A 112,880-nucleotide genomic window follows, 5' to 3' on the forward strand; every position below is an offset into this window, starting at 1 on the left:
GATCCGCTCGGCGCTCTCCACCCCGGTGGCCAGCACCGCGAACTCGTCGCCGCCCAGCCGGGCCGGCACGTCGTCCGGGCCGGAGCACTCGCGCAGACGGTCCGCCACGTGCCGCAGCACCGCGTCACCGGCGGCGTGCCCGTACGTGTCGTTGATCTGTTTGAAGCCGTCCAGGTCGATCAGCAGCACCGCCGCGTCGCCGGACCGTCCGGTCACGGCCGCGGTGAACTGGCGCCGGTTCGCCAGGCCGGTCAGCTCGTCGTGGCCGGCCTGGTAGCGCAGCCGCTCGTGCAGCTCCCGGGACTCGGTCACATCCCGCGCGTTGCACACCACGCCCCCGATGCCGGGCTCGAGGGTACGGTTCATCGCGACCACCTCCAGCCAGCGCCATGAGCCGTCGGCGTGCCGGTACCGCCCCTGGTAGGTCAACTCGGCTCCCGGCGTCGAGTACAGCGTGGTCAGGTCGGCGGCCAGGGACGCACGGTCGTCGTGATGCAGGATGTCCAGCGAGTTGCGGCCCAGCGCCACCGACGCCGGCACCCCGAGCACCCGCTCGACCGCCGGGCTCACGTAGGTGAAGCCGGCGTCCGGCGCCGCGATCGAGATGACCTCGGAGGAGTGCAGCAGCAGGGCGTTCAGCCGCTCCTCACGGTTACGGATCCCGACCAGCAGGGCGTTGTTCTCGGCCAGCGCGAGAAACTGCCGGCCGATCACCAGGGCGACGTTCACCAGCAACCCGGCCAGCGCGCCCCAGGCGCTCAGCCCGAGACCCGCGGTGATCAGCACGATCACCAGGGCGGCGGCGCAGAGGACCGTCCCGGTGTACGGCAGCACGCTGTACCGGCCGCGCAGGGCCCGGTCCAGCCAGCGCCGCCCGTCCAGGCCGTCGGCGCCGCGCAGCAACTGGATCCGCGGCCCGGCCAGAACCATCAGCATCGGCGCGACGGTCAGCGCCATCTGGGTGCCGGAGTCCCCCGCATTGCCGCTGGGCGCCAGGATGCCGCCCACCGCCTGCACCACGGTGGCCGCCACGATCGGCGCCGCGGCCGACCCGGTCAGCGGCGTCTCCCCGGTCAGGCCGGAGCGCACCGTGAGGAAGGCCGCGCAGAGCACCAGCCCACAGCCGAAGATCGCGACGACGTACGCCTCGATCCCGGCCTCGGGCCGGCCCGGACGCGTCATCAGGCACCAGGCCACCGACACCGAGGCGGTGTTGACGATCGCGGTGTCCAGCAGCATCCGGATCCGCCGGCCGCGCGAACGCCCACGGGTCCGGCGGTACAGCAGCACCACCGCGCAGACCACGACGACGCCGGCCATGGCCGCCACCGACTGCACCGGGTGGAACACCAGGTGGTCGATGCCGGGGTCGGACACGGTGCTCCAGAGCTGCACCAGGTCACCGGCGAGGAAGATCAGCGCGGCGACGGAGAAGGCACGCCAGAACCGGTCCGCGTACGGCGGCAGGTCCAGCGTGCGGCGCACCCGGCGGGCCGACCAGAACAGCAGCAGGTCAAGCACCAGGGCGATCAGCCAGCCGACGATCAACGTGGGCCGGGGCTCGCCGGGGCCCAGGGCGAGCCCTCCCACCACCAGCACGCCGCCCACGGTCAGAGCGATCAGCACGGGGTCGCGCCGCAACAATGCCATCTCCCGTCGGTGCTCCGGTCCGTACCGGTTGCCATCGGCCGCCCCGGTACGGGCATTAGCAGAAGCCGGTGACCGGTACGCCCCGGCTTGTCATGGCGGGTGGGGCGTACCGGTCACCGGGGTCTCACTGCTCGGGGGTCTCGGAAGCCTCGGGCTCCTCGGGCGCCGACTCGGTCGGCTCGACCGTCGGCGACGTGGTCGGCTCGACCGTCGGGGACGTGGTCGGCGTGGCCGACGGCGACGACGGGGCCGGGGTCGGCTTCGCCTTCTTGCCGGTCGCCTGGATCTTGCTGACCGTGTAGGCCGTGCCGGCCCGGGTGCCGGTGACCGACACCTTCTGCCCGGCGCCCAGCCCGGCCACCGTGATCTTCTTGCCGTTCAGGATGATCCGGGCACCCGCCGGGACGGTCATCGTCACGGTCTTGCGACGGACGTCCTTGGTGCCGCTCCTCGCGGCCACCGTGATCGTGCCGGCCGACGCGTCGACCGCGGTGATAGTGCCGGAGGCCTGGAAGGCTACCTTCCTCGGCGCCTTGGTGGGCTTGGCCTTCGTGGGCTTCACCGCGGCCGGCTTCTTGGCAGCCGACGCGGTGGCCGACGAGCCCTGGGCGTACGCGACCCCACCGATACCGGCGGCGGGGAGGGTGACGGCCGCGACCATGGCGACGGCGGCGGCAGTACGGCGCATGCGCATCTGATGAAACTCCTCAGCTCGGGGGAGTCACCACTGTGGGCAGCACCGGGTTCAGGTCGGTTGGTCTACCGGTTGCCGCACGGTTGCATCCGTTGGGCCCACGGCACACCGGCACGGGTTGACATGCCCGACCCACTGGGCGAATGTCCTGGGATGCACGAAGTTTGGCCGGCCCCCGACACTCTCCTGGCCTCGCGGTACCGCCTGGTCACCCTCCTCGAGACGGGTGGCATGGCACAGGTCTGGCGAGCCGCCGACGAGTTGCTGGACCGTCCGGTCGCGGTCAAACTGCCGGCCGGCGACACCCGCGCCGCACACCTGGCCTGGCGGGAGGCGCGGCTCGCGGCCCGGCTCTCGCACCCGGGGATCGCGGCCGTCCACGACTACCGGGAGGCGGTCCGGCCGGACGGCTCGGTGGCGCCGTTCGTGGTGATGGAGCTGCTCGACGGCGAGACCGTGGCGGCCCGGCTGTGCGACGCGGGCGGCCCCATGCCGTGGGGCGAGGCCGTGTCGATCGGCACCGCGGTCGCCGAGGCGCTGGCCGCCGCGCACGCCGCCGGGGTGGTGCACCGCGACATCAAGCCGGGCAACGTGATGCTGTGCCCCGGCGGGGTCAAACTCCTCGACTTCGGCATCAGCGCCGCCGCCGGCGAACCCGACGACGACGAGACCGGCGTCAGCTTCGGCACACCGGCCTACGCGGCCCCGGAGCGGCTGGACGGCAAACCGGCCGAACCCGCCACCGACCTGTACGGGCTGGGCGTGCTCCTCTTCGAGATGGTCACCGGGGAGCCGCCGTACGACGTCAACACCTGGGAGGAGCTGGCCCTCGCCCAGGCGAACGGCCCCACTCCCCTGCCCGAGGCCCTCCCGGCCCGGCTGCGCGAGCTGATCCTGCGCTGCCTCGACGAGGATCCGCTGCGCCGTCCCACCGCCGCGCAGGCGCGCCGCGTGCTGTCCCGGCTGATCCCGGCCGCCCCGGCCCGGCTCACCATCCCGCTGCCCGGCCGGCCACCGACCGGACTGGCCCGGGTGCTGCCCACCCCGGCCGCCGCCCCGGAGCGCTCGCCGCTGCCACGCCGGCTCGCCGTCGGCGCCGCCCTGGCGGTCACCGCCATCGCCTTCATCGCGGTGATCAACGCGGTCGGCGACTCCCAGCAGGATGCCGAGTTCGCCCAGCCACCCAGCGGCGCGCCCACCACCACGGCGCCGGTCGAGTCCGAGTCCACCGCGCCCCCCGCGCCGCCGCCGGCGACCTCGGTCACGACCCGCCCCAGCCCCACCGCCACGCTGACCGTCGACGTGGCCCTCAGCCGGGTCCGCGCCGCCGTCGAACGGGGCGAGGACCGCGGCGAGATCCGCCCCGACGTGGCACTCGACTTCATGAACCTGCTGCGCCTCATCGACCCGGACTCCGAAGCCGACATCACCGACCAGGTCGACCAGCTCACCCGCAAGGTCCGCGAACGCCTCAACGAGGGCGGCCTGACCGAGTCCCAGGCCGCCGTCCTCCAGCAGCGCCTGGCCGACCTCCGAGGCCTCCTGACAACCCCATAGGCACCGGTACGGGTTCCCCGCCCCCACCGCACCGGGACCGCCCCGCCGAGCCACGCGCGCCGCTGCCGGGTCAAGCCTTTGCCGCGCCCGCCGGGCTGAGCTCAGTGGTCACTCCCCCCAGCCACGGAACGGTCACCCCGAGCCGAACGGCGGTGCACTCAACGTCCCCCGCAAAACGCCGCCGGTGTCGGGGCAGCTGATTTGCCGACGCCAGCGGGGTTCGCTGGCGGCGGGAAATCACCTGCCCCGACACCGGTTACAAGGCGTTTTGCCGCGGAGCGAAGCGGAGCAATCAAGCAGAGCCCCGGAGGATCAGGCGGGTGGGGAGGACCGTTTCCCAGTCGGCGGGCTCCTCGCCGTCGATCTTGGTGAGCAGCAGGCGGACCATCTCCTGGCCCATCTGCTCGATCGGCTGGTAGACGCTGGTCAGCGGCGGATCGGTGTGCCGGGCGATGACCGAGTCGTCGAAGCCGATCACCGCGACGTCCTGCGGGACGCGCCGCCCGGCCCGGCGCAGCACACGCAGCGCACCGGCCGCCATCATGTCGGAGGCGGCGAAGACCGCGTCGATCTGCGGGTACTGAGTGAGCAGCCACTCCATCGCGGTGGCGCCGCTGAGTTCGCCGAAGTCGCCGCGGGCGGCCGGGCCGTCGCCGACGACGTCACGGTAACCGTCGTAGCGGGCGATGCCCACGGCCATGTCGAGCGGGCCGGTGATCGTGGCGATGCAGCGCCGCCCCTGGTCGCGCAGGTAGGTGACGGCCGCCCGGGCGCCGCCGCGGTTGTCGGCGTCGACGAAGCTGACCGGCTCGGGATGGAACGGCCGGCCGGCCCGGACGGTGGGCACGCCGCGCTCCTCGAGCAGGGCGGGCAGCGGGTCGTCGCCGTGCAGCGACAGCAGCAGGGCGCCGTCGACGTGCTGGCGGGTGAGGTAGCCCTCGAGCTGGCGCCGCTCCTCGGGTGCCTGCGCGATCATCAGGACCATCTGGAGGTTGCGGGCCACCAGCACGGACGAGATGGACTGCACGATGCGGCCGAAGAAGGGCTCGGCGAAGAACCGCTCCCCGGACTCGAAGATCACCAGGGCGATCGAGTCGGTTCGCTGGGTGACGAGCGCACGGGCCGCACGGTTCGGCACGTAGCCGAGCGCGTCGATGGCGTCCTGAACGGCCTGCCGCGCCTTCGGGCTGACCTGCGCCGACCCGTTGACGACCCGGGACACCGTCCCGCGGCCGACACCGGCCCGGGCAGCGACCTCCTCGAGGGTCGGCCGCCCGGTCGAGCGGCTCCGGTCCTCCCTCATGCTTTGACCGTCCTTTCCGCCACCTGAGATGTGCACGATTCCAGGTGCGCCCTGATGAGGGTAGCCCCCCAACCGAAAGTTACGGGAACTGTCCCCGCGGCCGATCCGGAACCGTCGATCGACGGCTTCGGCCGGGTCGTCGACACATCCGCCCCGCCGGGCCGTTAACCTGTCCGGATGGCGGTCACCCTGGCGGATGTTGCCCGGCTCGCCGGGGTCTCCCCGGCGACCGTCTCCCGCGTCATCAACGACAGCGCGAAACGCGTCAACGAGGATCTCCGCGAGCGGGTCCTGGCCGCGGTGCGGCAGCTGCACTACGTGCCGAACGCACACGCGCAGAACGTGGCCCGCCCCCGCAAGTCGGCGGTCGGCGTGATCGTGCACGACGTCTCCGACCCGTACTTCGCGGAGATCACCCGCGGCCTGCAGCGCCAGGCCGGGGCCCAGGACCGGCTGCTGGTGATCTGCAACAGCTACCGGGAGCCGGAGCGGGAGCTGGCGTATGTCGGGCTGCTGCGCGCCCAGCAGGTGCACGCGCTGATCCTGGCCGGCTCCGGCTACCACGACGACGCGTTCACCGAGCGGCTCAACGGCGAGCTGGACGCGTACCAGCAGGCCGGCGGCCGGGTCGCGGTGATCGGCCGGCACCGGCTGGTCGGCAGCGCGGTCCTGCCGGCGAACGAGGACGGCGCCCACGAGCTGGGCCTGCGCATCCTCGGTCTGGGTCACCGGGAGATCGGGGTCATCGCCGGGCCCCGCTACCTGACCACCACCACCGACCGGCTCAGCGGTTTCCGCCGCGCCTTCGACGAGGCCGGGGTGGAGCTGCCGGCGTCCCGGCTGGTCTACTGCGACTTCACCCGTGACGGCGGCGCCCAGGCGACCGGGGCTCTGCTCGACGCCGAGCCCGGCCTGACCGCCCTGATCACGCTGAACGACTCGATGGCCGTCGGCGCCCTCGCCACCCTGCGTGAGCGCGGGGTCCGGGTGCCGGAGGACATCTCGGTGACCGGTTTCGATGACATGCCGATCGCCCGGGACGTCACCCCGGCCCTGACCACCGTGCGCCTGCCGCTGGTCGAGATGGGCGAGCGCGCGATGGCCCTGGCGCTCGGCGACGACACCGGCCCGCACAGCGAGCGCGCCGCGGCGGCCCTGGTGTGGCGGTCCAGCCTCACCGCGCCGGGCTCGGCCTGACCCGGCTCAGGAGTGGACGTGGGTGCGCTCGCCGTCGGGCGTGAGCACCGCGATGACCTCGGCCGGCCCGCCGCGCGCGCCGAAACTGTGCGGCGTCATGGTCGAGAACGACGCGGCCTCGCCGGTCTCGACGATGACGAGGCGGTCGCCGAGCACCAGCTCGACCGTCCCGGAGAGCACGGTGAACCAGTCCCGCCCGGGATGGACCCGCAGGTCCTCGGGGCGCCGTGAGGCCGGCCGGGTCACCCGCACCCGGGCCACGGTCAGGCCGGCGTGCTCGTGGTCGCCGCTCAGCATCCAGGTGGTGATGCCCCGCTCCGGATGGTGGTGCGGCTTGATCACCACGTCGTCGTTCGCCGTCTCGACGAGCTGGTCGAGGCTGGCGCCCAGCGCCCGGGCGATCGCGGTGAGCTGGTCGAGCCCGATCCGGCGGTGGCCGGTCTCGATCCGGCTGAGCGTGGACGGGCTCAGGTAGCAGCGGGCCGCCAGCTCGTCGAGGGACCAGCCCTTGGCGATCCGGAGCCCCCGGATGCGCGCCCGGACGAGGGCGTCGACCTCAGCGTCTTGCGTCATACGCAAGATTGTATGCGTGAGCCGCAAACCGGTTCTACAGTCGTCGTATGGCTCACGAACATCACCACCACGGCCACGGCCACGGGCGCCACCACGGCCACGAGCACGGCGACGGGTACGACCTGACCGAGATGCTCCTGCTGGACGCCGAGGTCACCGCCACCCACCTCGCCGCGTTCACCGGCCGGATCGCCGAGCTGGCCGGGGAGGCCGCCGTCCGTCGCGTCGTCGACCTCGGCAGCGGCACCGGGACCGGAGCGTTCGCGCTGCTGCGGCGTTTCCCCGGGGCGGTCGTCACCGCCATCGACACCGACGAGGGAATGCTGCGGCATCTCACCGAGAGCGCCGCCCGGCACGGCGTGGCCGACCGGGTCCGCCCGCTGCACGCCGACGCCGGCGGCGGCCTGCCGGAGACCGGCGAGGCCGACCTGGTCTGGGCGTCGTCGTCGATGCACCACATGAGCGACCCGGACCGGGTGCTCGCCGACATCCACGCCGTCCTGCGCCCCGGCGGCCTGCTCGCGATGATCGAGATGGAGTCGATGCCCCGGTTCCTGCCCGACGACATCGGCATCGGCGCACCCGGCCTGGAGGCGCGCTGTCACGCCCTCGCCGACGCGGCCAAGGCCGAGCACCTGCCGCACATGGGCTCCGACTGGCCGGCCCGGCTGCGCGCCGCCGGTTTCACCGTCCTCGACTCACGGGATCTGGTCGTCGATCTGGCCCCGCCGCTGCCCGCCCCGGCGGTCCGCTACGCGGTGGCCACGCTGAAACGGTTCCGGGCCGCCGTCGCCGAGCGGCTCTCGGCCGAGGACCGGGAGACGCTCGACACGCTGCTCGCGAAGGACGAGCACGTCCTGCGGCACCTTCCCGGCCTGTCGGTGCACAGCACCCGCTCGGCCTGGATCGCCACGCCGGCCTAGGGTCCGTCCTGCCGATCGGAGATCGGACGCGATTCGTCAGGCGGTCGCCGTCTCGGCGGCGCGTTCCTCGATGAGCATCTTGATCCGGTCGGCCTGGACCCGGCTCTTGATCCCGGTCACGGCCTGCACCTTGTACCGGCTCAGCCGCCCGGTGCTGCGCAGGTGCTCGAACAACTCGGCCCCGTGCATCTCCAGCAGGTCCTCGTCGCTGGCCGGCCGGACGCTCTGCGGGCGCGGCAGCAGGTGTGCCCACGGCTGGACGCTGCCCGACCCCGGCATCCCGCTCAGCGCGAGGACGTAGTCGCTGATGAAGCCCCGGATCGTGGCCTCGTCGAGCCGGGGCGCGCTCGGAGCGAGAAGCTCGGCCAGTTCGTCGGAGTCGAGCGGCTGCCCCTCCGGAAGCTCCTCCTCCAGGGCGGTACGCAGGTCGGCCAGAGCGGCGTGCCACGCGTCCGACCCGGGCGGCACGGCGGCCGCGGCGGGCAGGAAGTCCCGCCACGGGTACGCCGATTCGACGTGCTCCCCGTCCAGCTCCCGCACGTACTCATTGATGAACGTCCGGACCACGCCCTCGCCCAGCTCCGACACCCGGGGCGCCAGCTTGCGGGCCAGCTCGTTGATCCGCAGGTAGTTCATCTCCGGCAGGTCCTCGGCGCTGATCTCCTGAGCGACCATCTTGCTGAGCCGGTCGACGGCGAGCCGCCACCAGGGCGAGCCGGCGATGCTGACGGCCGGGCGGGCGCCGGTCGGGGTGGCCGCCCAGGCCGGCTGCGGGGCGGGCGCCGGGGAGACCGGGACCGCGGCGGAGGCCGCATCGCTCCGATCGACCGGGCCGCGCTGGACCGGGACCGTGACCGTCGCGCCCGCGGCCGGGAAGGCCGCTTCGCGGCCGGGCAGCGTCTCCTCCGCCGCCACGGAAGCCCCCACGGAAGCCGCCACGGACGTCGCTACCGCAGGAGCCGCCGCCACGGAATCCGGCTCAGCGGGAGCCGCCACCGCGGGGGCCGGCGCCGCGGAATCCGGCTCGACCGGCTGGACGAACCGGACCGGCTGCACCGACGGCACGGCCGGAACCGAGGGGGCCACGGCCGGATCCGCCGGCCCGGCCGGCGCGGAACCGTCCGGGACCGCCTCGGCCGCGGGCGCCGGAGCCCCGGCGGAGAGCAGCACGGCCGCCGCTCCGGACACGGCGGGCGCGGTGACCGCCTGCACACCGGCGGCGGCCGGGACCCGGATCCGCACCGCCCCCGGCACCAGCAGGTCCATCACCCGCTGGATCCGGGCCAGCTGCTCGATGACCTCCTCGACGACCGGCTCCCCCGCGGTCCGGGCGTCCTTGAGCAGCCGGGACCGCCACCACGGCTTCGGGAACCGGCCGGCGCTCACCCGGTGGTAGTTGACGACCATCCGGCGCACCTGCCGCTCGGCGGCCATCCGTACCAGATCGGGGTCGTCGTCCGGGATGAGCCAGCCCCACCGCTCGGCGAGCCGCCGCGGGCTGTAGGCGAAACGCCCGCGCCGGACCCGCTGCCCGGCCGCGGTGAGCGCCGCCCACCACATCAGAAAGATCATGCAGGGTACGGCGAGACGCAGCAGTTTCTCGGTGAAGGTGACCGCGTTGCTGGCCACGATGACCCCGGAGAGCCCGGCGATCAGCGCCGCGATGTAGAGCATCGCCCCCGGATGGCCGGGTGTGACGATGGTCCCGTCGCTCGCGTAGACGGAGGTGCGCCGGTACTGCTCGGCGGCCAGCGACGTCGCGGTGAGGAAGCAGATCTCGAAGACCGCGAACACCAGCACCGCGAAGATCTTCGGCAGGTTGAGCTGGTCGATCGCGATGACCCACATGCCCTCGGCGTTGAGCAGCAGCGCCAGGTTCATGCTGAAGGCCAGGGCGAGCGGGCGCAGCGGCCTGCCGGTCCGCTTGGCCCAGATGCCGAAGCTGATCAGCAGGATGACCCCGAGCAGGCCGCCGGCCAGCAGGACCAGGGCGGCGTAGTCCCCCCAGAAGTCCGCGATCAGGTCGTTGAGCTGCTTCACGATCGAACGCCTTTCGATGCGGCCGGGAGGTACTCGTCGAGCGCCCGCTGTCTACCACGCCCGTGTCACAGCCTCGGTACGCCACGCGGCGCATGAGGCTATCCGATAGGGCTGTCCCGAGGCGATAACACCCCCGCCGGGGTGGAGTGGCGGCCGGCGGGTGATCGATTTACGGTCGTGGGATCGACGGTGATCGAGTGCCGGGAGGGGTAGCGGTCGATGGTGGTGAGGTGGGCGGTCGTGGCGGCCGCTGCCGTCGTGGTGATCCTGCTCTGTGTGGCGGTGGTGGCCGTCTGGCAGCGGCCCCGGCGGGTGACCGCCGAGGCGGACGAGATGGTGGCCGACGTGGAGGCGGTCCGGGCGGCGGCCGGCCGGGCGGTCCGGGCGGCGGACGAGGCACGGCACCGGGCCGAGTGCGCGGCCGGCGTTCGTGACCGGGCCGAGGACCGCTATCTGGAGGCGCGCTGGGAGTCCCGGGTGGCCACCGCCGACGAGACGCAGATGCTGGTGCAGCGGGCGGCGCTGGCCGCCTACCGGCGCGGCGAGCTGACGGTGGAGCAGCTCAACGGCATCTGGCAGCACGCCGGCCCGCCGGCCGATCAGGTCGACGACGACCGGGTCCGGGTGGCCCGCCGCGCCTATCTGGACGCGGTGTCGGAGACCGTCCAGGTCCGCGAGGCGGCGCACGTGGCCGCGGTCGCCGCCGAGGTCCTGGTCGAGGAGTCCCACAACGTCGAGCGGGACGCCATCGAGGCCCGGGTGCAGCACGAGGCCACGTCCGGGATCAACGGCCTGTTCCCATCGGACGACCCGGGGGAGATCACGCCACCCTGATCCAGCATGATCACCTCACCATGACCGAAACCCGGGCGATTCTCCGCTCCGCGCTCCCCCTGTACGTCACGATGGCCGTCTCGTCGGCGAGCGCGCTGGTCAGCACCGCGCTCCTGGGCCGGCACGGCACCGCCTCCCTGGCCGCGTTCGCGGTCGCCGCCGCGGTCTTCGTGCCCGTGGTCACCGCGGTGTCCGGGGTGATGCGCGGCATGATGCCCTATGTCACCGCGGCCCACGACGATCCGGCGGCGCTCCGGCGGGTGCTGGGCAGTGGCCGGGTGCTCGGTCTCGGGATCGGTGGCTGCGGCGCTCTGGTGGTGCTGGCCACCCCGGCGGTCGCCCGCGCGTCCGGCGTCGACGGTGCGGCCGTCGACGGCCTCGGCCCGCTGCCGCTGCTGCTGGCCGCCGCGGTGCTCGCCCAGTCGGTGGGCGCCTCGGCGAGTTCCGCGCTGGTCGCCCTGGACCGCGGAAAGCTGGTGATGTGGGCGGGCCTGTCCGGCACAGCGGTCACGGTGCTGCTGTCCGCGCTGCTGACGCCGCGGACCGGGGTGTCCGGGGCGGGCATCGCGATGCTGGCCTCCGCGGTCGTCGTCGCGGTGGTGGCGCAGGCCGGCCTGCGCCGCAGGACCGGGCGGCCCGGCCGCCCGGATCGCCGGGAGATCGTCACCCTGGCCCGGACCGGCCTGCCGATGGCCGGGACGGTGCTGGTGAAGTTCGCGGTCCTGAGTGTCCTGACGTTCGCGGCGGCCCGGCTGGGCGCCGCGCAGGCGGCCGCCCACGGCATCGGCGAGACCCTGGTCAATCTGATCTTCACGGCCGCCGTGGCGCTCGGTCAGGCCACGGTGCCGCGGGTCAGCGCCGGTTCGTACCGGGCGGCCCGGACCGCCGCCGTCCTGGCGTTGATCGGGACCGGGACTCTGGTCTGCGTCCTGATCGTCGCCGGTCGCTGGATCGTCCCGGTGTTCAGTGCCGACCCGCGGTTGCGGCCGGATGTTCTGGCGCTGCTGCCGCTGGTCGGGTTCGCCGTGGTGACCGACGCGCTCCAGGCCGTCTACGGGTTCGCGCTGCTCGGCCTGCGCAACACCCTGCCGAGCCTGTTCTGCACGCTGATCTTCTTCGGCCTGCTGGCGGTGGTGGCCGTCCCGACCGCCGAGCACGGCGGGCTGCCGCTGCTCTGGACCGCGCTCGGCCTGGCGAACCTGTCCCAGGCCGCGGCCAAGGCGTTCCTCTACAACCGGGCCGCCGGCAAGGCACGGGAACGGCCCGGCCACCAGAGGCAGCCGGGCCGTTCCGTCGATCGAACTGGCTAGATCACTTGTTCAGGTTGCAGGCGGACAGACCCTCGGCGTTGAGGTCCGGCTTGGCGGCGTTGCGGCCGATCGCGGTCTCCATCCGGTTGATGGCCGCGAACCGCTTGTCCTTCAGCGGGCCGAGGATCGCGTTGTTGATGAAGTTCACGCCACCCTGGAAGGCCGTGCTCTTGATCCGGGCGTTGGCCTCGTTGATCTGGGTCTGCAGCAGGGCCAGGTTCTGGTTGACCTCGTTCGCGGCCTGCGCCGGGATCGCCACGTTGATCACGACGTCCGGGCAGTCCACCTGCGCGGTGCCGTCGTTGATGCCGACGTTGCCGGTGTTCCGGCTGGCCGCGGCCTGGTTGTTGCCGTTGTTCCCGGCGTTGCCGTTGTTCCCGGCGTTGCCGTTGTTCGCCGGGGCCTGCGTGGTCGGGGCCGCGGTCGGCGCGGCCCCGGCGCCACCGCCTGCGGCGTTGAGCGAGCAGGTCGACAGGCCCTCGGCGTTCAGGTCCGGCTTGGCGGCGTTACGGCCGATCGCCGTCTCCATCCGGTTGATCGCGGCGAAGCGCTTGTCCTTCAGCGGGCCGAGGATCGCGTTCTGGACGAAGTTGGCGCCGCCCTGGCCGACCGAGCTCTTGAGCCGGGCGTTCGCCTCGTTGATCTGGGTCTGCAGCAGAGCCAGGTTCCGGTCGATCTCGGCCCGCGCCTGCGCCGGGACCGCCACGTTGATGACGACGTCCGGGCAGATGATCGTGCCGACGTTCCCGACCGCGGCGGCGCCGGCCGACACCGAGGCGGCGGGGACGTCGGCCGGCTCCGGCGAGGCGTTGCCGCCGCCGTTGGCGTTCAGCGAGCAGCCCGACAGGCCCTCGGCGTTCAGGTTCGGCTTGGCGATGGTCCGGCCGATCGCGGTCTCCATCCGGTTGATCGCCGCGAACCGCTTGTCCTTCAGCGGGCCGAGGATCGCGTTCTGGATGAAGTTCGCGCCACCCTGACCCTGGGTGGTGCGGATCCGGTTGTTGGCCTCCTGGATCTGCGTGTTCAGCAGTTGCAGGTTGCGGGCGATCTCCGCCTGGGCCTGCGCCGGTACGGCGCCGAGCTTGTCCGCCACCGTCGGGCAGTTCACCGTCGGGACGGCGGAATCGGCCGCGGCCGCGACGCCGAGCCCCACACCGACCAGGGCCACCGCGACACCCGCGACGCCGGCCACACGCCAGCGCTTCGCTCCGGCCGACGAGCCCTTCGCGTAGCTCCGGTACCGCTTCATCTGCGTGCCTTCCTGTCGAACCGCTCTCTCGACCGGTCCATACGGGAACGCTCCCAACGGCGGATCACCAAAGATGCGAATAAAGAAAAACTTAAGGTTCGAGGGGCTGCACTCTTAAGGCTCTTACCAAACGAGAAGGCACCTACCAGCGGAAAGTCTCCTCAGCGCCCACGCTCGTGGCCCGCGCGCGCAGCGATCCGTATCCCCTTCCCCGGAACGTGACCTCGGCGGACACCCATCGCCGGGTGGCCCGGGCATAGAACGAGAAGGTCCCGCCGGGCGCCCGGTTGGAGTAGAACCGCTCCCACCCGGCGACCCGCTGGGCCTGGGCGCGCAGCAGCCCGTACGTGGCGCCGGCGTAGTCCAGCTCGGCGGAGACGAAGTCGTTGTTGGCCTGTGCCCGGATCCATGTGGCGCCGGAGTAGGCGTCCCGGCAGACGGTGAATCTCTCCCACGGGCTGACCCTCGTCGCCCGGGCCCGCAGCGCCCCGTAGCCGGCGCCGTCCCAGCCGATCTCGGCGGAGACGTACCGGCCGTTGGCCGCGGATCTGATGGTGACGTTGCGCCAGCAGGGCACGCGGCGTGAGCCGGTCGCGGCGGCCACCTCACGCCGCATCCGTTCCAGGGCGGGCGGGCCGGCGCCCGGGGCCACCGGGACCGCACCGGCGGGCGCGGCGGGCGCCACGAACGGGAGGAGACCGGCCGCCATCACCGCCGCCGCGCATCGGGCAGCACTGTTCATGAGGATCACCCGCGGATTCGCCGGGAAGCAGACGCCCGCCAGCGTAGCCCAGCCCTTTCCGCGATTCGGCGCGATCGGCGGATGCGATCGGCGGAGGACCCGGCCGGGGAAGCCGAAAACCCCGGCCGGGAGAATGGCGTCAGATCCTTCCGGCGCCCGCCCACGCGTTCACCAGAAGCGGCACCGCGATGGTCGGCGTGACCGGGCCGGCCCGCAGCGCCGGGGTCCAGCCGGCGTCCGCGCCGAGGTCCGGATCGTGCGTGGCGTTGTACTCGCCGAGCAGGTCGACCTCGCGTACCGGTCCGGTTCCGACCCTGGTCAGCGTGCCGATCTCGGTGATCGCCGTGCCACCCCAGTCGTAGACGAAGTCCTCGAGCGCCAGGTCGGCGCTACGCAGCAGAAAGTTGTTCTCCGCGTAGATCGCCGATTGGACGCCGACACCCCACGAATACGAATAGGTGTCCTCATCGGTCATGTAGTAGTAGTTGTTGAATACGTCGACCTGACCGAATCGCACCCGCGGAACGCGCTGCCCGACATTGGCGAAACGATTGTGGTGCACGGTCACGCGCAGTTTTCCGACATCCGCGCCGACGGTGTTGGTGGAACCGATCAGCATCGTCTTGTCGTGCTCCTGGAACACATTCCAGGAGATGGTGACCAGATCGGACGCCCGGATTACGTCGAGCGCGCCGTCGTGCACCTGGTACGGCCGCCCGTAGTACAGCGGCTGGCCGGCGTCGACGTTGTTCCCGTCGCTGAGCGTGTTGTGGTCGGCCCACACGTGCGTCGCCCCGGTCAGGGTGATCAGGTCGTAGGCGGAGTTCCAGTTGCCCGCCGACCCGTCGGTGGGGTCCCACGCCGGGAAGCAGTCCGCCGCGTCCTCCATCCGCAGGTTCCGCACGATGACGTTGTCCACGTTGGAGATGAGCAGGTTGGCGCCGACCAGCCGGGCGTTCGGCAGCCCGTAGATGGTGGTGTTGGCGCCCACCTTCAACTGGATCCGGGCGGCCTGGTTGCGCTGCGATCGGACCCGGGCCTCCTCGAGCGGCCCGGACGGCCGGCTGGCCCGGCCCCACACGTCCGGGTGGTAGGCGGCCAGGTAGGCGTCCAGGCTGTAGGCCGGGTCCGCGTAGCCGGCGCAGGTCAGGGGATTGCCCGCGTCGTCCACATTGGCGTCGATGGTGCCCTTGACCAGCACGATCCGCGGGGTCGGATCGGTGCCTCCGGCCAGGGCGGCGGCCAGTTCGGCACGGTTGCGCACCACGAAGACGTGCGCGTCGTCGGCCGCTGCGCCACCGGTGGTCCCGGTGGTGGCGGCCGCCCACCCGTCGTCGGCGGGCAGGGTCTGCCGCGCCGGCGCCGGGACGGCGGGCGGGGCGGCGGAGGCGGGGATGGTGGCGACGCCGGCGGTGAGGACCGCGCCGAGCGCCGCCGCGAGAGCGGTTCGCATGGCCCGGCCCTACTCGACCGGTTCCAGGTGCATCCAGACGAAGGCCAGCGGGCCCTCGCCCCGGCTGATCAGGTGGTGGTCCTCCTCCGGCTCGATCAGGATCGCCTCACCGGCCTCGAACTTGTCCACCACCTCGCCCTCGATCTCGATCTCGCCCTGTCCCTGCACGATGTAGAACACCTCGGGGATCGGGTGCGTGTGCCGCCCCGGCCCGTCGTGTGTGCGGTGGCCGGGTTCCGGATAGATCCGGAACCCGCCACGGTCGGTCACGTGTCCGGGCAGGACGTTGGTGAATCTCGGCCCCTGATCCCCGGTGTCGAGATCGGCGAAGCTCAACTTGCGCATGGCGTTCCTCCTTTCAAGATCAAAATCGGTCTTCGGTACGGGACTCGCAGCCCGCAAACGCCGCCACACCTTCCCGTGGCGCACGCACGAGCGATTGCCACGCGAGGCCGCAGCGCGGCCGCCGGGCTGATGCGGTGGTCACCGGCTGGTTCTCCGGGCTGTTTCAACTCCAGTTGAAACGGCTCCTGAAGCCGGCCGGGGCTCCACGACGGTGCGATGGACCTCGCCGGCCCAGGGCACCCTCGTCTCCGAGGGCAGCCGATCGGTCTCGGCCACCTCCCGGACGATCTCGTCGATCCCGGTGACGACCCGCCCACCGCCGTCCGGGTGCGGCGCGAGCCAGCCGTCGCCGATCACGCTCGGCGCGGGCGCCCGCACGATCGCCTCGGCGACCGCGGTGAACAACCCGGTCCGGGCGAGCGGCGCCAGCAGCGGCGTCCGGGGGTCGCGCCGGTGCTCGATCAGGTTCTCCAGCAGCCCGGTCCGCCCGGGGACCCGCTGGAAGCCGGCCTGGCCGGACAGCCGCAGGCGGTCGGTCGGGTACTCCAGGACGGCGTCGCCGACCCGGATCTCCCCGGCGATGAAGACCGCCGACGCCAGCGTCACCCCCACGGTGACGCGGCGCCCGTCGTTCCCGGTGAGGCGCAGGAACGTGGTGTCGTCGGTCTCGATCGGCCGGGTCCGGTAGCGCTCCAGCTCCATCCGGACCGGCCGGAACCCGGGGCCGCCCTCGTCGGCCAGCACCAGCGCCTGCATGAGGGCGTGCGCGAACGGGTTGACCAGCGCCCCGTCCAGCACCGGCCGGCCGTCCACGGCACGGCGCCCGGCCCAGGGCGCCCGATCGTAGTAGGAGTCCGGGCGCCACCACGCCCCGGACACCCCGATCGGCCCGGCCGGCGCGGCCGCGCACAGTTCGGCGAGAGCCGCCGACCCGAGCGCCTGGAACCCGACCTGGCAGAGCCGCCCGCTCCCGGCCACGGCCTCCGCCAGCCGGTCGTGCTCGAACGACGACATCACCGGCGGCTTCTCCAGCAGCAGGTCGGCGCCGACCGCCAGCACGTCCAGCGCGATCGCCAGGTGGGTGTGCGGCGGAGTGCAGACGATCACGATCTCCGGCCGCTCCCCGGCGAGCAGCTCCCGGTGGTCGCGGTAGAACGGCACCCCGGGCAGCGGCGCGTCCGGGTGCGGGTCGACCGGCTGCCGGTCGCAGAGCCCGGCCACCTCGACGGTTCCGGCGTCGGACAGCCGCTGCAACGTACGCCGGTGCGAGAGCCCGTGGCCCCCGGCGCCGATCAGCGCCACCCGGGTGGCCATCAGCCCAGCCCCTTCACCGTCGCCACGACGCCGTGCCGGTCCAGCTCGCCGTACCAGCGCAGCAGCTCGGCGCGCAGGACGTCGTCGCCGGCGAGCTCCGGCCCGAAGACCGCGTCCAGGCCGAGCAGGGTGCCCACCACACCGGCCGGGGTGTCCGGCGCGGCGGCCAGGGCGTCCCGGATCAGCCCGGCCAGCGGGTCGTCCAGCGGCAGTGGGGCGCCGCCGTCGGCGGATCCCCGTGCGAAGCGCATCCAGGCGGCCACCATCAGCGCGCCCCAGACCGGCACGGTGCCGGCCCGGCGGCGTTCGGTGATGGTGTCGAGCAGCCGGTACGGCAGCTTCTGGGTGCCGTCCATCGCCACCTGGAGGTTGCGGTGGCCCAGCTCGCGGTTGGCGAACCGCTCCAGGACCGACTCGCCGTACCCGGTCACGGTGACCCCGGGCGGCGGCGCGATGGTCGGCGCGATGTCGTCGACGATGAGCCTACGCAGCAGCCCGGTCATCCCGGGCAGTTCCAGCGAGTCGGCGATGAGCTCCCGGCCGGCCAGCGCGCCCAGGTAGGCGGCCGACGAGTGGACGCCGTTGAGGGCGCGCAGCTTCAGCGTCTCCCAGGGGGTGACGTCGCCGGTGAGGACCGCGCCCGCGGCCGCCCAGTCCGGCCGCCCGCCGGGGAAGTCGTCCTCGATCACCCATTGGGTGAACGGCTCGGCCACCACCGGCGCGGCGTCGTCGGCGCCCAGCGCGGCGGCCGCCCGGCGGATGTGGTCCGCGCTGGTGGCGGGCACGATCCGGTCCACCATGGTGGACGGGAAGGCGACCTCGGCGCTCAGATCGGCGCCGGCCACCTCGAGCGCCTGCTCGACCAGGCCGCGGATCCGGGCGCCGTTGCGCTGCATGTTGTCGCAACAGAGCACGGTGAGCGGTCCGCCACCGGCCGCCCGGCGCCGGATCAGCCCGCGGGCCAGCAGCGCCGGCACGCTGACCGGCGGCGCCTGGCCGGTGAGCTGGGCGCGCAGGTCGTCGTCGACCAGCAGCCGCCCGGCCGGGTCGAGCCGGTACGCCTTCTCGGTGACGGTCATCGACACGATCCGGATGCCCGGGTCGGCGATCGCCGCGACCACCCCGTGCGGGTCCCCGGCGGCGTGCCCGAGCCCGGCCAGGATGCCGATCGTGCGGGCCCGGTCCGCTCCCCCGCCCACGGTCAGCACGCTGTAGAGCCCGTCCTGCTCGCGGAGCTTCTCCAGGATGTCGCGCGAGCGCGGGGCGACGCCGAGGATCCCCCAGTCGCCGCCCGACGCGGCGACCGCGTCCTCGGTGAAGACGGCCTGGTGGGCGCGGTGGAAGGCGCCCAGGCCGAGGTGGACGATCCCGGCGCGGACGCTGCCGGGGCTGACGGCGGGTCGGCTCGCCTCGGGCAGCGACGGGAGCGCCCCGCGGCCGAGACGGTAGGTCACCGCCATGCCGGCCCGTCCGGGAAGCGGAACTCGGCGATCGACTCCGGCTTCATCTCAACGCTGTAGCCGGGCAGCAGCGGCAGCCGGTAGCGGCCGTCGGCCACGGTGACCGGGTCGGTGAAGTGCTCGTGCAGGTGGTCGACGTACTCGATCATGCGGCCGTCCAGCGACCGGCCCACCCGCAGGAAGTCGAAGATCGCCAGGTGCTGCACGTACTCGCAGAGGCCGACGCCGCCGGAGTGCGGGCAGACCGGCACCCCGAACTTGGCGGCCAGCAGCAGGATGGAGAGCACCTCGTTGACGCCGGCGACCCGGCAGGCGTCGACCTGGCAGACGCCGATCGCGCCGGCCTGCAACAGCTGCTTGAAGATCACCCGGTTGGCGGCGACCTCGCCGGTGGCGACCCGGACCGGTGCCACGGCACGGGCGATCCGGGCGTGACCGAGGACGTCGTCGGCGTGCGTGGGCTCCTCGATCCAGTACGGGTCGAAGGCCTTCAGCTCCGCCATCGCGGCGATTGCCTGGTCCACGTCCCAGACCTGGTTGGAGTCCATCATCAGCAGCGCGCCGTCGGGCAGCTCGCCGCGGATGATGCCGGCCCTGCGGACGTCGTCCTCCAGCGGGCCGCCGGTCTTCATCTTGACCGCGCGCCAGCCGTCGGCCACCGCCTGCCGGGTCAGGTCGCGCACCTTGTCGTCGGGGTAGCCGAGCCAGCCGACGCTCGTGGTGTAGGCCGGGAAGCCGTCACGCTCCAGTTCGGCGAGGCGTTCGGCGTACCCGATGGTGCCCTTCTCGAGGATCTCGCGCGCCTCGCCGGGCGTGATCGCGTCGCTGATGTGCCGGAAGTCGATCGAGGCGACCAGCTCGCCGGCCGGCATCTCGGCGAGGTACCGCCACATCGGCTTGCCCGCGAGGCGGGCCCGCAGGTCCCAGACCGCGTTGATCAGCGCGCCGGACGCCATGTGGATGACGCCCTTCTCCGGGCCGAGCCAGCGCAGTTGCACGTCCGCGGTGATGGACCGCCAGAATCCGACCTGGTCGGCGGCGATCTCCTCGACGGTGCGGCCGGTGACGTGGTGGGCCAGCGCCTCGACGGCCGCGCAGGTGAGCTCGTTGCCGCGGCCGTTGGTGAAGGTGAGGCCGCTGCCGGTGACGCCCGCGTCGGTGGTGACCTCGACGTAGGTGGCCGAGTAGTCACCCTTGTTGATCGCGTCGGAGCCGTCACCGGCCGCCGCGGTCGGGAACCGGACGTCGTGGACGTCGACGCCGGTGATCCGCACTGTCATGAGTTCTTCTCCAGTCGGAAGACACGCTTCGGGAGGTGGTAGGCGAGGTCGGCGATGGTCTCGGCGGCCTCGTCGAGCGGGAGGCGGTGCTCGGCGACGAGCCGGGCCAGGAAGCCGGCGTCGATGCGTCGGGCCACGTCGTGCCGGGCCGGGATGGAGCAGAACGCCCGGGTGTCGTCGACGAATCCGGACGTGTTGTAGAAGCCGGCCGTCTCGGTGGCGGTCTCCCGGAACCGGCGCAGACCCTCCGGGCTGTCCAGGAACCACCAGGGCGCGCCCAGGTAGAGGCTGGGGTAGCCGCCGGCGAGCGGGGCGAGCTCGCGGGTGAAGACGGTCTCGTCCAGCGTGTAGAGCACGATCCGCAGGCGGGGGTCGGTGCCGTACGCGTCGAGCAGCGGCTTGAGCGCGTGCACGTAGTCGGTGGCCGACGGGATGTCGCCGCCCACGTCCCGGCCGTGCCGCTGGTAGAGCGCCTCGTTGTGGTTGCGGACCGAACCCGGGTGCAGCTGCATGACCAGGCCGTCCTCGAGGGACATCTTCGCGAACTCGACGAGCATGTGGGCCCGGAACGCCTCGGCGTCGGCCGCGGTGGCGCCGCCGCCGAGGGCCTTGCGGTAGAGGACGGCCGCGTCGGCGTCGCTCAGCAGCAGGGTGGCCGCGGTGAGGTGGCCGTGGTCCGAACTGGTGGCGCCGGCCTCGATGAACGCGGCCCGGCGGCTGCGCAGCGCGTTCAGGAAGCCGGGGTAGGTGCCGACGTCGAGGCCGGTCAGCTCGCCGAGCCGGGCCACCCGCTCGGCCCAGCCCGGCCAGTCCGGGTCGACCAGGTTGTCGGGGCGGAACGTGGTGATCACCCGGCCGCCCGGGCCGCCCCAGCCGTCGGCGGCCAGTTTCGCGTGCGCGTGCAGTTCGTCGAGGGGGCTCTCGGTGGTGGCCAGCACCTCGATGTTGAACCGGGTGAACAGCGCCCGCGGCCGGAACTCGGGCTCGGCGAGCCGGGCCGACAGCTCGTCGTAGACGTCGTCGGCGGTCGCGGCGTTCAGCGGCCCGGTGAGGCCGAAGACGTCGGACAGGACCTTCTCCGTCCAGAGCCGGGACGGGGTGCCGCGGAACAGTTTCCAGTTCTCCGCGAGCAGCCGCCAGATCGCCCGTCCGTCGGTCTCGACCGCCGACCCGTCGATGCTGGGCACGCCGAGCCGGGCCGGTGGAATGCCCTGGCTGGCCAGCATCCGGGTGACGTAGTGGTCGGGGACCACGAACAGCCGGGCCGGGTCGGGAAACGGCTGGTCGTCGGCGAGCAGCACCGGGTCGACATGCCCGTGCGGGCTGATCAGGGGCAGATCCTTGGCGTGCCGGTACAGCTCGCGGGCGATCTGCCGCTGGGTCGGCTCGGCGGGGAAGAGATGGTTCTCGTCGATCACTCGTTGTCCTCAAGATCTAGGAGGTCTTGCACGCGTACGGCCTGCCCCTGAGCCAGGGACTCGTTGGCGGCCAGGCCGGTGAGCAGGGCGCGGGCGCCGTCGACGGCGCCGGCCGTCCGCCCGAGCGGGTCCTTCGGCGCGCCCGGCCGGATCAGGTCGGCGAGCATCCGCACGTCCGCGCCCCCGTGCCCGTGCCGGGACAGCCCGTCCACCACGACCTCCCGGGGCGGCGCCCAGAACGGCCGGACCAGCAGCCGTTTGAAGCCCTTCTCGGCGGCCGACTCGGCGCCCGGCTCGCCCTTGACGCCGGCCGCGGCCCCGGGTGAGACGTGGTCGCTCTCCACGACCTCCAGCTCCAGGCGGCCCCGGCTGCCGTTGAACATCACCCGGTAACCCTCCCAGGGCGCGTACGCCGTGAGGTGGTAGCTCATCGAGGCGCCGCGGGTGTAGCGGACCAGCACGGCCATGTCGTCCTCGATGGTCACCCCGGGCGCGAAGACGTTGCGGTCCCGGATGTAGCCGTCGTCGCCCTCGGCTTCGAGGTAGAGCTCGCGCATGGTCGGTTCGTCGGCCATCCGCAGCGCGAACGGGTCCCCGTCGGCGGTCGCCGCGCCGTGCGCCCGGTCGTAGTCCCGGGCGTACCCGTGGCGGCGGCCCTGCTCGCCGTAGAAGAACAGCCGCCCGGCCGCGAAGACCTGCTCGGGCCCGTCGTCGAGCCACCAGTTGACCAGATCGAAGTGGTGGCCGGCCTTGTGCACCAGCAGGCCGCCGGAGTTGGCCTTGTCGCGGTGCCAGCGGCGGAAGTAGTCGGCGCCGTGCCGGACGTCGAGCAACCACTCGAAGTGGACCGAGCCGATCTCGCCGATCTCGCCCGACGAGATCACCCGCTTCACCGCCTCGTGCAGCGGGTTGTAGCGGTAGTTGAAGGTGACCCGGACGTCGCGCCCGGTGCGCCGCTGGGCGTCCAGGATGCGACGGCAACCGGCGACGTCGACGGTCATCGGCTTCTCGGTGATCGCGTCGCAGCCGGCGTCGAGCGCCGCCGCGACGTAGTGGTCGTGATAGCGGTCCACCGTCGCGACCAGCACGACGTCGACGCGCTCACGCTTGAGCATCTCGGTGAAGTCGGCCGCGTCGTACACCGGGACGGGCTCGGCGAGCCGCCTGTTGTGGGCGGCCGGCCGCGCCTGGTTGGTGTCGGCCATCGCGACCAGTTCGGCCACGTCCGCGTGGTCGCCGGTGATCGCGCGGAGGAACATTCCGGCCCGGGAGCCGGCGCCCACGAGGGCGTACCGGCGGCGGGAAGAGAGGGGCATTCCGTCGCCTCCATTCGGCAAACGTTTGCAACAGCTTAGGGAGCAAACCACGACCTAAGTCAATGCGTGGCCATCATTTGTCCATATATGACCCAACTGAGTCATGGCTCGGCAACAAGATCGACATTGAAGGGCGTTGACATGACAGCAACCGTTTGCATTAATGGCTGTCACCTAGAGACCCGGGTCACATCCGGGCCGTCATCAAGGGAGGCACCGTGGCTGTGACGATCCGGGACGTCGCAAGGGCGTCCGGCGTGCACATCTCCACGGTGTCGCGCACGTTCTCCGCGCCGCATCTGGTCAATCCCGAGACCCGTTCCCGGGTCCTGGCCACCGCGGAGCAGCTCGGCTACCGTCCCAACCGGGCGGCCCGGGCGCTGATCACCGGACGTACCCACAACATCGGCCTGATCGTGGCCGATATCGCGAACCCGTTCTTCCCGCCTCTGATCAAGGCGGCCGAGACCCACGCCCGGCGGCGGGACTACCACGTCTTCGTCGCCGACACCGACGAGGATCCGATCGTCGAGTCCGACCTGGTGCAGGCACTGGCCAAACAGGTCGACGGGATCCTGCTGTGCAGTCCCCGGATGAGCGACGACCAGATAGAGCAGTTGCGCCGCGAGGTGCCCCTGGTCGTCGTCAACCGCCTGATCACCGGCTTGCCCGCGGTGGTCATGGACGTGGGACAGGGCGCCCGGGAAGCCGTGCGCCACCTGCTCGGCCTGGGCCACCGCCACCTGGTCTATCTGGCCGGGCCGCGGGGCTCGTGGACCAACCGGGAGATCCGCCGGGCCGCCGGGGCCACTGCCCGTACGGCCGGCGCGGATCTCACCGTCCTCGGCCCGAACCAGCCGGTCGAGCAGGCCGGGGCGGCCGCCGCCGAGGCGGTGCTCGCCACCGGCGCCACCGCGGTGCTGGCCTACAACGACCTGATGGCGATCGGCCTGCTACAGGCGTTGCAGGACCGCGGTGTGGACGTCCCCGGGCAGGTCAGCATCGTCGGGATCGACGACATCGCGTACAGCGGGCTGGTGCGACCACGGCTCACCACCGTGGCCAACCCGACCGCCGCCGCCGGCCGCACCGCCGTCGACATGCTGCTCCAGCAGGGCGACGACGGGGCGACCGGGCAGGTCACCCTCCGGACCGACTTGATCATTCGCAACTCCACCGGCCCGGGGCCGTACGCCCCGGCCGTCGCGATCGCCGCTGAGGTTGCCGCACACGTCAAGGAGTGACGAACCCCCATGACCACCGCATCCCACCCCCTTCCCCGGCGCCGCCTGCTCCGCGGCCTGGTCGCCGGCATGCTGGCCCTTCCCCTCGCCCTCGGCGCCTGTGGCGGCGAGGAGTCCAGCGACGACGGCAAGGTCGAGCTGAGCTTCTTCTGGTGGGGCGCCGAGGCCCGCGCCCAGCTCACCGAGCAGGCCCTCGCCCTCTACACGACCAAGCACCCCGAGGTCACGTTCAAGAAGACCTGGCAGGCCAACCAGGGCTACTTCGACAAGCTGGCCACGCTCACCGCCGGCAACGACGCGCCGGACATCTTCCAGATCGACGACAACTACCTGGCCGAGTACGCGACCCGCAACGTCACGCAGGACCTCTCCGACTACCAGAAGTCCGGGAAGATCGACACCTCGAAGTTCCCGCAGGGTCTCGTCACGTACGCCACGGTGGACGGCAAGCTGGCCGGCGTGCCGTTCGGTGAGAACACCCAGGGCCTGGTCTTCAACAAGACCAAGCTGGAGGCCGCCAAGGTGCCGCTGCCCACCACCGGGCAGTCCTGGGAGGAGCACATCGCCTGGGCCAAGGACGCCGCCGCGAAGACCGGTGTGGCCGGCACCCAGGACCCGAGCGCCGACTACAAGGCGTTCTGGGTGTGGCTGCGCCAGAACGGCAAGGAGTTCTACAACGGCAGCCAGCTCGGCTTCACCCAGGCCGACGTGCAGGCCTGGTTCGAGCTGTGGAAGGGCGCCCGGGACGCCAAGGCCACCCCGACGCCGGACGTGATCCACGAGGGCAACGCCACCGACGTCAGCAAGCAGCTGGTCGTCACCGGCAAGGCGCTCACCTCCTGGGTGTGGGCCAACCAGATGCCCGAGCTGCAGAAGAACACCAAGGACGCGCTGGAGGTCATCGCGTACCCGGGTGACTCCACCAAGCAGTGGCCGCGCGCCTCGATGTACTTCTCGGTCTACAAGGGCAGCGAGCACAAGGACGTCGCGGCCGACGTGCTGAACTTCCTGGTCAACGACCCGGAGGCGGGCAAGATCCTGGGCACCGACCGCGGTCTGCCGTCGAACACCGAGATCCGCGCCCAGGTCGCCGCGTCGACCGAGAACCCGTCGATGAAGCAGACCATCGAGATGGTCAAGGAGCTGGGCAAGACCTTCGGCCCCGGCCCCGCGGTGCCGCCGAAGGGCCACAGCACCGTCCGCTCCGAGCTGATCAAGGCCGCTGAGGAGGCCCAGTACGGGCGCGCCACCCCGGCCAAGGCCGCCGAGCAGTTCTTCGCCGCCGCCCAGGCCGCGATCAGCCGGTGAGTCCCATGGCAACAACGGCACGGCCCTCGCCGACCGCGCCGACGACCGGTCCCGCCGCTTCCCAGCGGCGGGGCCGGCCCGCCAAGCGCAAGAACGACGGCGTCGCCGGCTACGTCTTCCTGTCCCCCTGGCTGCTCGGGCTGCTGGCCATCACGGCCATCCCGATGCTGATGTCGCTCTACCTCAGCTTCACCAACTACGACGTCCTCTCCGACTGGGAGTCGATGAAGTGGGTGGGGCTGGACAACTACCGCACCATGTTCACCGAGGACCCGTCCTTCTGGCACGCGGTCCGGGTCACCCTGGTCTTCGCGCTGGTGGCCACCCCGCTCAAGCTGGCCGCCGCGCTCGGTGTGGCGATGCTGCTGAACAGGTCGTTCAAGGCCGCCGGCCTGTTCCGTGGCCTGTTCTACCTGCCGTCCCTGCTGGGCGGCAGCGTGGCGCTGGCCATCGTCTGGGTCAACATGTTCAACCGGGACGGCGCCTTCAACTCCTTCCTCGGCTGGTTCGGCATCGAGGGCAAGGCGTGGGTGAACGACCCGGACTTCGCGCTCGGCACGCTGATCCTGCTGGCCGTGTGGCAGTTCGGCGCCCCGATGGTGATCTTCCTGGCCGGTCTCAAACAGGTCCCCGTCGAACTGTACGAGGCGGCCTCGGTGGACGGCGCCAGCCCGTGGCGCAAGTTCCTCAGCATCACGCTCCCGATGCTGTCGCCGGTGATCTTCTTCAACCTCGTGCTCGAAACGATCAACGGCTTCCAGGGCTTCACCTCGGCGTTCGTGCTCAGCAACGGCACCGGCGGCCCGGTCGACTCGACCCTCATGTACACGCTGCACCTCTACATCAAGGGCTGGAACGAATACCAGATGGGCTACGCCTCGGCGATGGCCTGGGTCTTCCTGCTCGCGATCGGCCTGGTCACCGCCGTCGTCTTCCGGACCGGCAAGTTCTGGGTGCACTACTCGGACGGAGAAGACTGATGACCCTCCAGCGCCTGACCCGGCCGTTGACGCTGGTCCTGCTCTCGGCGGTGGTGCTCTACCCGCTGGTGTGGATGCTCGGCAGCTCGTTCAAGAGCCCGGCCGAGGTCCTGAACAACGTGGCGGTGCTGCCCGACGAGTGGACGCCGGGCAACTACACCGACGGCTGGAGCAACTTCGACGTCAGCTTCGGGCGGTTCTTCGTCAACAGCGCGCTCGTGGCGGGCCTCACGGTGGTCGCCAACTGCATCTCGTGCCTGCTGGCGGCGTACGCCTTCGCCCGTTTGAAGTTCCGGCTGCGCGGCTTCTGGTTCGCCATCATGATCGGGACGCTGCTGCTGCCCGGCCACGTGCTGATCGTGCCGCAGTTCGTCATGTTCAAGACGTTCGGCTGGGTGGGCGGCGACTGGCCGTACGCTCCGCTGATCGTCCCGCAGCTACTGGCCACCGAGGCGTTCTTCGTCTTCCTGATGGTCCAGTTCATGCGGGGAGTGCCGCGGGATCTCGACGAGGCCGCCACGATCGACGGCTGTTCCCCGTACGGCGTGTTCCGGCACGTGATCCTGCCGCTGTCCCGGCCGGCTCTGGTGTCGACCGCGATCTTCTCGTTCATCTGGACGTGGAACGACTTCTTCCGCCAGCTGGTCTACCTGTCCGACCTGGAGAAGTACACCGCCCCGGTGGCGCTGACGCTGTTCATCGACTCCAGCGGACAATCCTCGGTCGGCCCGATGTTCGCCATGTCGGTGCTGTCGCTGGCCCCGGTCTTCCTGTTCTTCGTGGCCTTCCAGCGGATGCTCGTCGAGGGCATCAACACGTCGGGCCTCAAGGGATGACGACGCCCGCCGCCACCGGCCCGCCCGCCACCCCGGCGGGCGGGCCGGGCGGCCCGAACTGGCCGCATGAGGACGAGCCGGAGATCCGGCCGGACTGGCGCGAACGGTTCGCGCTCGGTGCCGATCTCGCGCTGATCGGCATCGGGGTGACGGTCGCGGCGCTGCCTGTCCTGACCCTGCCGGCGGCGCTGGCGGCCGGTTCGACGGCGGTCCGGCACCGCTACCACGCCGGTTCGCTGCCGGCGTTCCGGCCGTTGCTGCGGCAGTTCCGCCGTACCCTGCTGCCCGGTGTCCCGGTCGTGCTGGTGGCCGCGCTGCTGCTGGTCGACCTGGTGGCGCTGAGCCGCGGCTGGGTGCCCGGCGGCACCCCGATGCTGGTGATCACCGCGGCCGTCGTCACCTGGCTGGCCGGGGTCGCCACACTCACCCTGGTGGCCGGCGGCCGTGATCCGTCGCAGTCGTGGAAGCGCGCGATCGGCTGGGCCTGGGGTCAGGCGGTGACCCGGCCGTGGTCGGCGATCGCCCCGGCGCTGGCCGGTGTGCTCGCCTTCTTCCTGGCCCTCTCGGTCCCGGCGACGATCCCGCTGGTGGTGGGCTTCCACCTGTTCGCCGCCCACGTCCTGAGCGACTGCCTAGCCCCCGCGGAGTGATCCCGCCACACCAGCGACGATCACTCACCGCGCTTCGCACCCACACTCCCGCGACCTTGGACGTCTCACGACCGCCGACGGCGGCAAAACGCCCAAGATCGCGGAAGATTGGCGCGCGGCGACGGCGGTGATCCGCGCCGTCACCCCGCCCACCGTGGCAGTCCGTCGGCCCGCACCCGCGTCTCCCCATGATCAACAAGCTGCGGCGCGCCGCGCGTAGATGATCGTGTGAATCCCCGGGGCGGAGGCGGTCAGGAGCCGCGCCGGTGCTCGAAGATCAGGTAGGTCTCGGTGCCGGAGACCAGGCGGGTGCCGCTGAGCCGCTCGGTGATGATCGAGCGGAGGTCGTCGACGTCGGCGCAGGCGACGTGCAGCAGGAAGTCGTAGGACCCGGAGACGAAGTAGACGTCGCGGACCGCCGGGATGCCGGCCAGTGACTCGGCGAAGCGGCCGATCTCCTCGCGGGCGTCGGAGCGGATCCGCACGGCGATCATGGCCTGGATCGGGCGGCCGATCCAGGCCGGGTCGACGTCGGCGTGGAAGCCGCGGACCGCGCCGATCTCGCGCAGCCGCCGGATCCGGGTGAGGCAGGTCGACGGGGCGATGCCGACCCGTTCGGCGAGCGCGTTGTTGGGCATCCGGCCGTCGGACTCCAGCAGGCTCAGCAACTCCAGGTCGATGTGATCGAGGCCTCGAACATCCTTCGGCAGGTCGGTCATCCGGGCACGCCGGATCGAAGGATCTGCCCATGGATGTCAACGTTCAGAATCTTCTTCGCTCGTGTTGCCCCCGAGCTGCACATCGTTCCACTCTATCGCCATCGGGAGTTGGTGGCGGAAGGAAACCCCATGCACATCGGTGTGCCTGCAGAGGTCAAGAACCACGAGTACCGGGTGGCGATCACCCCGGCCGGAGTCGTGGAGGCGTTGCGACACGGGCACGAGGTGTCGGTCCAGGCCGGCGCCGGCGTGGGATCCGCCATCAGCGACGCCGACTTCGAGGCGGCGGGCGCCCGGATCCTCCCGGACGCGGACGCCGTGTGGGGCGCGGCCGACATGATCCTCAAGGTGAAGGAGCCGATCGCCGAGGAGTACCACCGGCTGCGCGCCGGGCAGGTCCTCTTCACCTACCTGCACCTGGCCGCCGACGCCGAGGGCACCAAGGCGCTGCTGAACAGCGGGACCACCGCGATCGCGTACGAGACGGTGCAGCTCGCCGACGGGTCTCTGCCGCTGCTCGCGCCGATGTCCGAGGTGGCCGGCCGGCTCGCGCCGCAGGTGGGCGCGTACAGCCTGATGCGCAACAGCGGCGGCCGGGGTGTGCTGCCGGGCGGCGTCCCCGGGGTCGCGCCCGCGAAGGTGACGGTGATCGGCGGCGGCGTCTCCGGCGTGAACGCGGCGACCATCGCCCTCGGCCTGGGCGCCGACGTCACCGTGCTGGACCTGAGCATCCCGCGGCTGCGGCAGATCGACGACCGGTTCGGCGGCCGGGTGAAGACCCTGGTGTCCAGCTCGTACGCGATCGAGCAGTCGGTGTGCGACGCCGACATGGTGATCGGCGCGGTGCTGGTGCCCGGCGCGAAGGCCCCCACCCTGGTCAGCAACGCGCTGGTGAAGCGGATGAAGCCCGGCTCGGTGCTGGTCGACATCGCGATCGACCAGGGCGGCTGCTTCGAGGACTCGCGGCCCACCACCCACCAGGACCCGGTCTACCGGGTGCACGAGTCGGTCTTCTACTGCGTGGCCAACATGCCGGGCGCGGTGCCGAACACCTCGACCTACGCGCTCACCAACGCCACCCTGCCGTACGTCCTGCGCCTGGCCGACCTGGGCTGGCGCGACGCGCTGCGGGCCGACCCGGCGCTCGCGCTGGGCCTGAACGTGCACGCCGGTGTCCTCACCAACGACCTGGTCGGCTCGGCCCTCGGGCTCCCCACCGAGCGGATCGAAACGATCCTGGCCTGACCGGCCCTTGACGCGCGCCCTTCGCCCTCGCACCCGGGGCGAGGGGCGCGCTTCGTTCCCGGCGATCTCCGCCCGGCGGCGCCTCGCGGGCGGGACCACGCACGGGCCTCGCGGCGCGCCACGGGACGTCCTGGATGCGGTTGGGGACGGTCCACCCCGTACCGGAGAGGGGTGTGAACCGCCGCACCGGATTGCCGCGCGGCGCCTGCCGGACGCCGATGTCAGGCCGCGGTGTGCAGGGCGCGCTCGTGTTCGGGGTCGAGCGCGGTGGCCGGCCGGCCCTCCGGGCGGCGGATGTCGACCAGCTCGACGTGGTCCTCGGGCCGGATCCGGGCGGGCAGTCTTCCGAAGCGCTGGTGCCGTTCGGCGGTCTCCTCGGTCATGCCCCCGATCATGCGCCGCCGTGTGCGGATCGCGCCATCCCGCTTTTAATTTAGGAAACCTTACTTTATATTTCTGTCACACCCATTAATCGACATCTGTCATTGGAGGGAGTGGCATGCGCAAGTTTCTGGCCCTGCTCGCCGTCGCCGTCCTGGGGACCGCGGGCTCGATACTGGTCGCCTCACCGGCGGCCGCGCACGGATATGTCTCGTCACCGCCCAGCCGGCAGGCCCTCTGCGCGCAGGGGCGGGTCGCCTGCGGGCAGATCAAGTACGAGCCGCAGAGCGTCGAGGGCCCCAAGGGCCTGCGGAACTGTCACGGCAACAACGGTGTCTTCGCCGAACTCAACGACGACAGCAAGGGCTGGCCGGCCACCAACGTCAGCACCTCGCAGACGTTCACCTGGATCAACACGGCCCGGCACGCGACCACGAGCTGGGAGTACTTCATCGGCGGCACCCGGGTCGGGTACTTCGCCGGCAACAGCCAGCAGCCGCCGGCCACGCTGTCGCACACCGTCAACCTGAGCGGGTTCTCGGGACGGCAGAAGGTCCTCGCCGTCTGGACGATCGCCGACACCGCCAACGCGTTCTACTCGTGCATCGACGTCAACATCGGCGGCACCGGCGGGGGCGGCGGCACTCCCCCGCCGACCGGCTGCTCGGCGGCGGCGTGGAGCAGCGGCGCGGTCTACGTGGGCGGCAACCTGGTGTCGCACAACGGCCGTACCTGGCGGGCCAAGTGGTGGACACAGGGTGAGACGCCCGGATCCGCCGACGTGTGGGCGGACCAGGGCGCCTGCTGAGGGTTTCGGGGAGCCGCACGCGGCTCCCCGAACATCAGAACGCGGCCAGGACGGAACCCTGGTACTTGTCCTCGATGAACTTCTTCACCTCGGCGGAGTGCAGCAGCTTCTCCAGCTTCACGACCCGCGCGTCGGTCTCGTCACCGGTGCGGACCACGACCAGGTTGGCGTACGGGTTGTCGTCGCCGGTCTCCAGCACGAGCGCGTCGGTGGCCGGCTTGAGCCCGGTCTCGATCGCGTAGTTGCCGTTGATCACCGAGATCGCGGTGTCCTCCAGGCTGCGCGGCAGCTGCGCGGCCTCGAGCGCCTTGAACTGGAGGTTCTTCGGGTTGGCGGTGATGTCCTTCTCGGTCGCCTTGACGCCGACGCCGTCCTTCAGGGTGATCAGGCCGTTCTCGGCGAGCAGGGCGAGGGCGCGGCCCGAGTTCGACGGGTCGTTCGGGACGCCCACGACGCCACCGGAAGGCACCTCGGCCAGGGTCTTCACGGTCTTGGAGTAGACGCCGAGCGGCTCGATGTGCACCGGCTCGAGCGCGGTGAACTTGTAGCCCTTCGACGCGACCTCCTCCTCCAGGTACGGGATGTGCTGGAAGTAGTTCGCGTCCAGCTGCTTCTCGCTGAGCGCCACATTGGGCTGGATGTAGTCGTTGAACTCGACGATCTCGATCTTCAAGCCCTCGGCGGCGGCCAGGTTCTCCGAGACGTACTTGAGGATCTCGCCGTGCGGGACCGGGCTGACGCCGACCTTGAGGGTGTCCTTGTCCGCGCTGTCGGAGGAGTCGGACGAGCCGCACGCGGCCAGGCCCAGGGTGAGGGTGGCGGCGGCCAGGACGGCGGCGAAGGAGCGGCGGCGCATGAGGAACCTTTCGATGAGTTGCGGGGCGACCGAACGAACCGGTCAGCGGTGCGACAACCTGCGGACGAGCAGGTCACCGAGCATCTGGACGAGCTGGACGAGGATCACCAGGGCCACCACGGTCGCGATCATCACTTCGGTCTCGAAGCGCTGGTAGCCGTACCGGATGGCGAGGTCACCGAGACCGCCGCCGCCGACCACCCCGGCCATCGCCGAGTAGCCGACCAGCGCGATCACCGTGATGGTCAGGCCCGCGACCAGGGCCGGAAGGGCCTCGCGGAGCAGCACCTTGCCGACGATCCGGGTGCGGGTGGCGCCCATCGCGGTGGCCGCGGCGACCACGTCCGGCGGCACCTCGCGCAACGCCGACTCGACGATCCGGGCGAAGAACGGGATGGCGCCGATGGTCAGCGGGACGATCGCCGCGTCGGTGCCGATCGTGGTGCCGACCACCACGCGGGTGAACGGGATGACCGCGACCAGCAGGATGATGAACGGCAGCGACCGGCCGACGTTCACGATCAGGCCGAGGACGGCGTTGAGCGGCCGCAGCGGCAGCAGGCCGCCGGCGCCGGTGAGCACCAGCAGCACCCCGACGAGCAGGCCGCCGACAGCGGTGAGCAGCGCCGACACGCCGACCATCCAGGCCGTCTCGCGCACCCCGACGTCGAGCAGCTCGTAGATCTCCTGCCAAGTCATGCCGCCACACCCCGTTTGCGCAGGTAGTCGAGGGCCTCACGGTTGTCGTCCGGGGCGCCCGGCAGAGCGAGACGCCAGCGCCCGGCGCGCGTCGCGGCAAGCGTTTCCACGGACCCACCCAGGATGCGTACGTCCAGAGCGAACCGCCGGGCCAGCTCCGCGATGATCGGCTCGTCGGCCTCGTCACCGCTCACCGTGATGTCGACGATCGTGTCCCCGGCCGCGGCGGTCACCGGCTCCAGCGGGAACAGGTCCCGGGCCAGCTCCGACTCCGGCCGCCGCAGCAGATCGGTGATGGCGCCGGACTCGGTGAACCGCCCGTCCCGCATCACCGCGGCCGACGTGCAGATCCGCTTCACCACGGTCATCTCGTGGGTGATCAGCAGGACGGTGAGGCCGAGCCGGCGGTTCAGGTCGAGCAGCAGGCGCAGGATCGACTCGGTGGTCTCCGGGTCGAGCGCCGAGGTGGCCTCGTCGGAGAGCAGCACCCGGGGCCGCGCGGCGAGCGCGCGGGCGATGCCGACCCGCTGCTTCTGGCCACCGGACAGCTGGGCCGGGTACGCGTCCGCGCGCTCGCTGAGACCGACCAGCTCGAGCAGCTCGGCGACCCGGGCCTTCCGCTCCGCCCGCGGGGCGCCGGTCACCTCCAGCGCGAACGCGACGTTACCGGCCACGGTGCGCGAGGAGAGCAGTGCGAAGTGCTGGTGGATCATCCCGATCCCGTGCCGGGCGGTCCGCAACCGCTTGCCGCGCAGACCGGTCAGCTCGACCCCGCCGACCGTGACGGTGCCGGCGTCCGGCCGCTCCAGCATGTTGACGCAACGCAGCAGGGTGCTCTTGCCGGCGCCGCTGCGGCCGAGGACGCCGAAGACCTCGCCCTCACCGACGGTCAGGTCGACTCCGTCCACGGCCTGGACCGAGCCCCTCCTGGAGCGGTACGCCTTGCGCAGCCCGCCAATTTCGATCACGTTGAACACCCTGGTCAGCAGTTGTGACGAGCGTCGCAATGCCTACTTACCTGGTAGGTCTTTGCGTTTGGTCAACGCTAGCCGGAGTCACCGCCGGAAACCACTTCCTGTAACGACCCTCACGACGAGGGTCACTTTCCCGTACGGGACTCGTGGACCAGGATCGCCACCTGCACCCGATTGGCACAGCCGAGCTTGTCGAGCAGCCGGGAGACGTACGCCTTCACGGTCGGCACGCTCATGTGCAGCTCCGCGCCGATCTCCGCGTTGGAGCGCCCGGTCGCCACCGCCTCGGCCACCTCCCGCTCCCGCTCGGTGAGCCGGTCGAGCACCGCCGACGCCCGGCCGCCGCGGCCGCCGTCACTCTCCGGATCACGGGCCACCGCGTACCCGATCAAGCGCGGCACCACCGACGGCGCCAGGATCGACTCACCCGCGGCCGCCCGCCGCACCGCGTCCAGGATCTCGGTCGGCGCGATGTCCTTCAGCAGGAAGCCGTTGGCCCCCAGGCGCAGCGCCCCGAGCAGGTTCTCGTCGGTGTCGAAGGTGGTCAGCACCACGATCGCCGGGGCCGGGCCGTCCCGCCGCAGCTCGGCGGTCGCGGCCAGACCGTCCGTCCGGGGCATCCGCACGTCCATCAGCACCACGTCCGGCCGCAGGCGCCGGGCCAGCGCGACCGCCTCGGCGCCGTCGCCCGCCTCGCCGACGATCTGGATCTCCGGCGCCGCGCCCAGCACCAGCGACAGGCCCACCCGCACCAGCGGGTCGTCATCGGCGATCAGCACCCGGATCAGCTCGGCCACGGCAACCACGCCTCCAGATCGAAACTCAGGCCCGCGCCCGGATGGTCGCGGACACCGTGCGACAGCCGCCCGTGCAGCAGCTCCACCCGCTCGGCCAGCCCGACCAGCCCGGCGCCCGCCCCCGGAACCACGCTGCGCGCGATGCCCGGCAACGGGTTGGAGATCAACAAATGCAGCTCACCCTCACCGGTGCTCTCCAACAGCAGGCGTACGGACGTGCCGGGCGCGTGCTTGCCCGCGTTCGTGAGGCCCTCCTGGATCAGCCGGTACAGGGTCCGCCCCAGCGACGCGCTGATCGGCAGTCCGTCCAGGTGGTTGACGGCGCTCACCCGTACCCCCGCTCGGTGGGCATCGGCGAGGAGATCGCCCAGGTCTCGCAGGTCGGGTTGCGGCCGAAGGCCGTCGCCGTCACCGGCCCGCAGCACGCCGAGGATCTCGCGCAGGTCCTCGAGGGCCTGATGAGCGCTGTCCCGGATGGTGGCGGCCGCCTTCGCCACCTCCTCCGGGGTCAGGTCGGGACGGATCTGGAGGGCGCCCGCGTGCAGGCTGACCATCGAGATCCGGTGGGCGAGCGCGTCGTGCATCTCCCGGGCGATGCGTTCCCGTTCCAGCAGGCGCAGCCGGTCGGCCCGCAGCCGCGTCTCCTCCTCGGCGCGGGCCGCCCGCTCCCGCAGCGACGCGATCAGCTCCCGCCGCGCCCGCGCCGCCAGCCCGATCGCGACCGTGGCGGCGGTGAGCGCGATGGTGAGCGCGATGGTGACCGGCATCGGCACGGTCGGATCCGGGTTGATCCATGTGAAGAGCAGCCCGGTCACCACACTGAGCGCGGTGACCAGCACGGCCGGCCGGCCGCGCCGCAGCGTGACGACCGTGAACAGGGCGATCAGCGAGGCCACGCCGGCGCCCTCGGCGACCACCGAGACGACGCTGAGGAAGACCGCCACCGCCACCGGCCACCGGCGCCGCCACCAGAGCGCCTGGGCGAAGACGCACCCGGCCACCAGATGCAGGAACACCTGATCGTCGCTCATCCCACGGCCGGCCTGGGCGTCGCCGAGCACGATCGCCGCCCCGACGCAGGAGGACAGCACGGCCGCCACGTCCCAGACGCGCTGCCCGGTCCGTTCCTTCCGCTCCGCCTCCACCTCGGCCGCCGGTGTCATGAGCGCACCAGCGGGCGCCAGAGCTGGTGGGCGCCGTCGTCGCGGACCGAGTAACCCAGCTTCTCCAGGGAGCCGCGCAGCTCGGCGGCCTCCTTCGCGGCCTTCTTGCGCAGCGCGACCGAGCGGGCCGACAGCACCGCCTCGACGGCCACCGGCAGCTGACCGCTCTCCGGGAGCCACCGCTGGTAGAGGCCGGCGAACGGGTCCTCGGACCGCCAGGGGTAGCCGTGCTCGCGGAAGACCCGCTTCAGCACATCGGCTTCGGCCTGCGGCTCGCCGTGGAACACCCGCCGCGACTCCCGGTCCAGGATCACCAGGGCGCCGTCATCCATGAACAGGGCCCCGATCTCCGAGCGGGCGACGACGGCCTCGCTCTCCCCGGTCCGCAGCCGCACCTCATCGGCGCCGATGATGACCCGGACGGTGCCGCGGATCAGCTCCACGCTGGCCAGCGCGCCCACCACCGCGAAGATCGCGGCCTGCACGGCGGCCTTCCACCAGGTGTCGACCGAGGCGGCCACCCGCCACACCACACCGAGGACCGGGAAGCCCACGTCGACCAGCCACCGGGCGGCCACCGGCAGCGCGAACCCGATCAGGGCGCCGAGCGTGGCCGGCCCGAACAGCACCGAAAAGCGGGCCACCGGCGAGAACGTCAGCACCGTCCCGTCCTGCCGTGACGCATCGCCGCCCATGTCCCGACCACCCGCTTCCGCTGCCCGACCTTGCGGTGACCACGCTATTTCCGGCCGTCCGGCCGAACCAGACGTCCGAAGTCGGCCGATGCTGACTTTGGTATATCCGGCCGGCTCCGGGGTTCTTCACTCCGGGATGGCCAGGGCGATGGTCAGGGCCAGGACCCACTGCGGGTCGCGGAGGCGGTCGCCGTACAGCTCGCGGAGCCGGGCCATCCGGTAGCGGACCGTCTGCGGGTGCACGAACAGTTCGGCGGCCACGTCCTCGCGGCGGCCGTGGTGCAGCAGCCAGCTGCGCAGCGTCTCGATCAGCTTGGCGGCGGCCGCGCCGCGCTCGCCGGCCAGCGGGGTCAGCGCCCAGGCCCGCAGATCCGCCAGCGCGCCCGGGTCGGCGGTCACCACCACCGCTGCCAGGTGGTCCTCGGTGTCGACGACCTCGCCGCCGGCCGGTGCGGTCATCCGGTGCACCCGGATCGCCCGGTCCAGCGAGCTCCTCGCCTCGAGCCACGGGCGGGCCGGGCCCATCACCACGTTGTGGCCGGTCAGCAGCCGGGTCATGGTCGGGCGGGAGCTGCCCTGCGGGTCCGGGACCAGCAGCACGGTCAGGCCGGGGAGATCGGGTACGGCGTCGGCGACCTGCAGCGTACGCGGATCGAGCAGGTCGATCACCCAGCGTGCCGCGCGTTCCGGCAGCAGCAGCGCGGTGAGGGTCTGCGGGGGCGCCCACTCGGCCTGCTCGGCGGCCGCCTGGAGCACGTGCGCGGGCTCCCCGGCGACCAGCGCCTGGGCCAGCTCCTGGAGGTGGCGCATCCGGATCCGGCCGGAGGCGGCCAGCTCGTCGGCGTGCCCGGCCACGCTCGCCGCGGACAGCTCGTCGATGTAGGCGAAGACCAGCTCGGCGAAGTTGGCGATGGTGGCGGCGGGCTGCCCGGCGGCGACGCTGATCGCGGCCAGCTCACGCCACGCCACCCGGGCGCCCACCCGATAGGCGGCGAGCAGCGCGTCCAGGCTGCGGCCGGAGCGGGCCTCACCGCGGCCCAGCGCGTACGCCGCCTCGATCGCCGACGCCATCGGGGTGCCCGGGTCGGCGCCGGGGCGGGACACCAGGTTGAGGAAGGTGGCGAGCGCGGCCCGTACCGCCCTAGCGATCTTGTGCCCCAGCTCGCCGGCGAACGGTTCGGCGTACGCCGGGACCTCCCGGATGATCGCCTTGATCGTCTGCGAGGACACTCCCGACAAACCCTGCCGGAGCGGGTCGACGACCTCTGGCGGCAGGCGATAGGACCGTACGTCGCGCAGCGGCTGTTTCACGCGGTTCCCTCACATTCCGTCCGTCCTTGTCCCCGCCGAACAATTATGCGGTCCCGGATTCACTTTCCCAGGTCAGGACTTTGCCTTTGCGAGCGACCAGTCTTGGTAGGTGCCTGTAAATCAGACATTGCGCAACGGCGCGTGGCGTGTAGTCGAGCTGATCACCACTCCGGTGGTGCCCGCCGACTATCTCGACGTCATCGCCCCCCTCCGCAACCCCACCGTCCTGCGCGCCCGGATCGAAGCGGTGCGCCCCGAGACCGCCGACGCGGTCACCCTGGAGCTGCGCCCCGGCCGTGGCTGGGAGCCGCACCAGCCCGGACAGTACGTTCGGCTCGGCGTGGACGTCGACGGTGTCCGGCTGTGGCGTGCCTACTCGGTGACCAGCGCGGCCGGCCGCCGCGACGGCAGGTTCACGGTCACCGTGAACGCCGTCCAGGACGGCGCGGTCAGCGGTCACCTGCTGCGGCACGCCCGCAAGGGCATGCTGGTCCACCTCGACCTGCCAGCCGGTGACTTCGTGCTGACCTCGCCCCGGCCGGCCAAGGCGCTGTTCGTCACGGCGGGCAGCGGCATCACGCCGGTGATGGGCATGCTGCGCAGCGCCCTGCCCGAGCTGGGCGACGTGATCGTCGTGCACTCGGCCAAGACCCCGGAGGACGTCGTCTTCGGCGCCGAGCTGCGTGAGCTCGCCGCCCAGGGCCGGATCCGGCTGATCGAGCGGCACACCCGCGCCGACGGGCGGCTCAAGCCGGCCGCCCTGGCCGACCTGGTGCCCGACCTGTTCGAGCGGGAGACCTGGGCGTGCGGTCCCGGCGACATGCTCGACGACCTCCAGGAGCACTGGGCCGACGCGGGCGCCGCCGAGCGGCTGCACGTCGAACGTTTCCGGCCCACGGTGCTGGTCGCCGGCGACGGCGGCACTGTCACCTTCGAGAAGTCCGGACAGGTCGTCGACGTCGCCGCCGGCGCCACGGTGCTCGACGCGGCCGAGGCGGCGGGCCGGCTGATGAGATCCGGCTGCCGGATGGGCATCTGCTTCAAGTGCGTGCTGCCCATGCGCGAGGGCATCGTCCGCGACGTCCGCGACGGCAAGCTCACCACCGCGACCGAGGTGGACGGCGACAACGTCCTGATCCAGACATGCATCTCCACGGCCGCCGGCCCGTGCCGGCTGGACGCCTGACGGATCATCTCCCGCCCCTGCGAACCGGCATCCTCCGAGCCCGCAACCTCGGAGGCGCCCCCTCCGAGCCGGCCCTCCGCCGAGCCGGCTCCCGAAAGAACGAGGAAGTTCTGTGACGACGCTGCAGCGCAAGGAAGTCAACCCGATCGCCCATCTCTCCCCGGAGGACATCGAGCAGCTCGGCCGGGAGCTCGACGCCATCCGCGACGAGGTCCTCGCCGTCCGCGGCGAGAAGGACGCCCGGCACATCCGCCGGATGATCGCCGTGCAGCGGCGCCTCGAGCTCGGCAGCCGCGCCGTCCTGCTCTTCTCGGTCTTCCCCCCGGCCTGGGTCCTCGGCACGATCGGCCTGTCGATCTCCAAGATCCTGGAGAACATGGAGATCGGGCACAACATCCTCCACGGCCAGTACGACTTCATGCGCGACCCGAAGATCCACTCGACCACCTGGGAGTGGGACTCCGCGTCGCCGGCCGAGCAGTGGAAGCACTCGCACAACGAGCTGCACCACAAGTACACCAACGTGGTCGGCCGGGACAACGACCTCGGCTACGGCATCATGCGCGTCGACGAGCAGCAGAAGTGGGCGCCCGCGCACCTCGGGCAGCCGTTCTACAACTTCGTCAACGCGTGCTTCTTCGAATACGGCATCGCCGCCTACGACCTGGAGCTGGGCCGCAACCTGCGGACCAGGAAGCGCCGCAACAACCCCGAATTCCGCGCCCGCGCCCGCCAGGTCCTCCACAAGATCCGCCGGCAGGTCACCCGTGACTACGTCGTGCACCCGGCCCTGGCCCTCCCGGTCGGTTTCGCCGTCGGCAACCCGCTCGGCGCCCTCTTCGGCACCATGGCCGCCAACTTCGTGGCCAACCTGGCCCGGAACCTGTGGAGCCACTCGGTGATCATGTGCGGCCACTTCCCGAACGGCGTCGAGACCTTCGAGCGCACGTCGATCACCGGCGAGACCCGGGGTGAGTGGTACCTCCGGCAGATGCTCGGCTCGGCCAACATCTCCGGCAGCAAGCTGATGCACATCATGACCGGCAACCTCTCCCACCAGATCGAGCACCACCTCTTCCCCGACCTGCCGGCCAGCCGTTACGCCGAGGTCGCGCCGAAGGTCCGGGCGCTCTTCGAGCGTTACCAGCTCAAATACGTGACCGGGCCGCTCGTCTTCCAGGTGGCGTCGGCGTGGGCCAAGGTCTTCCGCCTGGCCCTGCCCAACCGCAAGCCGGCCCGCGAGATCGACCACTCGATCCCGCCGCGCCACCCCGCCGAGGTCGCGGCCTGACCGCACGATCCACCGGGGCCGGGCGTGTGACGCCCGGCCCCGGTGCGCTCACTCGGGTGGGACGCCCAGACCGCCCAGCACCCTTATCTCCTGACTGGTGAACTCGCCGGTCAGCAGCGGCATCGCCGTGGCGATCGCGGCCCGGGTCTCGGGCAGTCGTAGGGAGGCGTCGTGATGCTCCTTGCTCTCCCACACCTCGTTGACCCAGATGGTCTGATCGTCGTCGTCCGAGACACCGACGACGTAGACATGGCAACCGGCGGCGCGCAGACCGTCGGCGCCGCCGAGCAGGATCGACACGACCTCCTCCCGGTGGCCGGGCCGGGTCCTCATCGTGCCGAAGTATCCATGCCTCATGTCTCGTGCCCCCTTTCACCGGTCACCCTGCCAGGCTCACCCGGCCCGCAGGTAGGCGAGTTCCGGGAACTCGGCCCGGTAGGCGTCGATCAGACGGGCCGCGAGGGGTTCCGATCCGACCAGGGGATGCGCGGCCATCGCCCGTACCGCTGCGGCTCTTGATCCTGAATCGACCGCGTGCAGGACCCACCTCTCGGCCGTCTTGACCGCCTGGATCAGCCCCGTGCCGTGCGCCGGAAGCGGCGAGATCCGCTGGGGCGAAGCCCCGCGCGCGTCCACCGTGCACGGCACCTCGACCACCGCGCCGTCGTCGAGGACGGTGACGGCGCCCCGGTTGCGCACGTTCAGGATCAGGGTGGTGGGCTCGTCGAGGGCCAGGGCGCGCATCACCGCGAGCGCGACACCCTCGTAACCGGCGGGCCGGGACTCGTCGTGCTCCCGCTCGCCGGCGCCGGTGAGCTCCCGGTTCTCGGCCATGTAGGTGGCCTCCCGCTCCCGCCACGCCCCCAGCCAGGCGCCGAGCGGATCGCGGACGAGGATCTCGGCATAACAGCGCCGCTGCTGCCCGAGCAGGAACTCACCCCGGGTCTGCGCCGCCCGGCGCACCGCGGCCAGCGTGCCGGCCGGATCGTAGTAGTAGTGCAGATACTCGTTGGGGATCGCGCCCAGGTCACGAAGACGGTCGGCGCCGAAGAGGCGGCCCTCCTCGAAGGATTCCAGCCGCGGGCGGTCGGCCAGGAGGCGCGCCAGGAGATTCCCGTCGCCTCTCGCGCCGGGCCCGGCCGGGCCGGGCACATCGGTCCCGGCACGCGAGTCGTCCGCCCCCAGCGGACCGGTCCCGCCATCAGATCCCGACAAACCCGACGAACCCGTCCCGGTACGCCGAGCGCCCACCCCGAGCGGATCGGTGGCACGTGGATCGGCCGCGTCGAGGAGGTGGACGCCGTAGAGCCAGCCCAGGTGGTTGAGGCCGGCGTAGTCGACGCGGACCGTGCCGGGGTCGGCGCCGAGGGCCCGCAGCACCCGGTCGACCAGGCCGGACGGGGAGTCACAGATGCCGATGACCCGGTCGCCGAGGTGGGTGGCCATGGCCTCGGTGACCAGACCGGCCGGATTGGTGAAGTTGATCGTCCAGGCGGCGGGGGCGAGGCGCGCGATCCGGGCGGCGATACGGCGGGCCTCGGGGACGGTGCGCAGCCCGTAGGAGATGCCGCCCGCTCCGACCGTCTCCTGGCCGAGGACGCCCGCTTCGAGCGCCACCCTCTCGTCGGTGACCCGCCCGCGGAGGCCGCCCACCCGGATCGCGCAGAACACGAAGTCCGCACGGGTGACCGCGGTGTCCAGGTCGGTGGTGGTGATCAGCCGCGGGGCTCCGGGCACGCCGCGGGCCTGGGCGGTGAGCACCCGGCCGATCGCGTCGAGGCGCCCGGCGTCGACGTCGTACAGGACCAGCTCGGTGATGCCGGTCCGCTCGCGGTCGGCGAGCAGCGCCCGGTGCACCAGCGGCACCCGGAAACCCCCGCCGCCGAGAATCGTCAGTCGCATGCGATCTCCATGGCTCGGTTACCGATCATCGTTCTTCGCCGCCCTGACCCCCGGGCGACGGCCAGACTGAAGGCGCCGGGCCGCGACATGAACGACGGCGAACGTCGGCCGGAGCAAGGGCCTCTGTCCGTCCCTCCGGCTCGTTTGCGCCAACCAGCGCACACGTAACGGTTTCCGTGGTCGCCCGCCCGCGTCATGGCACCAGGCCGGGCACACCGACGGCGCGACGTGAGCGCCCACCGGGCCGAAACAGCGCGGGCGGCGGATGGCAGGGGGCAGTGAGCCTGTGAGGAAGGCGGGGTGGCATGGGTGTGCGGCCCGGTGAGAAGGGCGGCGCCGGCGGGAAGGGCATGTGCCGGGTCAGTGGCCGGGGCTGACGTCGGAGAGGCGGGCGATCGTGGCCGTGGCCCGGTGGACCGCGTTGCGGCTGCCCGGCGGGATCACGTCGTCGAGGAAGCCGAACCGCCGGGCCAGGACCGCCTCGCTGGAGTCGCCGTGGTGGTGGGCGGCGCCGGCGCGGGTGGCGGTCCACCAGTCGGCGATGTCGCCCCAGCCGGGGGCCGACAGGGAGCCGCCGAAATGCTGCACCGACAGGGCGCCCACGAGGGTCGCGAAGGCCACCCGGTCGGCGAGCGGCCAGCCGCCGAGCGTGCCGGTGACGAAGCCGGCGGTGAAGACGTCACCGGCGCCGGTCGGGTCGAGAGCCTCCACCGGTACGCCGGGGACGGACGCGACCTCCCCGGTGCTCCCGTCGATGGCGAGTGCCCCGTCGCCGCCGCAGGTCACCACCACCACCGGAACGAGGGCGGACAGTTTCTCCAGGGCCTGGCGCGGCTCGTCGGTGCGGGTGTAGCGCATGGCCTCGACCGCGTTGGGCAGGAAGGCGTGACAGTCGGCGAGCACCCCGAGCACCTCGCACGACCACTGGTCGGTGTCGTCCCACCCGGCGTCGGCGAAGACGAGTGTCCCGGCGGCGCGGGCGCGGCGCACCCAGCCGGTGCCCTCCGGCGCCAGGCTCACGGCGGCGCTGCGGGCCGGAGGCAGGCCGTTGACCAGCCCGTCGGCGTCGGTGGGCAGCGGATGGCCGTGAGTGATCATGCTGCGATCCCGGTCGTACGCCACCGACACGGTCACCGGCGAGTGCCAGTCGTCGAGGCGGCGTGAGGCGGAGAGGTCGATCCCCTCCTGGCGGCTCAGCACCTGGTGGCAGAACTCACCGTAGGCGTCCGAGCTCAGCGCCGTGCCGAGCCCCGTGTGCAGGCCGAGCCGGCTGGCGGCCACCGCCAGGTTGGCGACGCCGCCGGGGCACGAGCCCATGCCGGGCGCCCAGACCTCGGTGCCGGGCTCGGGCAGCTCGCGGAGGCCGGTGAAGATCACATCGAGGTAGACGATTCCCGGGACGAATAGGTCGAGCTGTCGAGCCATTGTCCGATCTTAGCGCCGCTCCTATCGGCGAAGTGGCCTTTGATCAGCGAGCCTTCCGAAGGTCTACATGGGCGGCACGCAGTGTGTCCACAGTCCGGTCGGTGCCCGGCGGCCGCATTTCATCGAGGAGCCTCCATGCCTCGTCCAAGGCTTGAGACAGGTCACCGATGCGTTGCGCGTGCTGGCGCCGGACGTCCTCCCGCACCTTCTCGATGCGACGCATCCATCCCTCGGCGGCAGCCGACGGCGCCACCGGGGGCGGGGGCGGAGGCGGGGGTGGGTCGAGCACCTGCGAGGCCGGCACGATGGCGGCGATCGGCCGCCCGCCGTCGACCACGACGGTCACCTGCCCGGTCACCCCGGTGACGCGGACGAGTTGCTGGAACCGCAGGCGAGCCTCAGCGACGGTGAGCTCAATCCGGCGGCGAATCGGCGTTGCTGGTTCTCCCATACCGCGATGATGCGCCTGGGGTACGACAAATTCCGTGGCCGCTCGTCACCCGTGGGGATAAATTGCCGCGATGACTGAGAATTCCAGCGGCGCGCGGGACGTCCGCGAGGCGGTTGACCTGGCCATCGCCACCCTGCAGACCGCGACGGACCGGGATTGGCACACCCCGGCCGCCGGCCTGAGCTGGTCCTGCTGGGAAACGATCGAGCACATCGCCGACGATCTGTTCGCCTATGCCACCCAATTGACGCCGAGGAATCCGTCGCGGGTCACGTACGTCCCCTTCGGATGGCGGCGTGGCCGGCACGGCGCACCGGCGCTGACCGTCTACGCCGAGGACGGCGCGAGCCCGGAGGGCCTGCTCCAGGTGCTGGACTCGGCGGCCGGCCTGCTGGTGGCGGTGGTCGAGGTGGTTCCGGCGGACCGGCTGGCCTACCACCCGTACGGCGTCTCGGATCCGTCCGGTTTCGCCGCCATGGGAGTGGTGGAGACGCTGACCCACATGCACGACGTCGCACGGGCCCTCGATCTGGAGTGGGCCCCGCCGGAGGACCTGTGCGACCGGGCGCTGCGCCGCCTGTTCCGCGACGCGCCCACGGACACCGGCCGCTGGCCGACGCTGCTCTGGGCGACCGGCCGCGGCGACCTGCCCGGCCGGGACCGGCGGCCGTCCGACTGGCGCTGGGACGGCTCCCCCCTGGCCACCGCCTGATCCGGCCGGCGCCGGAGGATCCCGGCCGCTACCGGAGCCGGTACGCGTCGAGCAGCCGCATCACCTTCTCCGCCCCGTCGGCCAGCACCGCCCGGTCGACGTCGGTGAAGATCCGTGGCCGCGCGTCGACCACGCAGTGTGCCCCGAGCGCGTGCCCACCGCCGATCAGCGGCACCCCGAGATAGCTGCGCATCCCGGTCATCCGCAGGAACGGGTTGTCCGCGTGCCTGGGATCCTGCGTCCCGTCGACGACGCAGTAGGGCTCCCCGGCGAGCACGGTGTGCGTGCACATGGCCCATTCCGCGGGTGTCCCCTCCGCGTCGGCCACCCACCCGGACACCCCGTACGAGCCGATGATGAACTGTGAGGTGTCGAGGATCATCGACACCATCGAGATCGGCGCCTCGAGGAGCCCGGCACTGCGTTTCGCGATGGCGTCGAGGCTGGTCCGCAGGTCGTCGTCGAAGAGGTCGTACCCGGCGATCTCCCGGATCCGCTCCGGGACGCCGAGCCGGTCGAAGAGATCGGTGTTCACGGTGACTCCTACAGGATGCTGTGGGCGGCGGCGAGCTGGGTGTGTGCGGTGACCCGGATCTTGATGGCGAGGGCGCAGAGCCGGGTGGACGGGTCGGCGTCGTGCATGACGGCGAGCATCCGGTCCAGGCCGCCGGGCTCGTTTCCGGTGAGCCCCGCGGCGTGGAGCAGGTCGTTCCAGATCCGGGTACCGTCCCCGGCGTGGACGCGGAGCACCGCGGCCCGGGCGTCGTCCAGGGTGGGCCGGCTGAGCCCGTAGGGCGCACTGGTCACGATCTCTCCCGTCACGTGGGTCCAGGGTTCAGTGGCGGAAACCACCGACCAGGTTGGTGAGGTCCCCGGCGAGCCGGGTGAGGTCGGCCGCCGCCTGCTGTGTGGCCCGGGCGCCCTCGGCGGTGGCGGCCGCGACCTCGGCGACCCCGGAGACGGTCCGGGCGACGTCGCCGCTGCTGGTGGCGGCGTCCGCGACCGACCGGCTCATCTCGCCGGTGGTGGCGGTCTGTTCCTCCACGGCGGACGCGATGGTCGTGGTGTAGTCGCCGATACGCTGGATGACCTGGGTGATCTCGCCGATCGCGGTGGCCGCCGAGCCGCTGGACTCCTGGATCGCGGCGATCCGCTCGATGATCTCCTCGGTCGCCTTGGCGGTCTGCTGGGCGAGTTCCTTGACCTCGCCGGCCACCACGGCGAAGCCCTTGCCCAGCTCACCGGCGCGGGCGGCCTCGATGGTGGCGTTGAGGGCCAGCAGGTTGGTCTGCTCGGCGATGACGGTGATCAGCCGGACCACGTCGCCGATCTCCGCGCTGGCGGCGCCGAGTTCGGCGACCTGGTTGTTGGTGCGCTCGGCGACGGCCATGCCATCGTGGGCGACCCGGGCCGCGTCGGCCGCGTTGGAGGCGATCTCGGCGATCGAGGCGCTCATCTCCTCGGCTCCGGCGGCGACCGACTGGATGCCGATGTTGACCGACTCGCTGGCCGAGCTGGCGGCGCCGGCCTTCTCGGCGACGTCGGCGGCCCCGCTCCCCAGTTGGGAGCTGACCGTGGACAGTTCCTCGGAGGCGCTGGCCAGCGTGACCGCGGACCCGCCGATGGTGCCGACGGTGTCCCGGAGCCGGGTGATGGCGACGTCCAGGGCGCGGCCCATGCGCCCGGGCTCGTCGCGGCTGGTGAGCCCGGTCTGCCGGGTCAGGTCCCCGTCGGCCAGGCCTTCACAGACCTCGGTGACCCGGTCCAGCGAGCGGACGATGCCCCGCGCCACCAGGACGCCGAGCCCGAGTGCCGCGGCGACGCCGAGGATGAGCAGCAGGATCGACTGGAGGCGGCTGCTCTCGTGCCGGGAGCGGGCGTTGTCGGCCGCCTGCGCCGCCGCGGCCTGCTCGATCTGGACCATCTCGGCGAGGTGTCCGTTGATCTCGGTGGTCAGATCCTGGAGCGGGCCGTTGCGGATGGCCACCCAGGCGTCCATGTCGTTGCTCTGGGCTGCGGGGATCAGTTGCTCGTCGGCGGTCCGTACGAACTCCTGCCAGTCGGCTTTCACGTCGGCGACCATGGCCGGATCGGGGACCGGGTCGGTGGCCTCGTACACGGCCCAGGCCTTTTCGACGGCGTCGAAGTCCTCGGCGATCTGCTCCTCGTACTGTCCTTCGGCGTCGGTGTCCGCGTTGAGCATGTGGTCGGACAGGGCGAGCTGGGCCTGGGTCATCCCGTTCTGCACCGATCCCAGCGCCGCCACGCCCAGCACGTTGCTCCGGTAGATCGACTGTGCCGCGTCGCTGGCCGAGGCGGCCGCCCGCAGTCCCAGCACACCTATCAGCAGAGCGACCACCACGGCGACCACGATCGCAGCGATGATCTTGAGGTTGACGCTGAGATCGACCCAGAACCGCCGTCCTCCGGCGCTCGGGTCCGCCTCCCCGGTCACTTCGGTCATATCCAGTCTCCCTGGCCAGGCCCGGCCGCCCCACACCGGCCGCCCGTACTACTCACGTCGGCACCATCCGGCAACCTCTGAGCGACCCGGGCCAGATAAGAGGTGCGACGCTCAGGCGGCCCGGTCCTCGACCGGGCCGGGCCGGCGGACCCGGCGCGGCGGCGCCGTCCGCTCGCGAACCCGGTAGCGGACCGGCGGGGTGATCCGCAGCCGGCGCAGGAACGGCGCGAACGGGTCGCCGAAGGTGCGGGCCGCCGTGTTGAGCAGCAGCGCGGCGGCCACCATGCCGACCGCCGGCATGCCCAGCAGCAGGGCGACCACCGACCCGGTCAGCCCGCCCCACACCATCACTCGCAGCCCGACGTCGGCGACCGGGATGCCGCTGGGCCGCTGCCTGGTCCAGATCGGCAGGAACGACGACGCCAGAGCGAGCGCCACCGCGCCGAGCACGGCGGCCGCCGTCAGGAACGCCTGCGGCCAGTCGTAGTGCCGGCCGAGCGCGTAGCCGCCGGAGAGCACCACACCGAACCAGACCTTGGCGAGCGCCCAGCGCCCGACGCGGACCAGGGGATCGTCGGAATCCGTCATGACGCGCTCCAGCCGGGCTGCGACGGCGGACAGGCGGTAGCGACTACCCTACCGTCCGGCGCCCGGCATCGCCGGGAAGCGCGAAGGCCGCCCGGAACGCGTCGCGGACCGTCTCCCGGCGGTCCATGATCGCGAAGACCACCCGGTCGAACCACGGCCCGTCGCGCAGCGCCGCGGCGAAAACCCGCGCCACCTCGCCGGGGTCGTTGCCGAAGACGCCGCAGCCCCAGGCCCCGAGGACCAGTTCGCGGGCGCCGTGGGCGGCGGCCACCCGCAACACTCGCGCCGCCCGCCGGGCGAGCGCGCCGGAGACCTCCGCGAGCAGGTCCGGCTCGTTCCGGGTGATCGCCGCGCGGTTGGGGGCGGCCGAGGTCAGAATCGAGACGGGGTACGGGTGAGCAAGCAGCCGGCCGCGGTCGTCGCGAAAGACCGGAACCGCCGGGGACCAGATGATCCGGTCGGTGTAGAGCAGTCCCCGGTCGGCCCGGTGGAAGGCGTAGAAGTCTCCGGCGGCCAGCAGCGCGGGGTAGATCGCCGAGCCACGGGCGATGCTCTCCTCCTGCGCCTGGGCGCCGTTGAGGAAGCCGCCGCCCGGGTTGCGGGCCGACGCGAAGTTGAGGCAGGCCACCCCGGCGCCGACCCGGCGGGCGGCGGCCAGAGTGGACTCGGCGGTCACCTCGATCACCGGTGGGCCGGCCGCCGGGACGGGTTCGGGGAGCGGGTCGCCGGGCAGGTGAAGCCGGGTGCCGGCGACCGCGGCGGCGACGTCGCCGGCGATGTCCACGACACCGTCCGGCCCCTCATACCACCCCTGCTCGGTGATCGCGACCGTCTCCCGCGCGATCCCGCGCAACCTGGCACTCATGATCTCGATGATCGCCGCCCCCGGCGGATGGCACCAGGCATTTTGAGCGGCACGCTGCTCGGGTTCGTCGCGCAGCGCGCCGCCCAGGTCTGACGTCTCACGCTGTCCGGAGGGCTTCGGTCGGGGCCATCCGGGCGGCCCGCAGCGCCGGGTAGAGGCCGGCGATCGTGCCGACCAGGATCGCGGCGGCCAGCCCGCCGCCCGCGGCCTCCGGCGGGATGAGCGGCTGCCAGCCCCTGTTGACCGCCAGAGCCACCGTGACGCCGGCGCCCAGCAGTACGCCCACCCCGCCCCCGACCGCGCCGAGCAGCACCGACTCGACCACGAACTGTGCCGCCACGTGCCGCCGCGCCGCACCCAGCGCCCGGCGCAGACCGACCTCGCCGCGCCGTTCCAGCACCGAGATCACCATGACGTTGGCGATGCCGATGCCGCCGACCAGCAGCGCCACCGCGCCCAGCCCGAGGAACAGCGAGGTGCTGGCGTCGTCGACCGCCTGCCGGGCGGTGAGCACGTCGGACGGCTGACTGACCGAGGTGCGGCCCGGGTTCTGCGGGTTGGCGGCGCGCGGCAGCATGTTCTCCACCTGCTCGGTCAGCGCGGTGTCGGTCCGTACGTAGATCCGGCTCGGATGCCCCTGGTAGCCGAACTCGCTCTTCGCCACCTCGAACCCGATCAGCGCGGCCCGGTCGATCTCCGGCGCCAGGTCCACCTGCCGCAGGATGCCGACCACGGTGAACCACCGCTCGCCCAGCCAGACCCGCTCGTACCCGGTCACCTCGGCGATGCCCAGCACGGTCGCCGCCTGGTGGCCGAGGACCACCACCGGGTAGCGCGCGGTGGCCGCGTCCAGGAACACCCCGTCGAGCAGGGCGCCGTCCAGGGTGGACAGCAGCTCGGGGTCGGTGGCCCGGACGTCCAGCCCGCCGTGCCGGTTGGCCGGCATCCGGTCGTTGCGCAGCACGTGCGCGTCCGGGATCTGCGCGGTGCCGGACGCCGACGTCACCCCCTCGGTACGCCGGATCGACGCGGCCGCGGTGGCCGGCAGCTGCTCCTCGGGCGCCCCTTTGGGCTGGCTGCTGGCCACCGTGAGCAGGTTGGTGCCGAGCCGGTCGAGCTGGGCGAGCACCTGCGCCTGGCTGGACCGGGTGACGCCGAGGACGGCGACCATGGCGGCGATGCCGATGGCCACGCCGAGCACCGACAGCGCGGCCCGGCCCGGCCGGGTGCGCAGCCCGATCGTGGCGACCGGCAGCAGGTCGGCCAGCCGCAGCCGGGACAACGGGCTCATGACGCCACCCGCCCGTCCAGGATGGTGACCTGCCGCTGGGCGGCGGCCGCCACGTGGGCGTCGTGGGTGATCACCACGATGGTGGCGCCCTCGGCGTTGAGCTCCCGCAGCAGCGCCAGGATCCCGTCGCCGTTGGCCGAGTCGAGGTTGCCGGTCGGCTCGTCGGCGAAGAGGACCTCGGGCCGGCCGATCAGCGCCCGGGCGATCGCCACCCGCTGCCGTTCCCCGCCGGAGAGCAGCCGGGCCCGGTGGTGCATCCGGTGGCCGAGGCCGACCCGTTCCAGGGCCTCTTCGGCGGCCGCCCGCCGCCGCCGGGCCGGGATGCCCCGGTAGAGCAGGCCGGTCGCCACGTTGTCCCGGGCGTCGGCGTGGTCGAGCAGGAAGAACTGCTGGAAGACCACGCCGAGCCGGTGCGCCCGCAGCCCGGCGAGCCGGCGTTCGCTGAGCTTCTCCAGAGCCTCCCCGGCGATGCGGACCGAGCCGGAGGTGGGCCGGTCCAGTCCGGCGGCCAGGTTGAGCAGGGTGCTCTTGCCGGACCCGGACGGGCCGACCACGGCGACCATCTCACCACTGTGCACGGTGAGGTCGACGCCGCGGACCGACTCGACCGGCGGGCTGCCCGGGTACGTCTTGGACACGTCGGCGAGTTCCAGGGCGGCGGTCATGTCGCCGGCACCTCCACCCGGTCGCCCTCGCTGATGTCGCCGGTGACCTCGACCAGGCCGGAGGCGTCGTCGTAGAGGCCGGGCTTCACGTCGGCGTACGCCCCGGAGGCCAGCCGCACCCGGTAGCCGGTCCCCGGGGCGGCCAGCAGCGCCGCCATCGGGACGACCAGCACGTCCTGGTGTCTCGCGGTGGCCAGGTTGATCTGCACCGACGCCTGGTCCAGGGTGGCGCCGCCCTTCGGGGCGCCGATCCGCATGACCACCCGGACGGTGGCCGGCTCCTGGTTGCCGTTGTCGTCGGTGGCGCTGGTGGCCACCTTCCCGACCTCGAGCACCTCGCCGTCGACCGTCCCGGCGCCCGGCACGGTGACCGACACCTCGTCGCCGGCCCTGATCTGGTTCTGCTTCTCGGCGGCCAGGTCGGCGGTGACCACCCGTCTCGTGGTGGTGCCGGTCAGCACCGGCTGGTCCGGGCCGGCCGACGCGCCCACCCCGATCTTCGCCTCGGTGACCCGGACCTCGCCGGCCAGGAACGCGACCGTCCCGAGGGTCAGCCGGCCGTTCTGCGTCACCTTCCACTTCTTCTGGAGGCGTTTCACCGCGGCGGTGGTCGCCGCGGTGAAGTCCCGGTCCACGGTCATCTCGCCGTCCGGGTCCATGCCGAGCGTTCTCAGGTTGCGCTCCAGCTGGCGGACGTCGTCGCCGTCGGTGACGCTCGAGTCCAGATCCCGGTACGCCGGGACGTTGCCGTAGAGCAGCCGGACCGGTGAGCCGTCGACCCGGTAGAGGACGCCCCCGCGGCGGACCGTCGACCCCGCCTCGGCGGCCCCCGTCAGGATCCCGGCGGCGCCCCGGTGGATGACCGTGTAGGAGCCGTCGAACCCGTACGTCCCGGAGATCCGGAACCGCTGGGTGACCGTGCCCTTCTCGACCGCCACGGTGTTCGTGGGCACGTCGGTGGCGCCCGCCGCCTCCGGTTCCGCGGTGACGGTGTAGCCGGTGGCCAGGGCGCCGGCGGCGACCACCACCCCGGTCAGCGACACCGCGACCTTCCGCCGGGCGCTCACGAGATGCCCACCGGACCGGACCAGAACTGCTCGCACGCCTTGCGGGCGGTGTCCAGGCGGCTGCCCGGCTCCGGTTTCTCGCCCTCCAGGGACGTGCCCTTGATCGGGAACCGGCCCTGGGCGTCCGGGTCCGGCCACTCCGGCACGCCGTTCTCCCGGTAGCACTGCGCCATCTTGCGCAGCGCCTCGACGTCCTCGGGGCCGGGTGGTTCCGGATCGCCGCCCTCCTCCTTGGCGAGGGCGCCCTCCGGGATCTTCTCGATGGTCTCCCGGCAGGCCTCCTCGGCGGCGTTCCAGGTCTGCTCGCCGGCCTTCTCCTCGGCGGCGTTCATCTCGTCGTCGGGCACCTTGAGACGGTTGTCCTCGACGTACGGGTCCGGCATGTCGGCCACGCCGTGCTCCCGCAGGCACTGCACAGCCGCCCTACCCAGGGTGAGCAGTTCCGCGTCGGAGATCGTCGGAACGTACGACGAGGGATCCGTGGCCGGTGAGCCGTTGACGCCGGAACATCCGGCCAGGGCGACCATCAGGGCCGCCGCTACGCAACTCGTCACGATTCTCATGGGAGCCAGGTTGGCGGTCCGGCATGCGGCCGGTCGTCCGCGAGCGGTCCGATTCTTTCCGGTACGCGTATGCCCGCGGTCGTACACCGAAGTCAGACCGTGGACGGACGGCGGCCCGGCCCGGCGTCTCTAGACTGGGCGAATGTCCAGGTTAACCGGCCTCCGGTGGGTCGCCGTCGACGTCTGCGGCGCGGCCGTGCTCGTCATCGCGTCGGCGGAGGACCGCAACGAGACCGACCTGTGGGGTCCGTATGCCACGGTCATGGTGGCGAGCCTGCTGCTGGCCCGGCACCGGCCGCTGCTCGCGCTGGTGCTGAGCGTCGCCGGCACGGCTCTGCTCCACCTGCCCGAATCGACCGGCGTCGACCCGCTGGACCTGGCCGTCCCGGTGGCGCTCTTCGCGCTGGCCGCCGCCGAGCGGCCCCGGCGGGTCGGGGCGATCGCCTGCGGGCTCCTGCTGGCCGGGATCGGCGTGGCGAGCCTGGCCCGGCCGGTTGTCCGCGCCGACGTCCTCCAGCCTCCGGACACGCACGCCGTCGCCATCCGCGTCGAGAAACCGACCGGGCGGGTCGTCGTGGAGACCGTCGAGCCGGCCTGGCCGGACCGGCTGTGGGAGAGCAGCGGGCTGATGCTCGCGCTGGCCGCCGCCTACCTGCTCGGCGACAATCTGCGCGGCCGGCGCCTGCACCTGCGCACTCTGGAGCGGCGGGCCGCCGACCTGGAGCGCGAGCAGCGGCAGCGGGTGGCGCTGGCGACCGCGGCCGAGCGCGCCCGGATCACCCGCGAGCTGCACGACGTGGTGGCGCACGGCCTGTCGGTGATGGTGGTCCAGGCACAGGGGGCGGCGGCGGCCTTGAAACGCCACCCCGATCGTACGGAGCACGCGCTCCGTGACATCGTCACCACCGGCCGGTCGTCGCTGGCCGAGATGCGGCGCCTGCTGGCCATCGTCAGCCAGGAGCCGGAGCTGGCGCCGCAGCCCGGCGTGCAGGCGCTGCCCGAGCTGATCGACCGGATCCGGGCCGCCGGGACCACGGTCACCTTCACGGTCGAGGGCGAGCCGGCGCCGCTGCCGGCCGGGGTGGACCTGTCGGCGTACCGGATCGCCCAGGAGGCCCTGACGAACACGCTGAAGCACGCCGGTCCGGGGGCCGGCGCGGCCGTCCGCCTGGGTTTCCACGCGGAGTCCCTGGAGATCGAGGTGAGCGACGACGGCCGGCCGCCGGCCGGCCCGGCCGATATGACCGGAAACGGTCTTCGGGGGATCGCCGAGCGGGTGCGGCTGCTCGACGGCGAGCTGGAGACCGGGGCCGGTGACGGCGGTGGTTTCCGGGTGCTGGCCCGGCTTCCGCTGCGGCCGGTGAGCACTTGATGGCCGCCGGCATGGTGCCGGCCGGGCTTCCCTCGCGGCCGGGGAGCGCCGGATGACCATCCGGGTGGTGCTGGTCGACGACCAGGTGCTGGTGCGGACCGGCTTCCGGATGATCCTCGACGAGACCGAGGGCATCGAGGTGGTCGGCGAGGCCGGGGACGGCGCCGCCGCCGTGGAGGTGTCCGCCCGGACCAGGCCGGACGTGGTCCTGATGGACGTGCGGATGCCCGGCGTCGACGGCATCACCGCGACCGGGCGGATCCGGGCCCTCTCCCCCGCCCCTCGGGTGATCATCCTGACCACCTTCGACCTGGACGACCACCTGTTCGCCGGGCTGCGCGCCGGGGCCAGCGGCTTCCTGCTGAAGGACACCCTGGCCGACGACCTGATCGCCGCGGTCCGGGTGGTGGCGTCCGGTGAGGCGGTGACCGCGCCGACCGCCACCCGCCGGCTGATCGCCCACTACGTCGCCGCCCCGGCGACCGGCCCGGCCCGCGCCGACCACCGGCTGGACCCGCTCACCGCCCGGGAGCGGGAGGTGCTCACCCTGATCGCCCGCGGCCTGTCGAACGCGGAGATCGCCGGGTCGCTGCGCGTCTCGGAGGGCACCGTGAAGACCCACATCGGACGGATCCTGGCGAAACTCGGCCTGCGCGACCGCATCCAGGCCGTCATCCTCGGCTACGAGTGCGGCCTGGTCACCCCGTGATCCGCCGCGCGGTGGGATCCGCCGCCCCCGCCCGCGACTGAGCGCGCGCCCGCCCTACCATCCCTCCTCATGTTCGAATTCCCGCTGATCAGCGCCTCGTCCCGGGTCGCGCCGGAGCACTTCCACGCCCGCTGGTGCGACGTGGCGACCCACCCGCAATGGGCGCCCGGCATGGAGTACCTGCGTCTCGGCGAGCCGCTGCGGGCCGGCGCCCGCGGCGTCATGAAGACCCGTGCGGGGCAGGAGACGCCGTTCCTCGTCAGCGACCTGGTCCCGGGCCGGGTCTTCCAGGACACCGTCCCCTTCGACGGCGCCGACCTGACGGTCCGCCACGAGTCCCTCCCCGACGGCACCGGCAGCCGCCTCGAGCTGCGCGCCCGCCTCGACGGCCCGCGCGCCGCCGAGGTCGCCGCCGAGTTGGCCGGCCTGGACGAGGTGCTGGCCGGCGACCTGGCCGGATTGATCGCCCTGGTCGAGAGGGAGCACTGACCCCGGTGACCGCTCATTTCGCGGTGTCGGCCAGTTTCAGGTCCGCGACGAACTGCTCGAATTCGTCCGCCTCGTCCGGGCAGTAGACCTGGATGATGGCGCGCATCCCGTTCAGCGCCTGCTCGTCGGCGATCACCGGCCGGGCGCCCGGGCCGCCCGCGCCGTTGCTGAGGGTGGCGAGCAGCTGGGATCGGGCCAGCTCGTCGTTGGGTGCGGCGCAGACCAGGCCGCCGTCGTCGCCGAGCACCTGCGCGATCCGCTCGTTCGCCGCGGCGGGCAGCCCGAGCGTCGCGACGAGCCGGTCGGCCTTCCGTCTCGCCTCGTGGCTGCTCTTCGCGGTCCGGAAGGTGGCCAGCCCGATGCCCGCCAGGGTGAGAAAGACGATCCCGAGGATCAGGTAGGTGACGACCCTGGTGGTCCGGGGCGCCGAGTCGACGGTGGTCACGGCCGGTGCCCCCGCTCCGGGTCCGGCAGCCGCCAGCCGGGTTTGCGCAGCCGGTAGAACAGGTAGGGGACGAGCAGGCCGAGCCCGAGGGCGCCGACCGCGATGATCAGGACATAAAGTGCCGTGTTGCCGCCACCGAACTGCGAGGACGGCACGAACCCGATGGCCAGGGCGGCGGAGGAGGCGGCGAAGCCGACCACGCACAACGTGCCGAGCAGCGGCGCCCGGTAGCCGCGCGGGTGGTCGGGCCGGCGGCGCCGCAGCCGCATCGCGGCCACGAACATCAGCAGGTAGGCGATGAGGTAAACCTGCGTGGTGATCACCGAGAAGATCCAGTACGCGCTGGAGACGTCCGGGATGAACGCGTAGGCCAGGGCGATCACCGTGGTGAGGACGCCCTGCGCGACCAGGATGTTCTGTTGCACGCCGTGCTTGTTCATCCGTTGCAGGAACGGCGGCAGATAGCCCTCCTGCCGGGAGATGAGCAGCAGCCCCTTGGACGGGCCGGCCAGCCAGGTCAGCATGCCGCCCAGCGACGCGGCGACCAGCATGACGCCCACGACCGGGGTCATCCACTGCATGCCGAACTGCGCGAAGACGGTGTCGAAGGCCTGCATCACCCCGGCCGTCAGCGACAGCTCGTCGGACGGGATGAACCAGGAGATCGCCAGTGCCGGCAGGATGAGGATCACCAGGACCAGGCCGGTGGCCAGCAGCATCGTACGCGGGAACTCCTTGGCGGGATTCCGCAGCGAACTCACGTGCACCGCGTTCATCTCCATGCCCGAGTAGGACAGGAAGTTGTTCACGATCAGCACCAGGCTGGAGATCCCGGCCCAGGCGGGCAGCAGATGGCTCGCGTCCATCGGCGCGGCGGACGCGTTGCCCTGGCCGAGGAAGATCGCGCCGAGGACCACCAGCAGCGTCCCCGGTATCAGGGTGCCGATGATCAGCCCGGCGCTGGAGAGCCCGGCCACCGACTTGGCGCCCTGGGCGGAGATCCAGACACCGGTCCAGTAGCAGACCACGATGACCAGCGCGGTCCAGACGCCGTTGGCGGCGAGGGACGGGTCGAAGACGTATGCGAGGGTGCTTGCGACGTAGGCGAGCAGGCTCGGGTAGTAGAAGATGGTCTGGGCGAACTGGCACCACACCGCGAGGAAGCCCATCGGCTTGGAGATGCCCTCGGCCACCCAGTTGTAGACGCCGCCGGTCCAGCCGGAGGCGAGCTCGGCGGAGACCAGCGCGGTCGGCAGCAGGAAGACGATGGCCGGCACCAGGTACAGGAAGATCGCGGCCAGCCCGTAGACCGCCATGGTCGGCGACGGCCGCAGGCTCGCCACGGAGCTGGTGGTCATCAGCGCCAGCGCCACCCACGAGATGTACGCCGTGCCGGGCAGCGCCTTCCCCTGCCGTGCCGGGCTCCCCGCCGCGGCCGCGCCCGTCGCGCTCATCGTGTCCCCGCCGCTGCCAGGGAGACTTCGGCGTCGGGTTCGTGGCTGATGCGGTTGCGCAGGTCGCGGCGGCACAGCTCGATGACCCACCTCCACGCCATGTGGCCGGTGATCTCGGAGAAGTGCTTGATGATCCCCCCGATGCAGCCGGTGACGAAACCCAGCAGCAGCGCGAGACGGTAGCGCCGCCGCGCCGGATCGGTCGTGATCAGATGAAGCTGTCCGGTGGCCGGCGGCTGTCATCACGGCGTGCTCTTCGGCGGGGAGCTACCCATGCCGAACTGGGCGTTCTCCAGCGTGCCCTCGCCGTTGCCGGTGGCGGTGAGCCCGGCGGCGTCGAGTTCGAACCCGATCGTGGTGTCGTAGCGGGTGTACCAGACCTGGTCGATGCCGAGCCTGGTCATGGTGGCCTGCTGCGCCGCGCTCGGGTCGGTGAGGTACTGCCGGGCGACGATCAGGTTCTCGGTGTCGGTCATGGTGACCCGGGCGTGGTCGGTGCCGTTGGCGTAACGCCAGTCCACCGTGGCGTAGTAGTCCTTCGGGTAGGCCGGGTCGGGGTGCGGCCGCGGATCGAGTTCGGTGGCCGTGATCGCCCGTGGATCGAAGGAGGCGATCAACCGTTTACCGGTCCGCGTGTCGTCGACCAGCAGGATCGGCTGGGACGAGGAGTCGTACTCGGGACGCAGACGGAAGTCGACGCCGATGACGGCGTACTGGTCGATGCTGCCGCGCCCCCAGCGCCAGTGGTCGACGAACTCGGCAAAGGGGACGTTGCCCCAGTTGTGGTCGTGGTAGCCCCGGCCGGCGAACCGCCGTCGCTTTCCGGCGACGGTGATGGTGCCCGAGGCCTCTCCGGCGGGCACCGCCGCGAACCAGGCCTGGTACCTGTCGGTGTCATTGAGGAAGCGGAAGCCGGTCCCCGGCCGGAACGGCGAGACGAGGCTGGTCAGCGTGAGGTCGATCGCGAGATCCCCGTCGGCGCCCCGCATGCGGTAGGTCTTGAGGTCGCCCTTGAACGTGAACGGGCCGACGCGCACGTCGCAGCGATCGGTGCTGGAGGTGAAGTCGTCCCAGGTGTAGTTCTTCACGACGCGGTGGTTGGTGCCGTCCGGCTCGGTGATGATGAGGCTGACACCGGGCGCCCGGTCGGCTTCGGTGGCGTCGGGCTCGAACCCGTCGGTGGGTCTGGTCTTCAGGGTGAAGGAGACGACGGTGCCGTCGTCGCCGGTGAAATCGGAGTACCACCATTCGTACGCGTCGGGGTCGGCGTTGACGGCGGCGGTGCGGAACCCGTCCTCCCACTGCTGGTGATAGCTCGGGGACAACCCCACTCGCGCGAAGTCGGCCGGTCTGTTGCCGACCCAGTTGGCGGTGTAACCGTTCGGCGGCGGCGTGCCCGGGGCGGCCCGTACCGGGTCGCGCCCGAGCACGGTTGCGGTGGCCGGGACCAGAAGCCCGGCGGTGGCCCCCTGCAACAGGGTTCGCCTGCTGGTCCGTGCGGTGTGGTTCATGTCCTTCGCCTCCGGCGTCGCTGCCGCGATCTGACGAAATCCAAGGCAATTTCGCGTCTGTTCCGGTGCGGCGCTGACCGCGATACCCGGGACGACCGCATACACGGCCGCTATCGTGCGCCACCGCTGCGCTCAGCCGAGCGGTCGGCGATTTACGGCATTGCCGTATTATGTGAGTATGTGGGGTTTTTGTCTCGTGGCCGATGGCGCTTCGCCGCGCTGCCACTGACTGTCTGGCTGGTCCTGACCCTCGTCGGGCTTAGCGGCGTCGCGGCCCTGGAGCGCGCCAACCATGACGGCCTGGTCCTGCGGTTCCGCCATCGGGTCGGGCTGGCGGCGAACTTCGTCACCGGTCTCGTCCACGATCAGATCGAACACCAGCGCTGGCAGGCGATGACGTTCCTCAACACCCCCGTCGTCACGGAACGTGACTTCCTCCGCGTCGTCGAGGGGTCGGGCTTTCCGGCGGCGGTCCTGCTCGACACCCACGGGCGGGTGCTACGTGTGGCCCCGGCCGGCGCGCTACCCCTCGGACAGGATCTGACCGAACACCATCCACACCTGGCCGTCGCGGTACGCCAGGGCCGGCCGGCCGTGTCCTCGGTGATCACCTCGATCGCACACGGTCTGCCGGTGGTGAACATCGCGGTGCCCTTCGACGCCCCCGGCGGACGGCGAGTGTTCGCTGGATCGGCCGAGATCGCCGACAACCCGCTGTCGGCGTTCCTGTCCACCGCGATTCCCCCGCCCGGAGGTCCATCTCGACCTGGTCGACGCCTCCGGCACGCTCATCGCCGCCAATCAGGACGCCACCGGCGGCGTGCCGCTGCCCACCGCCCTCGACGCGGAACTCGCCGCGGCACGGCGAGGGCAGCAGCAGGGCCGGTTCCAGCAGGACGGCCGATGGTGGCGCTTCGTCACCCTGCCCGTCCCCGGCACCCCATGGCTGCTCACCGCGACCGCCACCGAGAGCTACCTGTTCGCGGCGGTGGCCGGCGCCGAACTGGGGACCCGCGTGGCCGTTCTCACCGCCGCCGCCGGGCTGCTGGTGGTCGGCGCGGTCGCCCGTACCCGGCGCGGTCGCCGGGAGCTGCGCCGGGCGAACGCGCAGCTGAGCGGTTTCATCACCATGCTCAGTCACGACGTGCGCCAGCCACTGGGTTCCGTCGTGTCCTACGGTGCGATCCTGCTCGAGGAATGGGCGGATCTGGAGGAGGAGGTCAAACACCGCTATGTCCAGCGCATCACCGCCGGCGGGCACCGCGCCGACCGCATCGTCGAGGAGATCCTCACCCTGTCCCGGCTCGACGCCGGCGCCATCACCGCGCATCCCGTGCCGGTGAACATCGGCCACGCCGTCCGGCAGGCGGTCGACGACCAGGGCCTCGATCCCGGTTACCGGATCGCCGTCACCGCGGACGACGAAGCCACCGCCCTCGCCGACCCCGCCTTCCTCCGGCTCATCCTCGGCAACCTGATCGGCAACGCCGTCAAGTACGGCAGCCCACCGATCGACATCACCGTCACCGCCACCGCGGACAACCTGACCATCCAGGTCAGCGACCACGGTGAAGGCGTGCCACCGCCGTTCGTGGGCCAACTGTTCGACCGCTTCGCCCGCGCGGAGACCGGCGTGGCCACCACCAAACCCGGCACCGGGCTCGGCCTCTACCTCGCCCATCAACTCGCCACCGCCAGCGGCCTGCGACTCGATTACCGGCCAGGCCGGCCGCGCGGGGCGATCTTCACTCTCACCCTGCCGCCAGGTCCCGTTCCAGCGGCGCCGTGATCGCCCGCCCCGCACCGGGGCGTCAACCCGCGAGGCGGAACAGTTCGGCGTGCACCTGGCGGGACGGGACCTTGAGGCGGCGCAGGCCGGCCAGGACCGCCTCGGTCAGGGCGGCCGGGCCGCACACGTACACGTCGCGGTCGGTGATGTCGGGGACCATGGCCCGCAGCCGGTCCGGGTGGAAGGGCTGGTTGCCGGGCCCGGTCCGGCCGGTCAGCAGGTGCAGCCGGGCGCCCCGGGCGGCGGCCAGGTTGCGCAGTTCGCCGAGCAGGACCGCGTCGGAGCCGCCGCGGACCCGGTAGAGGACGATCACGTCGTCGCCGATCCGCGGGTCCTCCAGCAGGGACCGGATCGGGGTGACGCCGATGCCGCCGGCGATCAGCAGGGTCGCGGTGCGGGCCCGCCGGTCCAGGGTGAACGCCCCGTACGGCCCTTCGGCGAACACCCGCGACCCGACCGGCAGGTCCCGCAGCCCGGCCGTGGTGCCGCCGACCGCCTTGGCGGTGAGCCGCAGCGACCGCCCGTTCGGCGCGGCCGACAGCGAGAACGGGTTGACCTGCCACCAGCGGTTGTGCCCGGGGAACCGCCACAGGAAGAACTGCCCGGCCCGGGCTCCCAGCCTCTCCAGGTCGCGGCCGGTCACGTGGACCGACACCACGTCGTCGGACTCGGGCACCACGGCGGCCACCCGCAGCCGGTGCCGGGAGTTGCGGACCAGCGGCACGATCACCCGGTTGGCCAGCAGCGCGCCGAGCACGAACGCCCACAGCCCCCACCAGTACACCTTCGTCGCCAGGTTGGTGGTGAAGGCGGTGCCCTCGACGTACTGGTGGATCAGGCCGAGCACCAGGACGGCGTAGAGCAGCAGGTGGACGGCGTGCCAGGCCTCGTAGGAGAGGCGGCGGCGGGCGGCCCGGATCGACAGCGCCACGACCAGCACGATGAGGGCGACCGCGATCATGCCGAGCAGCGCCGGCCACTGCTTCGCCAGGGTCAGCGCGGTGGCCGGCACCGGGTCGCGGCCGGCCCGGGCGAACCCCACGATCACCCAGGCCGGGTGCAGCAGGGCCAGCCAGAACACGGTGAGCCCGGTCCGCCGGTGCCAGCGGGTCAGCCGGTCCATGCCGAACGACCGGTCGAGCAGCGGCAATCGGGAGATCAGCAGCACCTGTACGGCCAGGGCGAACGCCAGGTACAGCCCGAGGAGGCGGCCGGCGGCGCCGATCAGGTTGTAGGCGGGCGGCCGGCCGAACAGGAACAGGACGTGGACGGCGACCAGGTTGACCACGAGGAACACCGCGACCGCGGCACGCGCGAGGATCATCCGCTCTCCCCCAGCTGGACCTCCATCATGGGGGGTGTACCGCGGTCGGCGCCGTCCGGTTCAAGACAGTCCGGAATTGTTTCTCAAGAATGGAAGCCGCAACCGGATTCGAACCGGTGTCGATCGTTTTGCAGACGATTCCCTAACCACTCGGGCATGCGGCCGTAAAAATGGCGTGCGGGCGACAGGATTCGAACCTGCTCAGCGCTTTGGCGACCGGTTTACAGCCGGCCCCGACTCTCCCACGTCGGCGCGCCCGCTCGGGTGAAAAGAAACGCCGCCCGCTCCCAGCAGGGGACGGGCGGCGCGGCAAGCATCGCGAACGACTCTAGCCACACCACCGGTCCGGGGCATAACAGACGCGACACATAGCCGATCTCCTTCTAGAGCCGTTCGAAGCTGTGGCCCACATTAATCGAGAGCCGGGAAACACGCAACTATTTGAATCGGTCGCCGGTGGCGAACTCCACCAGTCGGTCGATGGTGAATGGCAGCGACTCCAGCGGTTTCCCGCCCTCGCCGTTGGTGGACAGTCCCTGCGCGACGAAGACGACGGTGTCGTCCGGGTGCTGGAAGGCGACCCACTGGTCGACCCCGTCGCGCCCGCTCGGCCCGGCCACGATGCCGGCCTCCTCCCCCGGGCGGACTTCGCGCTTCTCGCAGGAACCGCCGATCCCCCAGAACGACTGGGCCAGCTCGCAGGGGTCGGCCGGCAGGTCGTTGCCGGGCCCGTGGACCTCGACCAGGATCTGCCCGGTCCCGCCGTCCTTGACCAGCGGCACCGACACCAGGTACGCCCAGTGGTCGCCCTCGACGGTGGCCTGGTGGTAGCGCCACGGGATGTCCTCCGGCCCGGTCCCGTTCGGCACCGTGTAGCCGGCCGGCGCCACCTCGATCAGCTTCTCGAGCAGCGCCACACCGTGCTGGTAGTGCTCGCCGGAGTCCGCGGTGGCGTCGCCGCTCGCCTCGGCCGGCCAGGACGGCTTGGTGTTCTCGTCCGACGGCACCTGCCCGGACGGGAAGGCCGTGGGGAACGCCTCCACCGGCGCGGACGGTCCGGCGGCCGGTGCCCAGGCCGTACCCCCGCCAAGGTGGCCCTGACCGGGCAGGGCCGCGAGGGTGACGCCCAGGACGACCACCGCGGTGCCGGCACAGGCCAGGATGTTGCGCCGCCGGGCGGCGCGGCGGGCAGTGACGAGCGCCGTCCGCGACTCCATCGGTGGCGGCTCGGAGTGCTGTGTGATGGTGGCGCGCATGGCGGTGCGAAGCTCGTTCTCGTCCATGGGAGGTCCCCTCAGTCGGCGTTCACGGGATGGGCGACCAGCGTGCGCAGCGTGTCGAGGCCGCGTGCCGCCTGGCTCTTGACGGTTCCCGCGGAACAACCGAGTGCCGCCGCGGTCTCCTCCACGGACAGGTCCTGCCAGTAGCGGAGCACCAGCACGGCCCGCTGCCGGGCCGGCACCCGGGCGAGCGCACCGAGCAGCGTCACCCGGTCGTCGGACGGCTCCGGGGCCGCGGCCCGCTCGATCCGGGTCTCCTGCGGCCGCTCCCGCCGCCACCAGCCCCACCGTCCCTCGTCGATGAAGGTCGAGATCAGGACCCGGCGGACGTACGGGTCGAGCGACTCGTGCCGCTGGACCCGGTTCCACCGCAGGTAGAGCTTGGTGAAGGTCTGCTGAACCAGGTCCTCCGCACGGTGCCAGTCACCGCAGAGCAGGAACGCCGTCGCCCGCATGGCGGACGATCTGGCCGCGAAGTACTCGGCGAACGCCTCGTCGCGGTCGGTCATCAGGTCTCCATCCCGTCGGTCCCGCTAAACACGAGGCAAGCACCGGGGAGGGTTGCATACGAATGTGGGAGGCCGCCGGAGCGGCCTCCCATCATCCGGTCGTTACTTCGGGGCGCCCAGGTCGTCGAGGGCCTTGGTGGCGCCGCGGTGGACGGTCACCGGGGCGGTCTGGCGGGCCGTCTCCAGCGTGATCTCCTTGGCCGCCGCGTTGGCCTGTTCGAGCTGGGCCTTGCGGTCGAAGAGGGTCCGGGTGAGCACGCAGGCCACGTCCGGGTCCAGGTCCTCGCGGACCAGCAGGACGTTCGGCACCACGATGGTCTTCACGTCCGCCGGGGTCCGGTAGGTGGCCGCCGGGATGACGCCCTCCTGGTAGACCTCGTTGATCTTCTGCATCTCCGGCAGCAGCGGGGTGATGTCCAGGAACTCGACCTGGTCGGCGCTGGTCGTGAGCAGGTCGGTGATGCCCGGGGTGGGCAGGCCGCCGGACCAGAACAGGGCGTCGATGGTGCCGTCCTTCATCCCGTCGACGGTCTTGGTGAGGTCCAGCTTCTGCGCCTGCACGTCGGTGTCCGGCTTCAGCCCGGCCGCGGTCAGCAGCCGGTTGGCGATCACCTCGGTGCCGGACTTCGGGGAGCCGGTCGAGACCCGTTTGCCCTTCATCCCGGCGACGTCGGAGATCCCGGCCGCCTTGCGGACGATCACCTGCGTGTAGTTGCTGTGGATCCGGGACAGCGCGGCCACCTTCTGCTTCTCGGTGAAGCTGCCGGTGCCGTTCACCGCGTCGGCGGCGGTGTCGGCCAGGGAGAAGGCGACGTCGTACGTGCCGGCCACCAGCTGCTGGATGTTCTGCACCGACGCGCCGGTCTCGGCCGCGGTGGCCTGGACTTTCCCGCCCACCGCGTTGATCTGCTCGGCGTACGCGTTGCCGAGGGCGAAGTAGACGCCCGTGGCGTTGCCCGTCGCGATGCCGATCCGGGTCGCGTCGGCCACCTCGCAGGTGACCGCGCCGCCGGTGTCGGTGCTCGCCGTGTCCTGCCGGCCGCCGCACGCCGCGGTCGCGACCGCGAGCATGCCGACCAGCACTGATCCCAGTATTCGTCTCATGCCTCTCCTCCGGGTGGGGTGGTGGTGCAAGGGCGAATCTCCACGGGGGGCCGGTGCCGGCGCTTCTCACACGCCGCGACTGCGGCGGCGGCCAGCAGCGCCGCCAGCCCGGCCGCGATCGCCACCGGGTCCAGGTAGAGCAGCAGCAGGCCGGCGGCCGCGGCCAGTACCCGCGTCGCCGGGCCGGCCGGGCCGACGCCGGGCAGCCACGCGCCGGTCGCGACGGCCAGCCCGAACACGGCCAGCCCGGCCACCACCGTGGTCCAGAGGACGCCCACCAACGGCCCGCGGGCCAGCAGGTGCTCGCCGTTGGCGGTGAGCACGAAGGCGATCGGCGCGAGGAAGGCCGGCAGCGCGTACTTCAGCGCCTGCCACATGGTCGCGATGGCGCGGCCGCCGGTGATCGCGCTCGCGCCCACGGCGGCCAGCGCGGTCGGCGGGGTCACCTCGGACAGCACCGAGTAGTAGAAGACGAACATGGCCGCCGCCGGGGCCGGTACGCCGAGACCGAGCAGCGCCGGGCCGATGATCACCCAGCCGATGATGAAGCTGGCCGTCACCGGCACCGCCAGGCCCAGCAGGGCGAGCGCGAACGCGGCCAGCACCACGGTCAGCGCGAGGACTGCCTGCGGCTCGTCGGTGATCGCGCGGGCGCCGTTGACCAGCAGCGACGCCAGCTGGGCGCCGAGGCCGGTCTTGGTGGTGGTCGCGGTGATCACCCCGGCCGCGGCGCAGACCGCCACCACCGGGAGGACGCCGCGTACGCCCGCGGACAGCGCCGTGAAGATCCGGGGCGGGGTGAGCCGGTGCCGCCGGTCCAGGAAGGACAGCGCGCCGGCCAGGATCGTCGCGTACACCACCGAGCGGGTGGCGCTCATGCCCAGGGCCAGCAGCACCACGATGACGATCAGGGAGGAGAAGTGGTAGCCGAACCGGGTGAGCAGCCGCCAGGCGCTGGTGGGCGGGGCGTCGACGGCGCGGACCCCGTACCGGCGGACGTCGATCTCGACGGCGAGCAGGATGCCCAGGTAGTAGAGGACGGTCGGGATCATCGCCCAGCCGAGGACGGTCAGGTAGGAGACGTTGAGGTACTCGGCCACGATGAACGCGGCCGCGCCCAGTGTCGGCGGCGACAGGATGGCGCCCACTCCGGCGGCCGCCAGCATGCCGCCGGCCTGCTCGGGTGGGTAGCCGGCGCGGCGCAGCATCGGCCAGGTCACGGCGCCGACGCTGACCGCGGTGGCCGTACCGGATCCGGAGACCGTGCCGAGCAGGAAGCCGGCGGCGACCGCGGTGCGCCCGGCCGCGGAGCGTGACTTACGGAAGGCGGCGACCGACAGGTCGACGAAGAACCGGCTCGCCCCGGACAGGTCCAGCACCGCGCCGTAGATGGTGAACAGCACGATGTAGGTGGCCGCGACGTCCAGCGGGGTGCCGTAGAAGCCGCTGCCGGAGTTGTAGAGGGCGTCGACGATCTGTGCGAAGTCGAGTCCGGCGTGCGCGATCGGCCAGGTCTGCGGCAGCAGGCCGCCGTAGTAGCCGTACGCCAGGAAGGCCAGGCAGACCACCGGCAGCGCCCACCCGGTGGTGCGGCGGCAGGCCTCGATCACCAGGACGAGCAGGACCGCGCCGAAGACGATGTCGACCGGTTCGAGCAGCCCCTGCCGGTTCAGGAAGTCGTCGTAGCCGCCGGCGATCGGATAGAGACAGACCACCAGCGCGGCGCCGGCCAGGATCCAGTCGGTCACCCCGGGCGTCTCCCGGCCTTTGCCGAGACCCGATTTGTACGCGAGGAAGACGAGCGGCAGGGTCCCGGCCAGAAAGATGATCAGGTAGTACTGGCTGCCCTGGGCGAGCGGGCGGAACACCTGCCAGAGCACGAGCAGCGCGACGGCGAACGCGACGACCGAGACGAACACCCCGGCCCGGCCGCTCAGCTTTCGGGCGGGCCGCTCCTCCTCGTCGTAGTGCACCGCGGGCGGGTCCACCGGAGATCGATCGTCGCCCATGAAACGGACAGTACTAGGTAGCATCCCTTCCTGTAACGATCGTCGCCCCGATCAGGGAGCGCGCCCCCGGGTGGGGCCGCGCTCCCTCCCCCCGTTCGGGTCAGAGGGTGACGGTGGAGATCGTGCGGGCGGTCACCTCGACCGTGTCGATGGCCAGCAGCTGGGTGTCGGTGGCGGCCAGCCGGGTGCGGGCCTCCTGCGGGACCGAGACCGGGGAGCCGGCGGCCAGGGGCAGCAGGTGCAGGGTGAGCTGGGCGCCGGCGCGGTAGCCGATGTCGGTGAGGTTGACGGTCCAGCCGGAGCCGTCCCAGTAGCGATCGGTGACGGTCCGGCCGTCGACCCGCAGTTCGCCGACGTCGCCGGCCCAGATGACGCGCAGCAGCGGGTCGCGGGTGGGGTCGGCGGCGAACGCGGGCAGGCGCAGGCGGTAGACGGCGGCCAGTTCGTCGAAGACGTCGGCGGACGGGGCGGACGGGCGGCCCTCGTGCTTGCCGTAGCTGACCGGGACCGTGGTGGCGGCCGGGCGGAGCCGCTCGACGGTGACGTGCTCGGTCACCGGGGCGCTGCCCTGGGGCACCTCGACCGGGCGGAAGGCACGAAGCGACGGGTCGTATGCCCGTACGTCCGCGGCCTTGGCGGCCTTGACCGTCACCGTGCCGGAGGCGTCCCACTGGAGCTCGTCGTCGCTCAGCAGCAGGCGGCGGCCGCCGTCCTCGCGCACCCAGACCGATCCGGCCGCCTCGGCCGGGAGGACGAGCACGTCGAGACCACCGAGCCGAACCGGTTCGAAGCCCGGCGTGATGTCGTGAACGGAATCGGCCACGGCGATCTGGGGGGCGATGCCCGGGGCGGCGATGAGGACGAGCGTGGGCACGTCGCCGGGCAGCAGGGTGAGCGCCGAGGCGGTGGCCCAGGTGATCGTGGTGCCGCCGGCCGTCAGGCGGAGCGGCCAGCGGGTGAGGGTGCCGGGCGGGATGTCGATCGGCCGTTCCGGCAACTCGATCACGCCGTTCTCGAGAGCGACCCGGAAGCGGGCGCCCCGGTAGGCGGGGAGCGGGAAGTGCGGCTGGTGCCGGGAGAGGAACAGGAAGCCGCTCTCTCCGTCGCTGCGCAGCGCCCACCGCAGGGTCTCGGAGTCCTCGACGTCGGCGGGCCGGACATCCGGAAGGCTGGACGGCATCTCCGCGAGCACATGACCGAACGCGGACAGGAAGGCGTGCTGGCGGCGCAGTTCGGCGTGGCTCGGGGCGAGCGTGCCGGCCTCCCCGATCGGCGCGTGGAAGTCGTAGCCGAGGCGGGCGATGTCGTTGGGGTAGCCGGTGGCGTGCGACTCGTGCATGTCCGGGCCGGGGTTGGTGCCGCCGGCGTACATGTAGTAGCCCTGCCAGGCCGAGCCGTTGCCGATCTTGCAGTGCGCGATGGCCGCCACGTCGAGCGCCTCGGGCCGCGGCCGCCGGTGGTAGGCGGTGGCCATGCCGCCGCCGAGCTCGCAGGTGGCGGGCGGGAACTCCTCGGACGGGGTGCGCGGGCCCCCGGAGGCGGCCGCGATCGCCTGAGCGCGGCGCACGTCGGCGCCGATGCCCGCGTCGTCCCAGACGTGGGAGAAGAAGTAGTGGTCGCGGAAGGTCGGGTCCCACGGCGCGCCGGCGTCCACCCAGAAGCCGTCGCCGTAGCCGCCGTAGAGCGGCAGCACCTCGGATGCGGGCAGGTCGGCGCCGCCCCACGCGGTGGCGGTCCACAGCGGAGCGGACATGCCGGCCGCACGGGCCAGGCGCTTGAGCGTGACGAGGTGCTGGGGCTGGTCGTAGAGCTCGTTCTCGAGCTGGATGCCGATGATCCGGTCGAAGCGGGAGCCGACGGCGGCCGCGATGGACGCGAACCAAGGTGCGACCAGTTCGAGATATGCCGGGTCGTCGGTGCGGTGCCGGACCGGGGCCTGCTGCACCCAGTCGGGGAAGCCGCCGTTGCGCGTCTCGCCGTGGCACCAGGGGCCGATCCGCAGGACCACGTCGAGGCCGGTCTCGACGGCCAGGTCGACGAACGCGCCGACGTCCAGGTCGCCGTCGAAGCGGGTCTCCCCCGGCGTGGGCGCGTGGTGCAGCCAGAAGACGTAGCTGGCCACCACTGTCACGCCGCCGGCCTTCATCTGGCGCAGCCGCTCGGCCCAGCGCGCCCGCGGGACCCGGCTGTAGTGCAGCTCGCCGGAGACCGGGACGACCGGCACTCCGTCGCGGCTCAGATAGCGGTTGGTCAGCGAAATGCCGTCCCGTACGTCTTCGGAGTTGCTCATCCGCGCCCGGCGCAGCGGCGTCGCCCAGGCTTGGTGGCGAACGGTGAGCGGCTCGAGCCACGACATGGGATCAGCTCCTTGCGGGTTTGACTGTAACCGGTCACAGGCCGGCGAGCCCGAACGATACACAGGCGTAACGGGTGAGACGCAAGGGCTTGACACAACGCCGTAACAGCAGCACTGTAACCGGTCACAGGGGCCGCACCGAGCGAAACGCTTCCGGCGCGGCGCCGTCCCCCGGCTTTCCGTTCCGGCCAAGCCGATCAAGGAGGATCAATGAAGACGAAATACGCCCCGCTCATGGCGGCCCTCACCGCCGCGGCTCTGTTTACCGGCACCGCCTGCTCCAACTCCGGCTCCTCGTCCGAGCAGACCACCGACCCGAACGAGAAGGTCTCGCTGACCTACTGGACCTGGGCTCCCAACATGGACAAGGTCGCCGCGGCGTGGAACGCCAAGAACCCGAACATCCAGGTCACGGTCAACAAGCAGGACGGCGGCGACCCGGCCGTCACCAAGCTGCTGACCGCGATCAAGGCGGGCTCCGGGGCGCCGGACATCATGCAGGCCGAGTACCAGAAGATCCCCACGCTGGTCTCCGCCGACGCGCTCGCCGACATCGCCGCGGACGCCGGCTCGCTCAAGGACAAGTTCCCGGCCGGCGCCTGGAACGGCGTGACCCTCGGCTCGGACGCGGTCTATGGCGTGCCGCAGGACTCCGGCCCGCTGATGTTCTTCTACCGTGCCGACGTCTTCGAGAAGAACGGCCTGTCGGCCCCGAAGACCTGGGACGAGTACGCGACCGCCGCCGAGAAGATCCACAAGGCGAACCCGAAGCAGTACCTGGGCACCTTCTCGGCCACCGACGCGGGCCTGTTCACCGGTCTCGCCCAGCAGGCCGGCGCGTCGTGGTGGGGCGTGCAGGGTGACGCCTGGTCGGTCGCCATCGACGAGCCCAACACCCAGAAGGTCGCCGCGTACTGGGGTGGCCTCGTGGAGAAGGGCGTCATCGACAACAAGCCGATGTACACCCCGGAGTGGAACGCCGCTCTGAACGACGGCACCCAGGTCGGCTGGGTCAGCGCCGTGTGGGCGCCGGGCGTCCTGGAGGGCTCCGCCAAGGACACCAAGGGCAAGTGGAAGGCCGCCGCGATGCCGCAGTGGGACGCCGCTGCCCCGGCGACCGGCGCGTGGGGCGGTTCGGCCACCAGCGTCACCACCCAGTCCAAGCACAAGAAGCAGGCCGCCCAGTTCGTGTCCTGGCTGAACAGCGACCCGGAGGCGGTCAAGCTGCTCGCCACCGAGGCCAGCGTCTACCCGGCCTCGAACGATGCCGCCAGCGTTCTGACCAGCCCGCCGGCGTTCTTCGCCGACCAGGCCGACTACTACGCCATCGCGGCCGAGGCCTCGAAGCAGATGAAGCCGTTCACCTACGGCCCGAACGTGAACGTCGCCTACAGCGCCTTCAACGACGCCTTCGGCAAGGCCGCCGAGTCGAAGAAGGCGTCCGCCTTCACCGAGTCGCTGACGACCATGCAGAAGACGACGGTCGACGACCTGAAGAACGCCGGGTTCAACGTCGCCGGATGAGATCGCCTCCGGGCGGGTCACGGCCCGCCCGGAGCGCTCCGAAAGGAAAGAAAGCGGCGATGACCCCCTCCGCATCCACCACGGCCCGACGGCCCGTGGGCAGGCGCGCCGGCACCCCGTACGCCTTCCTCGCCCCCGCCATGATCCTGTTCGTCGCGTTCCTGGCCGCGCCGATCGTCTACGCCGCCTACCTGAGCCTGCGCAAGGTCAAGGTGAGCGGGCTCGGGCTGGGCGCGAAGTCACGGACCGAGATCTGGGCCGGGCTGGACAACTACGCCCGGTCGCTGACCGATCCCGACTTCCTGCCGAGCGTCGGGCGGATCGGCCTGTACGGCCTGATCGTGGTACCCACCATGCTCGGCCTGGCCCTGCTCTTCGCGCTGCTGCTGGACGCGAACCGGACGCGCGAGTCGGTCGGCAAGTTCGCCCGGATCTCGATCTTCCTGCCGTACGCGGTCCCCGCCGTCGTCGGCTCGCTGCTCTGGGGCTTCCTCTACCTGCCCCGGGTCAGCCCGATCACCGACCTGTTCGAGGCGGTCGGCATCACCGCCCCCGAGCTGCTCTCCCGGGACCTGACGCTCTGGGCGGTCGCCAACATCGCGGTCTGGGGCGGCACCGGTTTCAACATGATCGTCATCTACACCGCGCTGCGGGCCGTCCCGCTCAGCCTGTACGAGTCGGCCCGGATCGACGGCGCCTCCGAGGTGGCGATCGCCTGGCGCATCAAGATCCCGATCGTCACGCCGTCGCTGATCATGACGTTCGTCTTCTCGCTCATCGCCACGTTGCAGGTCTTCGCCGAGCCGATGACCCTGCGGCCGCTGGCCAACACGATCTCGACGACGTGGACGCCGCTGATGAAGGTCTACCGGGACGCGTTCACCCGCAACGACCTCTACGCCGCCGCCGCCACCTCGGTGATCATCGCGCTCGCCACGTTCATCCTGTCCTTCGGCTTCCTCAAGCTCGTCGGGCGCCGGGCCTTCAACCAGGAGGACTGAGATGTCTTTGAAAAAGGGCCGGAGTAAAACAGCTACCGCCCTCCTCCTGCTGGGCGCCGCCTACTGCCTGCTCCCCGTGCTCTGGGTGCTGATCGCCTCGTCGAAGAGCTCCGGCGAGCTGTTCTCCACGTTCACCCTCGCCCCGAGCACCCACCTGTTCGACAACCTCGCCGACCTCAGCGGCTACCGCGACGGCCTCTACTGGCGGTGGATGGCCAACACCGCCCTGTACGCCGGAGTCGGCGCCGCCGCCTCCACGCTGATCTCGGCGATGGCCGGTTTCGCGCTCGCCAAGTTCGACTTCCCCGGCAAGAGCGCGGTCTTCAACGTGATCCTGGCCGGCGTCCTGGTGCCCGGCGTCCTCCTCGCCATCCCGCAGTACCTGCTGCTGGCCAAGGTGGGGATGACCAACACCTACTGGGCGGTGCTGCTGCCCAGCTTCATCAGCCCGTACGGCATCTACCTGGCCCGGATCTTCGCGGCCGCGTCGGTGCCCACCGAGATCCTGGAGGCGTCCCGGATCGACGGCGCCGGGGACTGGCGCACCTTCGGCACGGTGGTGCTGCCGATGATGCGGACCGGCCTGGTGACCGTCTTCCTCTTCCAGTTCGTGGCGGTCTGGAACAACTTCATGCTGCCCTACATCATGCTCGGCGACGACCGGCTCTACCCGATCACGGTCGGCCTGAACGGTCTGCTCAACCAGGGCGCCAACCAGCCGGCCATGTACACCGCGGTGGTGACCGGGGCACTCGTCTCGATCATCCCGTTGATCGCCCTGTTCCTCACGTTGCAGCGCTACTGGCAGGTCGACCTGGCCGCCGGCGGCGTGAAGGCCTAGCTATGATCCCGAAGGTGTCGCGCAAACGCCCCACCATCCGCGACGTCGCGGCTGAGGCAGGGGTGTCCTACGCGACGGTCTCCCGGGTGCTCAACGGCCGGGACTGGGTCAGCCCCGAGGCCGTCCGCGCGGTCCGCGACGCCATCTCCCGTACCGGATACACCGCCAACCCGCACGCCCGGTCGCTGGCGACCGGGAAGTCCGGCTCGATCGCGTTCCTGCTCACCGAGCCGCAGCACCTGCTCTTCGAGGACCCGAACTTCTCGGTGCTGCTGCGCGGGGTGGCCCAGGCGCTCTCCGACCGGGAGCTGACGCTGATCCTGATGATCGCGTCGACCCCGGTGGAGCGCAGCCGGGCCGTCGCCTACCTGTCCGGCGGCCACGTCGACGGGGTGCTGCTGGTGTCGCCGCACTCCGGTGACCCGCTGCTGCGGCAGCTCGTCGAGGCCGAGGTGCCGATCGTGGCCTGCGGTCAGGTGCTCGGCTTCGAGGACCGGATCAGCTCGGTGTCGGCTGACGACTGGGGCGGCGGCCGGTCGGCCGTCGAGCACCTGCTCGCCCAGGGCTGCCGGCGGATCGCCACGATCACCGGGCCGCAGGACACCTTCGGCGGCGTGTTCCGGCTGCGCGGCTACACCGACGCGCTGACGGCGGCCGGCATCACGGTCGATCCGGCGTACATCGTGCACGGCGACTGGAGCCGGGAGAGCGGCGCGGCCGGCATGCGCACGCTGCTCGACCGGGTGCCCGAGGTGGACGCGGTGTTCGCCGCCTCGGACGCGATGGCCGCGGCCGCCCTGCCGGTGCTGCGGGAGGCCGGGCGCGAGGTGCCCGGCGACGTCCGGGTGGTCGGGTTCGACGACTCCGGGCTGGCGGCCACCACCGAGCCGCCGCTCACCACCGTCCGGCATCCGCTGGAACGGATCAGCGAAGAGATGGTCCGGCTGCTCACCGACGTGATCGCCGGGCGCACCCCGCTCTCCATCACCGTGCCCACCAGCCTGGTCGTCCGGGGCAGCTCCCCCGCCTGAGACCGGCCGGCCTCGATACACCCCCTTGATCGAGGCCGGTCTTGCACAAATACAGCCCCTTTTGTCACGGAAGACCAAAAAGGAGCGTCATGAAACCATCCCTCACGGTCGCCGCCTTCCTCGCGGTGGCCCTCATCCCCGCACCCGCCGTCGCGCACGACAGCGACGCGTGGCGCATGCGCGGCGCCGACGTGTCGACACTCCAGCGCTCGCTGGAGCTCGGCCAGCGGTTCTACGACGTACGGGGGCGCCGCGACAACCCGTACGACATCCTCAAGCAGGCCGGCGCCAACTACGTCCGGCTGCGCATCTGGAACGACCCGGCCAGCGGCTACTCCAACAAGGCGAAGGTGCTCGAGCAGGCCCGGGCGGCCAAGGCCCGCGGCATGAAGCTGCTCATCGACTTCCACTACTCGGACACCTGGGCCGACCCGGGCAAGCAGTACACCCCAGCGGCGTGGGAGGGGCACTCCCTTTCACAACTGGAGAAGGACGTCTACGACTACACGTACGACGTCTGCACCAGCCTCAAGAAGCAGGGCACCACCCCGGACAGCGTGCAGATCGGCAACGAGATCAACGTCGGCATGTTGTGGCCGGTCGGCTACGTGAACAACAGCGACTTCGGGCCGCTCGCCAAGCTGCTGAACGCCGGCTACGACGCCACCAAGGCGTGCAGCCGGCGCACCGAGGTCATGGTGCACACCGCGCTGGCCGGCAACATCGGCGCGGCGCACTGGTTCTACGACGGCATCACGGCGGCCGGCGCGAAGTGGGACGTCACCGCGCTGTCCTACTACTGCATGTGGCACGGGACGCTGGACAACCTGACCACGGTCATCGGCGACGTCACCGACCGGTACGGCAAGCCCGTGGTGATCGCGGAGACGGCGTACCCGTACACCACCGAGAACTACGACCACCTCGAGAACATCATCACCTCCAGCGCGCCCTGCGACGGCATCCCCGCCACGCCACAGGGCCAGGCGCAGGAGTTCGCCGCGGTGCAGAGCACCGCCCGGGCGGCCGGCGCGATCGGCGTCTTCTACTGGGAACCCACCTGGACCGGCATCGACGGCAATGGCTGGGACACCGAGGACATCGAGAACTCCGGCAACGCCTGGGAGAACATGGCGACCTTCGACGACAGCGGACGCATCAACCCCTATGTCCGCTGGCTCCGGTAAATCCCCGTTTTAAGGAGCGCACCATGAAACCGTCCCTCAGAGCCGCCTTCACGGCCGCGGTCCTCGCGGTCTCGGTGGTTCTCGCACCCGCCCCCGCACAGGCCGCCTCCCTCACCATGCTCGGCGCCGACGTGTCGTCGCTGCAGCGCACGCTCGATCTCGGCGGCAAGTACTACAACGCCTCGGGTGTCGCGGCCAACCCGTACGACATCCTCAAGACGGCCGGCGTCAACTACGCCCGGCTGCGCGTCTGGAACAACCCGGCCAGCGGTTACAACAACAAGGCCAAGGTGCTCCAGCAGGCCGCGGCGATCAAGGCCAAGGGCCTGAAGCTGATGGTCGACTTCCACTACTCCGACACGTGGGCCGACCCGGGCAAGCAGTACCCCCCGGCCGCCTGGGCGTCCTACTCGCTCACCCAGTTGCAGACGGCCGTCTACAACTACACCTACGACGTCTGCACCAGCCTCAAGTCGGCCGGGCTCACCCCGGACAGCGTGCAGATCGGCAACGAGATCAACGTCGGCATGCTGTGGCCTCGCGGGCAGGTCGTGAACAGCAACTTCGCCCCGCTGGCGTCGCTGCTGAAGCAGGGCTACAACGCCACGAAGGCCTGCAACAGCGGCACGCAGGTGATCATCCACACCGCGGACGCGGACAGCATGACCAACATGCGCTGGTTCTACGACGGCATCAAGGCGGCCGGCGTGACCTGGGACATCACCGGCCTGTCGTACTACTGCATGTGGCACGGCACGCTCGCCAACCTGTACAACGTGATCGTCGACGCCCGGACCCGTTACGGCAAGCCGGTCGTGATCGTCGAGACGGCGTACCAGTTCACCACCGCCGACGCCGACAGCGAGAAGAACTCCATCCCCGGAACCGTGCTCTGCGACAGCATCCCGGCCACCTCGGCCGGCCAGGCCCAGCAGTTCACCTGGGTCCAGAACACGGCCCGCAACGCCGGCGCCATCGGTGTCTTCTACTGGGAACCCACCTGGTACGCCATCAAGGGCAACGGCTGGGACCCGGCGAACATCAACGGCACCGGCGACGGCTGGGACAACATGGCCACGTTCGACTGGTCCGGCAAGGTGAACCCGTACATCAAGTGGACCGCCTGACGTCCCCCTCCGCGGCCAGGTCCGGCTCCCCACCGGCCCACTGACGGCCGCACCCCCACGCGACCAGGTCCGGCTCCCCGCCGAACCACTGACGGTCGCACCCCCACGCGACCAGGTCCGGCTCCCCGCCGAACCACTGACGGTCGCACCCACGGCGACCCGGTCCGGCTCCTGCCGGGCCGGGCTCGCTGCCTTTCCCGGTACGGGCTACGCGAACCCGCCGTAGCAGACCCGCAAGCGATTGCCTGCTCCAGGCCGTGCCGCGCCCGCCGGGCGTGAGCGGTGGGTCACCCCCACAACTTCGGTCACTCAGCCACATCTCAACCGCAGAAGCCGCACCCTAGGTCACTCACCGTGACCGGCGCGGTGAGGGTGTGGAGGATCGGGGTTGTTCCTGAGCCTATTTCTCAATTGTGGGTAGCCGCGATGTCGCGTCGCGCATTCGGATGGCCGCGGCGTCACCCCGACTCGCCGACGATCTTGGGCGATCGTAGCCGTCAGGCCAATCTTGATTCCTGGGTGCCACCCGACGACAGATCATCACCCAAGATCTACTTTTCCTGGAAGACCTTGGGTTATCGGTGATGCCCGGACGGCCACGATCGCCCAAGATCGCGCCGCTCGGCAACAATCGCCCAAGATTCACATCGACGCTGGCGGACGGCTCGAACAGTCGGCGGGGACCGGCCGAATCTCGCGGCAAAGGCGGGGAACGCGGCAAAGGCGGGGAAACCCGAGAACAGGCGACGTGACACCGACGCCAGGCGACAAGCGAGAACTAGATTCTCCTGCCGGGAGCGAGGCGGGAGCCGGGAACGAGGCCGAAGCGGCGCACGAACGCAGGAGCCGAGAGCGGGGCGGGAGCCGGGAACGAGGCGGGAGCGGCGCGCGAACGCAGGCGGGGAATGCGGACCGGCCGCCACCCGGAGGGCGGCGGCCGGTCGGGTGGGAGCGGTCAGGCGGAGGTCACGACCGGCTCGGAGTGGGACGGGAGCGGGTCGGCCGACGGCGGGTGGCGCTCCAGGGCCGCGCCCTCCACGTCCAGCTCCGGCAGCCGGCGCAGCCAGGCCGGGAGCCACCAGGCGGAGCGGCCGAGCAGGGCGAGTGCCGCCGGGACCGCGATCATGCGGACGATGAAGGCGTCGAAGGCGATGCCCACGGCCAGGGCGAAGGCGATCGGCTTGATCGTGTCGTTGCCCTCGGGGACGAAGGCGGCGAAGACCGCGAACATGATGGTCGCGGCCGCGATCACGACCGGGGCGGCCTGGCGGAAGCCGGTCACGATGGCCTCGCGGGGCGGCGCGCCGTGGGCGTGCGCCTCGTGCATGCGGGAGACCAGGAAGACCTGGTAGTCCATGGCCAGGCCGAACAGGATGCCGACGATGATGATCGGGGCGAGGCTCAGGATCGGGCCGGTGGAGCCGGCGTTGACCGCGTCGGCGGCCCAGCCCCACTGGAAGACCGCGACCGTCGCGCCGAAGGCGGCGCCGATGGTGAGCAGGAAGCCGAGCACGCCGACCACCGGCACCAGCAGCGAGCGGAAGACCAGCACCAGCAGCACGAACGCCAGGCCGACGACGAGCGCCAGGTAGACCGGCAGGGCGTCGTTGAGCTTCTGCGACACGTCGATGCTGACCGCCGTGTTGCCGGTGACGTAGATGTCGGCGTCCCGGTCGCCGGCGACCGAGTCACGGATCTGGTGCACCAGGTCGACGGTCCGGTCGTCCTCCGGGCCGGTGGCCGGGATGATCGTGATGAGGGCGGCCGAGCCGTCCTGGTTGGGCTGCGGGGGCAGCACCAGGGTGCCTTCCGGCAGCATCTCGGCGAGGCGTTTCTGCACCTCGGACGCGGATGGCACCGAGGCGGGGCCGTCGATCAGCACCAGCAGCGGACTGCTGACGCCGGGGCCGAACCGGCTGTCGATGATCGCCTGGGCGCGGGCCTGGGTGGTGCCCTCGGCGGCGCGCTGGGCCAGGGTGGTCTTCATCGAGAAGAACGGGACGGCGACGACCGCGAGGGCGGCGACCGCCACGATGAGGCTGAGCCAGCTGTGCCGGGTGACCAGGTTCGCCCAGCCCCGGATGAAGCCGCGGCCGTCGGAGATCCCGGACGAGGCCGCCGCGGACGAAGCGGCCCCGGCGGGAGCGGCCCCGGAGTAGGCGGCGACGGGCGGAGGCGGGATGTCGCGCAGCCGGCGCGGCAGCGCCCGCACGCCGATGAAGCCGAGGATGGCCGGGACCAGGGTGATCGCGACCAGCACGGCGATCACGATGGTGGCGGCCGCGGCGATGCCCATCTCGGAGAGGAACGGGATGCCGACGACGGAGAGCCCGGCCAGGGCGATGACCACGGTGAGGCCGGCGGTGACGACGGCCGCGCCCGCGGTGCCGACGGCCATCGCGGCGGCGGCCTCCACGGACAGGCCGCGGCGCAGCTCGTGCCGGAACCGGGTGACGATGAACAGCGCGTAGTCGATGCCGACCGCGAGGCCGAGCATGACGGCCAGGATCGGGGTGGTCGACTGCAATTCGGTGAACCCGGTGAGGGTGACCAGGCCGGCCGCGCCGATGGCGACGCCGACGATCGCGGTCAGCAGGTTCATCCCGGCGGCGACCAGCGAACGGTAGGTGAGGGCCAGCACGATGAGGGCCACCACGACACCGAGGATCTCCGAGGCGCCGCCGATGTCGGCCGGGTTGCTGAGCGCCTCGCCGCGGGCTTCGACGGTGAGCCCACCGGACCGCGCCTGCTCGAGCGCCGCGGTGACGGCCTCCCGCTGCTCGTCGGTGACCTCGGACGGCTGCACCGGGTAGCGGACCGAGCTGTACGCGGCCACCTGGTCCCGGGAGACGGCCGGCGCCTTCGGGTCGAGCGGGTTCGACGCGCCCACCGCGCCGGGCAGTTCGCCGAGGACGGCGACGATCCGGGCCACCTCGGCGGCGTTCGCCGGGTCGGTGATCCTCTGGCCGGCCGGGGCCGCCATCACCACCTGCACGGAGGCGCCCGCCGACGCCTCGCCGAACCTCTCCTTCATCAGCGCGAGCGCGGTGGTCGACTCCTGACCGGGGATGCTGAACGTGTTGGCCGTGGCGCCGGAGAGCGTGCCCGCTCCCACGCCGACGGCGACCAGCGCCACGAGCCAGGCGACGGTGACGAGTATCCGGTGCCGTACTGACGCCAGCCCGAGCCGGTGCAGCAGCGTTGCCATGAGGGGTTCCTTTTTCCGTGTGGGGGGCTTCAGTGACCGAGGGCGTCGAAGCCGACCTCGGCGAGGCGCGTCGCGGCGCCGGGATGGAGCCGGCCGCAGAGGGCGATGCTGGCCACCGCGACCGCGCCGAGCGCTCCGGTGACCCGCAGCGCCCGCTCGGTGTCGGCGTGCGGCTCGTCGCCGAAGGCGCCGGCGATGGCCTCACCGATCACCGCGAGGGCCTCGCCGATCTCGCTCTCCGGCTCGGCGAGCAGGGAGGAGAGCAGCAGGGCGACCATGCCGGGCTGGGCCACCGCGAGCTCGGCCAGCCCGGTGAGCACGGCCCGGTCCCGCCGCGGGCCGGGCGGGAGGTCCACCACACCGGAGGCGGTGTCGTGGACCTGCTCGACGCAGCGCCCGATCACCGCGGTCTGGAGCGCCTCCTTGGTCGGGAAGCGGTGCAGCAGGCCGGTCTTGGAGTAGCCGACTGTGTCCGCGATCCGCTGGACCGAGGTCTCCTTGAGCCCGTGCCGGGCGAAGAGATGCGCCGCGGCCTCGAGGATCTCGTCGTCGATCTGCTGCTTGGTGGGACGGGGCATGGGACCACCGTAGACCGTAATGGACCAAACCGGTCCGGGAGGGACCGTGTCGGTCCTCACACTGTGTCAGTCCGCTTCTGATTGCCCACGGTGGCGGTCGTAAACATCGCGGAGGTACGGGTCCGGCCCGTCCACCGCCCAGCCGAACACCAGCGGCTCGTCCTCGCACTCGACGGCGTAGATCGGCAGCCACACCGGGCGCGGCGCGGCCGCGGTCACCTGTACGGGCACCGCCGGTCCGGTGAAGTCGGCGGTGTCCGGCCTGTTCAGCAGCAGTTCGACGGCGTTCGGGGGCAGTGGGTGAGCGGGCCCGACCGGGTCGAAGACGGTGCCGTCGGGCAGGGTCAGCGCGGGCTCACTGAGCCACACCGAGTGGGTGGCGTGCGCGTGCGGCACCGGCTCTCCCCCGCAGCCGTCGAACCGGAGGGTGATCCGGCGACCCGGCGTGAGCACGTGGCGGCGTCCGTCGGCGATGGACAGGTGACCGAGTTCGGTCAGCGCGAGATCGTCACCGTCGTAGCGCAGGTGCCCGATCCGCACCAGGAACCGCACGGCCCGGGTGACCAGTGCCGGCTCCACCCCGAAGAACGCGGCCAGCTCGGCGGGGCGCCGCAGGCCGGCCTCGGCGACCGCCCGGCTCAGGTAGCGGTCGAAGACGTCGTACGAATGCGCCTCCCGGACCTCCGCCACCACGTCCACGGCCCACATCGGCAGCAGCAGCGGCACGAACCGCCGGGGTCGCACGCCGGGCAGCGCCCCGGCCCGGCGGACCACCTCCCGCATCGGCAGGTGGGCCGCCTCAGCCACCCGGCCGCCCGGAGGCCGGCCCGGTGCCGCCGGGACCCGGCCCGGCCCGGTTCGCCGCCGGCCCACACGCCGCGACCCGGTCGAACACACTGCCGGTGAGCAGGCCGGTCAGCTCCGCGGCGTCCACCCCGGCCGGGCACCGGGCGGCCACCCAGGCCCGGACCACCGCCACGTCGCGCAGCGGAGGCCGCCCGGCCTCGCCGACCAGCACCGCCCGGCGGGCCCGGACCAGCGGCACCAGCGCGGCCGGCACCGCGACCCGGCCCGCGTCCTCCACGACGACCAGGTCGTACTCCAGGTCGGCGTGCTCCGGGCGGCCGGCGCCCAGGCAGGTGGTGGCGACGACGTCGGCGTACCGGAGCAGCTCGCCGTGCAGCTGCCGGCTGGGCCGGGTGGCCCGCTGCCGCCACTCGCGCAGCAGCCCGGCCCGGCCGCGCAGGGTCGGCTCCAGCTCCCGGCAGCGCTCGGCGAAGCCGGTGAGCCCGGCCTCGTCGGCGGTCCACTCGGGGCGTGCGGTGACGCCGTCGAGCATCCGGGTGAGCTGGTGGGCGGATCGTTCGGCGGATTCGAGCGCCCGCCGCGCGGCCAGGTCGGCGAACGCGGCCCGTTCGGCGGCGGCCCGCACCACGCTGTCGTTGCCGACCGCGATGTCGTGTTCGCGAGCGCTTTCCGCGTACCCCGAATCGATGGTGTGAAAGGCCGACCGGGCAGCGGCCGCATGCCGGACCGCATGGCTCAGCGACGTGCGCAGCCGCCCGGCCTGCCACCGGCGCAGCCGGGAGGTCTCGGCGCGGCGCAACGCGGCAGTGAGCCGCTCCACCTCCCGGGCTGCCGCCGCGGCAGCCCGCTCGGCCGTCGCCCGCTCGCGCGCGATTTCGGCCAGCGGCGCGCCGAGCCGGTCCCGGGCGGCCCGCACGGTCGCCTCATGGTGCGCGGCGGCCCGGCCGGCGCGTTCCCTCGCCTCGGCCGCCTCGGTGAGCGCGTTGTCCAGCCGGCGCAGCCAGCCGTGCGCCGGGGCGGGATCACCGAGCCAGGGCTCCAGGCTGCGGGCGGCAGCCTGGGAGCGGGCGAGGATGCGCTGCTGCACGGCGGCCGAGGCGGCGTCGATGCTGCCTGGCCCGGACCCGGCCTGATCGACGCGGATCACGGTGGCGCCGTCGGGCAGGCGGGCGATGACGGCGTCGACCGGCGGCGGCACGGGCGCGGTGAGCAGCACCCGCTCGCCGCGTTCCGCGGCCTCGCGCACGATGTCCAGGACGGTCCGGGCGCGTGCCGTGCCGGGCGCCGCGATCAGGCAGACCAGATCCGGTACGCCCGCGGCGAACCGCCCCTCGGCCAGCAGCGGCAGCAGGCCCGGGTTGACCGCGGTGCCGGAGCGCAGCCGCCGGATCGCCTCCCGCTGGACGCGCTCGTCGAGGCCGGCCTCCCGGGACGCACGCGGCGCGGGCACCCGGTCGGCGCCGGGATCCAGCTCGCGGGCGGCCGCGACGGCCAGCTCCAGGACGGCGCAGAAACCCTCGTTCCGGTACGGCGGTTGATCTAGATCGACAAGGGTCGACGCCATCCGCCCACCTTAGTTGTGCCGCATGCGGAGCATCAAACACCGCACGATTGAATGAGGCGTCGTCCGTCGCCGCGCAGATCGGATTCGCCAGATGTCCCGTGACCACGCAGACCTGATCTTCGCCGGCGGGCCGGTGTTCTCCGCGGGCGCCGGGCCGGCCACCTCGGTGGCGGTCCGGGGCGGCCGGATCCTCGCGGTCGGCGACGACCTGAGCGGGCTGCGGGGCCCGGCGACCGAAGTGGTGGACCTGGCCGGGCGCCTGCTGCTGCCCGGCTTCCAGGACGCGCACGTGCACGCCGTGATGGGTGGCGTCGAGCTGAACCAGTGCGACCTGACCGAGACCACCGACCTGGACGAGTACCTGCGCCGGGTCGCGGCGTACGCGGCCGCCCACCCGGATCTGGACTGGATCTCCGGCGGTGGCTGGTCGATGGAGTCCTTCCCGGGCGGGGTGCCGGCCAAGGAACTGCTCGACCGGGTGGCGCCGGACCGGCCGGTGTACCTGATCAACCGGGACCATCACGGCGCGTGGGTGAACAGCCGGGCGCTGGAGCTGGCCGGGATCACCGCGGACACCCCGGACCCGGCGCACGGCCGGATCGACCGGAACCCGGACGGCTCACCGGCCGGCGGGCTCCAGGAGGGCGCCATGGAGCTGGTCGGCGACCTGCTGCCGGAGGTGACCACGGCGGACCGGATCGCCGGGCTGCGCCGGGCGCAGGCGCTGCTGCACTCGCTCGGTGTCACCGCCTGGCAGGACGCCATGGTGTGCGCCACCAACGGCTACCCGGACGTGGCCGACGCCTATCTGGCGGCCGCGACCGAGGGCTGGCTGACCGCGACCGTGGTCGGCGCGCTGTGGTGGGACCGGGACCGGGGCGCCGAGCAGATCCCGGAGCTGCTGGCGAAGCGGGAGCGGTTCAGTGTGGGCCGGCTGCGCTGCGACAGCGTGAAGCTGATGCTGGACGGGGTGGCGGAGAACTTCACGGCCGCGATGACCGAGCCGTACCGGGACGCGTGCGGCTGCGCCACCACCAACCGGGGGCTGTCGTTCATCGACCCGGTGTCCTTGCCCGGCTTCGTCACGGAACTGGACGGGCACGGCTTCCAGGTGCACTTCCACGCGCTCGGCGACCGGGCGGTCCGCGACGGGCTGGACGCGGTGGCCGCGGCCCGGGCGGCGAACGGCTTCCGGGACACCCGGCCGCACCTGGCCCATCTCCAGGTGGTGCACCCGGACGACGTGCCGCGGTTCCGGGCGCTGGGCGCGACGGCCAACCTCCAGGCGCTGTGGGCGTCGCACGAGCCGCAGATGGACGATTTGACCATCCCGTTCCTGGACCCGGCTCTGGTGGACCGGCAGTACCCGTTCGGCGACCTGTGGCGGTCCGGGGCGCATCTGGCGTGCGGCAGCGACTGGCCGGTCAGCACGCCGGACCCGTGGCAGGCGATCCACGTCGCGGTGAACCGGGCCCACCACGGCAGCGGCCTCGGCCCGTTCCTGCCGGGGCAGCGGCTCGATCTGGCCACCGCGCTGGCCGCCTACACGGCCGGCTCGGCCTACGTGAACCGGCTCGACGACACCGGGACGGTCCGCCCCGGCAACCGTGCCGATCTGGTGGTCCTCGACCGGGACCCGTTCGCCGCGCCGCCGGACGAGATCGCCGCCACCCGGGTCGCGATGACCTTCGTCGACGGGGATCTCGTCCACGGCGCGTGACGGTTACCGGTCCTCGTCGTCGTCCTCGGCGTCGTCCTGCTCCTCGTCCAGCTCCTCGGCGTGCGCCTGCGCGTGCCGGGGCTGGACCGGGGCGGCCTCGAGGACCTCGGCGACCGGCTCCTCCTCGACGTACTCGCTCATCTGCGGCGCGTCCACCCAGAGGGCGCGCAGCTGGCTCTGCATGAAGCCGGTGAGCCGGCCACGGTACTCGCGGTCGAACTGCTCCAGCGCCTCGATCTGCTGCTGGAGGGCTTCGCGCTTGGCGCCCAGGCTGCCGACCACGTCGTCGTAGCGCTGCTGGGCCTGATGCTTGAGCTGCTCGGCGCCGGCGATCGCGTCGGCGTTGACGGTCTCCGCGCGGGAGCGGGCGTCGGCCACGATCTTCTCGGCGGTACGCCGTGCCTCCTCGGCACGGGCCTGCGCGTCCCGGGCCATCTGCTCGGCGGCGGCGCGGGCCTCGGCCAGCACCCGGTCGGCCTCGCGGCGCACGTTGTTGGCGTGGGCCTGAGCGTCGCGGGCGATCTGCTCGGCGGCGGCCAGCGCGTCCGTACGGATCTTGTCCGCGTGGTGCTGGGCGCTGGCGACGTGTTCCTCGGCGGTGCGCTGGGCGAGGGCCAGCACCTGGAGGGCCTGGTTCGGCAGGCCGGGGTTCGGGGCGATCACCGCATGCTCCGAGGTCTCTCCGTTAGTCCCATTGAGCAGCACTTCGACACGATCCTTCTCTGCGAGGGGTGGATCCGGGGGGTTCACAGCGACGGCTTCCGGCCATGATCGGCGGATGCTACCAAGCTGGACTCGAGGTTTGCGAGGGCCACTTTGTGAATGTCCGACAAATTGGATATCAATCGCATTAGTCTCGAATGGACCATCAATCCCACGCAGTGAGGACGAGCCTTGAGATACCGCCGCACACTGGCCGTCACGGCCGTACTGACCTGCGTGTTCGCCTCCGCACCCAGTCCCGCCCGGGCGGCCACCGGATACGAGATGGCGATCTGGATGATGGACGAGAGCCGGGGCTCGCACTGGATGGCCGACAGCACCGGGCGCGGCCACAACGGCCGGATCGGACCGGACGTCGGCATAGGTATGGCCACCGAGTCCAGCCACGGCTACCGATTCGACCGGCTGGAGCCGGACACCCCGCCCGCCCGGCCCGGCCATCTGGTCAGTGTTCCCGACCATCCGGACCTCGATCCCGGCGACCGTGACTTCGCCGTCACGGTACGGCTGAGGACCACCCACAAGTTCGGCAACATCATCCAGAAGGGCCAGGCCACCGTGCCCGGCGGAAGCTTCAAGATGCAGATCCCGAGCGGGCGCCCGACCTGCACCTTCCGGGGATCGGTGGGCACCCGCGAGATGTGGTCGCCGGTACGGATCAACGACGGCAACTGGCACACGGTGCGCTGTCTGCGGATCCGGGACGGGGTGGCGCTGCTCATCGACGGGCAGGAGGTCGTCTCCAAGCCCGGCTGGACCGGCACCATCGCCAACACCTGGCCGGTCAGCATCGGCGGCAAACTGGACTGCGACCAGGTCGACGTCGGCTGCGACTACTACGCCGGCGACCTGGACTGGATCATGATCGAGGCGGCCTGAGCCTCGAAGGGCCAGGCCGCCTCTCCCTCAGATCCGGGTCAGCGGCCGAAGCCGCGTGCCAGGCGGTGGTACGCCTGGTTCCAGCGCACCTCCTTGGCGAACGAGCGCGTGGTGGTCGACTCGTCGATCACCAGCAGCTCGGTGCCCACCATCTCGGCCAGGTCGGCCAGCTCCTCCGCACCCACCGCCGACGACAGCACGGTGTGGTGCGGGCCGCCCGCGGTCAGCCAGCACTCGGCCGACGTGGACAGCGACGGGGCCGGCTTCCAGACCGCCCGGGCGACCGGCAGCCTCGGCAGCGGCGCGGTCGGCGGGACGACCTCGATCTCGTTGGCCACCAGGCGGAACCGCTCGCCCAGGTCGGCCAGGCCGAGCACCACGGCCGGGCCGGGCGCCGCGTCGAAGACCAGGCGGACCGGGTCCTCGCGGCCACCGATGCCGAGCGGGTGGATCTCCAGCTTCGGGGTGCCGGCCGCGATGGTCGGGCACACCTCCAGCATGTGGGCGCCGAGGATGACCTCGTTGCCCGGCGTCAGGTCGTACGTGTAGTCCTCCATGAAGGAGGTGCCGCCGCCCGGGGCCATCGCCTTGAGCGTGTGCACCAGGACCGACGTCTTCCAGTCGCCCTCGCCGCCGAACCCGTACCCGTCGGCCATCAGCCGCTGGACCGCGAGGCCGGGCAGCTGCCGCAGCCCGCCCAGGTCCTCGAAGTTCGAGGTGAACGCCCGGAACCCGCCCTCGGTGAGGAACTGCCGCAGGCCCAGCTCGATCCGGGCGCCGTAGCGCAGCGACTCGTGCCGCTCACCCAGCAGCGCGGGCGCGATCTCGTAGGTGTCCCGGTACTCGGCGACCAGCTTGTCGATCTCCGAGTCCAGCACCTGGTCCACCACGGCGACCAGGTCGTTCACCCCGTACGTGTTGACCGAGACCCCGAAGCGCAGCTGCGCCTCGACCTTGTCGCCCTCGGTGACCGCGACGTCGCGCATGTTGTCACCGAAGCGGGCCAGCTTGAGACTGCGCATCGCCGAGTAGCCGCGGGCCGCCTTGACCCAGGTGGCGATCCGCGCGACCACGGCCGGGTTGCTGACGTGGCCGGCCACCGTCTTGCGCGGCACCCCGAGCCGGGCCTCGATGAACCCGAACTCCCGGTCGCCGTGGGCGGCCTGGTTGAGGTTCATGAAGTCCATGTCGATCTCGGACCAGGGCAGCTCGACGTTGTGCTGGGTGTGCAGGTGCAGCAGCGGCGCACGCAGCGCGTCCAGGCCGGCGATCCACATCTTGGCCGGCGAGAACGTGTGCATCCAGGCGACCACACCGAGCACGCCGGGCGTCGAGGAGGCCCGCCGGCAGACGTCCAGGATCTGTTCCGGGCTGGTGAGGACCGGCTGCCAGACGACGTCCGCGTCGAGCTGGGCGTCCAGCCGGGCGGCGATCTCACGGGACTGGGAGGCGACCTGCTCGAGGGTCTCCGGGCCGTACAGTCCCTGGCTACCGGTGAGGAACCAGATTTCCCCGTTGCTCATTTGACGCCCTTCTCACGCTTGTCGCTGTTCATGTCGTTCATCTCGCCTTTCTCGTGACCAGACGCTGCAACACGATGAAGGCGAAGAGCAGGACGCCGACGATGATCCGGGTCCAGGCCGAGTTGAGGTCGCCCTGGAAGTTGATGATCGTCTGGATGAGGCCGGTGACCAGGACGCCGAGCAGGGTGCCCCAGACGTAGCCGGAGCCGCCGGTCAGCAGCACACCGCCGATGACGCAGGCGGCGATCGCGTCCAGTTCGAGACCGTTGCCCTGGAGTGCCCAGCCGGAGGTGGAGTTGATGCTGAACAACACACCGCCGAGCGCCGCGCAGAAGCCGCTCAGGGTGTAGACGGCGATCTTCGTACGGCCTACCGGCAGGCCCATGAGCAGCGCCGAGTCCGCGTTGCCGCCGATCGCGTACACGTTGCGGCCGAACCGGGTCCAGGCCAGCGTGACCGCGGCGATCAGCACGGCGAGCATCGCGACGATGGCGATCGGCTTGGTGACGACGCCCTCGGCGAGCACGATCCGGTACTCCGAGATCGCCTTCCACATGTCGTCCCGGATCGGGATGGACTGCTGGTTGATGGTCAGCGCCGTGCCCCGCGCCAGGAAGAGCCCGGCCAGGGTGGCGATGAACGGCTCCACCTTGAAGAAGTGGATCACCGCGCCCTGTCCGGCGCCGATCAGGGCGCCGAGGATCAGCACCGCCGGCAGCACCACCAGCGGAGGCCAGCCGCCCTTGAGCAGCGTCGCGGTCAGCACCGTGGTCAGCGAGATCACCGCGCCGACCGAGAGGTCGATGCCGCCGGTCAGGATCACGAAGGTCATCCCGACCGCGACCACGAGCAGCACGGCGTTGTCCCGGAACAGGTTGACGAAGACGCTCGGGTCGCCGAAGTTCTCGTAGTTCGCCACGCCGCTGCTGTACATGATCGCCAGCAGCGACAGGGTCGCGATGATCGGGATGTACTTGGCGTTCGGCCGGTAGACCCGCCGGCGCGGGTTGGTCGGCGTCCCCTTGTCGGTAACCGGGGTCATGTCGACGGTGGTCATGCGGGAACCTCCGCTCGGGCCGTACGCGGGGTGAGTCGCCCGAAGACCTTCTCCCGGAGGGTCGGGGACTGGAACAGGCAGAGCGCCACCACGACGACCGCCTTGAACAGCAGGTTCGCCTCGGACGGGATGCCGACCGCGACCACCGTGACGGCGAGAGTCTGGATCAGGACGGCGCCCAGCACGGTGCCGGCGATCGAGAACCGGCCACCGACCAGGGCGGTGCCACCGATCACCACGGCCAGGATGGCGTCGAGCTCGATGAGGTTGCCGGCCGAGATGCTGTCCGCGCTCTTGATGTTGGCGCTGTAGATCAGGCCGGCGAGACCCGCGAGACCGCCCGCCACCACGTACACCATGATCGTGATCCGCCGGGCGCCGATACCGGCCAGCCGGCTCGCCGTGGGGCTGCCGCCGACCGACTCCAGCAGCAGGCCGAGCGCGGTGCGCCGGGTCAGCAGCAGGATCAGGACGGTGGCCGCCACCGCGATGAGCAGAGCCACCGGCAGGGCGGCGAAGAAGCCCGAGGCGATGGTCGCGTACGGGCCGGACTGCACGTTGATGATCTGGCCGTCGGTGATCAGCTGGGCGATGCCGCGACCGGCCACCATCAGGATGAGCGTCGCGATGATGGGCTGGATGCCGATGATCGCCACCAGAGCGCCGTTCCACAGGCCCATCAGCATCGACACCACGATCGCGATACCGATGATCAGCAGCACCGGTCCGACGCTGTTCTGGTCGTCGAGGTCCTGGATCAGCAGACAGGCCACGGCCGCCGAGATCGCCATCACCGAGCCGACCGAGAGGTCGATGCCGCCGGTCGAGATGACCAGTGTCATGCCGAGCCCGACCAGGATCAGCGGCGCGCTGTTGCGCAGGATGTCGATGAGGGTGCCGAACAGGTGCCCGTCCTGCACCGTCACGAACTGCCTGGAGGTGAACATGTTGATGACCAGCAGCACGACCAGGATCGCCGCTGGCCAGAACAGCCGGTTCTTGAGAATGCTGGTCATGAGGTAGCTCCGCTGGCGATGGTCTGCATGATGCGGTCGGCGTCCACTCCGGCGGTGTTCTCCAGCTCCTCGACCAGCCGCCGGTCACGCAGCACGGCGATCTTGTGGCTGAGCCGGAGGACCTCCTCCAGCTCGGCGCTGACGAACAGCACCGCCATGCCGCCGTCGGACAGTTCGGCCACCAGTTTCTGGATCTCCGCCTTGGCGCCGACGTCGATGCCACGGGTCGGCTCGTCGATGATCAGGAGCCTGGGCTCGGTGATCAGCCACCGGGCGAGCAGCACCTTCTGCTGGTTGCCGCCGCTCAGATTGCGCACCGGGCGCTCCGGATCGGCGGGCCGGATCTGGAGGGCCTTGATGTACTTGTCGACGATCTCGTCCTGCTTCTTGCGCGGGATCGGCCGGGTCCAGCCGCGGGCCGCCTGCAACGCCAGGATGATGTTCTCCCGGACGGTGAGGTCGCCGATGATGCCCTCGGTCCGCCGGTTCTCCGAGGAGAAGGCGATCCCCTGCCTCATCGCGACCTGCGGGTTGCGCAGGTTCACCGGCTTGCCGGCCACCGCCAGCTCACCGTGGTCGGCCTTGTCCGCGCCGAACAGCAGACGGGCCAGCTCGGTACGCCCGGAGCCGAGCAGACCGGCCAGCCCGACCACCTCACCCTCGTGGATGGTCAGGTCGTACGGGGCGATCGCGCCGGTCCGGCCCAGCCCCCTGGCCTCCAGGATCGGCTTGGCCTCGGCCGCCCGCTCCCGGTTGCGCTGTGCCTTGTCCTCCAGGTCCTCCAGCGCCGCGAGCTCCTTGCCGATCATCTTCTCGACGAGCTGTACCTGGGACAGCTCCTCGACGCGGTGCTCGCTGATCAGCTGACCGTTGCGCAGCACGGTGAGCCGGTCGGAGACCTCGTAGATCTGGTCCAGGAAGTGCGAGACGAACAGGATCGCCACGCCGCTCTCCTTGAGCTGGCGCATGACCCGGAACAGCTGCTCCACCTCGGAGGCGTCCAGGCTGGAGGTCGGCTCGTCGAGGATCAGCACCCGCGCCTCGACGTCGATGGCGCGCGCGATCGCCACCATCTGCTGGATCGCCAGCGAGTACGAGCTGAGCGGCGCCGACACGTCGAGGTCGAGGTCGAGCCGGGCGAGCAGCTCCGCGGCACGGCGCCGCATCCTGCCCCATTGGATCTTGCCGAACCGGCGCGGCTCACGGCCGATGAAGATGTTCTCCGCCACCGAGAGGTTGGTGCAGAGGTTGACCTCCTGGTACACCGTGCTCACGCCGGCCTGCTGGGCCTGGAGCGGCCCGGAGATCCGCACCGGGACGCCGCCGAGCTTGATCTCGCCGCCGTCGATCTCGTAGACGCCGGTGAGTGTCTTGATGAGGGTGGACTTGCCGGCCCCGTTCTCGCCCATGAGGGCGTGAACCTCACCCGGGAACATGCGGAAATCGACGCCGTCGAGGGCGACGACGCCGGGGAAGACTTTTCTGATTCCGGTCATCTCGAGGACCGGGGACTGCTCGCCCATGGAGTGCTCCGTTTCGAGCGCCGCAGGCGCCCCGGCCGATGACGGCCGGGGCGACCCGCGAGCAGATCAATCAGTACTGGCGGTTGGGGAGCTCGGTCTTGGCCTGCTCCTGGGTGAAGGTGGTCTCCTTGGTGAGAACCCGCTTCTCCACCGTCTCGCCGGCGTCGACCTTCTTGGCGAGCTCCATCAGCTGCGGGCCGAGGAGCGGGCTGCACTCGACGATGTAGTTGATCTTGCCGTCGGCCAGGGCGGTCATGCCGTCCTTGACCGCGTCCACCGTGATGATCTTGATGTCGGTGCCGGGCTTCTTGCCGGCCGCCTCGATCGCCTCGATGGCACCGAGACCCATGTCGTCGTTGTGAGCGTAAAGCACGTCGATGTCCGGCGTGGACTGCAGGAAGGTCTCCATGACCGTCTTGCCGTCGGCGCGCTTGAAGTCACCGGTCTGCGACTTCACGATCTTCAGGTTCGGGTTCGACGCGATCGCGTCGGCGAAGCCCTTCTGCCGGTCCAGGGCCGGGGCCGAACCCGTGGTGCCCTGCAGCTCGACGATGTTGACCGGCTCGGTCTTGCCCTCGTACTCCTTGGCCAGCCACTCGCCGGCCTTCTTGCCCTCCTCGACGAAGTCCGAGCCGATGAAGCTCTCGTACAGCGAGGTGTCCTGCGCGTCGACCGCGCGGTCGGTCAGGATGACCGGGATGCCGGCGTCCTTGGCCTCCTTGAGCACCGCGTCCCAGCCGGAGACGACCACCGGCGAGAAGGCGATGACGTCGACCTTCTGCGTGATGAAAGAGCGGATAGCGGAGATCTGGTTCTCCTGCTTACCCTGCGCGTCGGAGAACTTCAGCTCGATCCCGGCCGCCTTGGCGGACTCCTGGATCGACTTGGTGTTCGCGGTACGCCAGCCGCTCTCGGCACCCACCTGGGAGAACCCGAGAACCAGTTTGTCGTCGCTGCCACTCTCGGAGCCGCTGTCCCCGCCGCCGCAACCGGCGAGCGAGGAGACCAGCATGAGACCACCGAGGACCGCGGCCGCGTAGTTCCTGCGCACCATAACCTCCCGAAACTGTTACCGTTCACAAATAATTAGCGGCTGAAGCGTCCACGCTCCAGGCCGCGAAGATCGCGGTGTGTTGCGATCGCCGTCACAGCTTGCGTTTCGAGAGTGTTACCGTTCTCATCCCGCTCGTCAAGAGATCCTGATCGCTGTTTCGTAAAGGTTGCAAGAACGCCCACGTCACCGCTGGTGATCGGACACAAGCTGCTAGGAATCATCCAATGGCGACATCTGAGCCGGCGCCGGGAGCTCCCGAGGCCACCGCTGACCTGCCCGTACCCGTTTCCCGGCGATCGCCCAAGGAGCGCGGGAGCGTCATGCGCGACGTGGCCAAACTGGCCGGTGTCTCGCACCAGACCGTCTCGCGGGTCATCAACGAGCATCCCAACGTTCGGGCCGAGACCCGGGAACGCGTGCTGGCCGCGATGCGATCGCTCAACTACCGCCGGAACCTCGCCGCGCGGACCCTGGCCACCCGGGAGTCGCACACCCTCGGCATCGTCGGCTTCGAGACCACCCTGTTCGGGCCGGAGTCCATGCTGTACGGCATCGAGAGCGCCGCACGTGCCGCCGGCTACCTGGTCAGCGTCGCCACCGTCCGGGACCTGTCGCACCGCCCCGTGCTCGAAGCCGTCGACCGCCTGGTCCAGCACGGCGTCGACGGGATCATCGCGATCGCCCCGAAACCGGCCGTCACCACGGCGCTCACCCACGCCCCGGCCGGGATGGCGTGCGTCGCGGTGGGCGGGGACGGGCAGGCCGGCTTCCCGACCGTACGGGTGGACAACACCGCCGGCGCCCGTCTCGCCACCCGGCACCTGCTCGACCTCGGTCACGCCACCGTCCACCATGTCGCCGGCCCGCTCGACTGGCCGGAGGCGCAGGCCCGGGTGGACGGCTGGCGCGAGACCCTGTACGCGGCCGGCGCCGTCGTGCCGCCGGTGACCGCCGGCTGGTGGGACGCCGCCGCCGGCTACGAGCAGGGCCGCCGCCTGGCCGCCGACCCGGCGGTCACCGCGGTGTTCTGCGCCAACGACCGGATCGCCCTGGGCGTGCTGCGCGCCATGCACGAGTCCGGCCGCCGGGTGCCCGAGGAGGTGAGCGTGGTCGGTTTCGACGACATGCCTGACTCGGGATATTTCCTACCTCCGCTCACCACCGTCCACCAGGACTTCGCCGAACTCGGCCGCCGCGCGCTCGCCCTGCTGCTGCGCCACCTGGACCTGCCCGACGGCGACACCCCACCGGACGGTGTGGTGGTAGCGCCCCGCCTCGTCCCCCGGACCAGCGCCGCGGCCCCGGCCGGGTGACGGACGGTTGCGTCCTGGCCACGGAGCACTACAGTCCGAGGAGTGCTCAACGACGAGAACGGACGGTGAACAGTGGCCTCCGGGGCGGGCGGGTGGTTTCGGCGCAAGGTGCCCCGGCTCTCCGGCACCCTGCACATCCGTGACGTCACCGGGCACGAGCTGGTCGTGCCGCTGCGTGGCCGCGCCTCGCTGCTGACCACGGGCGGCACCGGCCTGCGCGGCTACGGTGAGGTCTGGGCCGTGCACACCACGGCCGGCAGTCCCACGGCGGAGACCCGGCTGATGATCGTCTACGGACGCGGCGACGTCGAGGGCGAGCGTATGTCCGGGCTCTGCGCGGCCGGCGAGACCATCGAGCTCGACGGGGTCCGGTTCACCTGGCGCGCGCCGTCGCTGCCCTCCGCCTCCACCCGGGTCCCGCAGCCACGACCACCGGCCGGGAACGTCCCGCGCCACCTGGAGCGCCCCGCCCGCCGCGCCGGAGTTGATCGCTAACATCGCCTGCGTTTCGGACTTGTGTCGTCACGCGGAAGATCTCTATCGTTAGCGCTAACAATGGCGGTCGAGGAGACGACGACGTGACTTACGGTTCACCGGACCTGCGCCGGGCCGTGCTGCTGGCCAACCAGATGATCCCGGCGGCCGGGCTCGCCCAGCTGACCTGGGGCAACGTCAGCGGCATCGACCGCGAGGGCGGCTACTACCTGATCAAGCCGTCCGGCGTGGCGTACTCGGACCTCACCGAGGACGACATGGTCCCCGTCGACCTGGAGACCGGCAAGGTCATCGAGGGCGACCTGCGCCCGTCCGTCGACAGCGAAAGCCACCGCGCCTTCTACCTCGCGTGGCCGTCGATCGGCGGCGTCACCCACACCCACTCGACGAACGCCGTCGCGTTCGCCCAGGCCGACCGCGACATCCCGGTCCTCGGCACGACACACGCCGACACCTTCGACGGCCCCGTCCCGGTCACCCGCGGCCTCACCGCCGACGAATGCGCCACCGACTACGAGCTGAACACCGGCCGCGTCATCGTCGAACGCATCGGCGACGACACGGCCGCCGCCGGCATGCCCGCCGCGCTCGTCGCCAACCACGGCCCGTTCACGTGGGGCGCCACCCCGAAGAAGTCCGTCGAACACGGCATCATCCTCGAAGCGGTCGCCGAGATGGCCATCAAGACACTCGCCCTCAACCCGGCCGCCGCCACCCCGCCGCACCTCCAGGAACGCCACTTCAAACGCAAGCACGGCCCGGGCGCCTACTACGGCAACCCGCGCCCCTGACGCGCGTTCCCGGGTGGCCGACCTTCCCCTTCGCCCCGGCCACCCGGGAACTGTGCTGTGCTTGATGGCTTCGCTTCGCTCCGCGGCAAAACGCTGGGCCTGATGGCTTCGCTTCGCTCCGCGGCAAAACGCCTTGTAACCGGTGTCGAGGCAGGTGATTTCCCGCCGCCAGCACACCCCGCTGGCGTCGGCAAATCAGCTGCCTCGACACCGGCGGCGTTTTGCGGGGGTGTTGAGTGCACCGCCGTTCCGCTCAGGGTGAGCGCGGCGACGGTGGCCGCGCGTCGTTCTCCAACCCCTTTCCGGTACGGCGTTCGCCGCACCCGGCCGCAACGGTGCCGTCGCGCCCCGCGATCGTCTGCCGGGTCGAGGCTGTGCCGCGCCAGCCGGGCTGATCTGCCCGCTCGCCCTCACCCCAGCAGGGGCCCCACCCCACCAGGGCCTCACGCCAGCAGGGCCTCGCCCCAGCAGGGGCTCACGCCGGCAGGGGCCTCGCCGCGTCGCCGGGACTCGATTGCCCGGCCCGCTGTGTGGCGGCCCTCCGGAACAGGTGAGCACGCACGATCGTGATCGCGTGTGCGCCCGGCCGGCCCATCGAACTGACAGACGCACCCACAACGCCCTGCGTGTGCGCCCACCCGCCCTCGCGACTCGGATTGTGTGCGTCGCCTCCGGCGAACGGTCCCACAACGGGCTGGACTGCCCCAGCCGCCGATGGAAGCCGCCGCAACCCGGTCGAGGGGGTCACCGCTGCGGCTGATTCACGGGCGGCTGAGCAGGACCTGATGTCCGGTCAGCGGAGGGTGGAGAGGGTTTGGGCGACCTGGGTGCGGAGGGTGGGGGGCAGCGGGGTGAAGCCGGCGTGTTCGGCGGCGGACTGGCCGGGGCCGCTCGCCGCGTAGGCGAGGAAGCTGCGCGCCGTCTCGGTGACGGAACCGCGGCACACCAGCTCGTAGGTGACCGACACGATGGGGTAGGCGCCGCCGGACGCGGATGCGTGGTCGATCTCCAGGCGCAGGTCACCGCCGGCGCCGGTGACCTGGGCGGCGGCCACCGTGAGGCCCGCGGCGTAGTCGGACGGACCGGTGAACCGGCCGTCCGCGGTGCCCACCCGGACGGTCGCCAGCGAGTCCACCCGGGCGTAGGAGAGCTCCACGTACCCGATCGCCCCGTCGGTACGGGCGATCGCGGCGGCGACCCGCTGGCTGCCCCGGTATCCGGAGCCGCCGGGGACCGGCCAGTCGCCGCCGGTTCCGTGCGGCCAGTCGGCGGGGGCCGACGCCGCCAGGTAACGCAGCAGGTTGTCGGTGGTGCCGGAGCCGTCCGAGCGGTGGACGACCCGGATCCTCGTGGTGGGAAGGGCGGCGCCCGGGTTGTCGGCGGCGATGGCCGGGTCGTCCCAGGTGGTGATCCGGCCACCGAAGATCTTCGCGATGGTGGCCGGGGCGAGCCGCAGTTCCCCGGCGCCGGCCACGTTGTAGGCGAGCGCGATCGGCCCGATCACCAACGGCAGATGGACGGCCGGGCGGCTCTCGCACCGCCGGTCCGCCAGGCTCTGATCAGATCCGGACAGCGGGGTGTCGGTCCCGGCGAAGTCACCGGTGCCGGCGAGGAAGGCGCGCACACCGGCGCCGGAGCCGGTGCTCGCGTACTCGATGGACGCGTCGGGGCAGGCGATCTGATAGCCCTTGATCCACGCGTTGACCGCGTTGGTCTGCGCCGACGACCCCTGCCCGGCCGCGGTGCCGTCCGCGCAGGAGAACGGTGGCGCGGCCGGCGTGGCGGGCGCCTCGCAGCCGGTCGGCGCGAGCAGCCCCACGACGGCGAGGACCCAGGTTCTTTTTCGGACGTTCGGAGACGAGGTCATCGGTATTCCGCCAATCGCCGGCGTACCCCGTACGGGATCAGAAGAGCGATCAGCGTGAGGGTCACGACGGGCAGGACCACCCAGCCGGTCGTGGTCCTCTCCGCGGCGCGCAGCGCCCGGTCGAACTCCCGCTTGCGCGCCTCGGTGACGCCCGCCAGCGACGCGTCGAAGTAGGCGAAGTCGAAGGCCGCGTCGCCCCTCCGGATGCCGGTCAGCAGCCGCACCGCCTCGGCGGTCCGGCCGTCGTCGGCCAGGGTGAGGATGCGCTCGTGGCCGGCCTGGTAGGCGATCCACCGGTCGGCCGTCTCGGTTCCGGCCAGCCGGATCAAACCACCGCGGGGCGAGGCGGCGGCAGAACTCGGCTCGGTCTCCCAGGGGGCGAGCGACATCTCCGGCGAACGGCAGGCGGGCGTACCGGTGAGGCATGCCGACTTGCCGTCGAAGTCGTCGCGGTAGTAGGCCAGATTGGCGCTGACCACATACCGTCCGGTGTCGGCGGCGGCGTCGTAGCCGAGCGCGCGCAGTTCGGAGAGTGCCAGGTAGGGGCCGAGGCCACGGTCCCGGCCGTCGGAGAGCTGCCCGGACTGGGCGTGCAGGACCACGATCGAGGCGAGTGCCAGGATCGCGCCAAGGACGGTCGCCACCGCGAGCGGCGGGCTCCACGTCCGGCGGAAGCGGCGGGCCAGCCAGATCTGGAGGCCGAGGAGGAGCCCGAGCAGGGCGCCGCCGAAGAGCAGGACGAGGGTCACCCCGGTGCCTTCGGTGGCGCTTTTCCGGGCGTACGCGTCATCGAGCCGTTCCGTACCCGCCTCCCGCAGCTCTCGGGCGGCCGGGAGCAGGCGCTGATGCAGCAGGTTGGTGGCCTGGGTGTAGTAGCCGAGGGCGTCCGGGGCGAGCCGCCCGGCGCCGGCCGCCGGGGCGGTGGCCTGGGCGGTGACGGCCTGCCCGACCCGCTGCCGGTAGACGGCGAGCCCGTCCATCAGGTCGAGCACGATCGCCCGCTCGGCCTCCCCGGTGCCGGTGGTCAGCGACCGTTGCAGGTCCTGGTCCACCTGGTAGCCGCGGTCCCGGTAGGCGCCGAGCGCGTCGATCCGGCTGCCGGCCAGCTCGTCGCTGTCGCCGGCCAGCAGGATGCGGGTGACCTGGGCGTCCAGGTCACTGAGGGCGAAGTAGAGGTCGGCGGCGGTGGCGGCCTGCGGGGCGGCTTCCCGGCCGATGACCCCGATCTGGTCACGCACCTGGGACATCACCAGGCTGACCGAGAGCAGCAGCGCGACGGCCGCACACACCGCGGACGCGGTCCACAGTCTCAGGCGGGCCGGTGTCTCGTTCCGGAACATCGCCTCGACAAACGCGGGCACGCCGTCAAGGTAAGCCATTGCCGCAATTCCGTGACGGCGCGCCCGGCCGTTTTCTTTTCGTTTACCGTACGCCTATCTAGCGGCCGTGAGCTGGAAAGATGCGCTTGTCCGGGCGCAGCGAGGAGGGCAGCGCAATGGTGATCCACTCATTGTTGTCGGCCACCCCGGCGGTCCGCCCACTGGAGAACGGGAAGTTGTTGTCGTTCAATACCGCGACGGTCCTCTCGTCCAGGACGACCACGTCCTCGATGGTCTGGAACGGGAAGGTGAAGGTCTCGCCGAAGCCGGCCAGCCTCCGCGGGTTGGCGATGTTCATCAGGTCCACGAGCAGCGTCTTGTCGAGCAGGCCATCGGCGTTCCGGTCCCGCTTGTCGGCGATGTAGAGCCGCTTGATCACGGCGGTGGCGCCCTGGCCACCGTCCCGCTCGATGATCAGGAACCGGTTCCGGTCGATCACGATGGCGTCGCCGATGGCCAGGTTGGGCGCGCCGAGCCGGTAGACGTACCGCTTGCCGGTGTACTTCCCGGTGCGGGTGTCGAACTCGTTGAGCCGCAGGTCGCCCGCCGTGTCACCGGTGACCGTGCCCTCCAGCAGCGCGTACAGGTAGCGGCCGTCGGGGGACTTCGCCAGCCCCTCGAAGCCCTTGCTGCCGCCGAGGTTCGCGGTCGTGCCGGTGCGGGTGGCGGTCTCCGGGGCGGTCACGCCGTCGAGCGGGACCGGGGCCGAGAGCAGACGGCCGGCCCGGTCGAAATGCAGGAGGTACGGGCCGAACTCGTCACCGATCCAGTAGCCGCCGGACGAGTCCTCGACGATCGACTCGACGTCGAAGTCGGCCCCGGTGAGCACCCGGTCCTCGCGGGTCAGCTTCCACGGCACGCGCCTTTTCGGGTCGGTCAGATTGATGCCACCGACCACGCGAACCGTGTCGGTGGCGAACTTCGGGGCCAGCCGCTGGACGCGCAGCAGGAAGTCGGCCGAGTTCGCCTGGTTGCCGTAGCCGTTGTCGGAGAGCACGTCGAAGGTGCCGTCGCCGTTGTTCACGATGCCGGAGAAGCCCTGAATCGGCTGGTCGGCGAAGGGCACCGCGTACCCGTTGGTGTTGCCGGTGATCAGGCTGCCGGACGGCTCGCTGCCGGGCACGAAGGTGGCGGCGGGCAGCGAGGCGAACCCGGTCAGGGTCGGGGTGGTGACCTTCGCATGCCCGCCGGCCTGCGCCGCGCCGGTCAGCGTCACGGTCAGCACCAGCGCCAGCGATCCGGTCTGAATGGTCTTTCGCATGTGGCCGGACCTTAGGGAGCACGGATGAACCGCGGCCGACGGTACGGTAGCGGCCGGTCTGCGTCGAGGCACACGCCGGGAACCACCGGTCGCCCGCTCCACGATTCACCCGTCAGGTCCGTGACCGGCGCCGGCTCGACCGGGCCGGGGCGGCGTCGTGCCGCGGCAGCGACAGCGGATCCGGCAGATCGTGTGCGGCGCTGAGCCCGTCGGCTCTGCGGAGCAGCCGCCCGTCAGCGACCAGGTCGGCGATGATCGTGGTGAGCCGGGCGTCCACCTCGGTCGACCGCCGCGACGCCCAGCCGTAGAGCCGGCCGGTCGCGGCGAGCAGCCCGTCCACGTCGATCGCGCCCGCGTCGACGGCCAGCTGTTCCAGGGCGATCCTCAGCTCCGAGTCGGCGATCTGATCCGCTTTACGGGCCACCCCCTCGGCCCGCAACCGCACCACCGGCGCCAACTGGCCGGGGTCGCTGAGGAACTCGCCGTCCCACACCACCCCGGAATCGGCGATGGCCGCGTCCACGGCGGCCCGCGCCTGCTTGGTGATCCGGGTCAGCGCCCACTCATCACGCAACCGTTGCAGCGCGATCGTGATGTGGACCGGCCCCTCCACCTCGGCGATCCGCCGGACCGCCTCGACGATCCGCCCGTGGGTGCCCGGGTCGGCGATACCGGCTCCGGCCGGGAGCGGGGCGAGCTCCGCTTTCCGGTACGGCTGAGCCCACTCCTCCAGCCCGTGTCCACCCTTCGCGGCCGCGCCGCCGGTCCCCCGCCGGGAGGCCACCTTGACGGGCTCCTCCTCCGCCGGCGTTCCCTTGCCCGGCATCATCTTGACCGGCCGGGTCGCCTTCCGCTGCCCGGCCGGCTCGGCGGTCTTCGCCGCCCCGGCCTTGGTGGACTTCTTCGCCTCGGCCGACCGACCCTGCGCCGCCTGCCGAGCCCGCACCATCTCCTCAGCGAGCGACGCCCGCCGGGCCAGCCCCGCTTCCCGGGCCCGTTCCGTTTCCCGCGCCCGTTCCGCCGCTTCCCGGGCATGCGCGATCGCCGCCGCTTCGGCTGCCTCCTGCGCCTCCTCCACGGACACGAACAGCGATGCGGCCTCCGGGGTTTCCGCGGCCGGCCGCCTCTCCATCGCCTCCGGTTCGGCGCCGGCGGCCATGGCGGCCTGCGCCGCGGCATTCCGGGCCGCCTCGGCCCGCGCCACATCCTCCCTGCTCACCCTTTCGAAGACGGCGGGAGCAACGTTCATCCCGGCCTCTTCCCCCATTTCGGTACGGGTGCCGCGCCCGAAAACCGCCCCGGTCCCCTTCTCAGCGCCGGCTCGGGTCTCCTGATCCCGGCTCACACGCTCGAAGACGGCCGGCGAGACGCGGGGCTCCCCAGCCCTCACCGAACCGATACCCTGCTCTTCGGCCCGGCTCACCCGCTCGAAAACGGCCGGCGAGACAGTGGGCTCGCCAGCCCCCACCGAACCGGCACGCGGCCCTTCGGCCCGGCTCACCCGCTCGAAGACAGCCGGCGAGACAGTGGGCTCCCCGGTCCCCACCGAACCGGCACGCGGCCCTTCGGCCCTGCTCACCCGCTCGAAGACCGGGCGGGTCACCCGTGGCTCGCCGGTCTCCCGCGCACCGTGCCCGAACGGCATCGAATCCGCGGAGGGCTGCGCTCCCCGTTCCATCCGTTCGGATGCCGCCCGCGAGGCGCGTGGCTCCTCGGCCAGGCGCGCGAAGAGCACGGAGCCCACGGAACCCGGCTCGGCCCGGCTGACCCGCTCGAACACCGCGGCAGCGATTCGCGGCTCCGCATCGGCGGGCTCCGCCGGGACGACCGGCTCCTCGACGCCGGCCGGCCCCTCGGCAGCCGATTCCGCGTGGGTGTCCGGCTCTCCGGCGGCGGATCCGAGATCGGGCTCGGCCATCGCCGGGACCTGATCCGGCGGAACGGGCCACATGTGGGCGCGGCTGACCCGCTCGAACGCGGCCGGAACCTGCTCATCCGGAGCAACCGGACCGGCCGACGCGGCCGAGGCAGCGGTGTCGGCGGAGTCGGTGGGCACGGCGGTGAACGGCTGCTCCAGGCCGGGGCCGGTCCGCCCGCCGGGTCCCGAGGGCTCGTCCGGCCAGGTCGGCCACGCGGGCCCCCGGTCCGGTTCGGCGGCCCGCATCCCCTCGGCCCAGGAAGCGGGAAAGCCGTCCCGCTCCTCGGCCGCGTGCTGTTCGAGGTCCTCGGCCCCGGCCCGGTAGGCGTCCGCCTCCGCACCGACCTCGGCGATCGCCTCGGCCACGGTTTCGGCCACCTCCTCGGCGAACTCCTCCACCTCGGCGTCGAACGCGTCGTCCTCGAGGGGGATGGGGGCCGCCATGTCGACGGGCAGGTCGAGATCGACGTCGGCGACCGTCCCGAAGTCCGGTTCGGACATCGCGAGCTCCGCCTCCGATTCGCCGAACCCGTCCGGGATCCCGGCCATCGGCAGATCCGTGGCCTGACCGGCCTCCTCCGGACCGGATCCGGCCGCCGCGTAGTCCGGCACCGTCTCCTCATACCCGGCGGTGGCACCGGCCCCCGCGTAGTCCGGCACCATCTCCTCGTACCCGGCGGTGGGACCGGCCGCCGCGTAGTCCGGCACCGCGTAGTCCGGCACCTCCTCGGCGTACCCCTCTGAGGTGACCGTGACCGGCTCGCGTTGCTCGGCCCACGTCTCGCCGCCGGCGGCGTCCCCGACCTCGACGGTCAGTTCGGGCGCCGCGTCCTCCGGCGGCAGGTCGGCGAGGGCCTGCTCGATGGCGGCGAGCAGCCGCTGTTCCTCGTTCTCCCGGTCGAGATACCAGGCGGTGCCCCAGATCCGGTGCAGCCGCCAGCCGTGGTCGCGCAGCACCTGCTCGCGGAGCCGGTCGCGGTCGCGGGCGGCGGGCGCCGAGTCGTAGGTGGTTCCGTCGCACTCGATGCCGAGCACGAACGGCGCGTTGCGGCGGGGTGAGCGGCGTACCGCCAGGTCGATGCGGAAGGCGCCGGCGCCGACCCGGGTACGCACCCGGTAGCCCCAGGACCGCACCACGTCGCGGACCGACTCCTCGAACGGGGTCTGCCCGGCGGGACCCGGCTCGTCGAGGCCGAGTGCCGCCTCGCCGCGGGTCGCGTAGTCGAGGTATCCGGCGAGCGGGCGCATCTCCTCGGTGTCGGGCAGGTCATGGGCCCGGATCGAGGAGATCACCTCGACCCGGCGGGCGGCCCGGGTGGTGGCGACGTTGAGCCGCCGCCAGCCGTCGGTGCCGGCCAGTCCGCCCAGGTCGGCGCCGATGGCGAGGATGACCACGTCGCGTTCGTCGCCCTGGACGGTGTCCAGGTCCTTGACGAAGAAGCCGCGGAGCCGGTCGTGCTCCGGCGGGATGACCATGTCGGCGACGGCGGTCTCGATCTCGGCGGCGAGTTCGGGGGTGCAGGCGATGACGCCGAGGGAGAGTTCGGGGCGGGTGACGAAGTGGTGCGCGACCCGCCCGGCGACCATCCCGGCCACGTCGTGCTCGCCGGTGCCGGTGTCGGCCGGGAAGAGCTGGACGCCGGTGTCCGGTCCGGCCGGCGCGACCGGCGGGAACGTGTTGAGCGCCCGCTGGTAGAAGGTGTGGTTGGCGAAGGTGATCAGCGACTCGTGCCGGCTGCGGTAGTGGGTGCCCAGGTCGAGGACGGGAAACGCGGCGCAGCCGATGGCGAGGTCGAGGATGGACCGGCCGCCGCCGGGGGTGGGCAGGGCGGTGAGCTGACGGTCGTCGCCGACCGCGATGAACGAGGCGCCGCGGAAGACGCAGGTGACGGCGTCCGGGACGGGTACCCGGGACGCCTCGTCGACGATCACCACGTCGAAGATCAGGTCGGCGGGCAGCAGGCGGCTGACGTCGGCCGGCACGGTGAGCACGCACGGTTTGACCGCGAGGGTGGCGTTGCGGGTCTGCCCGATCAGGTCGCGGACCGGCAGGCGACGGGCGGCCTGTGCGGCGGAGGTCCGCAGCAGGGCGGCCTCCCCGGCGACGGCGCCGGTCGGCTGGAGTTCGTCGACGGCGTTCATCACGTCGGCGACCGCGGCGCGTTGCAGTCGCTCGTCCCAGAGGCGGAACTCCTCGACCAGCCGTTCGCGGGCGGCGGCGTCGAGCGGTGGCAGCCGGTCGTCCTCGCGGATCACGGTGTCCACCCAGGACTGGAAGAGGGCGCGCCCGAGCACCGGCAGGATCTGCTCGACCGGCAGGTCCTCGCGGGCGCAGAAGGCTATGACGGCGTCCAGCCCGTGTTCGATCAGGACGGTACGGGCAGCCTGGTACTCGAACCACTCCTGCTGCCCTTTGCCATCCGCGATGAGCGCCCGGATCAGTTCCCGGGCCTGTTCGTAGTCGTCCAGTGCGGCGGTGAGCGACGGGTGCCGGCGGGGGGCGAAGGCGCGCAGGATCCAGTCCCGGGCGGCCTGCCATTCGGCGACCCGGGACGGCAGCGCGTCGGTGGGCCGGGATCGGGACAGGGCGGCGGCCTGCTCGGGGGTGAACGCCGTGTCGACGCCGGTCCGGATGCGCCGGGCCTCGGAGGTCCAGGACATCGCGGCGGCCAGCGCCTCGACGTCGGTGTGGATGCCCTGGGACACCGGCCCGAGCACCCGGCCGTACTCGGCGGCGTTGGCCGACAGGGCGGCGGCCGCGTCGGCGGCGCTCTCCCGCAGCATCCCGATGGCGGCCGACTCGGCGAGGGTGAAATCCCGGCCGGCGGCCGCGCTGTAGGCCTGGACGAGTTCGGCCACGGCGGTCAGTGGGTCGACGTGGGAGCGCAACCAGGTGATCGCGTCGTGGATCGGCCCGGCGGCGAGCTGTGGCCGGGGCGCGGGCTCGGGTGGCGGGTGCAGGGCGGCGGTCCACCGGTCGAATTCCTGGCCGGCCTCGCTGACGATCCGGATGATCGCGTTGTTCGGGGTGGCGGCGCTGACCCGTTCGGTGACGGCGGGCAGAGCCTCCGGCGGGGTCACCCGCATCACCTCGTCGGCGGTGTCGAGGGCACGCTCGATGGCGTCGAAGTCGGTGTCCAGGCGGCGCCAGTGGCGGCCCAGGATCCGGGCGTGTTCGTCTTCCGCCTGGTCCAGGTGCTGCATCGACCTCTTCCAGGCGGCCGCGGTGCCGAGGTTGGCGACCGCCTGCGAGCGTTTGACGTCCGGCCGGGCGATCTCGGCGGCCGCCCTCCGGTCCCGCCGGTAGGGCGCCCGCAGTTTCCGCAGTCCCTTGTGCACGGTGGCGAACCGGGTGGCCAGTTCGTCGACCGGGTGGGCGAGCGCCGCCTCGTTGAAGTGCTCGCGCGCCCTGGCCTCGGCGGCCGTGGCCGCGTCGACGGCGTGGCGCAGGATCCGGACGGCGGTGCGGGCGTTCGCCAGCCCGGCCGGGTTGAACCAGGCGGCCTCCGGTTTGTCCGGCCGGGCCAGCAGGCCGACGATCTCGGAGACCCGGTGGATGTCGGAGAAGGTGATCACGTTGGGCAGCCCGAGCCGGGCGGTGACCCGGTCCAGGCTGTGCTGATGTTGTTCCAGCCGGTCGGCCTCGTCGGCGAAGCGGCGGGCCAGGCCGCGGGCCTGGGCGGCGGTGAGCGGCAGTAGCTCGATCGCCGGCGGGTCGAGGTGTACGAGGGTCGGCACGATCGGCAGCTTGCTGGGGGTGGGCAGCGACTCCCAGGTGACGCCGGATCGCGCCCGGACCGCGTCGGCGGCCTGGTGCAGCGCCTTGAGGTGGCGCAGCAGGCTCTCCGCGGCGTGGGACACCGGTTCCAGGCTGTGCAGGGTGAGCCACTCGTCGGCGGCTTCGGCGGGACGGCGGGCGGCGTGGCCGATCAGGGTGGTGAGGGCGATCGCGTCGGGCAGGTCGCGGGCCCGGAAGGCGGCGGCCATCGGGTCCGTGCCGACCGCCCCGGCGAGGTGTTCGAGGGCGGTCTGCGCCTGGTGCAGGCGGGCATCGAGCCGGTTGCGGTCGATCACCTCACGCCACAGGAAGTCCTCGCCCTGCAACGCGGGACGCCAGGCGCGGCCCATCCGCTCGGCGGCGTCGCGGACGGTCTGCAACGACTGGGTGGTGAGCGGGATCGGCAGGGCCGGCGGGACGGGGGCGGCCGGTACGTCGATCATCTGCGCGCACATGCCGAGGACGTCGTGCAGGCGGTGGCCGAGCGGTTCGCGGACCTCGTTCATCGCCTCGGCGTACGCGTTGAGCCGTATCCGGTGGTCGCGCAGTTCCTCCCGCTCGTCGGTGGACAGGCCGGGCGGTGGGAGCGGAATGAAGTCGAGGGCGGCGGCGAGGGTGGTCGCGACCCGGTCGCGGCCGCTGTGCTCGCTGTGCAGTTCGAGCAGGTAGTCGTCGAGCCCGACACCGGCCAGCCGCTCCTTGACCACGTCCAGGGCGGCGGCCTTCTCGGAGACCAGCAGGACCCGTTTCCCGGCGAAGATCAGGCCGGCGATCATGTTGGCGATGGTCTGCGACTTGCCGGTGCCGGGGGCGCCGCGCATCACGAAGCTGCGGCCGGACATCGCGGCCGCGATGCAGGCCCGCTGGGCGGCGTCGGCGTCGAGCACGAGCGGGACGTCGTCGGGTGAGGCGACGTCGTCGATGCGCCGGCCGGGGATCGGCTCGAACTTGAACGCGTCGATCTGTGCCCGGGCGTCGGTGGCGAGCGCGCGGACCACCGGGTGGGCAAGGATCTGCCGCTCGTTGTCGACCAGGTCCTGGTAGACGACCTCGCGGTGGACGGTGAACCGGGACAGCAGGATGGCCTCGTCGGTGCGCCACTCCTGGTGCTCGGTGATCGCCGCGTCCAGCCGGGCCCAGAAGACGGTGACGTCGAGGCCGGCCAGGCTCTCGACGGCGGGCAGTTCGACGCCCATCCGCTTGAGCCGGACGGCGAGCGCCGGGTTGACCAGCGGATCGTCCAGGCGGGCACGCAGCCGGGGGTAGTCCAGTGGGTCGGTGCTGACCAGGTCCGCCGGGAGCAGCAGGATCGGGCTGGCGTACTCGCGCTGGTCGTCCTTCCAGTGCAGGGTGCCGACGGCGAGGAAGAGCGTGGACATGCCGTACTCGAGCTGGTCGCGGTGGGCCTTGCGGCTGAGCGCGCGCAGGGCGGTGTCCATCTCGGCGTCGGTCATATGGGTCTGGAAGGCGTTGGCGACGCGCGGCCGGGGCCCCTCCCGCCGTTCTTCGACGCCGAGGAAGCCGCACTCGCGGCCCTGCTGGAGGGCTTCGAGGACACTGCGCGGTGAGGGGTCGTCGATCGCCACCACGCCGTCGCCCCACGGGTCGACGTGGATGAGCGGGTTGGTGGCGCTGAGGTCGAGCAGACCGGCACGCCAGGTCTCCAGCACTCCGCGTACGCGCGCATCCGGCCGCCCGGTCAGCCCGTCAGCATCATCCCACCGCATCTCCTCATTCCAGCAAGGCGAGGTGGGTCACCGTGCCGTTTTTCCAGGTTAATCCGACGTATCCGGCTTTATCAGGTGAAGTCAGTCCCAGGCCGGGACCCACCACTGCCATCCCGCGGGGGCCGGGGGCCAGACCGGATCGGGTCGCCAGCCGTCCGGCGGATACCACCCGGCGGGCGGGGTCGGCCAGTCCGGCGGCACCACGAACCTGATGCCGGTGGGCGCGGGCGGGATCGGCGGGTGCGGGTCGACCGCCGGGGACACCGGGGAGACCGCGGAGACCGAGTTCATGGTGCTGAGCGCGCCGGAGTTGGCCTTCACCACGGCGGCCAGCGCCGGGAGGACCGTGGTCTCGGCGATCTCCATGGCCTGGACGTCGTCGGGGACCGGAGACACCGGGGTGGGCATCGGCTCGGTGAGCGTCGAGGTCTGCGGGACCGGCCGGGTGGCGGGCGGGTCGAGATACGGCACGCCGGCTCCGGGCAGCGAGCCGGTGGCGGGCAGGCCGGGCAGCGCGCTGCTCCCGGCCGCCCAGGTGGGCACGCCGTTGCTGGGAACGGCCCAGCTCGGCAGGCCGGCGCCCGGCTCGGCCCACTGCGGCGAGTCGTCCGCCGTGGACGCCCAGCTCGGCGGCAGGTCGGCCAGCGAGGTGGGATGCCCCGGCACGGGCAGGGCCGCCGGAGCGGGCACGGCGGACGGGCCGGCCGGGGACACCGGCGGCTGCATCGTCGCCGGCGCCGCCCAGCTGGGCAGCGGCTCGCCGGTGGTCACCCAGTTCGGCACGAGGCCGCCGGAGGCGGGCCCACCGGACATGACCGGGCTGCCGGCCGGGGCGGGGGTGGTGCCCGGCGTGGCCGGTCCCGTGGCCACGCCGGAGCCGGGAACGCTCGCGGTGCCGCGGCCGGGGGCCGGGGCGGCGGCCGGGCGGCGGGCCGGGGCCTGCCAGCTCTCCGGCAGGTCCTGGACGCGGGCGATGTAGAGCATCACCTCGTTCTTGTCGGTGCTGCCCCGGACGATGGCGCGGGCCGCGGTGACCAGGCCCTGCTCGGCCATGTGCCGCAGCACCGGGAGCAGCTCGCCGCTCATCTTCGGGCTGAGATCACCGACCCGGGCCTCGCCGATGCGCACCTCGACCAGGTGGTCGGCCATCTCGTGCAGCGTGACGTACGCCCAGCACTCCCCCTCCGGGCGCAGCACCAGCCGCAGCGCGTCGAGGGACGGCTGCTGGCCGACGACCTGGACGGCCGAGCCGGAGGGCAGGAGGCGGTGCTCGCTCGACGGCGGCGAGTTGGCCGGGACGAGCATGTGCGGTTCGGCGAGGTCGAGCCGGATGGCGGCGTCGAAGGCGGCGGGACGGCCGTCGGCGGCGACCCACTCCCGGCCGGTGATCCGCGCGTTGACCTCGGGGATCAGGTCGCGGGCGGTGAGCGAGGTGAGCACCTGGACGTACCGCGCGGCCTCCGGCCGGGGCAGGTGCCCGAGCAGGCTGGAGCCGGACCAGACGCCGACGGCGTTACGGTCGTGCCGGTTGTTGCGGTCCGGGATGAGCTGGACCGGGACGGTTATGTCGGTCCCCTGCGGGTTGAAGTCGTCGCCGAAGAGCGCACGTATCGCCTTCGCGTAGTGCGTTTCGCCGACCACCTCGGCACTCGCCCAGCCCGCTTGTCCCCAAAGTTGGAACCGATTCGCCACGCGGAAACGCTAGTGTCTGCTTTCCGTCAGTGACCTCACCCATACGGATGAGTGCGATCAACCGTACGTTCCGTATCCGGGCCACTCGCGAGAGCGACTAAATTACCGTTCAGTCGCGGAGCAACCCGGCGACCCGCCCAAAACGGGACGCCGGGCAGCGCGAACCTAGAGCCGGACCACCATCTTGCCGGTGTTCTCCCCGCGGAGCAGACCGAGGAACGCCTCCGGCGCGTTCTCCAGCCCGTCCACGATCGTCTCCCGGGCGGTGATCCGGCCCTCCCGCAGCCAGCCGCCCACCTCGGCGACGAAGTCAGGAGTCCGGTGCCCGTGGTTGCCGACGATGAAGCCGCGCAGGTTGAGCTCCTTGCCGATGGCCGCCGCCAGGTTGCGCGGCGCGGCCGCCGGGGTGGTGTCGTTGTACTGCGCGATCGCGCCGCAGAGCGCCACCCGGCCGAACGTGTTCAGCGAGCCGATCGCGGCCTCCAGGTGGTCGCCACCGACATTGTCGAAATACACGTCGATGCCGTCCGGCGCGGCCGCGCGCAGCTGCTCGCGCACCGGGGCGTCCTTGTAGTTGAACGCGGCGTCGAAGCCGAGGTCGTCGACGAGATAGCGGGCCTTCTCCGCGGAACCGGCGCTGCCGATCACGCGCTTGGCCCCGCGCAGCCGGGCGATCTGGCCGACGACGCTGCCCACCGCGCCGGCCGCGCCGGACACGAAAACGGTGTCGCCCTCGCGGAACTGCGCGATGTCCAACAGGCCGACGTACGCCGTGAGGCCGGTCATCCCGAGCAGGCCCAGGTAGGCGGAGAGGCTCGGGGCCGCGGCCGGGTCGACCACCTGCACCCGGGTGGCGTCCGCCGCCGCGAACTCCCGCCAGCCCAGGTTGTGGCTGACGAAGGCGCCCACCGGCACGCCGTCGGCGTTCGAGGCGACCACCTCGCCGACCGCGCCGCCGTCCAGCGGGCGGCCCAGCCGGAACGGCGGGATGTAGGACTTCACGTCGTTCATCCGGCCCCGCATGTACGGGTCGACGGACATGAAGACGTTGCGGATCAGCACCTGGCCGGGGCCGGGCTCGGGGACCGAGGTCTCGGCGATCTCGAAATTGTCGACGGTGGGCCAGCCCACGGGGCGGGACGCGAGGCGGATCTCTCTCATGGAATCGACACTACGTCGAAAAACTCGACACCGCGTTAGGGTGTCCGCATGAGCACACTTCCCGGGCCGGGCCGGCGCCGTGGTCCCAGCAAGGGCGACCGGCGCGAGCGCGCCATCCTGGAGACCGCGCGCACCCTGCTGGCCCGGAAGCCGCTCGCCGACATCACCATCGACGAGTTGGCCGCCGGCGCGGACATCTCCCGGTCCAGCTTCTACTTCTATTTCGACTCGAAGATCGCGGTCGTGGTGGCGCTGCTGCACGGGCTCACCGGCGAGCTGGGCCGCGACTCCGGCCCGTGGCTGGAGGGCTCCGGCCCGGACGAGGCGGCGCTGCGCCGGTCGCTGACCGCGCTCGCCGTGCTCTGGCGCGAGCAGGGCCGGCTGATCGCCGGCGCGCTGGCCGCCGCTCCCGGCTGCCCGCCGCTGGCCGAGTGGCGGGCCGGGCTGCGGGCCGCCCACGTGGAGCGGCTCGCCGCCCGGATCAGCCGGGACCGGGCCGCCGGCCTGGCGCCGGACGGGCCGGCGCCGCGCGTGCTGGCCGGGCTGGTCGACGATCTGCGGACCGCCGCGTTCGCCACCGCCGCCGACCCCGAGGCGCTGGTGGACGACCTGGTCACGGTCGAGTTGCGGATGCTCTACGGCGATTTCCGGATTCCCCACCCGATCCGGTGACCCGGCGCGCACCCTGGGTTCATGCGTATCGGTGTCATTGGAGCGGGTCAGCTCGGCGGCACTCTTGCCAGGTGGTGCGCCGAGAGTGGGCACGAGGTCGCGGTCACCTCGCGTCATCCGGAGCGGTTGCGTGCCGAGATGGACGGCGGCGGCGCGCCGCTGCGGGTGATGCCGATCCCGGAGGCGGCCGCCTTCGGCGATGTGGTGATCTTCAGCCCGAACTGGTCCTCGGCGCGGGAGGCGATCGACATGACCCGCGACGTGCTCGCCGACAAGGTGGTGATCGACGCGACCAACCCGGAGCCGGACGGCGAGCCGGGCCCGGGCGGCCTGGCCGGGATCGGCATGCCGGGCGGGCTGAGCGGCCTGGAGACCCTGATCGAATGGGCGCCCGAGGCGCACTGGGCCAAGGCGTTCAACACCATGTCGACCGAGGTGCTCAGCCGGCGGCGCGGGCATGACCCGCTACTGACCGAGTACGTCTGCACCGACCAGCTGGACGCCCGCGAGGCCACCGTCCGGATCATCCGGGATCTCGGGTTCGCCCCGTTCTACGTGGGTGGCCCGCACGCCGCGCTGCTCACCGAGACCGGCGGCCCGCTGCGGATGCTCGAGGTCGACGTCCAGTACGCCACCGACGCGCTGGCCGAGGCCCTCGTCACGCTGCACTGACCGGACGCCGGCCCGCCGTCGTCGCGCCGGCGCAGCCAGGCGGCGTGCGTGTCGCGGGCCGAGGGCGAGCCGGATGTTCCGATGCTGATGGTCACTGCCACCTCCACGTTGAGGTTCGTCCCTGCGGCCCGGATCTTCGGCCGCCGGGCCCCCGTCTGAAGGAATTCCGCCGAGCCGGGTTGCCGGGAGCCTTCGCACCCCCTAACGTACAACCACATGGTTGTAGATTCCGGAGTCGCCGACGCCGACCGCGTCTTCCACGCGCTGGCCGACGCGACCCGGCGCGACATCCTGACCCGGGTGATCCGCAGCGGGATGTCCGTCTCGGAGCTGGCCCGCCTCTATCCGATGAGCTTCGCCGCGGTGCAGAAGCACGTCGTGGTGCTGGAGCGGGCCGCCCTGGTCAGCAAGACCCGGCGCGGACGGGAGCAGATCGTGCGGGGAGAGGTCGAGGCGCTGCGCCGGGTGGCGCGGCTGCTGGACGGGTACGAGCGGTTGTGGCGGCATCGGGCCGCCGCCATCGAGGAGATCCTGGAGGAGGAGCAGTGACGGTCATCAGCAGCACCAAGGACGTCGGCGCGCTGACGCTGACCTTCGTCGCCGAGTTCGCGGCGCCGGTGGACCGGGTCTGGCAGGTCTGGGCCGATCCGCGCAAGCTGGAGCGCTGGTGGGGCCCGCCGACCTGGCCGGCCACCTTCGACCGGTACGACTTCAAGCCCGGTGGCGCGGTCCGTTACCACATGACCGGGCCGGACGGGACGAAGGCGCGGGGCTGGTGGGCGATCACCGACATCGACGAGCCGTCCCGTCTGGAGTTCGACGACGGGTTCGCCGGCGACGACGGCGAGCCGGTGGACCCGGAGGACGTCGGGCACGTCGTGGTCACCCTGGAGGCGGCCGGCCCGGGCACCCGGATGACGACGGTCAACGTCTTCCGCAGCGCCGAGCAGATGGAGCGGTTGCTCGAGATGGGCCAGGAGGAGGGCATGCGGCAGGCGATGGGCCAGATCGACGCGATCCTCGCGGACTGAACGGCCTGCACCGCGTATCCGGGCACGGTAGCGTCGGAAACGTTCCCGACGACCGTGCCCGGAGGGGCCTGATGCCCACCTGGCTGATCCTGTTGGCCGCGCTGGCCGCGGTGGCCGCCGGTGTGTTCGTGGTTCACCGGCGTGCCCGCCCGGCCGCGGGCGGGGCGGGCGATCCGGGCGCCGCGGGGCGGATCACGGAACTCACCGAGACGCTGCGGGAGCGCGACGCCGAGTTGGAGCGGCTGCGGGGCGATCTGGACGCGCACGAACAGGTCGCGCAGGACCGGCAGCGGGAGCTGAACCAGCGGCTGCGGCGCCGGGCCCGGGAGGCGATCGACGACACGGCCGAGGTGATCGGCGGCAAGCTGGCGGACGTGGTGCGCCAGGTGGGCGCCGCCAAGGACACGGCGGCCGCCACCCACGAGCGGGTGACGATCACCAGTGACGCGGCGAGCGCGCTGGTCCGGCGGGCGCACAGCGCCGACGAGGCGGCCACCGCGCTGAACGCCAGCCTGCGCCAGGTGGCCGGGATCGCCAGCGTGATCTCCGGGATCGCCTCGCAGACCCGGCTGCTGGCGCTGAACGCCACCATCGAGGCGGTCCGGGCCGGCGAGGCCGGCAGCGGCTTCGCGGTGGTCGCCGACGAGGTGAAGAGCCTGGCCGACACGACCGCCGACTCCACCGAGCAGATCACCAGCACGGTCGCCGCGCTGGAGGCGGACGTCGCCCAGATGGGCGAGACGCTGAGCGCGATCATCTCCGACGTCGGCGACATCGAGAACGCGATGCGCCACCTCGACGAGATCACCGACCAGCAGCACGACATCGTCGGGCACCTGCACCACAGCGTGGACGCGACGATGGCCCAGATCGGGGACCTGTCCCACGTGGCCGAGCGGCTGGAGCGCCGCCGGCACGACCGGCTGCCGGTCAAGGGGACGGTCCGGTTGGAGACGGCGTCACTGCCGGCGCCGGTCACCGCCGAGATGATCGACCTCAGCTCGGACGGGCTGGGCTGCATGATCCCGCCCGGCGCCCGGATCGCGGACGGTGAGCTGGTGCGCGTCCAGTTCGCGTGGGACGGCCTGGCCGCGGGCGCCGACGCCCGGGTGGTCCGCCGGATGGCACGCGGCGACAGCATGGAGATCGGTCTGGAGTTCCAGGGCGTGCCCGAGCACACCCGGGACGAGGTGATCCGCTTCCTGTCCCGGCAGATGCCCGCGGAGCCCTAGCCTTCCACGCCGGTGGCGTCGTGCGGGGCGCCGACCGGTTTCGACTCCGGGGAGCCGCGCTGCCGCAGATAGATCGAGAGGATCACCATCGACGCGACGGCGAGCAGCTCGGACTGCCAGTTCTGGAGCGTACGGCTCCAGAAGTCGGGCTCGATCAGGTATTCCGCCCAGGTGACCGGCTCCTGGAGGTCACGCAGCTGCCGCTCGTTGAAGGCGGCCGCCCCGGCGATCGACTGGGCCAGCCAGGAGCCGGCGAACAGCAGCCCCATCACCAGGCCGAGCGAGTTGGACAGCAGCGCCCGGCGCAGTCCGCCGGCGTGCGCCCAGGCGGGTGAGTCCCCGGTGGCGTACGGGCCGACCTTCTGCTCGCGGTCCGACTCCCGGCCCTCCTCGCCCGGCTTCTTCGACTCCGGGGAGCCTTTCTGGACCAGCCAGACGGTCAGGAGGATGTAGAGGAAGAACTGGAGGTACTCGGACTGCCAGTTCTCGGCCACGTCGGCGGCGAAGGAGGCCGAGGTCAGGTAGCGGCCCAGGCCGACCGGCTCCAGCCCCGCGGCGATCTGCTGCTGGTTGAAGTCGGCGTGCCCGGCGAACCCCTGCGCCACCAGCACGATCAGGAAGAGCAGCCCGAAGACAAGCCCGAGGGAGTTCTCCCGCAGTGCCCGCCTCACCGGTGCAGCACCCCGAGCACGGCGAAATACACCAGGCCCAGTGTCACCACCGAGAGCAGCATCAGGTATTGGAATCGCATTTACCTCACCCACCCCGTCACCCGCCCTGGATCCGGCAGTCGTAGGGACGTTCGCCGCGTGAGGTGCAGCCGGCGGCCACCACCCGCCAGCCGTCCCGGAAGACCGCCAGGAACACGGCGTCGTCCGCGAACGTGACGAGCGCGCTCTGCCCGTACACCCGGGAATCGGCGACCGGCGACGGCGCGGTGAGCGCCTCACTCAGAATGCTCTGCTCGCAGGGCGCGTCGATCTCCGCCTCGGTCTCCGGCGCGAGAGCGCCGCAGGCGGCCGCGCCGTCACCGTCGGCGACCGCCTGGAGGAACGACCGGGCGGTCTCCTCGGCGGCCGACGACCGCTCGCCGAGAGAAGCGCACCCGGCCAGCAGCGTCGTCAGCAGGATCACCGCCCATCGCATGAGGCGGTGGTTGCCCCGCCGGGCCGTGGTTCATGCCTCCTGCGGGAACACGCCCGGTAGATCCTCGGTGAGATAGCGCTGCACGGCCGGGCCGACCGCGGCGACCAGCGTGTCGGTCGGCGCGGAGGCCAGCGGCTCCACCTTGATCACGTAGCGGGCCATCGCGAGGCCGACCAGGTGGCTGGCCGCCAGGGTGACCCGCAGATGCGCCTCCGCCGGGTCGAGGCCCAGTCTGGG

The 112,880-nt window shown here is 71.9% G+C and carries 100 protein-coding genes and 2 tRNA genes (2 of these 102 cut by a window edge); 35 read left to right on the forward strand and 67 right to left on the reverse strand.

Annotated features, from left to right (window positions below; all coding sequences use genetic code 11):
• Nucleotides 1-1,650, reverse strand: partial view of a diguanylate cyclase domain-containing protein gene (locus IEZ13_RS36220; protein ID WP_183225612.1) — the 5' portion only. Its footprint begins 177 nt before the window's first position; only the first 1,650 of its 1,827 coding nucleotides appear in the window; it begins with the start codon at nucleotides 1,648-1,650; its stop codon lies beyond the left edge, outside the window.
• Nucleotides 1,651-1,774: 124 nt separating this feature from the next.
• Nucleotides 1,775-2,344, reverse strand: a complete 570-nt coding sequence (locus IEZ13_RS36225) for a hypothetical protein (RefSeq protein ID WP_183225611.1) — start codon at nucleotides 2,342-2,344, stop codon at nucleotides 1,775-1,777.
• 153 nt (nucleotides 2,345-2,497) lie between these two features.
• Between IEZ13_RS36225 and IEZ13_RS36230 the strand changes: the two genes are divergently transcribed.
• Entirely contained in the window at nucleotides 2,498-3,901 is a 1,404-nt protein-coding gene (locus tag IEZ13_RS36230; protein ID WP_183225610.1) for a serine/threonine-protein kinase, read from the forward strand.
• A 292-nt stretch (nucleotides 3,902-4,193) separates the two neighbouring features.
• Here the strand turns inward: IEZ13_RS36230 and IEZ13_RS36235 are convergent, their stop codons facing one another.
• A complete protein-coding gene (locus IEZ13_RS36235; RefSeq protein WP_183225609.1) occupies nucleotides 4,194-5,204 on the reverse strand; it encodes a LacI family DNA-binding transcriptional regulator in 1,011 nt (336 codons plus the stop codon).
• 177 nt (nucleotides 5,205-5,381) lie between these two features.
• Here IEZ13_RS36235 and IEZ13_RS36240 point away from each other — a divergent pair, with 177 nt between their 5' ends.
• Nucleotides 5,382-6,401: a LacI family DNA-binding transcriptional regulator gene (locus IEZ13_RS36240; protein ID WP_183225608.1), complete on the forward strand. Its 1,020-nt coding sequence runs from the start codon at nucleotides 5,382-5,384 to the stop codon at nucleotides 6,399-6,401.
• Nucleotides 6,402-6,407: 6 nt separating this feature from the next.
• Here IEZ13_RS36240 and IEZ13_RS36245 read toward each other — a convergent pair whose 3' ends face one another.
• Nucleotides 6,408-6,974, reverse strand: a complete 567-nt coding sequence (locus IEZ13_RS36245; RefSeq protein WP_183225607.1) for a helix-turn-helix domain-containing protein — start codon at nucleotides 6,972-6,974, stop codon at nucleotides 6,408-6,410.
• Nucleotides 6,975-7,021: 47 nt separating this feature from the next.
• Here IEZ13_RS36245 and IEZ13_RS36250 point away from each other — a divergent pair, with 47 nt between their 5' ends.
• Entirely contained in the window at nucleotides 7,022-7,897 is an 876-nt protein-coding gene (locus tag IEZ13_RS36250; protein WP_183225606.1) for a class I SAM-dependent methyltransferase, read from the forward strand.
• A 36-nt stretch (nucleotides 7,898-7,933) separates the two neighbouring features.
• Here IEZ13_RS36250 and IEZ13_RS36255 read toward each other — a convergent pair whose 3' ends face one another.
• A complete protein-coding gene (locus IEZ13_RS36255; protein WP_183225605.1) occupies nucleotides 7,934-9,937 on the reverse strand; it encodes an MFS transporter in 2,004 nt (667 codons plus the stop codon).
• A 240-nt stretch (nucleotides 9,938-10,177) separates the two neighbouring features.
• On the opposite strand from IEZ13_RS36255, the gene IEZ13_RS36260 reads away from it, so the two are divergent.
• Together IEZ13_RS36260 and IEZ13_RS36265 are read left to right on the forward strand one after the other, a co-directional pair.
• A complete protein-coding gene (locus IEZ13_RS36260; protein WP_183225604.1) occupies nucleotides 10,178-10,771 on the forward strand; it encodes a hypothetical protein in 594 nt (197 codons plus the stop codon).
• 20 nt (nucleotides 10,772-10,791) lie between these two features.
• Nucleotides 10,792-12,081, forward strand: a complete 1,290-nt coding sequence (locus IEZ13_RS36265) for an MATE family efflux transporter (protein ID WP_183225603.1) — start codon at nucleotides 10,792-10,794, stop codon at nucleotides 12,079-12,081.
• Nucleotide 12,082: 1 nt separating this feature from the next.
• On the opposite strand, the gene IEZ13_RS36270 is transcribed toward IEZ13_RS36265, so the two are convergent.
• From IEZ13_RS36270 to IEZ13_RS36310, 9 genes are all read right to left on the reverse strand, one after another.
• A complete protein-coding gene (locus IEZ13_RS36270) occupies nucleotides 12,083-13,330 on the reverse strand; it encodes a hypothetical protein (protein WP_183225602.1) in 1,248 nt (415 codons plus the stop codon).
• Between the two features lie 142 nt (nucleotides 13,331-13,472).
• On the reverse strand, nucleotides 13,473-14,072 hold the full coding sequence (locus IEZ13_RS36275) for a fascin domain-containing protein (protein WP_183225601.1): 600 nt from the start codon (nucleotides 14,070-14,072) through the stop codon (nucleotides 13,473-13,475).
• Between the two features lie 139 nt (nucleotides 14,073-14,211).
• Nucleotides 14,212-15,525, reverse strand: coding sequence for a pectate lyase family protein (locus IEZ13_RS36280; protein WP_183225600.1), 1,314 nt, complete (start codon nucleotides 15,523-15,525; stop codon nucleotides 14,212-14,214).
• Nucleotides 15,526-15,534: 9 nt separating this feature from the next.
• A complete protein-coding gene (locus tag IEZ13_RS36285; protein ID WP_183225599.1) occupies nucleotides 15,535-15,870 on the reverse strand; it encodes a cupin domain-containing protein in 336 nt (111 codons plus the stop codon).
• 138 nt (nucleotides 15,871-16,008) lie between these two features.
• Entirely contained in the window at nucleotides 16,009-17,184 is a 1,176-nt protein-coding gene (locus IEZ13_RS36290) for a Gfo/Idh/MocA family protein (RefSeq protein WP_183225598.1), read from the reverse strand.
• Nucleotides 17,184-18,644, reverse strand: coding sequence for a mannitol dehydrogenase family protein (locus IEZ13_RS36295; RefSeq protein ID WP_183225597.1), 1,461 nt, complete (start codon nucleotides 18,642-18,644; stop codon nucleotides 17,184-17,186). Before IEZ13_RS36295 ends, IEZ13_RS36290 begins: the two co-directional genes overlap by 1 nt.
• Nucleotides 18,635-19,924 (reverse strand): enolase C-terminal domain-like protein, encoded by a 1,290-nt coding sequence (locus tag IEZ13_RS36300; protein ID WP_183225596.1) that lies wholly within the window; start codon nucleotides 19,922-19,924, stop codon nucleotides 18,635-18,637. The genes IEZ13_RS36295 and IEZ13_RS36300 overlap by 10 nt, the downstream gene beginning before the upstream one ends.
• Nucleotides 19,921-21,342, reverse strand: a complete 1,422-nt coding sequence (gene uxaC / locus IEZ13_RS36305; RefSeq protein WP_183225595.1) for a glucuronate isomerase — start codon at nucleotides 21,340-21,342, stop codon at nucleotides 19,921-19,923. Before uxaC ends, IEZ13_RS36300 begins: the two co-directional genes overlap by 4 nt.
• On the reverse strand, nucleotides 21,339-22,658 hold the full coding sequence (locus IEZ13_RS36310; RefSeq protein ID WP_183225594.1) for a Gfo/Idh/MocA family protein: 1,320 nt from the start codon (nucleotides 22,656-22,658) through the stop codon (nucleotides 21,339-21,341). Before IEZ13_RS36310 ends, uxaC begins: the two co-directional genes overlap by 4 nt.
• A 218-nt stretch (nucleotides 22,659-22,876) precedes the next feature.
• Between IEZ13_RS36310 and IEZ13_RS36315 the strand changes: the two genes are divergently transcribed.
• Genes IEZ13_RS36315 through IEZ13_RS36335 form a run of 5 tightly spaced genes read left to right on the forward strand, consistent with a single transcriptional unit; the run spans nucleotide 22,877 to nucleotide 27,676 of the window.
• Nucleotides 22,877-23,902: a LacI family DNA-binding transcriptional regulator gene (locus IEZ13_RS36315; RefSeq protein WP_183225593.1), complete on the forward strand. Its 1,026-nt coding sequence runs from the start codon at nucleotides 22,877-22,879 to the stop codon at nucleotides 23,900-23,902.
• Nucleotides 23,903-23,911: 9 nt separating this feature from the next.
• Complete coding sequence (locus IEZ13_RS36320) at nucleotides 23,912-25,210, forward strand: ABC transporter substrate-binding protein (RefSeq protein ID WP_183225592.1); 1,299 nt, start codon at nucleotides 23,912-23,914, stop codon at nucleotides 25,208-25,210.
• A gap of 5 nt (nucleotides 25,211-25,215) precedes the next feature.
• A complete protein-coding gene (locus IEZ13_RS36325) occupies nucleotides 25,216-26,190 on the forward strand; it encodes a carbohydrate ABC transporter permease (protein WP_183225591.1) in 975 nt (324 codons plus the stop codon).
• Entirely contained in the window at nucleotides 26,190-27,026 is an 837-nt protein-coding gene (locus IEZ13_RS36330; RefSeq protein WP_183225590.1) for a carbohydrate ABC transporter permease, read from the forward strand. The genes IEZ13_RS36325 and IEZ13_RS36330 overlap by 1 nt, the downstream gene beginning before the upstream one ends.
• The gene (locus IEZ13_RS36335; RefSeq protein WP_221246062.1) at nucleotides 27,023-27,676 is read left to right on the forward strand and encodes a hypothetical protein; all 654 of its coding nucleotides are present in this window, start codon (nucleotides 27,023-27,025) and stop codon (nucleotides 27,674-27,676) included. The genes IEZ13_RS36330 and IEZ13_RS36335 overlap by 4 nt, the downstream gene beginning before the upstream one ends.
• Nucleotides 27,677-27,927: 251 nt before the next feature.
• Here the strand turns inward: IEZ13_RS36335 and IEZ13_RS36340 are convergent, their stop codons facing one another.
• The gene (locus IEZ13_RS36340) at nucleotides 27,928-28,395 is read right to left on the reverse strand and encodes an Lrp/AsnC family transcriptional regulator (RefSeq protein ID WP_183225589.1); all 468 of its coding nucleotides are present in this window, start codon (nucleotides 28,393-28,395) and stop codon (nucleotides 27,928-27,930) included.
• A gap of 129 nt (nucleotides 28,396-28,524) precedes the next feature.
• On the opposite strand from IEZ13_RS36340, the gene ald reads away from it, so the two are divergent.
• Nucleotides 28,525-29,640, forward strand: coding sequence for an alanine dehydrogenase (gene ald / locus IEZ13_RS36345; RefSeq protein ID WP_183225588.1), 1,116 nt, complete (start codon nucleotides 28,525-28,527; stop codon nucleotides 29,638-29,640).
• A 221-nt stretch (nucleotides 29,641-29,861) separates the two neighbouring features.
• Here the strand turns inward: ald and IEZ13_RS36350 are convergent, their stop codons facing one another.
• Nucleotides 29,862-30,023, reverse strand: coding sequence for a hypothetical protein (locus IEZ13_RS36350; RefSeq protein WP_183225690.1), 162 nt, complete (start codon nucleotides 30,021-30,023; stop codon nucleotides 29,862-29,864).
• A 116-nt stretch (nucleotides 30,024-30,139) separates the two neighbouring features.
• On the opposite strand from IEZ13_RS36350, the gene IEZ13_RS36355 reads away from it, so the two are divergent.
• Nucleotides 30,140-30,829 (forward strand): lytic polysaccharide monooxygenase, encoded by a 690-nt coding sequence (locus tag IEZ13_RS36355; protein ID WP_183225587.1) that lies wholly within the window; start codon nucleotides 30,140-30,142, stop codon nucleotides 30,827-30,829.
• A 34-nt stretch (nucleotides 30,830-30,863) separates the two neighbouring features.
• On the opposite strand, the gene IEZ13_RS36360 is transcribed toward IEZ13_RS36355, so the two are convergent.
• The 7 genes from IEZ13_RS36360 to IEZ13_RS36390 all read right to left on the reverse strand — a co-directional run bounded on the left by IEZ13_RS36360 (nucleotide 30,864) and on the right by IEZ13_RS36390 (nucleotide 37,324).
• Nucleotides 30,864-31,685 carry a MetQ/NlpA family ABC transporter substrate-binding protein gene (locus IEZ13_RS36360; RefSeq protein ID WP_183225586.1) on the reverse strand — a complete coding sequence of 274 codons (822 nt, stop codon included), beginning with the start codon at nucleotides 31,683-31,685 and terminating at the stop codon, nucleotides 30,864-30,866.
• Between the two features lie 42 nt (nucleotides 31,686-31,727).
• Nucleotides 31,728-32,384 carry a methionine ABC transporter permease gene (locus IEZ13_RS36365; RefSeq protein ID WP_183225585.1) on the reverse strand — a complete coding sequence of 219 codons (657 nt, stop codon included), beginning with the start codon at nucleotides 32,382-32,384 and terminating at the stop codon, nucleotides 31,728-31,730.
• On the reverse strand, nucleotides 32,381-33,352 hold the full coding sequence (locus IEZ13_RS36370) for a methionine ABC transporter ATP-binding protein (RefSeq protein ID WP_183225584.1): 972 nt from the start codon (nucleotides 33,350-33,352) through the stop codon (nucleotides 32,381-32,383). Before IEZ13_RS36370 ends, IEZ13_RS36365 begins: the two co-directional genes overlap by 4 nt.
• A gap of 131 nt (nucleotides 33,353-33,483) precedes the next feature.
• Nucleotides 33,484-34,164, reverse strand: coding sequence for a response regulator (locus IEZ13_RS36375; protein ID WP_372441910.1), 681 nt, complete (start codon nucleotides 34,162-34,164; stop codon nucleotides 33,484-33,486).
• A complete protein-coding gene (locus IEZ13_RS36380; protein WP_183225582.1) occupies nucleotides 34,143-35,318 on the reverse strand; it encodes a sensor histidine kinase in 1,176 nt (391 codons plus the stop codon). The genes IEZ13_RS36375 and IEZ13_RS36380 overlap by 22 nt, the downstream gene beginning before the upstream one ends.
• The gene (locus IEZ13_RS36385) at nucleotides 35,315-36,013 is read right to left on the reverse strand and encodes a YqeB family protein (RefSeq protein WP_183225581.1); all 699 of its coding nucleotides are present in this window, start codon (nucleotides 36,011-36,013) and stop codon (nucleotides 35,315-35,317) included. The genes IEZ13_RS36380 and IEZ13_RS36385 overlap by 4 nt, the downstream gene beginning before the upstream one ends.
• A gap of 126 nt (nucleotides 36,014-36,139) precedes the next feature.
• Nucleotides 36,140-37,324: a PucR family transcriptional regulator gene (locus IEZ13_RS36390; protein ID WP_183225580.1), complete on the reverse strand. Its 1,185-nt coding sequence runs from the start codon at nucleotides 37,322-37,324 to the stop codon at nucleotides 36,140-36,142.
• 109 nt (nucleotides 37,325-37,433) lie between these two features.
• Here IEZ13_RS36390 and IEZ13_RS36395 point away from each other — a divergent pair, with 109 nt between their 5' ends.
• Both IEZ13_RS36395 and IEZ13_RS36400 read left to right on the forward strand, forming a co-directional pair.
• Nucleotides 37,434-38,510: a ferredoxin reductase gene (locus tag IEZ13_RS36395; RefSeq protein ID WP_183225579.1), complete on the forward strand. Its 1,077-nt coding sequence runs from the start codon at nucleotides 37,434-37,436 to the stop codon at nucleotides 38,508-38,510.
• Between the two features lie 112 nt (nucleotides 38,511-38,622).
• Complete coding sequence (locus IEZ13_RS36400; RefSeq protein WP_372441909.1) at nucleotides 38,623-39,801, forward strand: fatty acid desaturase family protein; 1,179 nt, start codon at nucleotides 38,623-38,625, stop codon at nucleotides 39,799-39,801.
• Nucleotides 39,802-39,849: 48 nt separating this feature from the next.
• On the opposite strand, the gene IEZ13_RS36405 is transcribed toward IEZ13_RS36400, so the two are convergent.
• The 4 genes from IEZ13_RS36405 to IEZ13_RS36420 form a co-directional block, all read right to left on the reverse strand.
• Nucleotides 39,850-40,134: a putative quinol monooxygenase gene (locus IEZ13_RS36405; protein ID WP_229795484.1), complete on the reverse strand. Its 285-nt coding sequence runs from the start codon at nucleotides 40,132-40,134 to the stop codon at nucleotides 39,850-39,852.
• A gap of 60 nt (nucleotides 40,135-40,194) precedes the next feature.
• Entirely contained in the window at nucleotides 40,195-41,703 is a 1,509-nt protein-coding gene (locus IEZ13_RS36410; protein ID WP_183225577.1) for a family 4 glycosyl hydrolase, read from the reverse strand.
• Nucleotides 41,704-42,063: 360 nt separating this feature from the next.
• Nucleotides 42,064-43,128: a carbohydrate kinase family protein gene (locus tag IEZ13_RS36415; RefSeq protein WP_183225576.1), complete on the reverse strand. Its 1,065-nt coding sequence runs from the start codon at nucleotides 43,126-43,128 to the stop codon at nucleotides 42,064-42,066.
• Between the two features lie 43 nt (nucleotides 43,129-43,171).
• Nucleotides 43,172-43,579: a hypothetical protein gene (locus IEZ13_RS36420; RefSeq protein WP_183225575.1), complete on the reverse strand. Its 408-nt coding sequence runs from the start codon at nucleotides 43,577-43,579 to the stop codon at nucleotides 43,172-43,174.
• Nucleotides 43,580-43,649: 70 nt separating this feature from the next.
• Here IEZ13_RS36420 and IEZ13_RS36425 point away from each other — a divergent pair, with 70 nt between their 5' ends.
• Nucleotides 43,650-44,291, forward strand: coding sequence for a DinB family protein (locus IEZ13_RS36425; protein ID WP_183225574.1), 642 nt, complete (start codon nucleotides 43,650-43,652; stop codon nucleotides 44,289-44,291).
• Between the two features lie 28 nt (nucleotides 44,292-44,319).
• Here the strand turns inward: IEZ13_RS36425 and IEZ13_RS36430 are convergent, their stop codons facing one another.
• The 9 genes from IEZ13_RS36430 to IEZ13_RS36470 form a co-directional block, all read right to left on the reverse strand.
• Complete coding sequence (locus IEZ13_RS36430; RefSeq protein ID WP_183225573.1) at nucleotides 44,320-44,826, reverse strand: GAF domain-containing protein; 507 nt, start codon at nucleotides 44,824-44,826, stop codon at nucleotides 44,320-44,322.
• A gap of 8 nt (nucleotides 44,827-44,834) precedes the next feature.
• On the reverse strand, nucleotides 44,835-45,098 hold the full coding sequence (locus tag IEZ13_RS36435; RefSeq protein WP_229795486.1) for a hypothetical protein: 264 nt from the start codon (nucleotides 45,096-45,098) through the stop codon (nucleotides 44,835-44,837).
• 28 nt (nucleotides 45,099-45,126) lie between these two features.
• The gene (locus tag IEZ13_RS36440) at nucleotides 45,127-46,755 is read right to left on the reverse strand and encodes a methyl-accepting chemotaxis protein (RefSeq protein ID WP_183225572.1); all 1,629 of its coding nucleotides are present in this window, start codon (nucleotides 46,753-46,755) and stop codon (nucleotides 45,127-45,129) included.
• 111 nt (nucleotides 46,756-46,866) lie between these two features.
• The gene (locus IEZ13_RS36445) at nucleotides 46,867-47,343 is read right to left on the reverse strand and encodes a hypothetical protein (protein WP_183225571.1); all 477 of its coding nucleotides are present in this window, start codon (nucleotides 47,341-47,343) and stop codon (nucleotides 46,867-46,869) included.
• A 43-nt stretch (nucleotides 47,344-47,386) separates the two neighbouring features.
• Nucleotides 47,387-48,208 carry a TIGR02452 family protein gene (locus IEZ13_RS36450; RefSeq protein ID WP_183225570.1) on the reverse strand — a complete coding sequence of 274 codons (822 nt, stop codon included), beginning with the start codon at nucleotides 48,206-48,208 and terminating at the stop codon, nucleotides 47,387-47,389.
• Nucleotides 48,209-48,305: 97 nt separating this feature from the next.
• Nucleotides 48,306-49,499: an ABC transporter permease gene (locus IEZ13_RS36455; protein WP_183225569.1), complete on the reverse strand. Its 1,194-nt coding sequence runs from the start codon at nucleotides 49,497-49,499 to the stop codon at nucleotides 48,306-48,308.
• On the reverse strand, nucleotides 49,496-50,164 hold the full coding sequence (locus tag IEZ13_RS36460) for an ABC transporter ATP-binding protein (RefSeq protein WP_183225568.1): 669 nt from the start codon (nucleotides 50,162-50,164) through the stop codon (nucleotides 49,496-49,498). Before IEZ13_RS36460 ends, IEZ13_RS36455 begins: the two co-directional genes overlap by 4 nt.
• Nucleotides 50,161-51,231: a peptidoglycan-binding protein gene (locus IEZ13_RS36465; RefSeq protein ID WP_183225567.1), complete on the reverse strand. Its 1,071-nt coding sequence runs from the start codon at nucleotides 51,229-51,231 to the stop codon at nucleotides 50,161-50,163. The genes IEZ13_RS36460 and IEZ13_RS36465 overlap by 4 nt, the downstream gene beginning before the upstream one ends.
• The gene (locus IEZ13_RS36470; protein WP_183225566.1) at nucleotides 51,228-51,794 is read right to left on the reverse strand and encodes a hypothetical protein; all 567 of its coding nucleotides are present in this window, start codon (nucleotides 51,792-51,794) and stop codon (nucleotides 51,228-51,230) included. Before IEZ13_RS36470 ends, IEZ13_RS36465 begins: the two co-directional genes overlap by 4 nt.
• A 142-nt stretch (nucleotides 51,795-51,936) precedes the next feature.
• Between IEZ13_RS36470 and IEZ13_RS36475 the strand changes: the two genes are divergently transcribed.
• The 3 genes from IEZ13_RS36475 (at nucleotide 51,937) to IEZ13_RS36485 (ending at nucleotide 54,364) form a co-directional block, all read left to right on the forward strand.
• A complete protein-coding gene (locus IEZ13_RS36475; RefSeq protein WP_183225565.1) occupies nucleotides 51,937-53,166 on the forward strand; it encodes a sensor histidine kinase in 1,230 nt (409 codons plus the stop codon).
• Between the two features lie 52 nt (nucleotides 53,167-53,218).
• On the forward strand, nucleotides 53,219-53,875 hold the full coding sequence (locus IEZ13_RS36480) for a response regulator (protein WP_183225564.1): 657 nt from the start codon (nucleotides 53,219-53,221) through the stop codon (nucleotides 53,873-53,875).
• Between the two features lie 69 nt (nucleotides 53,876-53,944).
• Nucleotides 53,945-54,364, forward strand: a complete 420-nt coding sequence (locus tag IEZ13_RS36485) for an SRPBCC family protein (RefSeq protein WP_183225563.1) — start codon at nucleotides 53,945-53,947, stop codon at nucleotides 54,362-54,364.
• A 13-nt stretch (nucleotides 54,365-54,377) separates the two neighbouring features.
• On the opposite strand, the gene IEZ13_RS36490 is transcribed toward IEZ13_RS36485, so the two are convergent.
• The 4 genes from IEZ13_RS36490 to IEZ13_RS36505 all read right to left on the reverse strand — a co-directional run bounded on the left by IEZ13_RS36490 (nucleotide 54,378) and on the right by IEZ13_RS36505 (nucleotide 58,263).
• The gene (locus IEZ13_RS36490) at nucleotides 54,378-54,809 is read right to left on the reverse strand and encodes a hypothetical protein (protein ID WP_183225562.1); all 432 of its coding nucleotides are present in this window, start codon (nucleotides 54,807-54,809) and stop codon (nucleotides 54,378-54,380) included.
• The gene (gene gadC / locus IEZ13_RS36495) at nucleotides 54,806-56,263 is read right to left on the reverse strand and encodes a glutamate/gamma-aminobutyrate antiporter GadC (RefSeq protein WP_183225561.1); all 1,458 of its coding nucleotides are present in this window, start codon (nucleotides 56,261-56,263) and stop codon (nucleotides 54,806-54,808) included. Before gadC ends, IEZ13_RS36490 begins: the two co-directional genes overlap by 4 nt.
• Before the next feature lie 242 nt (nucleotides 56,264-56,505).
• Nucleotides 56,506-57,774 carry a lipocalin-like domain-containing protein gene (locus IEZ13_RS36500; RefSeq protein WP_183225560.1) on the reverse strand — a complete coding sequence of 423 codons (1,269 nt, stop codon included), beginning with the start codon at nucleotides 57,772-57,774 and terminating at the stop codon, nucleotides 56,506-56,508.
• A 168-nt stretch (nucleotides 57,775-57,942) separates the two neighbouring features.
• Complete coding sequence (locus IEZ13_RS36505) at nucleotides 57,943-58,263, reverse strand: hypothetical protein (RefSeq protein ID WP_183225559.1); 321 nt, start codon at nucleotides 58,261-58,263, stop codon at nucleotides 57,943-57,945.
• Nucleotides 58,264-58,594: 331 nt separating this feature from the next.
• Between IEZ13_RS36505 and IEZ13_RS36510 the strand changes: the two genes are divergently transcribed.
• Nucleotides 58,595-59,563 carry a sensor histidine kinase gene (locus IEZ13_RS36510; RefSeq protein ID WP_183225558.1) on the forward strand — a complete coding sequence of 323 codons (969 nt, stop codon included), beginning with the start codon at nucleotides 58,595-58,597 and terminating at the stop codon, nucleotides 59,561-59,563.
• Nucleotides 59,564-59,585: 22 nt separating this feature from the next.
• Here IEZ13_RS36510 and IEZ13_RS36515 read toward each other — a convergent pair whose 3' ends face one another.
• The 8 genes from IEZ13_RS36515 to IEZ13_RS36550 all read right to left on the reverse strand — a co-directional run bounded on the left by IEZ13_RS36515 (nucleotide 59,586) and on the right by IEZ13_RS36550 (nucleotide 68,145).
• Nucleotides 59,586-60,887: a ferredoxin reductase family protein gene (locus IEZ13_RS36515; RefSeq protein WP_183225557.1), complete on the reverse strand. Its 1,302-nt coding sequence runs from the start codon at nucleotides 60,885-60,887 to the stop codon at nucleotides 59,586-59,588.
• A 90-nt stretch (nucleotides 60,888-60,977) separates the two neighbouring features.
• Nucleotides 60,978-61,051: transfer RNA gene (locus IEZ13_RS36520), tRNA-Cys, on the reverse strand.
• 12 nt (nucleotides 61,052-61,063) lie between these two features.
• Nucleotides 61,064-61,147, reverse strand: a tRNA-Tyr gene (locus IEZ13_RS36525).
• A 177-nt stretch (nucleotides 61,148-61,324) separates the two neighbouring features.
• Nucleotides 61,325-62,170, reverse strand: a complete 846-nt coding sequence (locus IEZ13_RS36530; RefSeq protein ID WP_183225556.1) for a hypothetical protein — start codon at nucleotides 62,168-62,170, stop codon at nucleotides 61,325-61,327.
• A gap of 11 nt (nucleotides 62,171-62,181) precedes the next feature.
• Entirely contained in the window at nucleotides 62,182-62,676 is a 495-nt protein-coding gene (locus IEZ13_RS36535) for a SigE family RNA polymerase sigma factor (RefSeq protein ID WP_183225555.1), read from the reverse strand.
• A 102-nt stretch (nucleotides 62,677-62,778) separates the two neighbouring features.
• Nucleotides 62,779-63,780 (reverse strand): TAXI family TRAP transporter solute-binding subunit, encoded by a 1,002-nt coding sequence (locus tag IEZ13_RS36540; RefSeq protein ID WP_183225554.1) that lies wholly within the window; start codon nucleotides 63,778-63,780, stop codon nucleotides 62,779-62,781.
• A complete protein-coding gene (locus IEZ13_RS36545; RefSeq protein WP_183225553.1) occupies nucleotides 63,777-65,789 on the reverse strand; it encodes a TRAP transporter permease in 2,013 nt (670 codons plus the stop codon). Before IEZ13_RS36545 ends, IEZ13_RS36540 begins: the two co-directional genes overlap by 4 nt.
• Before the next feature lie 100 nt (nucleotides 65,790-65,889).
• Entirely contained in the window at nucleotides 65,890-68,145 is a 2,256-nt protein-coding gene (locus IEZ13_RS36550; protein WP_229795488.1) for a beta-galactosidase, read from the reverse strand.
• Nucleotides 68,146-68,355: 210 nt separating this feature from the next.
• On the opposite strand from IEZ13_RS36550, the gene IEZ13_RS36555 reads away from it, so the two are divergent.
• The 6 genes from IEZ13_RS36555 (at nucleotide 68,356) to IEZ13_RS36580 (ending at nucleotide 74,856) form a co-directional block, all read left to right on the forward strand.
• Nucleotides 68,356-69,669 (forward strand): ABC transporter substrate-binding protein, encoded by a 1,314-nt coding sequence (locus tag IEZ13_RS36555; RefSeq protein WP_183225552.1) that lies wholly within the window; start codon nucleotides 68,356-68,358, stop codon nucleotides 69,667-69,669.
• Nucleotides 69,670-69,728: 59 nt separating this feature from the next.
• Entirely contained in the window at nucleotides 69,729-70,670 is a 942-nt protein-coding gene (locus IEZ13_RS36560; protein ID WP_183225551.1) for a carbohydrate ABC transporter permease, read from the forward strand.
• 1 nt (nucleotide 70,671) lies between these two features.
• Entirely contained in the window at nucleotides 70,672-71,511 is an 840-nt protein-coding gene (locus IEZ13_RS36565) for a carbohydrate ABC transporter permease (protein ID WP_183225550.1), read from the forward strand.
• 14 nt (nucleotides 71,512-71,525) lie between these two features.
• Nucleotides 71,526-72,542, forward strand: a complete 1,017-nt coding sequence (locus IEZ13_RS36570) for a LacI family DNA-binding transcriptional regulator (protein ID WP_229795490.1) — start codon at nucleotides 71,526-71,528, stop codon at nucleotides 72,540-72,542.
• Nucleotides 72,543-72,631: 89 nt separating this feature from the next.
• On the forward strand, nucleotides 72,632-73,729 hold the full coding sequence (locus IEZ13_RS36575; RefSeq protein ID WP_183225548.1) for a glycoside hydrolase family 53 protein: 1,098 nt from the start codon (nucleotides 72,632-72,634) through the stop codon (nucleotides 73,727-73,729).
• A gap of 23 nt (nucleotides 73,730-73,752) precedes the next feature.
• Nucleotides 73,753-74,856: a glycoside hydrolase family 53 protein gene (locus tag IEZ13_RS36580; protein WP_183225547.1), complete on the forward strand. Its 1,104-nt coding sequence runs from the start codon at nucleotides 73,753-73,755 to the stop codon at nucleotides 74,854-74,856.
• Nucleotides 74,857-75,811: 955 nt separating this feature from the next.
• Here IEZ13_RS36580 and IEZ13_RS36585 read toward each other — a convergent pair.
• From IEZ13_RS36585 to IEZ13_RS36600, 4 genes are all read right to left on the reverse strand, one after another.
• Nucleotides 75,812-78,064, reverse strand: a complete 2,253-nt coding sequence (locus IEZ13_RS36585) for an MMPL family transporter (protein ID WP_183225546.1) — start codon at nucleotides 78,062-78,064, stop codon at nucleotides 75,812-75,814.
• Nucleotides 78,065-78,093: 29 nt separating this feature from the next.
• Nucleotides 78,094-78,642, reverse strand: a complete 549-nt coding sequence (locus IEZ13_RS36590) for a TetR/AcrR family transcriptional regulator (protein ID WP_183225545.1) — start codon at nucleotides 78,640-78,642, stop codon at nucleotides 78,094-78,096.
• Between the two features lie 66 nt (nucleotides 78,643-78,708).
• Nucleotides 78,709-79,449, reverse strand: a complete 741-nt coding sequence (locus IEZ13_RS36595) for a helix-turn-helix domain-containing protein (protein ID WP_183225544.1) — start codon at nucleotides 79,447-79,449, stop codon at nucleotides 78,709-78,711.
• Nucleotides 79,442-81,013 carry an AAA domain-containing protein gene (locus tag IEZ13_RS36600; RefSeq protein ID WP_183225543.1) on the reverse strand — a complete coding sequence of 524 codons (1,572 nt, stop codon included), beginning with the start codon at nucleotides 81,011-81,013 and terminating at the stop codon, nucleotides 79,442-79,444. Before IEZ13_RS36600 ends, IEZ13_RS36595 begins: the two co-directional genes overlap by 8 nt.
• Nucleotides 81,014-81,104: 91 nt before the next feature.
• Between IEZ13_RS36600 and IEZ13_RS36605 the strand changes: the two genes are divergently transcribed.
• Nucleotides 81,105-82,733: an amidohydrolase gene (locus IEZ13_RS36605; protein WP_183225542.1), complete on the forward strand. Its 1,629-nt coding sequence runs from the start codon at nucleotides 81,105-81,107 to the stop codon at nucleotides 82,731-82,733.
• 3 nt (nucleotides 82,734-82,736) lie between these two features.
• On the opposite strand, the gene IEZ13_RS36610 is transcribed toward IEZ13_RS36605, so the two are convergent.
• Nucleotides 82,737-83,396 carry a hypothetical protein gene (locus IEZ13_RS36610; RefSeq protein ID WP_229795492.1) on the reverse strand — a complete coding sequence of 220 codons (660 nt, stop codon included), beginning with the start codon at nucleotides 83,394-83,396 and terminating at the stop codon, nucleotides 82,737-82,739.
• Nucleotides 83,397-83,627: 231 nt separating this feature from the next.
• Between IEZ13_RS36610 and IEZ13_RS36615 the strand changes: the two genes are divergently transcribed.
• Nucleotides 83,628-84,335, forward strand: coding sequence for a laminin G domain-containing protein (locus IEZ13_RS36615; RefSeq protein WP_183225540.1), 708 nt, complete (start codon nucleotides 83,628-83,630; stop codon nucleotides 84,333-84,335).
• A gap of 38 nt (nucleotides 84,336-84,373) precedes the next feature.
• Here IEZ13_RS36615 and araA read toward each other — a convergent pair whose 3' ends face one another.
• The 5 genes from araA to IEZ13_RS36640 all read right to left on the reverse strand — a co-directional run bounded on the left by araA (nucleotide 84,374) and on the right by IEZ13_RS36640 (nucleotide 90,508).
• A complete protein-coding gene (araA, locus tag IEZ13_RS36620) occupies nucleotides 84,374-85,858 on the reverse strand; it encodes an L-arabinose isomerase (protein WP_183225539.1) in 1,485 nt (494 codons plus the stop codon).
• Between the two features lie 37 nt (nucleotides 85,859-85,895).
• Nucleotides 85,896-86,915: a galactofuranose ABC transporter, permease protein YjfF gene (yjfF, locus tag IEZ13_RS36625; protein WP_183225538.1), complete on the reverse strand. Its 1,020-nt coding sequence runs from the start codon at nucleotides 86,913-86,915 to the stop codon at nucleotides 85,896-85,898.
• Nucleotides 86,912-87,931: an ABC transporter permease gene (locus IEZ13_RS36630; RefSeq protein WP_183225537.1), complete on the reverse strand. Its 1,020-nt coding sequence runs from the start codon at nucleotides 87,929-87,931 to the stop codon at nucleotides 86,912-86,914. The genes yjfF and IEZ13_RS36630 overlap by 4 nt, the downstream gene beginning before the upstream one ends.
• Entirely contained in the window at nucleotides 87,928-89,454 is a 1,527-nt protein-coding gene (locus IEZ13_RS36635; RefSeq protein ID WP_183225536.1) for a sugar ABC transporter ATP-binding protein, read from the reverse strand. The genes IEZ13_RS36630 and IEZ13_RS36635 overlap by 4 nt, the downstream gene beginning before the upstream one ends.
• Before the next feature lie 70 nt (nucleotides 89,455-89,524).
• Nucleotides 89,525-90,508, reverse strand: coding sequence for an ABC transporter substrate-binding protein (locus IEZ13_RS36640; RefSeq protein WP_183225535.1), 984 nt, complete (start codon nucleotides 90,506-90,508; stop codon nucleotides 89,525-89,527).
• Nucleotides 90,509-90,828: 320 nt separating this feature from the next.
• Here IEZ13_RS36640 and IEZ13_RS36645 point away from each other — a divergent pair, with 320 nt between their 5' ends.
• From IEZ13_RS36645 to araD, 3 genes are all read left to right on the forward strand, one after another.
• The gene (locus IEZ13_RS36645) at nucleotides 90,829-91,821 is read left to right on the forward strand and encodes a LacI family DNA-binding transcriptional regulator (protein ID WP_183225534.1); all 993 of its coding nucleotides are present in this window, start codon (nucleotides 90,829-90,831) and stop codon (nucleotides 91,819-91,821) included.
• Nucleotides 91,822-91,929: 108 nt separating this feature from the next.
• Nucleotides 91,930-92,316, forward strand: coding sequence for a hypothetical protein (locus IEZ13_RS36650; protein ID WP_189285768.1), 387 nt, complete (start codon nucleotides 91,930-91,932; stop codon nucleotides 92,314-92,316).
• Between the two features lie 83 nt (nucleotides 92,317-92,399).
• Nucleotides 92,400-93,107 carry an L-ribulose-5-phosphate 4-epimerase AraD gene (araD, locus tag IEZ13_RS36655; RefSeq protein ID WP_183225532.1) on the forward strand — a complete coding sequence of 236 codons (708 nt, stop codon included), beginning with the start codon at nucleotides 92,400-92,402 and terminating at the stop codon, nucleotides 93,105-93,107.
• Between the two features lie 793 nt (nucleotides 93,108-93,900).
• Here the strand turns inward: araD and pstS are convergent.
• From pstS to IEZ13_RS36685, 6 genes are all read right to left on the reverse strand, one after another.
• Nucleotides 93,901-94,974, reverse strand: a complete 1,074-nt coding sequence (pstS, locus tag IEZ13_RS36660) for a phosphate ABC transporter substrate-binding protein PstS (protein WP_183225531.1) — start codon at nucleotides 94,972-94,974, stop codon at nucleotides 93,901-93,903.
• Entirely contained in the window at nucleotides 94,971-96,335 is a 1,365-nt protein-coding gene (locus IEZ13_RS36665) for a hypothetical protein (RefSeq protein WP_229795494.1), read from the reverse strand. Before IEZ13_RS36665 ends, pstS begins: the two co-directional genes overlap by 4 nt.
• Nucleotides 96,336-96,411: 76 nt before the next feature.
• Nucleotides 96,412-97,614 (reverse strand): esterase-like activity of phytase family protein, encoded by a 1,203-nt coding sequence (locus IEZ13_RS36670; RefSeq protein WP_183225530.1) that lies wholly within the window; start codon nucleotides 97,612-97,614, stop codon nucleotides 96,412-96,414.
• A gap of 112 nt (nucleotides 97,615-97,726) precedes the next feature.
• On the reverse strand, nucleotides 97,727-105,037 hold the full coding sequence (locus tag IEZ13_RS36675; RefSeq protein ID WP_183225529.1) for a DUF4011 domain-containing protein: 7,311 nt from the start codon (nucleotides 105,035-105,037) through the stop codon (nucleotides 97,727-97,729).
• 81 nt (nucleotides 105,038-105,118) lie between these two features.
• A complete protein-coding gene (locus IEZ13_RS36680; RefSeq protein ID WP_183225528.1) occupies nucleotides 105,119-106,678 on the reverse strand; it encodes a hypothetical protein in 1,560 nt (519 codons plus the stop codon).
• Nucleotides 106,679-106,894: 216 nt separating this feature from the next.
• A complete protein-coding gene (locus tag IEZ13_RS36685; RefSeq protein ID WP_183225527.1) occupies nucleotides 106,895-107,890 on the reverse strand; it encodes an NADP-dependent oxidoreductase in 996 nt (331 codons plus the stop codon).
• A gap of 48 nt (nucleotides 107,891-107,938) precedes the next feature.
• Here IEZ13_RS36685 and IEZ13_RS36690 point away from each other — a divergent pair, with 48 nt between their 5' ends.
• From IEZ13_RS36690 to IEZ13_RS36710, 5 genes are all read left to right on the forward strand, one after another.
• Entirely contained in the window at nucleotides 107,939-108,562 is a 624-nt protein-coding gene (locus IEZ13_RS36690) for a TetR/AcrR family transcriptional regulator (RefSeq protein WP_183225526.1), read from the forward strand.
• Nucleotides 108,563-108,583: 21 nt separating this feature from the next.
• Nucleotides 108,584-109,234 carry an NADPH-dependent F420 reductase gene (locus IEZ13_RS36695; protein WP_183225525.1) on the forward strand — a complete coding sequence of 217 codons (651 nt, stop codon included), beginning with the start codon at nucleotides 108,584-108,586 and terminating at the stop codon, nucleotides 109,232-109,234.
• A 216-nt stretch (nucleotides 109,235-109,450) separates the two neighbouring features.
• A complete protein-coding gene (locus IEZ13_RS36700; RefSeq protein ID WP_183225524.1) occupies nucleotides 109,451-109,783 on the forward strand; it encodes an ArsR/SmtB family transcription factor in 333 nt (110 codons plus the stop codon).
• A complete protein-coding gene (locus IEZ13_RS36705) occupies nucleotides 109,780-110,265 on the forward strand; it encodes an SRPBCC family protein (protein WP_183225523.1) in 486 nt (161 codons plus the stop codon). The genes IEZ13_RS36700 and IEZ13_RS36705 overlap by 4 nt, the downstream gene beginning before the upstream one ends.
• 71 nt (nucleotides 110,266-110,336) lie before the next feature.
• A complete protein-coding gene (locus IEZ13_RS36710; RefSeq protein WP_183225522.1) occupies nucleotides 110,337-111,497 on the forward strand; it encodes a methyl-accepting chemotaxis protein in 1,161 nt (386 codons plus the stop codon).
• Here the strand turns inward: IEZ13_RS36710 and IEZ13_RS36715 are convergent.
• From IEZ13_RS36715 to IEZ13_RS36725, 3 genes are all read right to left on the reverse strand, one after another.
• Nucleotides 111,494-112,168 carry a DUF6766 family protein gene (locus tag IEZ13_RS36715; RefSeq protein ID WP_183225521.1) on the reverse strand — a complete coding sequence of 225 codons (675 nt, stop codon included), beginning with the start codon at nucleotides 112,166-112,168 and terminating at the stop codon, nucleotides 111,494-111,496. The genes IEZ13_RS36710 and IEZ13_RS36715 overlap by 4 nt on opposite strands.
• 97 nt (nucleotides 112,169-112,265) lie before the next feature.
• Nucleotides 112,266-112,643: a hypothetical protein gene (locus IEZ13_RS36720; RefSeq protein WP_183225520.1), complete on the reverse strand. Its 378-nt coding sequence runs from the start codon at nucleotides 112,641-112,643 to the stop codon at nucleotides 112,266-112,268.
• Between the two features lie 30 nt (nucleotides 112,644-112,673).
• Nucleotides 112,674-112,880, reverse strand: partial view of a TetR/AcrR family transcriptional regulator gene (locus IEZ13_RS36725; RefSeq protein ID WP_183225519.1) — the end only. The gene runs 408 nt beyond the window's last position; the window shows 207 of its 615 coding nt (coding positions 409-615); its start codon lies off the right edge, out of view — the gene reads right to left on this strand; its stop codon occupies nucleotides 112,674-112,676.

Source organism: Actinoplanes campanulatus, from assembly GCF_014647795.1.
Lineage (GTDB): Bacteria > Actinomycetota > Actinomycetes > Mycobacteriales > Micromonosporaceae > Actinoplanes > Actinoplanes campanulatus.

What these genes read in the sequence shown, in the direction of transcription:
- IEZ13_RS36415 (WP_183225576.1), bottom strand. Translation starts at nt 43,128, where the DNA reads ATGGCTCGACAGCTCGACCTATTCGTCCCGGGAATCGTCTACCTCGAT.
- IEZ13_RS36475 (WP_183225565.1), top strand. Translation starts at nt 51,937, where the DNA reads ATGTCCAGGTTAACCGGCCTCCGGTGGGTCGCCGTCGACGTCTGCGGC.
- IEZ13_RS36420 (WP_183225575.1), bottom strand. Translation starts at nt 43,579, where the DNA reads ATGGGAGAACCAGCAACGCCGATTCGCCGCCGGATTGAGCTCACCGTC.
- IEZ13_RS36310 (WP_183225594.1), bottom strand. Translation starts at nt 22,658, where the DNA reads ATGCCCCTCTCTTCCCGCCGCCGGTACGCCCTCGTGGGCGCCGGCTCC.
- araA (WP_183225539.1), bottom strand. Translation starts at nt 85,858, where the DNA reads ATGAGCAACGGGGAAATCTGGTTCCTCACCGGTAGCCAGGGACTGTAC.
- IEZ13_RS36235 (WP_183225609.1), bottom strand. Translation starts at nt 5,204, where the DNA reads ATGAGGGAGGACCGGAGCCGCTCGACCGGGCGGCCGACCCTCGAGGAG.
- IEZ13_RS36555 (WP_183225552.1), top strand. Translation starts at nt 68,356, where the DNA reads ATGAAGACGAAATACGCCCCGCTCATGGCGGCCCTCACCGCCGCGGCT.
- IEZ13_RS36545 (WP_183225553.1), bottom strand. Translation starts at nt 65,789, where the DNA reads ATGGGCGACGATCGATCTCCGGTGGACCCGCCCGCGGTGCACTACGAC.
- IEZ13_RS36560 (WP_183225551.1), top strand. Translation starts at nt 69,729, where the DNA reads ATGACCCCCTCCGCATCCACCACGGCCCGACGGCCCGTGGGCAGGCGC.
- IEZ13_RS36350 (WP_183225690.1), bottom strand. Translation starts at nt 30,023, where the DNA reads ATGACCGAGGAGACCGCCGAACGGCACCAGCGCTTCGGAAGACTGCCC.
- IEZ13_RS36290 (WP_183225598.1), bottom strand. Translation starts at nt 17,184, where the DNA reads ATGGCCACCCGGGTGGCGCTGATCGGCGCCGGGGGCCACGGGCTCTCG.
- IEZ13_RS36355 (WP_183225587.1), top strand. Translation starts at nt 30,140, where the DNA reads ATGCGCAAGTTTCTGGCCCTGCTCGCCGTCGCCGTCCTGGGGACCGCG.
- IEZ13_RS36605 (WP_183225542.1), top strand. Translation starts at nt 81,105, where the DNA reads ATGTCCCGTGACCACGCAGACCTGATCTTCGCCGGCGGGCCGGTGTTC.
- IEZ13_RS36365 (WP_183225585.1), bottom strand. Translation starts at nt 32,384, where the DNA reads ATGACTTGGCAGGAGATCTACGAGCTGCTCGACGTCGGGGTGCGCGAG.
- IEZ13_RS36640 (WP_183225535.1), bottom strand. Translation starts at nt 90,508, where the DNA reads ATGGTGCGCAGGAACTACGCGGCCGCGGTCCTCGGTGGTCTCATGCTG.
- IEZ13_RS36330 (WP_183225590.1), top strand. Translation starts at nt 26,190, where the DNA reads ATGACCCTCCAGCGCCTGACCCGGCCGTTGACGCTGGTCCTGCTCTCG.
- IEZ13_RS36645 (WP_183225534.1), top strand. Translation starts at nt 90,829, where the DNA reads ATGCGCGACGTGGCCAAACTGGCCGGTGTCTCGCACCAGACCGTCTCG.
- IEZ13_RS36295 (WP_183225597.1), bottom strand. Translation starts at nt 18,644, where the DNA reads ATGGCGGTGACCTACCGTCTCGGCCGCGGGGCGCTCCCGTCGCTGCCC.
- IEZ13_RS36530 (WP_183225556.1), bottom strand. Translation starts at nt 62,170, where the DNA reads ATGGACGAGAACGAGCTTCGCACCGCCATGCGCGCCACCATCACACAG.
- IEZ13_RS36485 (WP_183225563.1), top strand. Translation starts at nt 53,945, where the DNA reads ATGTTCGAATTCCCGCTGATCAGCGCCTCGTCCCGGGTCGCGCCGGAG.
- IEZ13_RS36590 (WP_183225545.1), bottom strand. Translation starts at nt 78,642, where the DNA reads ATGCCCCGTCCCACCAAGCAGCAGATCGACGACGAGATCCTCGAGGCC.
- IEZ13_RS36480 (WP_183225564.1), top strand. Translation starts at nt 53,219, where the DNA reads ATGACCATCCGGGTGGTGCTGGTCGACGACCAGGTGCTGGTGCGGACC.
- IEZ13_RS36575 (WP_183225548.1), top strand. Translation starts at nt 72,632, where the DNA reads ATGAAACCATCCCTCACGGTCGCCGCCTTCCTCGCGGTGGCCCTCATC.
- IEZ13_RS36500 (WP_183225560.1), bottom strand. Translation starts at nt 57,774, where the DNA reads ATGAACCACACCGCACGGACCAGCAGGCGAACCCTGTTGCAGGGGGCC.
- IEZ13_RS36335 (WP_221246062.1), top strand. Translation starts at nt 27,023, where the DNA reads ATGACGACGCCCGCCGCCACCGGCCCGCCCGCCACCCCGGCGGGCGGG.
- IEZ13_RS36635 (WP_183225536.1), bottom strand. Translation starts at nt 89,454, where the DNA reads ATGGGCGAGCAGTCCCCGGTCCTCGAGATGACCGGAATCAGAAAAGTC.
- IEZ13_RS36535 (WP_183225555.1), bottom strand. Translation starts at nt 62,676, where the DNA reads ATGACCGACCGCGACGAGGCGTTCGCCGAGTACTTCGCGGCCAGATCG.
- IEZ13_RS36540 (WP_183225554.1), bottom strand. Translation starts at nt 63,780, where the DNA reads ATGAGACGAATACTGGGATCAGTGCTGGTCGGCATGCTCGCGGTCGCG.
- IEZ13_RS36675 (WP_183225529.1), bottom strand. Translation starts at nt 105,037, where the DNA reads ATGCGGTGGGATGATGCTGACGGGCTGACCGGGCGGCCGGATGCGCGC.
- IEZ13_RS36695 (WP_183225525.1), top strand. Translation starts at nt 108,584, where the DNA reads ATGCGTATCGGTGTCATTGGAGCGGGTCAGCTCGGCGGCACTCTTGCC.
- gadC (WP_183225561.1), bottom strand. Translation starts at nt 56,263, where the DNA reads ATGAGCGCGACGGGCGCGGCCGCGGCGGGGAGCCCGGCACGGCAGGGG.
- IEZ13_RS36320 (WP_183225592.1), top strand. Translation starts at nt 23,912, where the DNA reads ATGACCACCGCATCCCACCCCCTTCCCCGGCGCCGCCTGCTCCGCGGC.
- IEZ13_RS36230 (WP_183225610.1), top strand. Translation starts at nt 2,498, where the DNA reads ATGCACGAAGTTTGGCCGGCCCCCGACACTCTCCTGGCCTCGCGGTAC.
- IEZ13_RS36285 (WP_183225599.1), bottom strand. Translation starts at nt 15,870, where the DNA reads ATGCGCAAGTTGAGCTTCGCCGATCTCGACACCGGGGATCAGGGGCCG.
- IEZ13_RS36300 (WP_183225596.1), bottom strand. Translation starts at nt 19,924, where the DNA reads ATGACAGTGCGGATCACCGGCGTCGACGTCCACGACGTCCGGTTCCCG.
- IEZ13_RS36470 (WP_183225566.1), bottom strand. Translation starts at nt 51,794, where the DNA reads ATGAGAATCGTGACGAGTTGCGTAGCGGCGGCCCTGATGGTCGCCCTG.
- IEZ13_RS36565 (WP_183225550.1), top strand. Translation starts at nt 70,672, where the DNA reads ATGTCTTTGAAAAAGGGCCGGAGTAAAACAGCTACCGCCCTCCTCCTG.
- IEZ13_RS36710 (WP_183225522.1), top strand. Translation starts at nt 110,337, where the DNA reads ATGCCCACCTGGCTGATCCTGTTGGCCGCGCTGGCCGCGGTGGCCGCC.
- IEZ13_RS36585 (WP_183225546.1), bottom strand. Translation starts at nt 78,064, where the DNA reads ATGGCAACGCTGCTGCACCGGCTCGGGCTGGCGTCAGTACGGCACCGG.
- IEZ13_RS36425 (WP_183225574.1), top strand. Translation starts at nt 43,650, where the DNA reads ATGACTGAGAATTCCAGCGGCGCGCGGGACGTCCGCGAGGCGGTTGAC.
- yjfF (WP_183225538.1), bottom strand. Translation starts at nt 86,915, where the DNA reads ATGACCACCGTCGACATGACCCCGGTTACCGACAAGGGGACGCCGACC.
- IEZ13_RS36240 (WP_183225608.1), top strand. Translation starts at nt 5,382, where the DNA reads ATGGCGGTCACCCTGGCGGATGTTGCCCGGCTCGCCGGGGTCTCCCCG.
- IEZ13_RS36325 (WP_183225591.1), top strand. Translation starts at nt 25,216, where the DNA reads ATGGCAACAACGGCACGGCCCTCGCCGACCGCGCCGACGACCGGTCCC.
- IEZ13_RS36380 (WP_183225582.1), bottom strand. Translation starts at nt 35,318, where the DNA reads ATGACACCGGCGGCCGAGGTGGAGGCGGAGCGGAAGGAACGGACCGGG.
- IEZ13_RS36275 (WP_183225601.1), bottom strand. Translation starts at nt 14,072, where the DNA reads ATGAACAGTGCTGCCCGATGCGCGGCGGCGGTGATGGCGGCCGGTCTC.
- IEZ13_RS36385 (WP_183225581.1), bottom strand. Translation starts at nt 36,013, where the DNA reads ATGGGCGGCGATGCGTCACGGCAGGACGGGACGGTGCTGACGTTCTCG.
- pstS (WP_183225531.1), bottom strand. Translation starts at nt 94,974, where the DNA reads ATGACCTCGTCTCCGAACGTCCGAAAAAGAACCTGGGTCCTCGCCGTC.
- IEZ13_RS36340 (WP_183225589.1), bottom strand. Translation starts at nt 28,395, where the DNA reads ATGACCGACCTGCCGAAGGATGTTCGAGGCCTCGATCACATCGACCTG.
- IEZ13_RS36250 (WP_183225606.1), top strand. Translation starts at nt 7,022, where the DNA reads ATGGCTCACGAACATCACCACCACGGCCACGGCCACGGGCGCCACCAC.
- ald (WP_183225588.1), top strand. Translation starts at nt 28,525, where the DNA reads ATGCACATCGGTGTGCCTGCAGAGGTCAAGAACCACGAGTACCGGGTG.
- IEZ13_RS36600 (WP_183225543.1), bottom strand. Translation starts at nt 81,013, where the DNA reads ATGGCGTCGACCCTTGTCGATCTAGATCAACCGCCGTACCGGAACGAG.
- IEZ13_RS36670 (WP_183225530.1), bottom strand. Translation starts at nt 97,614, where the DNA reads ATGCGAAAGACCATTCAGACCGGATCGCTGGCGCTGGTGCTGACCGTG.
- IEZ13_RS36720 (WP_183225520.1), bottom strand. Translation starts at nt 112,643, where the DNA reads ATGCGATGGGCGGTGATCCTGCTGACGACGCTGCTGGCCGGGTGCGCT.
- IEZ13_RS36550 (WP_229795488.1), bottom strand. Translation starts at nt 68,145, where the DNA reads ATGTCGTGGCTCGAGCCGCTCACCGTTCGCCACCAAGCCTGGGCGACG.
- IEZ13_RS36455 (WP_183225569.1), bottom strand. Translation starts at nt 49,499, where the DNA reads ATGAGCCCGTTGTCCCGGCTGCGGCTGGCCGACCTGCTGCCGGTCGCC.
- IEZ13_RS36445 (WP_183225571.1), bottom strand. Translation starts at nt 47,343, where the DNA reads ATGACGGATTCCGACGATCCCCTGGTCCGCGTCGGGCGCTGGGCGCTC.
- IEZ13_RS36700 (WP_183225524.1), top strand. Translation starts at nt 109,451, where the DNA reads ATGGTTGTAGATTCCGGAGTCGCCGACGCCGACCGCGTCTTCCACGCG.
- IEZ13_RS36410 (WP_183225577.1), bottom strand. Translation starts at nt 41,703, where the DNA reads ATGCGACTGACGATTCTCGGCGGCGGGGGTTTCCGGGTGCCGCTGGTG.
- IEZ13_RS36630 (WP_183225537.1), bottom strand. Translation starts at nt 87,931, where the DNA reads ATGACCAGCATTCTCAAGAACCGGCTGTTCTGGCCAGCGGCGATCCTG.
- IEZ13_RS36515 (WP_183225557.1), bottom strand. Translation starts at nt 60,887, where the DNA reads ATGATCCTCGCGCGTGCCGCGGTCGCGGTGTTCCTCGTGGTCAACCTG.
- IEZ13_RS36360 (WP_183225586.1), bottom strand. Translation starts at nt 31,685, where the DNA reads ATGCGCCGCCGCTCCTTCGCCGCCGTCCTGGCCGCCGCCACCCTCACC.
- IEZ13_RS36685 (WP_183225527.1), bottom strand. Translation starts at nt 107,890, where the DNA reads ATGAGAGAGATCCGCCTCGCGTCCCGCCCCGTGGGCTGGCCCACCGTC.
- IEZ13_RS36690 (WP_183225526.1), top strand. Translation starts at nt 107,939, where the DNA reads ATGAGCACACTTCCCGGGCCGGGCCGGCGCCGTGGTCCCAGCAAGGGC.
- IEZ13_RS36270 (WP_183225602.1), bottom strand. Translation starts at nt 13,330, where the DNA reads ATGAAGCGGTACCGGAGCTACGCGAAGGGCTCGTCGGCCGGAGCGAAG.
- IEZ13_RS36225 (WP_183225611.1), bottom strand. Translation starts at nt 2,344, where the DNA reads ATGCGCATGCGCCGTACTGCCGCCGCCGTCGCCATGGTCGCGGCCGTC.
- IEZ13_RS36460 (WP_183225568.1), bottom strand. Translation starts at nt 50,164, where the DNA reads ATGACCGCCGCCCTGGAACTCGCCGACGTGTCCAAGACGTACCCGGGC.
- IEZ13_RS36405 (WP_229795484.1), bottom strand. Translation starts at nt 40,134, where the DNA reads ATGAGGACCCGGCCCGGCCACCGGGAGGAGGTCGTGTCGATCCTGCTC.
- IEZ13_RS36265 (WP_183225603.1), top strand. Translation starts at nt 10,792, where the DNA reads ATGACCGAAACCCGGGCGATTCTCCGCTCCGCGCTCCCCCTGTACGTC.
- IEZ13_RS36450 (WP_183225570.1), bottom strand. Translation starts at nt 48,208, where the DNA reads ATGAGTGCCAGGTTGCGCGGGATCGCGCGGGAGACGGTCGCGATCACC.
- IEZ13_RS36245 (WP_183225607.1), bottom strand. Translation starts at nt 6,974, where the DNA reads ATGACGCAAGACGCTGAGGTCGACGCCCTCGTCCGGGCGCGCATCCGG.
- IEZ13_RS36280 (WP_183225600.1), bottom strand. Translation starts at nt 15,525, where the DNA reads ATGCGAACCGCTCTCGCGGCGGCGCTCGGCGCGGTCCTCACCGCCGGC.
- IEZ13_RS36580 (WP_183225547.1), top strand. Translation starts at nt 73,753, where the DNA reads ATGAAACCGTCCCTCAGAGCCGCCTTCACGGCCGCGGTCCTCGCGGTC.
- IEZ13_RS36440 (WP_183225572.1), bottom strand. Translation starts at nt 46,755, where the DNA reads ATGACCGAAGTGACCGGGGAGGCGGACCCGAGCGCCGGAGGACGGCGG.